This window comes from Nonomuraea sp. NPDC003214 (genome assembly GCF_053590035.1).
On the sequence record NZ_JBSFSX010000018.1, the window covers coordinates 1 to 111326 of the forward strand.

Consider the following 111326-nt stretch of genomic DNA (forward strand, 5'->3'; position numbering starts at 1 on the left):
GCAGCCCGTGCAAGGCCGGCCACCTGTGCAAGGCCATCTCCGTCCTTCAAAACCACCGGCTCGCGCAGGCCGCGTGAGGATGAAAAGCATTCAGTGATTCCTTCCTCTGCAAGGGCAACGGCCAGTTGTTGTGCGGCGACCAAAGGATGAGGCGGCAGTTCGTTCATGTACTGAGCGTTGCCGTCATGAAACCGCAGGTGAACGGCCTAGTGCTGCTGGTGGTACGGGTATTCCTGTCACGAATATCGGTACGGTCGAGGTCGGCGGCTTAACCTATCGTTGTGACCCAGATGCCGCCGCAGTTCTGGTCCGGGCCAGTCGTGGCCGCCGCTCTCGCCGAGTGCGATCTACCAACCATCCTCGAAGAGGTGCGGCGGGCGCACGGTTGGACGCAGGGCCAGCTCGCTGAGGCGGTCGGCTACTCCCAGAGTTGGGTGTCCAAGGTGTTGCGTGGTCGTCAGCCGCTCACTGTGGACCAGGTTCGGGAGATATCCATCCAGATCGGGGTGCCGCTTCACTTGCTCCGATTCGGAGCCCGAGGGGATGACGATCCGACGAAGCGCAGAGATTTCGGCAAGGCGCTGGCGTTGACCGCGCTGGCGGGGGTGGCCCTGCCCAAGCGTCCCGATGTGGACGAGACGACGGCTGCCACGCTGACCAGCATCACCGGCGCCCAGCGTCGGTTGGAGTCCGTCACGCCTGCGCGTGAACTCGCCAGGCCGGCTGTGGCGCAGGTCGATCTCGTGAGCCGGGTTCTTGGCCGCGCGTCGCGGTCTCCGCATGCTGACGAGATCCGAGCCGGTCTGAGCGCGTCGGCAGGCTTCGCGGCTTGGGTGCACGCCGATATGCAGGACACCGGTTCGGCGCGGCTCTACTACCGTCGCGCCGTCGACAGTGCACGACAGGCCAACCATGCGCTGCTGGCGGCGTACATGATCGGCAGTCTGGCTGCGTTCGAGATCGACGCCAACGACCCGCTGATCGGACTGAATCTCTTGGCGCGGGCACGGCGGGAGATCGGGGAGCGGCCCCCGGCCATCGCTCGTGCGTGGCTGTCGAGTCTCGAAGCGCTCGGCCATGCGACCGCGCGGGACGAGGCGGCGGCGCTTCAGGCGTTGAGTGTGGCTGAGGCGGCGGTACGGGCTGGTGAGCGGGCAGCCGCTGCACCGCCTTGGCCGTGGGTGTTCCCGTTCGATCACGCCAAGCTGGCGGGGTATCGGGCCCTGGTGATGGTACGGCTCAAGCGGCCGGTTGAAGCCGTTGCCGCGTTCAACGAGTCGCTTGCGTCGGCCCAGCCCGGTGCGAAGCAGCGGGGTGTGCTCATGACGGAAGTGGCGACGGCTGAGGCCATGTCGGGACGCTATGACGAGGCGCTGTATCTGGCGTCCAATGCGCTTACGGTGGCGACGACGTACGGCTCCGAGCGTGTCCTGCACCGGGTCAAGAACTTCCGCCGATCGTATGCCGGGCCGTCGTCCAGCGCTTTGCGCTCGTTCGACGAGCGCCTTCACGCCACTCTGATCTAGGGGAATCATGGTTCGCATCGCTGTGTCCGGCCATCGGGGCTTGCCGGAGGAGACCGCCGTACTGATCGACGGGGCGGTACGCCAGGCGCTCGCGGAGTACGGTCCTGAAGTCGCAGGGTTGTCCTGCCTGGCGGACGGGGCTGATCAGATCTTCGCTCGCGCGATACTCGACCTCGGCGGCGTGCTGGAGGCCGTGATCCCGGCCAAGGAGTATCGGGACGGGCTGCCGGGCGAGTGCCATGCTGCGTACGACGAGTTGCTGGGCCGAGCGGTCCAAACTCACAGGCTGGACTTTGTGGAGTCCACCGCGGAGTCGCACATGACGGCCAGCGCGCGGATGCTGGACGACGCCGATGTGTTGTTCGCCGTCTGGGACGGGCAGCCCGCCCGAGGCTATGGCGGGACTGCTGACGTGGTGGCCGAGGCGCGGCGGCTGGAGGTGCCCGTGCGGGTGATCTGGCCTGATGGGGCCCGGCGAGATTAGGAACCTCTAGACGCTAGGCGCCTGGTCAGGCGGCTAATGAACCTCTAGGCCTGCCTCTAGACCTAGAGGTGATCTCTCTAGGTCTAGAGGCACAGGGTTCTATCGGTTCTCGCCTGCTTGCTCCCGTGCGATCTTGCGAGCGATGGCGATCCGTTGGCGTGCCACCTCGGCCCAGAAAGTCTCTCCGTGGCGGTGGCCGCTTCCGGCATAGTGCCATGCGTCTACCGTCACGGTCTTCTCTGGATCGGGAGGCGGAGCGCCAGTGATCAGCCGGGCTTGCTCGGCGCGGAAGTCGGCGCGGGCCTGTCGAAGGTCCCCGAGTCTGATCGAGTAGTGGCGGGACTTGGTGGAGAAGTGTCCTCGGTAGCCGAGCATGTGCGCCCACTGTCGCAGGAGCAGAGTTCGGTAGGGCTGGAGCTCGGCAAGGCTGAAACAGGTGTAGATCATGCGGCGGGCGTGCTCGGTGACCTCCAGACCGGCGATCTGTCCGGCATGCCGAATCGGACGGTCTACGGTGCCCGCGGACTCGGCTCCCTTGGTGGCGTACTTGGCCACGTACGCGGCAACTCGCTGATCGCTCAGTCCGCCCAGCTCAGCTGAGACGTAGACCGGTCGTACGTCGAGCTGATCGCCCCACCGGACCCAGCGAGGGCGGTCCGTCCTCTATGCGGACCGCGACCTGACCGGCGGTCCGGCGTATGGCCCGGTCGAGCAGGCCGATCGTGATGCGGTCCGGGGGGCGGTCAGCGGGCCCGTCCGGTCCGTCGAGTCTGACGATGGCATGGAAGTGGACCAGGCCGCGCGCTTGATACTCGGCGACCTTGGCATACGAGAGGCGGACCATCCGGCGCAGCTCCGTTCGGGTGATGCCGAGCAGGCGGGCCAGGACGCTCGGCACGGTCTTGGTGAACTCCCGCCAGAGCATGCCTGCGTGGGCGTTCCACAGGACGGCTCCGATGTAGTCGTAGCAGTCCACGCACAGGGGTTGCCCGACCTGGACGTCATCGCGCTCGTGACGCGAACCGCACCTCTGCGGCCGGCCATGCTCGCAGACGGGACGGTCCCGACGAGGACGGCATGGGAGCGTCCGGCCGGACTGCTCGCGGTGGGCGTGGACGGCACCGAATGAGGGGGCGGTGAAGGTGACAAACGCGCGGGGATGCTGGCTGACCTCCTCCGGAACGCCCTTGCCGCCGCGTAGGCCAGTGATGATCAGGTGGTACGTGTCGTCCCTGTAGACCGCCGAGCAGGCCGGGCATCTGGACGCGCGCCGGTTGCCGCAGGCTGTGAGCAGGAAGCCGGTCGGTTCGTCGGCGGTCCGGTACATGTCGAGGATTTCACCCGTCCGGCTGTCCAGCGTGTACCGCTCGCCGTGTAGCCGGATCGGTTGGGCACAGCCGCCCGTGGCGTGGACCATCTGTTGCCAGCGGGCGAAGTCGGGCATGACCGCTCGCTGCATCACGGCCAGCATCTCGGGTGACAGGTGAGGAACCTCGCTCATGCGGCGTCCTTCCCGGAGGAGCCGTCGGGCGGGGTTTGGCGGGCGACGCACACGCCGAGCACGGTGGCGATGCGCTGCCATTTCTCTTCTGACCAGCGAGGGGATCGTGCGGCTTGCTGCTTGCCCCACTCCTGGGCAGACAGCTCGTTCGATTGGTTCAGGTGGCCTCCTCAGCTCGTGGGCGGGAGCCACCGCCGTACCTGACGAGCACGACCAGACGCCAGCGCCAAGACAGCCTGATAGCGGCCATTGGCGGTGGTACCAGCAGCGAGAGAACAGGAATGGAGTGCGGCGAGAAGGTGAATGGCGCGCTCTGTTTGGACACCTGCCGTCGGGGCCGGGAAATCCGACGGGTCATCGGTGGTCGTGGATGTGCTTGCCCGGAATCGTCTATGCGCCTTGAGGTGATTCGCCGAGATGTTCGCTGCGGTCGTGCTGTAGAGGGACGGTGGCTCTTGGTGTGAGTACGTTGTACCGCTCGGAGAACGTGTTTACGCAGGTCGGAGTTCCGGTGGGACGCGGACGCAGACGTCCGGTACGTACCGTGGGCGTCCGGGGGTGTCCGTAGAAGTCCGGTTGTCACCGGTGGTTCCGAGGGCAAAGTAAGAAGGCTGTCGCCCGCGGGTAAGGGGGACAGCCTTCCGGGACGTCCTGGACGTCTTGGGCTCAACCTTCTCGCCAGATCGGCTCAAGCAGGTCGGGGTTGAACTTCCTGCGTCCCTTGCCGGAGGGATAGATGATCACGGCTAGGAGGGCTTCGCGGATGTAGGACCGCTTGATGGTGAGGGGAAGTCCGTCTTCCTCCTCTGGCAGGTACCAGCGCCGTCGGATGTCGCTGATGTCGGTGTCGGAGCGGGCTTGGCGGCGTTGAGCGGCGGCGGTGAAGCCTTGAGCCTCGGTGCGAAGGCGGGCGATGCGCTTCTCAAGGTCCGGCGCTGTTGAGAAGAACAGCTCGTTGGTGATGTTGCCCGCCGTCCACTGGACGCGCAGCTCTTCCAGGCGGGTCTTTGCTCCCTCGTACTCCGCCTGGCCCGGCCACTCGGCGGGCGCGGTGGATGCAGCGAGTTGGACCTGCTCCAGCTTGGCGAGGACCGCTTCCGAGATGAAGAGATCGACCATGTCGCCGCGCCGCCCGAGTCCGCCGCAGCCACCAGCGGTCTTTCCGGGACAGATGTAGATGTGCTGGACGCAGTCCTTGCTGTGGGTGACGCGCAGCGAGGTGTTGCAGAGGGAACCGTCCGGCTTGGCGCGACCGCAGCGGAGGAAGCCGGTGAGCAGGTAGTTCGGCTCGCGGAAGTCCGGTGTGAGGATGTGGCCGATACGCCCGTCCCGGTGGATGTAGTGACCTCTGCGGGCATCGAAGATGTTCTTGACCGCCATCCACTGCTCGGGTGTCACGATCGGGTCCCACTGCCCGACGACGGGATTGCCCGCTGTGTCTCGGACGAGTTCGCCGTTGATCTCCCGCCATCCGCAGATGCGGGGATTCTGGACGGTGATCTTGAGTGAGGTGGAGGTCCACTCGTTGCCAAGAGAGGTCTTCGCGCCCTCCCGACGCCATTGGTTCGTGATGGAGTGCAGCGAGCGGCCTGCAATGAGGTCGAGGACCGCCTGTCGTACGAGAGGTGCCTCCTGGGGGTCGAGGGTGAGCCGGTCGGGCTTCCAGCCGAACGGGCGCGTACCGCCGACGGGCAGTCCTTGCTCGGCTCGCGTGCGATGCGAGCGGCGCATGCGGCGCTGCATCTTGCGGACCTCCATCTTGGAGATCACCGCACCGAAGAGGCCCATGCTCTCGGTGTCCTCGCTGTAGAGGTCCTTCGGGCCGCGAGCATCGGCGAACACGCGGCCGTCCTGGTAGGTGATCGCTTCGACGAAGCGTTCGTAGTCGCCGGGACGCCGGGCGAGACGGTCTTCGGCGACGATCACGACGCCTTGCACCGCCGTACCGTTGGGAAGTTCGCCGGCCCGCAGAGCCCGTAGCATGGCCTCGAAGTCGTCGCGTACGACGTCGGCCTTGGCGGCTGACTTGTCGTTGTCCGTGTACTCGTGGACGACCGTCCACCCGTGCCGTTCCGCCGTCTCCCGGTTGAGGCGGTGCTGGTCCTGCACCCCGTGCTCATCCCGCCTGATGTCAGCGGAAATGCGAGCGTAAGAGACGACTGGGACATTGGTCATGTAACTCTCCTCGCATGAATTGTTGCGGAGAGTTAAGTTCTACCACCAGCAGTACCTCTTCAAGGTGCCTGACGGGTACTGCGGGATCGGCGGGACTGGCGTCGCCTGTCCGGCAGGTCTGACCTCCGGCGAGGCATAGACCTGCGGAGAGCTGATGCTAGCTCTTGATCGCCTGGTCTGCCGATGTCGATCAAGAGCCGTAGCGCACCCAAGGGCACGGCATGCTGGCCAAGGCGTGGATACGGTCCTCCTGGCGCGCTTGAACGAGCGGCCGGCTGTTTTCGCCCGGTCGGCATCCCCTTCCTGTGTCGGCCTCGCGGAGATCCACGCCTTCATCGCCAATTCGGGCCCTGGGGTAGCGGCATGCCCATGCGTCTGTTGACGGCCGTCTTTCACCGTGTGCGCCCGTAAGCCGCTAGCGATTTCGCTTGCGCTTGTTTCGTTTGTTGCGGATACTGCGAAGAGGGGGTGACGTCATGGGTGACGTGCAGGCCAAGCGAGTTCAGCCGGGGAGCATCGATGCCGAGGTAGCCGGCCGCGCGGTGCGCCGGATCAAGGATTACCTCATGCGGTATCCCGAGCAGCCGACCGTCCGGGTCGCCGGAGAACACGGGGGTGAGGATCCGTTGATCCTGCCTCGCGAAGCCGTGAGTCTGCTCGCCTTCATCCTTGCCCAAGCAGCCGAAGGACGCGGAGTCACGGTGATTCCGTCGCATGCTGAGCTGACGACACAGCAAGCGGCGGACATGCTGAACGTCTCACGCCCGTACGTGATCAAACTTCTGGAGGCGGGAGAAATCCCCTTCCGGTTGATTGGCAAGCACCGCCGAATCAGGTACGAGGATCTTCAGGAGTACAAGCGGCGCGATGACGCCAAGCGCCGGACCGCGGCCGATGAACTTGCTGCGCTGGGGCAAGAGTTGGGCATCTGAGCCATGACATTCGTGGTGGTCTACGATGCGAACGTGTTGTACGGCAACACGCTGCGTGACCTGCTCATTCGCCTCGCCATGACGGGACGGGTGCAAGCCAGGTGGACCAACAGAATCCTTGACGAGATGCAGCGCAACCTTGCCATCAACCGGCCCGACATTCCTGCGGAGAAGCTCGGCAGGCTCCGCTGCCTGATGAACTCCGCTGTCCGAGACTGCCTCGTCGAGGGGTACGAGCCGCTGATCGAAGGGCTGAAGCTGCCCGACGCTGATGATCGGCATGTCCTGGCTGCGGCGATCAAGGTGGGCGCGGGGGTGATCGTCACATCGAATCTCAAGGACTTCCCTGCCGACGACTTGGCGCCATGGGATATCGAGGTGAAGTCGCCCGATGACTTCGTGCTGGACCAAATCGACCTGGACGGAAGGATCGTTTGGGCTTGTGTGCAGCAGATCGCGGATTCACGGACCAGCCCGCCGGAGACCGTTGATGATGTGCTCGACGCGTTGGAGGCGGCGGGCCTCGTCGAAGCGGTCGCTGCTCTTCGAGCGGGCTGAAGTCCTCCCAAGCTGGTTCTGTAGCGCGCTACCGCCAGCAGTACCTCTTCAAGGTGCATTGCGGCATCGGTGGGACTGGCGTCGTCTGTCCGGTCGGCCTGACGTCAGGTGAGGCCTGATCGGCTCGGCCTGATCCACGCTGGGTGGATCAAGGCGGAGAACGCGAGGGTCTTCTGCGAGATCCTTGCGTCGCTCATCGGGTATGGATTCGACGATCTCGACTGGCAGGTGGTTGAGACGGGGTTGTCCAGCACGAGGCTTGATCTCAGGCTGGCGCAGGCGGTGGGCGGCTCGGTGGTCTCGGTCGAGGTGTACGGCGCTGTGGGCGACGTGCTTCGGGGACAGGTGGAACTGGCCTGTGATGTGGCCGCCGCTTACGGCATGAGCCGTTGACAACCGCAGGGATATCCGAGCCTGCGGGCTCACCGCCCACGCATCTGGCTCAGATTCGCTCCCTGTAGCTGAGCGGTAGATTACGCCGTGTCCGGGTTGTCTTGCGAGGATGGCTTCAACCAGGCCTCGAACCAGTCTCCCGGTTCGACGCGTAGACCCGGATCCAGGGTTGACCGCCCTGGACGTCAGCTCGGGTATCGGAGTCTCAGCTCGTCCATGGCGAGGTCCCAGAAGGACCTGTAACGCTTTGCGCCGGGTTTCCAGGGCGCAAGGTACCAGGCTTCCCATTCGCCTTCAGCAGTGCGGATGTGGGGATTGAGAAGGACCACTCCGTCATCCCAATACCCGGCTAGAAAGGTGTCGGGCACGTACTCCGCTCTGTAATGAATGGAGTCCTGCTCCGGTCCGTAGACGAAGTAGAGCTCGTCGGGCACGCTCCATGAGTTCTCGGGTTTGGGTTCTGACCAGCTCTCGGCAATTGAGGGATCGACGTCACTGAGCCGGCCGACTTCCTCGATGCGCAGCAGGCGGCAGTCGTCCTGGCTGCCCCACCCGTTGGCGAACAGGAGAAACTGCCGGTAACTCGGCGGCAGCTCCACACCCAGCCGCTTTTCTATCTCGCGGACCTCTGCTTCGGTGGCCGGCGGATAGATAGTGCCGAGCGGGCTGGCCGCGGGGTGGTCAGTAGCCGCGGTCGCGGGATGCCGTGCGGGGAAGCGGTCGGACCATGGGTACTGGGTGTTCATCGCGAGGAAGGTCTCCCGTTCCGAGTGGCTTGGGGTGATTGCATCTGCATTCCCCAGGTCAGGTCCTCTTGGGGCCATGGCCTCGGCCAGAGGCGCCTTCAGGAGAAACCTCTGTTGCCTCGGATATTCTATGGCCGGCGTAATCCTCTTTACCTGAGTAGGGATTTCCGAGACGGCTGTGTCGGTGGCCTCGGTGCGGACTGCCGAGCCGATGCGCTTGACGGCCGCAGGAGCTCATCAGCGCGGCGAACGTTATCGCGAACGTGGCGCTCATTGCCCTTTGTGGGCACGGGTCATCGTAGTAATTGCAAGGAGCCGTTCTCATCGTGGCTGACGGCGGGTCTCGGCGGAGTGCAAGACGAGGAGGGCCTGCACGATCGCGGTGCGGTCGCCGAGTGCCAGGGCCTTGGCGTGGAGCCCATTGACTCATTGCCGGTGCGGCAGGTCCCACAGGTGGAGGATGGTCTGGTCCTTGGAGACCGTGTACCAGGCGGCATGCCCCGCTGATCGGGGAGAGCCCGAGACAGGGAAGGGGTAGACGACCTGGCCGCGCAGGGCCATCGTGCGTGGGTCGACAAGCCAGTGGCGGGGGTCCTGCGCGTGGTCCTCGGTGCCGACCACGGCGGTGTCGTCGTAGGGGAACGCCGCCGCCTCATAGTCCCAGCGGACGCGGTCGTCGTCCGAGCTCGGGGGAAGGGGCACGGCTTCGTCGGCGTCCAGATGCCGTAGTTCGGTGCCATCCTTCGCCCGGTGCAGGTAAAGGGTCCACTGCCCCAGGTCCGTGGTCAGGAAGTGCTCCCCGGACGGGCTCACGGCGAGGAGGACCTCCTCGACGAACCGCTGGACGGTGAGGTTCGCGCCGTCCCAGTGTCCCCACAGCACGGGCGAGTTCTCCTCGCCCTCGCCGATGGTCAGCCCCATGTACGCCGGGTTCGGATGGGGGAAGTGGATGGAGCCCGATCCCACGGTCATCGTCTCGGCCCGGGTCAGCACCGTGCCGTCGGCGGGGTCGAGGATCAGCCATTCCTCGTGGACGTCGCGCCTCGCGTGGTTGCGGATGTGGGCCCAGAGGAGCTTGCCGTCTGAGGAGAAGGCCGCCGAGCCGCTGTCCGCGTGGCCGTGGTGGTAGTCGTCGGCGTACTCGGAGAACGAGGCATGAGCCTTGGTGCACTCGGCGGCGGACCAGCAACCGTGCCGGATCTCCCACCGCACGGTGCCGGTCGAATCCACGGCTCGCAGCGCGTGCACGCCGGCGAACACGGCGAGATCGCCGGTGGGAGAGACCGCCACCGAGCCGTACCGGCGGGGCCAGGGCGCGGGGAAGCGGACCTCCGTCCCCTCCCCGTCCAGGTCGCGGACGGCCAGCTCGGTGTCCCCACGCTGCACCAGCAGCCTGCGCCCGGGCCAGTGCAGCACCTGTGGGCCGTCCGCCGAGGCGGGGTCGAGCGGAGCGGCGGCGGTGGCCACGAGACGAGCGGCGAACTGGTTGGAACCCCCGTGAATGGCATCGTTTGGCACAGTCGCATGGTTTCACAGGCCTCAGATGGTGCAGATGGCGTGAAGTCACCCGCTTTGTCCAGCCTTTCTGCGGTCGAGGCCGTCGCTGCCCTTCGGTACAGCGCACATCAGATTGTGTTCTGACATACACTGCTGAGGTGAGCGCTAGTCATGCCGACGCAGTGACCTTCTCTGATCTGTCGAGAAATCCGCGAGCGGTAGCCGAACGTGCGGCACGCCTTGGGCGGGTGCGTGTCACGCACCGAGACGCGCCGGACTTCTACTTGACCGCAGCGGATCGCGAAGAAGAGCGCGAACGGACTCTGGCCACCGCGTCTCGTTTGTTCCTCGCGCTGATCAAGCATGATCCCACCGCACGGGCCCTGGTCATCGCCATGCCCGAGGTTTTTCCCTGGGTTCGCCACCTGTCTTCGACCGAGCTGCGAGCCTTCACGCTGGAGTTGGTCGAGGCCCTTTCCGATGCGGCTGAGCTGGACGTCGACGCCACCAGCCAGGAGGTCATTGCGGGCTGGCGGGCCACTGCCAGGATCAAGGCGGATCCTGCTCACTATGCCGAGGCGCGTAAGGGAACGAGCGGTGATTTCGGGCCGGTGCAGGTTTCTGCATGAGCCCGAAGCGCGGAGACCGGGTGACGGTGCCGCCTCCCGATGGCGAATGGGATGTCCGGTTCGGTACCAGCGAGGCAGTCCGGGGTTGGGAAGAGCTGTGCCGCCATGCTCTGGCCAATACGCGTCGGTGCTTCGAGACCCTGCGGCTTGATCCTCGAACGGGCGCGGGTCATGATCGGCAACATCGGCTACGTGGCGACCTCGCGATCCATCGTCACAACAGCAAGGATCTGGAGCAGTGGGAGTTCGAGGTCACCAGCGGCGGACGCGTCCGCTACGTCATCGATGACGACACTCGTACCGTCTGGGTGATCTACGCATCACCTCGACACCCGAAGGACACCGAGTAGGCGGCTGTTGTCGCGTGAGGCTTCGGGCTCTGAGTCTTGATCCTGGGGAGGGCAGGTTGCCCGGACATGAATCACAGGCCGGTGAGCTGGGCCATGGCGTTCTCCGGGCACTCAGGCGGTGGGAGGGGCTGATCGAGGACATGGAGGGGTGGCCTGGTCAGGGCTCTTGCATGGTCTATGAGTTCCTCGATGATCTGACCTGTCGGGATGCTCTGGAGGACTGCTGCGAGACCCTGCACGGGGCGGCTCGCACCAGGGTCGTCAGCAGGCTGAGCCGTCTCGACGACCGCTATCGCGCTGTGACGTACGACGACGGCGGGGCTGAGCTCGCCCAGTATTGGCGGTCTCTTGCCGAGGGGCGCGAGACCCGATGGTGGTGGACTCGAAGGCCGAACCATCTGCCTCCGGGCTGGTAGCCGCCTGGCGTCGGTGTCGGCGTCCCTTCTCTGGGTGGATCAAGGAGGAGAACGCGAGGGTCTTCTGTGAGATCCTCGCGTCGCTCATCGGGTACGAATTCGACGATCTCGACTGGCAGGCGGTTGAGACGGGGTTGTCCAGCACCGACGATGAGCAGGAAGAACGCTGGCACGGCTATCCGCTCGTCGGGGAGACGGCGAGGCTTGATCTCAGGCTGGCGCAGGCGGTGGGCGGCTCGGTGATCTCGGTCGAGGTGTACGGCGCTGTGGGTGACGTGCTTCGGGAGCAGGTGGAACTGGCCTGTGATGTGGCCGCCGCTTACGGCATGAGCCGTTGATCACCGCAGGGGATATCCGATACGGCGACAAGTTCCGCTAGGCGTGACGCCAGGTGGGCTCACCAGCCACCAGAGCGGATCCAGTGTTTTGCTACTTCGAGTAGTAAACTCAGGCCATGAGCATGCCAGAGCGAGACTTCGGGCCGGGGGACGGTCCGGCCGCCAAGGTCAGTGTGTCTCTGAGAACGGGCAACATCCGCGCTGTCCGAGAGCGGGTCGGGGCCCGCGGGTTTTCCGCCTACGTTGATGCCGCTGTGGAGCGTCAGATCGAGCGGGACCTTCTGGAGGAAGCCCTGCAGGTGAACGAGGCCGCCTCCGGGCCCATCCCGCAGGACTTGCGTGACGAGGCGGCGGAGTTGTTCCGCCACGTGAAGTCCGCGCCCGAACTCCAAGAGGAGGACTCATGGCGCGCGCACGAAGCCGGTTGAGCGCGGGCACTGTCGTCCTCGATTGCGAGGGGCTGGTGAAGTGGTGCGAGGCAGACCAGCGGGTGACGGCGTTCGTCAGGGAGGCGCAGGACAACGATTTTCGGGTTGTGGTCAGCGCCATGACGCCGATCGAGGCGCAAGACGTTCGGGTCAAAGGGGATCGTCTCAGGTGGTATCTGTCCCGGTTGAAGATCGAACCGGTGACCGAGGACATCTCCTCGCGAGCGATCGAGCTTCTTCGAGATGCCCGGCTGCACGGGCACAAGTACGCCATTGACGCCGTGGTCGCGGCCACCGCGCTGCGTTCGGTGCGCCCTGCCGTCGTCCTGGCGTCTGATGAGGACGACATGAGCAAGCTGTGCGGGAAAGCAGTGCAGGTGGTCGTTGTCTAGGCTGCGTGAGGGCCGCACAGATGTCGGCGGCACCGCGGTTGTCGTCGGCGTCGGCCTGTCGTAGCCAGTTCTGCAGGCACGACCGGCTGACGCGCAGGTCTTTGGCGAGCTGGACGAGTGGTTTGTCGCCTTGGCGCGCGAGCTCGACCGCGCGGCGCCGGAACTCTGGTGGGTGAGGTGCGGGCATGGGGACTCCTTCTGCGGCACTGGCAAGGGCGTGGCCTGGCCTGGCCTGGCCGGTCGGCTTGAGGCCCGGTGAGGCGTAGCGGTTTGCAGGGCGACTCAGGTACGTGACTCTTACTAGCCGAATCCTGGTAATCGCAGGACGCTGTGCTCGCGCGGCCATAGCATCGTTGCTATGGCCTGGGGTGCCGTGGAGCTCGAGCCGGAGGTTCGGGAGTGGCCTGGAGAAGCTATCGGCGGAGTCGTTCGCGCGTGCGGCTTTTTACATCGACTTGTTGGCGGCGGAGGGTCCGCTCCTCGGGGACCCATACACGCGACAGCTTGATGGCAAGCTGCGCGAGCTACGGTTCTACCTTGATGATCTGACCATGCGGATCAGTTACTGGATCGCACCGCAGCGGCGGGTCATCCTTCTGACCGTTTTCCGCAAAACGCGAATGAGGGAAGATCGAGAAGTTGACCGGGCGCGGCGGGCGCTGTACCGCTGTAGGGACGAGGCGCACTCGGTGGACGAGGAGTGGTGATGACCGAGCGGACCGATTGGGCCGATCTCCGGGATCGACGGCTGTCCGAGCCGGGTGCGGCCGAGGCTTACGATGCGACTCGTCTTGCCTTCGAACTCGGTCGGGCAGTGCGGCGCATGAGGGAATCCCGTGGCTGGAGCCAGAGCGAGTTGGCTCGGGCTGCCGACATGACGCAGTCGGCCGTGGCTCGTTTCGAGGCTGGAGGCACCGTTCCGACGTTGCCGGTCCTCGAGCGTCTGGCCCGAGCTCTGGACGCCGATCTGGAAGTACGGATCCTTCCACGTGCTCCTGCGGCCTGAGTGTGAACCGTGGGTTCGCCACCTGGCTCCCGACGAACTTCGTGCTTTCGAGCTGGAGCTCGGCGGAGCACTTTCCGACGAGGCCGAGCCGCATGTCGACGGCGTCGCCCATGAGATCATCGCAGGCTGGCAGGCCACAGCCAGAATCAAGGCTGACCCTGCGCGATACGCCGAGGCGCGCCGGCCTACGAGTGGGGACTTCGGGCCGGTACAGGTTGCGCCATGAGCCCGAACGCGGAGGCCGGGTCACGGGGCACCCGCCGAAGCGGTTGGATCAGGGCCAGTAGTCGGCTTCTGGCAGGCGGAGGTGGGTGTCGGGGCTGGTGAGGGAGCGGGTGTCGGCGGGGCGGAGGGCGGCGGCGGCGAAGCAGTAGGCCTCGGCGTGGCCCTCGTACAGGAACTCGAGCAGGATCTCCTCGGCCGAGGCGTCCGGGGAGACGGTGCCGCCGCCCGGGTGGGTGTCCCAGTCGACGACCTCGCCGTCGCGGAAGACGCAGCCCTGGTTGCCGCTCTTGGGGTTGGCGAACATGCCGTACGCGACCGTGCCGGCGGAGAGGGCCTTCATGACGCCGGGGGCGTCGGCCATGTATCCGGACGACTGGCTGACGACGCAGCCGCCGGGGACGTCGGTTACGCCGATGAGCCGCAGTGCCTCGTCGTGGAAGGGGTCTTCGAGGATCTCGTCCACCTCTGCCTCGTCGGCGGGTTGGGCGGCCAGGCGGCGTGCCGCCTCGGCGGCGGTGATGCCGCGGACGCAGGCCAGGCTGAAGCCGTCCTCGTCCTCCAGCTCCTCCAGCACGGCGATCAGGCGGTCGGCCTCGGCGACGGCGGCGGCCTCCGCGTCGGTCAGGCTCGGGTGACCTTGGGGGAAGGGGAAGAACAGGCCGGGGGTGGGGCCCGCGAGGCTGAGGCGGCCGGGCGACCAGCCGTTCATCATGGGGCGCCACGGGTCGGCTCCGGCGGCGACCAGGGCGCGGGCGTTCCCGGGCCGCTTGTTGAAGACCGCATCCCAGAGCGCGGTGCGGCCCTCGCACTCCGCGTCGACGTCGTCGACCCGGGCGGCCAGCTCGGCGACCACCTCCGGGGAGCCGCGTTCCGCCGCGGCGTGCAGGGGCCGCGTGTACGGGTACGCCCCGTCGTTCGGGTCGGCGCCGGCGTCGAGCCTGGCGCGGACGAGGGCGAGGTCGTCCCAGGAGTGCCACCCCAGATCGGACCATCCGGCGGATGCGTTGGCGGTCATGACGGCTCCCTCGGGATCACGTGAGCGGGTGCGAGCGGAGCAATCATGGCGGAGGGCAAGGACAATTTCGCCGGGCAGCAGGAGTCACCTGAGCTCAGAGGGCTCGGTGGTGGCGACCAGTTCGACCTCGAAGCCGTCCTCGTTCTCCAGGTAGGCGGCGTAGTGCTGCCTTCCGCCCGCGTACGGGTGGCGGTCGGCGTACATCAGTTTCCAGCCGTGGGAGGGGGCTCGTTCGACCAGCGCGTCCAGACGGGCGCGGGGGCCGGCGTGGAAGGCGAGGTGGTTCAGGCCGGGGCGGGAGCGGTCATGGTGGTCGGCGGTGAGTGCGGGGGACTGCTCCAGGACGATGTACGTGGCTCCCAGGCGCCAGCTCCGGCCGTCGGCCCAGCTCTGGAACGCGACGTAGCCGAGCGATTCCAGCAGCCATTGCCAGCTGGTCCGGGCCCGGTGGAGGTCGGGGACCCAGATTTCGACGTGGTGCAGCATCCCGGTGGTGTCCATGCTTGGTCACTGTCTCATCAGCCGAAAGTACGGTTCGGGGCGGGATCTTATGGCTGAGGTGGTTCGGGGCGCCGGTCGTCACCATCGGAGGCATGAGGGATGCGAAGGCGGCAACGCGTGGCGGGTGGCGGGTTCCGGCCGGGCTGATCGGGCTCGGTGCCGTCCCGCTGGTCGCGGGGGGCATGCGGATGGTCGAGCTGGCCGGGGGGCCGGTGGGCATGCCGGAGAGCGCGGCTTCCGGGATGCCGGTGCCGCTGGTGTCGCACATTCTCTGCGTGACCGCGTACACCGTGCTGGGGGCGTTCCAGTTCGTCCCGACGTTACGGGGGCGCCGGGGGAACGGCTGGCATCGGCGGGTGGGGCGGGGGCTGGTCGGGTTCGGGCTGGTCGCGGCGTTCACGGGGGTGTGGATGGCCGTTCGTCCTGAGGACGGGGGGCTGCTGGTGGGCATCAGGGTCGGGTTCGGGACGGCGATGGCCGTCTGCATCGTGCTCGGGTTCGCCGCGATCCGGCGGCGGGAGGTCGCCCGGCATCGGGCGTGGATGATCCGGGGGTACGCCATCGGCCTGGGGGCGGGGACCCAGGCGTTCACGCAGGCGCTGTGGGTTTCCGTGGTGGGGGTTCCGGGGGAGTCGGCCAAGGCGCTGCTTCTCGGGGCCGGGTGGGTGATCAATGTGGTGGTGGCTGAATGGGTGGTCCGGCGGGGTGCCCGCTAGCCAGGCCGGCCGCTCTCCGGTGGCGTGTCGGTCCATTCCACCTCGTACGTCTCGTACGCGGACACCTCGCCCGGCTGGTGGAAGCGTTCGGGCTGGGTGGCGGCGGTCAGGCGGCGCGGTTTGCCGTCGTCGCCGGGCGGGAGGGCGCGGGAGCCGCGTGGGGGTGTCGCCACGAGGTCGCGCATGGCCAGCAGGGTGCCGCCGGCGGGGTCGATGATCCACTGGCGCCGGTAGGTGCCGAGCTGCTGCGGCGCGGTCGAGGTGCCGAGGGGGATGGTCGTCTCCAGCGGCAGGGAGATCACCACGCCGGTGCGGCCCAGGGGGTCGGGGGCGCGGCCCTCGACCGTGACGCCGGGCAGGGTGGCGAGCATGCGGTACGCGGCGGCGCGGACGGCCGGTGGGGCGGGGGCCTGGGCCAGCAGGGTGCCGGCCACGTCGCTGAGCGCCCGGACGCGGGCCTCGCCGTCGAGGGCGCGAATCGGTTGCCTCTTCACCTTCGGGGTGTAGACCTCCCAGTTGCCTTCGAGGTCGAGCAGGGCTTCCTTCAGCGACTCCGGGTCGGTGGGCAGGGCGGCCAGGTCGCGGGGCGTCATGCCGTGGACGCGCGGGTCGCTCATCCGGCGGCAGGCCGGCTCGTGGCCGGACGCCTCGAAGAACAGGGTGCCGCCGCCGGGCTCCCGTACCTTCGCGGGCGAGCCCGCCTGCTGCCATCTGCGCCGGTCGCGGGCGGTCCAGGGGCGGGCGGGCAGGTCCCGGAGCGCGGTGCAGGAGGCGCCGGTACGGTCGGTCCACTGGTCGTAGCGCATCCTGGAATCGACCTTGTAGTGGTTCGCCGCGCTCGTGCCGATTGCGTAGATTTTTCCGCTGACGCGGGTGGTGTGCCAGTACGTGCCGGGCGGGTCGGCGCGGACGTTGGCCGCGGCCACCAGCAGGGCGTTCTCCGGGAGGGGCGCGGGCCGGTCGTCCCGCGGCGATTCGTCCCGAGACGATGGCAGGGCGACGGCGACCAGTGTGGCCGCGACCAGGGCGGCAGCCGCCAGCATGCTCATCACGGGCGCCCGGCGGCGGCGCGGCGGGGTGGCGCGCCAGTCGGCGCGCAGGGCGAGCGTCTCCGGGCTCTCCTGCTCGGCCAGGGAGACGCGCATCCGGCGGAGCGCGTTCAGTTCATCCATCGTGGTCCTCCCTCGGGATGGCCTTGCGGAGCTTGGCCCTGGCGCGGTGGATCTTGGCCTTGACGGTGCCGAGGGGCAGGCCGAGGACCGCCGCGATCTCGGCGTACGACAGCTCGCCCCAGGCCAGCAGCAGGATGGCGTTGCGGTCCTGGGCGTTCAGCGTGGCGAGGGCCCTGGCCAGGCGGGGGGCGTGCGCGGCGGCGGCCACGCGGTCGCCGACCAGGTCGGCGATGCCGTCCTCGGCCGGGTCCACGCCCGTGCGGGCGAACGCCTTGTACATGCGGGTCTCCTGCCTGTGGTGCCTGGCGATCGCGTTGGCGGCGATGCCCCACAGCCAGGCGGCGAACTCCGCCCGCCCGTCGAACCGTTCCCGCTGCCGGAACGCCGTGGCGAACGTCTCCGCCACGACGTCGTCGGCGAGCGTGGGCCCGAGGCGGCGCTTGACGTAGGCGTGCAGGCGCGGCGCGTGGCGGCGGAACAGCTCGCCGAACGCTTCGGGGTCGTGCGAGGAGATGGCGACGATCGCCGCGTCGTCGAGCTGCTCCGCGGGTCGGCTCACCACGCCGGCCGTAGCCCCATGATGGATTCCTCTCGTGTCCGAGACGCTGACATATCCCTCTATCCCGATGGCCGCTCCCCGGTTGCGTCCCGCCGTTAGGGTGCGGAGGTGATTTCCTACCGCAGCGTCAACACCGACGACCTCGACCGGGTGACCGCCTGGACGGTGACCGAGCCCGTCGGGTGGATCGACGCCGACCGCTATCTCGCGGAGCTGGCCGAGGGCATGTACCGGCCGGAATGGACGTGGATCGCCGAGGACGGCGGCCGGGTCGTGGGCCGGGCGCTGTGGTGGGGGCGCGGCGACAGCACGCATCCGATCGCGCTCGACTGCCTCGACGTCGACCCCGCCGCCGGTGATCGCGCCGCCGTCGCCGCCGAGCTGGTCCGGGCCGCGCTGGCCGGGTTCGGGGAGCCGGTGCAGTACGCGATCAAGGTGGCCGGCGACCGGCGCGACGACCCCGCCGTGGCGTGGCGGCGGGCGGCGGCGCACGCCGCGGGCCTCACCAGGGAGGTCGAACGGCTGCAGTTCGAGTGGACGCCCGCCGACGGCGTGCCCGCGACGGCAGGCACGCTGCGGTTCGCCGAGGCGTCCGACGAGGAGTTCCTGGCCGTGTTCGCACGGATCGCCGAGGGCAGCCTGGACGCGCACACCCGGGCGAGCGTGGCGGCCAACGGCGTCGAGGCGACGGCCCGCGAGGAGATGGGGTTCTACCTGGACGCGCCGGGCGAGCGTGCGTGGTGGCGGCTGGCGTACACACCGGAAGGCGAGGTCGCGGGCCTGGCCATCCCGTCGGCGACGCCGTACAACCGGAACGTCGGCTACCTCGGTGTGGTTCCCGAGCTGCGCGGGCGCGGCTACGTGGACGAGGTGCTGGCCGAGATCACCCGCTTCCACGCGGCGAACGGGGAGCCGCGCGTCACGGCCACCACCGACGTGGGCAACGCGCCGATGGCCGCCGCGTTCCGGCGCGCCGGATACCGCAACACGGAGATCCGCATCCACCTGTCCGACGACCTGCCCGTCAGCACACCTTGGGCAGCGAGCACACCTTGGCCGCCATGCGGGAGGCCGACGCGCGCAGCTTCTTGACCGCGCCCTTCCGCGAGTGGCCGAGGGTGTCCAGGTCGCCGGTGTAGAGGATCAGCGCCCGGCCCTTGCGCGCCGCGATGCCCGACAGCAGGGGCGCCCACTCCTTGTTCAGCTTGTCGTACATCATCAGCCGGATCACCGCCGCCTCGTCGCCCACCCGCGTGCGCGCCACCTCCCAGTGCGTCTTCCCGTCGTCGGACCACGAGTACGGCTTGCCGTCCGGCTTCGTGCGGCAGCGGCGGGCGTCGGCGAGCAGGCCGCGCATGGCGCTCCTGGCGGCGGCCTCGCTCCGGTGGATCACGAGCTGCTCGGCGGAGTGCGAGGGCGCGCTGGTGTCGTGCGTGATCGTACGCGCCGCCGCCCGGCCCGCCGCCGGGACGCGCTTGCGGCCGCACGGGTTCAGGGTGAGGGGCGCGGTCCTCCTGTCGCTGATCTTCCACCACACCTCCGACTTCTCCATCTCGGACAGCGGGGTACGGGCTTCCTTCTCGGTCAGCAGGAAGTTCTTGGGCACCTGGACAGGCGACAGCGCCAGCGTGGCGGCGAGCAACGTGATCAACATGCCAGGTTGGATGCCCCGAATGCCGCACTTGTTCGCCGTCAGCCCCGGAGGATGCGGACCTGGGCGGCGGGGAGGGGTTTGGTCCACCAGTGGGCGTAGCGGCGGTAGGTGGCCGGGTCGCGGGCCGCCAGCAAGGTCGCCAGGGCGGCGGCCTCGGTGGCGAGGGCCTGCCAGGTCTCCTCGTCCAGCGGGTGGAAGGCCGTTGCCTCGATGCCGTCGTCGACCGGGCGCCAGACGCCGGCGACGTGGCCGTCCACCAGGAGGGTGGGCAGGACGTCACCGTTGCGGCGGGTGACCAGGGGGCGGTAGGCGGGCGGGATGACGCGGCTGCGGTCGGCGTAGGCGAGCAGGATGCTGTCCCACATGGGGAGCAGGCGCGGCGGGGCGGGGGTGTCGGCGGCGGGCAGGGAGGCGCCGGCCAGGTCGTACAGCGTGACACCGCCGGGGCCGTCGAGCTCGACGACCTGGCCGGTGAGTGACTGGAGGACGCGGCGGACGGCCGGGCGGCCGAGCAGGGTGAACTGGGCGAGGTCGGGCGCCGTGGCGGGGCCGAACGCCTCCAGGTAGCGCAGGGCCAGGTGGCGGAGGGAGTCGTCCTCCGAGGTCGGGGGTGTGGTCGAGGCGACGAAGGCGCGGCCGGCGAACGACCAGGGGCCGCCGGTGGGGGCGTGGCGCAGGGGCGCGAACGTGCGCAGCGCCCACCACATGCGGCGGCCGTGCTCGCCGAGACGGGATTCCAGGAGGGTTTCGATCTCGGCGGCGGTGCGCGGGGCGGCGGTGAAGGCGGCCAGGTGGGGAAGCAGGGCGTCGGCGTCGTCGGCGGTCAGGCCGGTCGAGGTGAAGCGGCGGTCGTGCAGCCGGACGGCACGCAGGTTGGCCCGCATCGCGCCGTGGAAGGCCGGGTAGTCGGCGGCGTGCACGGCGTGCAGGGTGATGCGCATCAGCGTCGCCTTGACGACGGTCCCGGTGGCGAAGGCGGCGTCGAGGTCGGCCGGGTCGAAGCCGGCCAGCCGGTTCCACAGGGCCAGGTAGGGCGAGGCCGCTTCCTGGGCCTGCAGGGCGGCGATGCGGCGGATGCCGTCGCTGACGCCGAGCGGGGCGCGGCGCAGGAGCAGTTGCCGGTCGAGGGTGGCCCGGTTGAGCTGCCGGGCGGTGAGCGGCATGCCGGTGACCTGTCCTTTCGTGAAATGTCGGGAAAGGGTACCGGCCGTGGCGGTCAGGCCGTGCGGGGGAGCGCCCGGCTGTTGTGCAGGATGCGGAAGCGCCCGTCGGCGCCGGGGTCCAGGAAGGCGACGCCGCGATGCAGGCCGCCGTCCGGCTCGGTCTCGACGAAGTGCGTGTCGTCGAGCGCCACCAGCGTGGTGACCGGGTTGGTGACCACGGCCTCGGCGATGGCGCCGTGCGGGACGATCGTCATGGTGAGCGACGGGCGGCCCTCGTGGCTGATGCGGATGGTGGCCAGGCCCATGTCGTACGCGCCCACGTACCGGCCGGGGTCGAAGGGGACCGGGACGGCGGGCGGCGTCACGGCGGTGGGCGGGCGGACGCCGGTGAGCTCGGCCAGCAGCGGGAGCAGCAGCTCGTCGTGGAGCGCGGCGGGCGCGCCGCCGTTGGTCAGCAGCACCACGGCGGTGCCGGTGTCGGGGACCATGCGCAGGAACGCCGTCTGGCCGATGGTGGCGCCGTGGTGGCCGATCACCGCGCGGCCGTCCCACGCGTACAGCTCCATGCCGAGCCCGTACGAGGCCGGGAACCCCGACAGCGGCGGCGGGGACGACTGGTGGGTGCGGATCGCCTCGGCGGAGGCCGTGGAGAGCAGGCGGGAGCCGTCGCGGGCGAGGCCGAGCGTGAGGTGCAGGCGCGCGAACTCCAGCAGGTCGGCGGCGGACATGCAGAGCCCGCCTGCCGGGTCGAGCGCCCGGGGGAGCGACCACACGGGCGCGGGCTGGACCGTGCCTCCCGCCTCGACGTGGCCGACGGCGGCCCGGTGGAGGAGCGCCTGTTCGGGCAGCGTGACCGTGGCCGTCAGGCCGAGGGGCGCGATGAGCCGCCGGTGCACGGCCTGGCTCCAGCTCTGGCCGGTCAGCACCTCGATCAGGCGGCCGAGGACGACGAAGCCGGCGTTGTTGTACGAGAACAGGGCGCCGGGGCGGACGATCTGGGCGGCGCGGGAGAGGTTGGCGACGAGGCGGGTGATCGCGTCGTCGCCGCGGCCGTAGTCGTCGAGGTCCTCGCCGGAGAAGCCGGCGGTGTGGGCCAGCAGGTGGCGCGCGGTGATGGCGGCGGCGGCGTCCTCGTCGGACAGCGTGAAGCCGGGCAGCCGGTCGCGGATCGGCCGGTCGAGGTCGAGCAGGCCGTCGTCCACGAGTTGCATGACCAGCGTGGCCGTCCACGTCTTGGTGATCGAGCCGACCTGGAACAGGGAGTCGGTGGTGGCCGGGACGCCGGTGCGCAGGTTGAGGGTGCCGGTGGCGGCTTCGGTGACGGCGTCGTCGTGCAGGACGGCGATCACGGCTCCGGGGACGTGGTGGCGTTCGGCGAGCGTGGTGAGGCGTTCTTGCAGATCGGGCATGGCGAGGGTCCTTCCGGGAACGATTGACTTCACTTTTGAGACTATAGCCAGAAATGAAATCAATGGCCACGGCCGCGCTACGATTCCGGGGTCGGGAGATCGGGAGGACGTCAGTGAGCGATGTAGGTGTGCTGCACCCCGTACGGGTCCGGGTGGTGCAGATCCTGGCGCTCGGCCCCCGCACCGGCACGCAGCTCCGCCAGGCGCTGCCCGAGGTGCCCTACAGCAGCCTCTACCGGCACATCCGGTGGCTCACCGACGCGGGCGTCGTCCACGTCACCGGCGAACGCAAGGTGCGGGGCGCGGTCGAGCACACCTACGAGCTGGACGAGAGCGCGGTCCAGGGCGCGCTGCCCGATCCGGGGGAGCTGACCCCGGCCGACCATGACCGGGCGGTGACCGCGTTCGTGACCGGGCTGATGGCGCAGGCGCACGCCTATCTGGGCAATCCGCCCGACGATCCGGTCGCCGACGGGCTCACGTACACGCTGGTGCACCTGTGGGCCGACCCCGGCGACGTGGCGCGCATCCACGCGGGGCTGCGCGAGCTGATCGGCCCGCTGCTGGAGAAGGGGCCGGCCGAGGGGCGGCGGCAGATCACGCTCGGCGTCGTGACGATCCCGCAGCCGCGCCCCTGATCAGCGGTCGAACATCAGGGCGACGAGGGCCGGCATCGCGCCCCGTAAGGGGCCGGTGATCCGCTCCGTCGGGGTCGTGGTCAGTCCTCGTCGGCCGGGAGGGCGAACAGGCGGACGTGGATGGGCCGGGCGCCGGGCGGGGCGTCCTCGGGCCGGTGGTTGTACTTCAGCAGCAGCGCGATGTAGGCGTCGAAGAACTCGGCGAACTCCTCCTTGGTCATGCGTCCCATGCCGCGCGACGCCTTGGCCCAGTCGGGGTCGCGGTAGTAGGCGGCCGGGAAGCGCTCCAGCAGCTCGCGGTCCTCCTCCAGGCCCATGCGCTGGAACTCCGCCAGCACCGGCCGGTCCTCGGGCGCGAGCTGGTCGGCCGTCGGCAGGCGCAGGTCGCGGGGGCTGTCGGACTTGCGCCACCAGCGCTCCCTGCCGGCGGAGCGCTCGGGGATCTCCTCGATGAGGCCGTGCTTCTCCAGCTGGCGCAGGTGATAGCTGGTGGTGCCGGTCTTGGCGCCGAGCAGCTCGCCGAGGGTGGTGGAGGTGGCGGGGCCGTGGATGCCGAGGTGGCGCAGCATCAGCCGGCGCATGGGATGCGCGAGGGCCTTGAGTCTCTCCGGGTCGAGCAGGGAAGGCTCTTCGGGCTCCTCATCCTTCATGACGATCAGTCTAGTCCTTGCGAGTGAGATTTGCAGAGAACTCTCTGCCGAGAAGTCTCTGCAGATTATATTCGGCGATATGAGACGACTTTTCGCCGCATTGGCGGTCGTGCTGGCGCTGGTCGCCACACCCGCGGCGGCCATCGCCGACGAGCCGGAGCCGGCCGTCCCGTCCGACCTGGCCGCCACGGAGGTGAGCTTCCGCGGCAGCGGCGGGCTCACCCTGCACGGCACCGTCCTGTCCCCCCGCACCCCCGGCGAGCGCCCCGGGATGGTCCTCGTGCACGGAGCCGGTACGGGCACGCCCCGAACCAAGCTGATGGGCGAGGCCGTCGAGTTCGCCCGCCGCGGCATGTCCGTGCTGATCTACGACAAGCGCTCCGAGGGCTACTCGCTCTTCGAGCGCTCCTACGAGCAACTGGCCGGGGACGCGCTCGGCGCCGTCGCCGCCCTCGGCGAGCAGGACGGGGTCGGCAAGGTCGGCATCTGGGGCCTGAGCGAGGGCGGCTGGGTCGCCCCGATCGCGGCGTCGCGGTCGCCGGAGATCGCGTTCGTGGTGCTCGTCGGCGCGAACTCCCTGCAGCCGCTGCGCCAGCAGACCTGGGCCGTGGCCGCCGGGCTGCGCAAGGCCGGGGTGTCCGGGTCGCTGGTGGACCGGGCCGAGCACAACCTGTATCGGGCCATCGCCGACGGCGGCCTGTTCCCCGAGCCGTACCACGACGCTGAGGCGGTCCTCGCGGCGGTGCGCCAGCCGGTGCTGTCGATCTGGGGCACGAACGACCTGCTGACGCCGCCGCAGGAGAGCCCGCCCGTGATGGCCGCCGCCCTGGAGAAGGGCGGCAACCGGCAGTACGCGTTCCGCTTCGTCGCCGACGCCGACCACGCCGCGCACCGGACCCCCGACGGCGGTGTGACACGGCTGCCCGAGCTCGCCCCCGGTTATGCCGACGCGGTCGGCGCCTGGGTCGAGCAGGTCGTCGCCGGCAGGGCGCCTACGGCCGACGTGTCAGGCCCCGAGCCACAGCAGGCGTCGCGCACCCGGCCCGTCGAGCCGCCTGCCTGGTGGGAGTCGGCTCCGGTGCAGACGGCCGCGCTGGTGCTGTTCGTCGTGGCGTTCCTCGCCTACCCGGTGGTCGCGCTGGTCAGGCGGCTGCGTGGGGCGTCGCGGGCCCCCGCCAGCCGGGCCGCCCGCCTGGTCAGCGTGGGCGGGCTGGTGGCGGTGCTGGGCGGGTTCGGCTACCTGTTCAGCGTGGTCATGAGCGGCGGGAAGCTCGCCTCACCCGGTCCCCTGCTGGCGGGGCGGCCGGTGATCTGGCTGGCGCTCCAGGTGCTGGCGGTGGCGGTCGTCGTGGCCACCGTGCTCGTCGCGCTCGCCTGGCGGCGGACGCCGGCCGGAGGGGAGAAGATTCGGCTCGGCGTGCTGCTGGCCGGCGGCCTGGTCTTCGTCCCGTGGGCCTTCTACTGGGGGCTGCTGATCCCTTAGGAACTGTCGGCGGCGTTTGCTACACAGGAGCACATGGGTGTGACCGTCGATGAATTCCTCACCATGCTGGACAGCCTGCCGGAGGTGCGCACGAGCGACGGCGGGAGCTGGGTCGCGCTCAAGGTGCGTGACAAGGGCTTCGGCTACCTGTGGGAGGAGACCGAGACCGTCGGGCTCAAGTCCACCATCGAGGAGCAGCTCGCGCTCGTGGCCGAGCGGCCCGAGGTGTTCGAGATCCAGTTCACCGCCGGGCGCTTCGGGTGGGTCGTCGTCCACCTCGACAGGATCGAGATGGACGAGCTGTTCGAGCTGACCGCCGAGGCGTGGTGCCTGACCGCGCCCAAGCACCTCGTCACCGCTTTCGAGGAGGCCCATAAAATCGGTCAGTAATGGGACAGATAGGGCTGAGAGAGTGGCGTGAGGACGACGCTCCGGCGGTGCTGCGTGCCTTCCGGTCGCCGGACATGGCCACTCAGGCGTCCTGGCCGGTCGTCACGCTCCAGGACGCGGTCGGCTGGATCGCCTCCTGGACCGGCGTGGGCCACGCGTTCGCCGTCACGCTCGGCGGGCGGGTCGTCGGCAACGTGGCGGTGACGGGGATCGACAGGCACGACAACGGCTGGGTGTCCTACTGGACGGTGCCCGAGGTGCGGGGGCGCGGCGTCGCCTCGGCGGCCACCGCCGAGCTGGCCCGATGGGCGTTCGGCGAGCGCGGGCTGTTCCGGCTGGAGCTGGGGCACCGCACCGACAACCCGGCCTCGTGCCGGGTGGCCACCAAGGCGGGCTTCCGCCCGGAGGGCGTCGAGCGCGGCAAGCTCCACTACGACGGGATCCGCTACGACGTCGAACGCCACGCCCGCCTCGCCACCGACTGACACCACCTCCCGCCCGCGCCCCTCCCGGCCGCGCCGCCTTCCCCATCGCGCCCGTTCCCGGCCGCGCTGCCTTCCGGTGCGGGCGCGCCTCCGTCACCGACTGGTAGCGCCTCGCCGCCGGCTGACGCGCCCGCCCGGATGCGGGCCGCCTTGCCACCGGCTGACGCCGCCTCCAGGGCGCTGCCTTCCGGTGCGGGCGCCTCGCTTACGACTGGGGGTGCCTCCCTCCGCCGACCGGCGGCGCCTGCCGGATGCGGCGGCCTCCACCGACCGGCGGGCGCCTTCCGGATGCGCCCGCCTCGCGCTGGGGCGGCGGGACGGGGGGCGGGGGGATGCGGGGAGGCTGGGGGGATTCGGGGGTCCTGGGCTTCCCGGGGGGCGGAGCTGAGGTGCTCTGGGGCTCGGGGGTCCGGAGGGGATCGCCGGGGGCCGGGGGTAGTTGGCGGGATCTGTGGGATCTGTGGGATCCGGCGGGGTGGATGGGATCGCCTGGTTATTTGGGGGCGGGGTGATCTACGCTTTTGTGGTGGACAGCGACAGTCTGGCCGCGGCCGCGCTCCTGGCGGGCCTGAGCCGGGCCTCGGGAATCCTCGCCGAGTTACATCACCCGTTCGTGCGCAGCGCGCCGTTCGCCGCCTTCCTCCCGCCCGCCGGGGCCCGTACCGGCGTCATGTTCACCCTGCCCGACGGCCGTGAGGTCACCGTCGCGGTCTCCATCCTCGCATCAGGCGGCGTGCTGCATGTCGACGGCGCGGTCACTCTCGACGGCGAGCCGCTGCTGGATCTGCCCCGCCGGACCGCCGTGGAGCTGGGCGACGCTCTGGCGGTTCTGGACGAGTACGCGGCGGACGTGGCGCAGCCCACAGGCCGGCTGCTGGACCAGCTACTGGACGAAATTGTCTAGTTGTCAGACAATGTCCGTATGAGGAACGGACCGCTCGCCGTCGTGGCCGCCGCCGTGCTGTGGGGCACGGCCGGCACCGCGGGCATGCTCGTCTCGGACGACTCCGTCGCGCTGGCCGCCGCCCGGCTCGTCATCGGCGGCGCGGCGCTGGCCCTGCTCGCCCGGGCCGGGCTGCGGCAGGCGGTGCGACCCGGTCTGCTGCTGGCCGCCGTGGCCGTCGCCGCGTACCAGCTCTGCTTCTATGCCGCCGTGGCCCGCACCGGCGTGGCCATCGGCACGGTGGTGGCAATCGGCAGCGGGCCGGTGTTCACCGGGCTGCTGTCCTGGCTGATGCACCGGCAGCGGCCGAGCGCCCGGTGGGCGGCGGCGACGGCGGCGGCGGTGGCCGGGTGCGCGGCGCTGATCGCGGGCGGCGGCGCGCAGGCCGGTGGCCAGGTGGTGTCCGGTGTGCTGTTCGCGCTGCTGGGCGGCCTGCTCTACGCCTTCTACGCGGTCAGCGCGGCCCGCGCCATCAGCGGCGGCAGCTCGTCGAACGCGGTGATGGGCGTGCTGTTCGGCGGCGCGGCGGTCATCATGCTGCCGGTCCTGATCTGGCGGGGCTCCGGCCTGCTCGGGCCGGGCTCCTCCTGGCCGGTCGAGCCGATCGTCCTGCTCGCCGTCCTCTACCTGGGCCTGGGCACCACCGCGCTGTCCTACTTCCTGTACGGGCGCGGGCTGCGGACCACTCCGGTGGCCACGGCCGCCACGCTGGCGCTGGCCGAGCCGGCTGTCGCGGCGCTGCTGGGCCTGGTGGTGCTCGGTGAGCGGCTGGCCCCGGTCTCGGTCGGCGGGCTGGTGCTGCTGGGGGTCAGCCTGGTGGCCGTGGCGCTGCCCGAGAGGCCGGCCCGGGTGGACGTACGGGAGAAAACGCCCGCCGGGGCGCGTTAGAGTCGCACGCGTGACACCGCCCACCCAGCCGCCGACCCAGCCCGACCATCCGGATCAGCCAGCCCAGCCGACCCAACCGGTCCAGCCGCCGATCCGGCCCGTGTCCGCTGTCGGCGCGCTGGCTGACGCGCTGCGCCGCCGGGTGCTCTCCGGCGAGATCGAGCCGGGCACGCCGCTGCCCGAGCAGGAGATCGCCGCGGCCTACGGCGTGGCCAGGCCGACGGTGCGCGAAGCGCTGGCCGTGCTGGTGCACGAGGGGCTGCTCAGGCGCGAGCGCAACCGCAGCGCGCATGTCGCCGAGGTGACGCTTTCGGACCTGGACGACCTGATGTTCGTGCGCAGGCCGCTGGAGGACCTGATGGCCGCGGCCGTGGCCGGGCGGCGGGTGCCGGAGGCGGACGCGGCGCTGGGGCGGATGGCGGCGCTGCCCGCCGACGCGCCCTGGTCGGATTCGGTCGCCGAGCACATGGCGCTGCACGAGGCCCTGATCGAGGCGGTCGGCAGCCCTCGGCTGGAGCGGCTCTATGGGGCGCTGGCGGCCGAGACGCGGCTCGGGCTGGTGCGGCTGCGACAGGTCTACGAGGAGCGTGACGTGCTCGTGCGCGAGCATCGCGAACTGCTCGACGCCATCGCCGAAGGGCCCGCCGAGGCGGCCAGGGCGGCGGTGGCGGCGCATCTCAGCCATTCGTGGGGTCACTCCCAAAGCAGCGCGAACCCTTGCGGGACTGCCCCGTAACTCGCAAGAATCGCGGCCATGCACGGCGAACCAGTGCCGGACTCCTATGTGTATGTCACGGAGGAGGGCGTCACCCGTCACTACGCGGACGGGAGCGTCGAGGCCCTCGCATGGGAGGACGTCGTGGAGGTCCGTGTGGCCACCGAGCCGGAGGCCGACGTCCTCTACATCCTGCTCGATCGGGAGGGCGAAGGGTGCGTGGTGCCGCGTTCGGCAACCGACGCCACTTTTCTGGCGCGCCTCCGCTATCTTCCTGATTTCGACCTCGACAGGTTGACCACGGCGTCGGATTCGGCGCATGACGGCGTTGTGGTCGTGTGGCGGAGCCCCGATCCGCCGTCCGCATTGCCCGATCTTGAGTATGACTAGCCTGTCACCTGCCGAAATACCGGCATAAACCTCGCATTTTCCCGAACTGTGCCGCATCACTGGTGGACCGTTCCGTCAAGTCCTGAGGCCGGATCGACGGCCGTCCGATTGTGGCCAAAAGTCGATATTCCCCATTACAAGTTGGATCTTTACTCTTTAGTGGGGGCCGCCGCCCTTGATTGTGCATGGGGTGTTGTCAACCCATGGGGTTCAAGGAACGTCACGTTAACGCGGTGCACATGAGTTCTGGGTGGTGCTATGAGGGTGGGGACTGAGGGGTCCGCTGTCGTGCTCCTCGAGGCCGTGCCGCGCCATGCGTCCAGCATCTGGACACGGGCGTACCTACGGCTTCTGTTATCCGGGGACACGACCTGCGCATTACTGGCATGCGTCTGCGTGCTGAGCGTCCGGCTGCTCTACGGGGCCTACATTCCGCCGGAGGAGTTCCTGCTGGGATTCGCCCTGGTGGCGGCCTGGCCGGTGGCGCTCAGGGTCGGCGGCGCGTATCGCCAGCGCGCGAACGGCGAGGGAACGGACGAGTTCAAGGCGGTGTTCAACGGCGGGGTGGGACTGATGGCCGCCGTCGCCATCGGCGCATATGCCACGCAGACCGCGATCGCGCGGAGCTTCGTGATGGCGATGCTGCCGCTGGCGCTGCTTTCCACGCTTTTCTTCAGATATCGGATGCGCAAGCGCCTGCATCGCCGCCGGGCGGTCGGCGACTACATGCGCCAGGTCATCGCCGTCGGGCATCGGGAGTCGATTCTCGACCTGGTGATGCAGTTCCGCCGCCAGCCGTATCACGGGATGCGGGTCGTGGGGGCCTGCCTGCCGCAGGACCGGATGGACGCCGACCTGGACGGGATCCCGGTCCTCGGCGACTTCGCCGAGGTGGCGGACGTGGTGGCGCACACCCGGGCCGACGCGGTCGCCGTGCTGGCCTGCCCGGAGCTCGACGGGTCGGCGCTGCGCCGGCTCGCCTGGAGCCTGGAGGCCACGCGCACCGACCTGTTCGTGGCGCCCGCGCTCATGGACGTGGCGGGGCCGCGCATCAGCATCAGGCCGGTCGCCGGGATGCCGCTGCTTCACGTGGAACATCCCGAGTTCGACGGCGGTCGGCAGTTCGTCAAGAGCGTGTTCGACCGGGTGGTGGCGGGGGTCGCGGTGCTGCTGCTCGCGCTGCCGCTGCTGGCGATCGCGCTGCTCATCCGGATGACCAGCCAGGGCCCGGCGCTGTTCCACCAGACAAGAGTGGGCAGGCGGGGCAAGGAATTCCAGGTCGTGAAATTTCGCACGATGGTGGTGGACGCGGAACGCCTGAAAGGCTCCTTGATCAACTCGAACGAGTTCGACGGGGTGCTGTTCAAGATTCGGAACGATCCAAGGATCACCCGCGTGGGAGCGTTCCTGCGCCGCTACTCGCTCGACGAGCTCCCGCAGCTCCTCAACGTGGTCCGCGGCGAGATGTCGCTCGTCGGCCCGCGCCCGCCGCTGCCGGAGGAGGTCGCCCAGTACGGCACCGACGTGCGCCGCCGCCTGGTCGTCAAGCCGGGCATGACCGGCCTCTGGCAGGTCAGCGGGCGCTCCGACCTGTCCTGGGAGGAGTCGGTCCGGCTCGACCTGCGGTATGTGGAGAACTGGTCGCTCATTCTGGACCTGCAGATTCTCTGGAAGACCTGGTCCGTCGTCACCCGTGGAGAAGGGGCCTACTGACCGTGAAAGCACTCGTGCTCGCCGGAGGGTCGGGCACACGGCTCCGGCCCATCACCCACACCTCGGCCAAGCAGCTCGTGCCCGTCGCCAACAAGCCCGTGCTGTTCTACGGGCTGGAGGCCATCGCGGCGGCCGGCATCCGCGAGCTCGGCCTGGTCGTGGGCGACACCCAGGCGGAGATCGAGGCGGCGGTCGGCGACGGCTCCGCGTTCGGGCTGGAGGTCACGTACCTGCGCCAGGAGGCGCCTCTCGGGCTGGCCCACGGCGTGCTGATCGCCCGGGACTTCCTCGGCGACGACGACTTCGTCATGTACCTGGGCGACAACTTCATCGTGGGCGGCATCACCGGCCTGGTGGACCGCTTCGCCCGGGAGCGGCCCGCCGCGCAGATCATGCTCACCCGGGTGGGCGATCCCCGCCAGTTCGGGGTGGCCGAGCTCGACGACCGGGGCCGGGTCGTCGGCCTGGAGGAGAAGCCGGCCCGCCCGAAGAGCGATCTGGCGCTGGTCGGCGTCTACCTGTTCAGCCCGGCGGTGCACGAGGCGGTGGCCGAGCTGAAGCCGTCGGGCCGGGGCGAGCTGGAGATCACCGACGCCATCCAGTGGCTGCTCGAAGCCGGTCTGCCGGTCGAGTCGTCGGTGATCACCGGCTACTGGAAGGACACCGGCAACGTCACCGACATGCTGGAGGTCAACCGGCTGGTGCTCGAATCGCTCGAGGCGGGGGTGCTCGGCTCGGTCGACGACGCCAGCGAGCTGGTCGGCCGGGTCCTGGTCGAGCCGGGCGCGGTCGTCGAACGCTCGCGCCTGGTCGGCCCGGTGATCGTCGGGTCCGGCGCGGTCGTCCGTGACAGCTACGTCGGCCCGTTCACCTCGATCGGGGCCGGGTGCGCGGTCACCCGCAGCGAGATCGAGTACTCGATCGTGCTGCCCAGGGCGTCGATCGAGGGGGTGGGCCGGATCGAGTCGTCGCTCATCGGCCACGACGTCGAGGTCACCCCAGCTCCCAACACGCCCAGAGCCCACCGTCTCGTGCTGGGCGATCACAGCAAGGTACAGATCAGTTCATGAAGAGAATCCTGGTGACGGGCGGCGCGGGCTTCATCGGCTCGCACTTCGTCCACGGGCTGTCCGGCGCGGACGTGACCGTGCTGGACAAGCTCACCTACGCGGGCAACCGGGCCAACCTCGAAGGCGCGCCGCACACGTTCGTGCACGGCGACATCTGCGACGGCGCGCTGCTGGCCGAGGTGGTGCCGGGCCACGACCTGGTGGTGAACTTCGCCGCCGAGTCGCACGTCGACCGCTCGATCGCGGGCGCCGGCGAGTTCGTCCGCACCAACGTGCTGGGCACCCAGACGCTGCTGCAGGCGTGCCTGGACGCGGGCGTGCCCAAGGTGGTGCAGGTGTCGACGGACGAGGTGTACGGGTCCATCGACATCGGCTCCTGGGACGAGTCGGCCCCGCTCCAGCCGAGGTCGCCGTACGCGGCGGCGAAGGCGGGCGGCGACCTCATCGCCCGCTCGTACGCGGTCACGTACGGGCTGGACGTGTCGATCACCCGGTGCGGCAACAACTACGGGCCGCGGCAGTACCCGGAGAAGGTGATCCCGCTGTTCGTCACGAACCTGCTGCGCGGCCGGAAGGTCCCGCTGTACGGCGACGGCGGCAACGTGCGCGACTGGATCCACGTCGAGGACCACTGCGCGGGCATCCGCTTGGTCGCCGAGGTGGGCAAGCCGGGCGAGGTCTACCACATCGCGGGCACCGCCGAGCTGACCAACAAGGAGCTGACCGGCCGCCTGCTGGACGCGACCGGGCACAGCTGGGCCATGGTCACGCCCGTCGAGGACCGCAAGGGCCACGACCGCCGCTACTCGCTGGACGACCGCAAGCTGCGGGCGCTCGGCTACGCGCCGCGCATCCCGTTCGACCAGGGGCTGCGCGAGACCGTGCGGTGGTACGCCGACAACCGTGACTGGTGGGACGGGTTATGAGGTGGCTGATCACGGGCGGCGGCGGGATGCTGGCCGCCGACGTGCTCGACAGGATCGGGCTGACCGGTGAGCCGGTGCTCGCGCTCGGCCGGTCGGAGCTGGATCTGCGGGACGCCAGGGCGGTGCGCGACTTCGTCTCCGCCTACCGGCCGAGGGTGGTGGTCAACTGCGCCGCCTGGACCGCCGTGGACGAGGCGGAGACGCGCGAGGCCGAGGCGCTGGCGGTCAACGGTCACGCGGTGCGCACGCTGGCCGAGGCGTGCGAGCGCGTGGGGGCGCGGCTGGTGCACCTGTCGACCGACTACGTCTTCGACGGCGCCGGGGTGCTCCCGTACGCGGAGGACGCGCCGACGGCGCCGCTCAACGCCTACGGGCGCACCAAGCTCGCGGGCGAGCTGGCGGCGCTGGAGCACGGCCACTACGTGGTGCGGACGGCGTGGCTGTACGGCGCCACGGGGCGCAACTTCGTCCGCACGATGATCGAGCTGGCCGGGAGCCGCCCGTTCGTGGACGTGGTCGCCGACCAGCGCGGCCAGCCCACCTGGTCGGCCGACCTGGCCGACTTCCTGGTCCGGCTGGCCCAGTCGGACCTGCCGCCGGGCGTCTACCACGGCACCAGCTCGGGCGAGACGACCTGGCACGGCCTGGCCACGGAGGTCTTCACGCTGCTCGGCGCCGACCCGGCCCGGGTGCGCCCGGTGCCGGCGGCGGCCTTCCCGCGCCCGGCGCCCCGGCCCGCCTACAGCGTGCTGGCCGGCACCCGGTGCGAGCTGATGCGCCCCTGGCGCGAGGCGTTGCACGCCGCCTGGCCGGTGCTGGCGGGGAAGGCGGGCCGTCAGTGCGTCGTCGCGTAGAACCGCCGGCACGCCTCGAAGTCGGGCAGGAGGCCGGCGGTCATCGCCTCCTTGAGCGTGGGCGCCGCCGCGTCCTTGTCCGACAGCAGCGGCTCCGGCTTCCACGGGATCGCCAGGTCCGCGTCGAGCGGGTGCACGCCGTGCTCGCGGCCCGGGTTGTAGGGCTGGGAGCACAGGTAGACGACCGTGGCCTGCTCGCTCGTCGCCTGGAACGCGTGGCCCAGCCCTTCGGCGACGAGCACCGCCCGGCGCTCCCGGTCGTCCAGCGTCACGGCCTCCCACCGGCCGAACGACGGCGAGCCCGTACGCAGGTCGACGACCACGTCCATGACGCTGCCCTGCACGCACATGACGTACTTGGCCTGGCCGGGCGGCACGTCGGCGAAGTGCACGCCGCGCAGCACCCCCCGGGCGGAGACCGAGCAGTTCACCTGGGCCACGTCGAACGGGCGTGGCAGGTCGGCGGCCCGGAACGCCTCCAGGAACGCGCCACGCGGGTCGGTGTGGACGCGAGGCGTGTGGCACCAGGCGCCGTCGATGCCGAGGGGATCCATGACGCGCACAGTAACGAGTGCGGCAGTCCGAGCGAAATATCCCACGGCCTTGGAGCGTGCGAATGATTGTTTGCCGGTTATGCGGATCGGGCGACCTCGCCTCGGTGGTCGACCTGGGCGCCACCCCGCCCTGCGAGCGGTTTCTGACCGCCGCCCAGCTCGACGAGCCTGAGACGACCTACCCCTTGCACCTGCGGGTGTGCACGGCGTGCTGGCTGGCGCAGATCCCGCCGCTGATCACGCCTGAGGATACTTTCACCGATTACGCGTACTTCTCGTCCTATTCGACGTCGTGGGTGGAGCACGCCCGCACGTTCGTGGCCGGGCTGGAGCTGAAGCCGGACACGTTCGTGGTGGAGGTGGCCAGCAACGACGGCTACCTGCTGCGGCACGTCGTGGACCGGGGCGTGCGCTGCCTGGGCGTCGAGCCGTCGGTGAACGTGGGCGAGGCGGCCAGGAAGCGCGGGGTGCCGACGGTCACCGCGTTCCTGACGCCGGAGACGGCCCGGCAGGTCGTCGCCGAGCACGGCCTGGCCGACTACGTGGTGGCCAACAACGTCTACGCGCACATCCCCGACGTGATCGGGTTCACCCGGGGGCTGCGCACGCTGGTGGCGGACGACGGCTGGGTGTCGATCGAGGTGCAGCACCTGCTCACGCTCATCGAGGGCAACCAGTACGACACGATCTACCACGAGCACTTCCAGTACTACACGGTCGCCTCGGCGCAGCGGGCGCTGGCCTCCGGCGGGCTCACGCTGGTGGACGTGGAGCTGCTGCCGACGCACGGCGGCTCGATCAGGCTGTGGGCCAGGCCGTCGGGCGAGCCGTCGGCGCGGGTGGCCGACGTGCTGGCGCTGGAGAAGGCGGCTGGGCTGCACGAGATCTCCGGCTACATCGACTTCGCCGCGCGGGTCGCCAAGGTCCGGCGTGACCTGCTCGGCTTCCTGGTGGGCGCGGCCGAGGAGGGCCGGACCGTCGTCGGCTACGGCGCCCCGGGCAAGGGCAACACGCTGCTCAACCACTGCGGGGTGCGGCCGGACCTGCTCGCCTACACCGTGGACCGCAACCCGTACAAGCACGGCAGGTTCACGCCGGGGGCGCGCATCCCGGTGTTCGAGCCGGAGCGGATCGCCGCGGACCGGCCCGACTACGTGCTCGTGCTGCCCTGGAACCTGCGCGAGGAGCTGGCCGAGCAGCTCTCCTATGTCCACGAGTGGGGCGGCCGGCTGGTCTTCCCCATCCCTTCCCTGGAGGTCGTGTGAAGGTCGTCCTCTTCTGCGGCGGGTACGGCACGCGGATGCGCAGCGGCGCTCCCGGGGACGCGCCCAAGCCGATGCAGCTCGTCGGTCCCAGACCGCTGATCTGGCATGTGATGCGCTATTACGCGCACTTCGGGCACAAGGAGTTCGTGCTCTGCCTCGGCTACGGCGCCGACCAGATCAAGGACTTCTTCCTGCGGTACGAGGAGACCGCCTCCAACGACTTCGTGCTGCGCGGCGGCAGGGTGGAGCTGCTGGCCAGCGACATCTCCGACTGGACGATCTCGTTCGTGCACACCGGCATCGAGTCGTCGATCGGCGAGCGGCTGCGCCGGGTGCGTGAGCACCTGGACGGCGAGGAGGTGTTCCTGGCCAACTACGCCGACGTGCTCAGCGACGCGCCGCTGCCCGAGATGATCGACCGGTTCGCGGCCTCCGACGCGGGCGCCTCGCTCATGGTGGTGCCGCCGCCGGGCACCTTCCACTGCGTCGAGGTCGCCGAGGGCGGGCTCGTCGGCCAGATCACGGCCGTCACGGAGATGCCGCTCTGGGTGAACGGCGGCTACTTCGTGCTGCGCCAGGAGATCTTCGAGCACATCCCGGCGGGCGGCGACCTGCTCGTCGACGGCTGCCGGGAGCTGGCCAAGCGCGGCAGGCTGCTGGCCTACCCGTACCGCGGCTACTGGCGGCCGACCGACACCGTCAACCAGCGGCTGGAGCTGGACCGCGCCTACGCCAGGGGCGAGCGGCCGTGGGCCGTGTGGGAGCCCGCGGCATGATCGACCTCCTGCCCGGCAGCCTGCGCAGGGTCGCCGCCGTCGCCGCGCACTGCGACGACCTCGCGATCGGCGCCGGGGGCACGCTGCTGGCCATGTGCACGGCCCACCCGGGGATCAGGGTGGACGCGCTGATCCTGTCGGGCGGCGGCACCGAGCGGGAGCAGGAGGAGCGGGCCGCGCTGGCCGCCTTCTGCCCCGGCGCCGACCTGCGGGTCACCGTGGGCAAGCTGCCCGACGGCCGGCTGCCCGCGCACTGGGAGGAGGCCAAGCGCGCGGTGGAGGAGCTGAGGCTGCGCACGGTGCCGGACCTGATCCTGGCCCCGCAGCCCGGCGACGCCCACCAGGACCACCGGGGGCTGGCCGAGCTGGTGCCGACGGCCTTCCGCGACCATCTCACGCTCGGCTACGAGATCGTCAAATGGGACGGCGACCTCGGCCGGCCCAACGCCTACCAGCCGCTCGACCTGGCGCTCGCCGAGCGCAAGGTCGCGCTGCTGTGGGAGCACTACCCCTCCCAGCGCCGCCGCCACTGGTTCGACAGGGAGGCCTTCCTCGGACTCGCCCGGGTCCGCGGCATCGAATGCCACGCACGTTATGCCGAGGCCTTCTACGTGCGCAAACTCACTCTCGACCTCGCAGGAGGCTGATCGACATGCGCGTTCTGCTCACCGGGCACCAGGGCTACCTGGGCACCGTGATGGCGCCGGTGCTCACCAGAGCCGGGCACGAGGTGACCGGACTCGATTCCGGGCTGTTCGCCGACTGCGTGCTCGGCCCGGCCCCCGCCGACCCGCCCGGCCATCGGGTGGACCTGCGCGACGTCACCGAGGCGCACCTCGACGGGATCGACGCGGTGATCCACCTGGGCGCCCTGTCGAACGACCCGCTCGGCGCGCTCGCGCCGGAGCTCACCTACGCCATCAACCACCACGCCTCCGTCCGCCTGGCCAGGCTGGCGCGCGAGGCGGGCGTGCGCCGCTTCCTGTACGCCTCCACGTGCTCGGTGTACGGCGCGTCCGGCGGCGACGAGCTGCTGGACGAGGACGCGCCGCTGCGCCCGGTCACCCCGTACGCCGAGTCGAAGGTGCGCGTGGAGGACGAGCTGGACGAGCTGGCCGACGCCGACTTCTCGCCCGTCTACCTGCGCAACGCCACCGCGTTCGGGTTCTCGCCGCGGCTGCGGGCCGACATCGTGCTCAACAACCTGGTCGGCCACGCCCACCTGACCGGGAAGGTGCTGGTGCTGTCGGACGGCACGCCGTGGCGGCCGCTGGTGCACGCCGCCGACATCGCCGACGCGTTCGCCGCCGTGCTGACCGCGCCGCGCGAGGCGGTGCACGGCCGGGCGTTCAACGTGGGCGGCGAGCAGAACAACCTGACCGTCGCCGAGATCGCCGAGCACGTGGTCGAGGCGGTGCCCGGCTCCGAGCTGGTCATCACCGGTGAGACGGGGGCCGACCCGCGCTCGTACCGGGTGGACTTCTCCCGCATCGAGGCCGCGCTGCCCGGCTACCACGCCCGCTGGACGGTCAAGGCGGGCGCGGTCGAGCTGGCCGACGCCTACCGCGACCACGGGCTGACCGAGCACGACTTCCGGCGCCGGTTCATCCGGCTGGCCCGGCTGGCCGACCGCCGCGAGGCCGGTACGGTCTCGCCGGAGCTCAGGACGTGACCGGGGAGGACATGCATGCCCTGGTGGAGCGGCTCTTCCCGGTGTGCCGCTCCATCACGGGCGACGGAGTGCGGCGCACGCTGGAGATCGTCGGCGAGTGGCTGCCGCTGACCGTCCACGAGGTGCCGACCGGGACCCAGGTGCTCGACTGGACGGTGCCCAGGGAGTGGAACATCCGCGACGCCTGGATCAAGGACCCCGAGGGGAACCGGGTCGTCGACTTCCGGCGCTCCAACCTGCACGTGGTGGGCTACAGCGTGCCCGTGTCGGCCACGATGACGCTCGACGAGCTGCGCCCGCACCTGCACACGCTGCCCGGCCAGCCGGACCTGGTGCCGTACCGCACCAGCTACTACGCCGAGACGTGGGGCTTCTGCCTGGCTCAGCGGGTGCTCGACGGCCTGGGGGAGGGGCCGTACGAGGTCGTGATCGACTCGACGCTGGCCGACGGCTCCCTCACCTACGCCGAGCACGTCGTGCCGGGGCGCAGCGCCGACGAGGTGCTCATCTCCTGCCACGTGTGCCATCCGTCGCTGGCCAACGACAACCTGGCCGGGATCGCGGTCGCCGCCGCGCTCGCCGCCCGGCTGGACCGGCCCCGGCTGACGTACCGGTTCCTGTTCGCGCCGGGCACGATCGGGGCCATCACCTGGCTGGCCCGCAACCGCGACCGCGTCGGCCGGATCGCGGCCGGGCTCACGCTCGCCTGCGCCGGCGACCGCGGCGCGCTCACGTACAAGCGGAGCAGACGCGGCGACACCCGCATCGACCGGGTGATGACGCACGTCCTGCGCGGCAGACCGCACACGGTCGTGGACTTCTCCCCGTACGGGTACGACGAGCGGCAGTTCTGCTCGCCGGGCTTCGACCTGCCGGTCGGCAGCCTGACCAGGACCCCGTACGCCGGTTACCCGGAATATCACACCTCGGCCGACGACCCGGGCTTCGTCACCCCCGAAGCCCTGGCCGACACCCTGGAGACCCTCTGGCAGGCCGTACAGGTGCTGGAGCGCGACGGCCGCTACGAGAACCTGAGCCCCTACGGCGAGCCGCAACTCGGCAGGCGCGGGCTCTACGGCTCTCTCGGCGGCCGGAGTGACACGAAACAAGCCCAGCTGGCGATGTTATGGGTGTTGAACCAGTCAGACGGCGGCCACAGCCTGCTGGACGTCGCGGAAAGGTCGGGTTTGCCCTTCCAGGCGGTCGCCGAGGCGGCCGACGCGCTGGAAGGTGCCGGTTTGCTGAAGCGGGTGGGGGAAAGCGGATGAACCTCCGAGTGGGGGACCTCGTCGAGGTGCGCGGTCAGGCGGAGATCCTGGCCACGCTCGACGAGCGGGGCGAGCTGGAAAGCCTGCCGTTCATGCCGGAGATGCTGCGCTTCTGCGGGCAGCGGATGACGGTGCACAAGGTCGCGCACAAGCTGTGCGACACGATCAGCCGCAGCGGCATGCGGCGGATGGAGCGCGCCGTGCACCTCAAGGCGGCCCGCTGTGACGGCGGCGAGCACGGCGGCTGCCAGACCGCCTGCTCCCTCTACTGGAAGGAGGCGTGGCTGCGGAAGGTCGATCCGGACGAGCCGCAGCCGATCGCCGAGCCGTCGCCCGAGCTGCTGCCGCTGCTGCGGCTCAACACGCGCAAGGGCGGCGGCGCCTACTCCTGCCAGGCCACGGAGCTGCTGCGGGCGGCGCCCGCCTGCCTGCCGTTCCGCGACGCCGGCCAGTACGTCGCCGACGTGCGCAGCGGCAACGCCTCGCCCTCGCGGGTGGCGCGCACGTTCCTGGTCGGGCTGTTCAACCGCCTCCAGGAGGCCAGCAAGAAGGTGCTGCCGAGGCGGCTGTGGTTCCGGCGCGGGCTGCGGTGGGGGTTCGTCGAGGGCCGGGCCGGTGACGTCACGCCGACGGCCAAGCTCGACCTGAAGCCGGGCGAGCTGGTCAGGATCAAGACGAAGGACCAGATCCTCGACACGCTCAACGGCGACCTGCTCAACCGGGGCCTGGGCTTCGAGGAGGAGATGGCCCGCTACTGCGGCAGGACCGCGCGGGTGCGGGCCAGGGTCGAGCGCTGCCTCGACGAGCGGACCGGGGAGATGCTGATCATGAAGACGCCCAGCATCATCCTCGACGACCTGGTGTGCGAGGGCGTCTACAACGCCAACTGTCCCCGCGAGTTCGTGCCGTTCTGGCGGGAGATCTGGCTGGAAAGGGTCGAGGACGGTACGTGAGCGACATCGGCGAGATTGGCCGCAAGGCAGGACGCGGGCTGCGCTGGAGCCTGCTGGGCAACGTGGTGATGAAGGCCGGCTCGTTCGGCATGAGCCTGGTGCTGGCGTGGTTGCTCCTGCCGACCGATTTCGGGGTGTTCGCGATCGCGCTCGCGGTCAGCCAGTTCGTCATCTTCATTAACGACGCCGGGGTCATCTCCGCCGTCGTGCAGTGGCGCGGTGAGCTGGAGGAGGTCGCGCCCACCGCCACGGTGGTCGCGCTCGCCTCCAGCGTCTCCCTGTACGCGCTCTTCTTCGTGATCGCGCCGTTCTACGCCCAGCTCGCCGGGAGCGAGGACGCCACCTGGGTGATCCGCATCCTCATGGCGACCAACCTCGTCTACGGGCTCACCGCCGTGCGCAGCGCCGCGCTGATGCGCCGGTTCGAGCAGGACAAGCTGGCCTGGGCCAACCTGGCCGGGTTCGCCGCCAACGCGTCGGTGTCGATCACGCTGGCCGCCAACGGGGCGGGCGCCTACAGCTTCGCCTGGGGGCAGCTCACCGGGGCCACGGTCACCGGCGTGCTGGTGCTCGTGCTGGCCCGGGTCCGCTTTACCGCCGGGTTCGACCGGGAGATCGCCAGGCGGCTGCTGACGTTCGGGCTGCCGCTCTGCGTCGGGCTCGGCGTCGAGGGGCTGCTGCTCAACGTCGACATCGTCATCGTCGGCGACGTGCTGGGGCCGCACCAGCTCGGGCTCTACCTGCTCGCCTTCAACATCGCGAGCTGGGTGCCCGGGCTGATCGGCACCGCCGTCCGCTACGTGGCCCTGCCCAGCTTCTCGCGGCTGGCCGAGGAGGGGCGCGAGTCGATGGAGGCCGGGGTGCGGCAGGCCGTGCCGCTGCTGGGCGCGATCGTGCTGCCCATCGCGGTGCTCATGGGCACGCTCGCGCCCGCCCTGGTCGGGCTCCTGTACGAGCCGCGCTGGCTGCCCGCGGCCGGCGTGCTGCAGTTCCTGGCCGTGGTCATGGCCGTGCGGATGCTGACGCTGCTGATCACCGACATCCTGGCCGGGCTCGGCGCCACCCGGTCGATGATGTGGGTCAACCTGGGCTGGGCGCTCGCGCTGGTGCCCGCGCTGCTCGTCGGCGCCCGCGCGGGCGGCATCCAGGGCGCCGCCGTCGCGCACGCCGTCATCGCCGTCACGGTGGCGCTGCCGCTGCTCGGCATCACGCTGCGGCGCTCGCGGGTGCCGCTGCGCCTGGTCGTGTACGGGCTGGCGAGGCCGATGCTGGGCGCGGGCGTCGCGGCGGCCGTCATGGCCGGGCTGTCGCTGGTCGTCGAGGGGCCGTTCGCGCAGCTCTGCGTGGCCGGTGGCGCGGGCGTGCTGGCGTTCGCGCTGGTCGCCGTGCCGCGGGCCGTACTCATGCAACTGGTGCGTCAAAGGAGGGCACATGCCCGGCTCTGAGCTGGTCTCGATCGCGTTGCCGGTGCGCAACGGGGCGGACCGTCTGGAAGGCGTCGTCCGGTCGGTGCTGGCGCAGGACCACCCCGACGTGGAGCTGGTCATCTCCGACAACGCCTCCACCGACGGCACCGAGGAGCTCTGCCGCGACCTGGCGGCGGGTGACCCGCGTGTCGTCTACCACCGGCACCCGGAGAACGTCGGGCTGCTCAACAACTTCGTCCACGCCGCCCGGATCTCCCGGGGCGCGTTCGTGCGCTGGATCGGCGACGACGACCGGCTCGACCCGGGCTGCGTCTCGCGCGGGCTGGCCGAGTTCGCCAAGGACGAGCGGACGATCCTGGTCACCACGCAGGTCGCCTACACCGGGCCCGACGGCGTCGTCAGGACCGCCGCGTACGAGGGGACCGCGCTGGCCTCCGGCGACCCGGTGGAACGATTCACCGAGATGCTGCGGCTGCTCAACGAGAGCCACCTGCTCATCGACCCGCTCTACGGCATGCTCAGGCGCGGGCCGGCGACCGGCATCCCGCGGCGCAACATGCTGCGCGAGGACGAGGTGTTCGCCGCCAAGCTGGCGCTGGCCGGGCCGTGGGCGCACGTCAACGAGGTGCTGGCGCACCGCAACTGGCGGCAGGAGCGCATCTCCGGCGTGGCGCGGCGGCTGGACGTGCCGTCGTGGCAGTCGCGGCTGGCCAACACGCTCCAGTGCCGCGAGCTGCTGGCGTGGGTGCGGGACTGCGACCTCACCGCCGACCAGCGCCGGCGGGCCCGCGCGGCGGTGCTCAGGATGTACGTGAGGCGGCAGCGGCGCACTGTGGCGCACCGGAGCCGGAAGCTGCTGGCCATGGCCCGGTTGGTGTAACGCGGCAGATGAACAGCGCGATTTCCTGTTTGTACCGAAAAATCTGACGGGGGCGGAAATAGTGGGCTTCTGGACGACCATCTTTGGTCTGGCCCGGAAGAAGTTCGTTGGACCGCCCATCGCGGTGGCGGCGATCATCCTGGCACTGGCCGGGTACTTCCTCATGCCGAGCAGGTACGTCTCGACCGCGTCCATGGTGCTCACCGTGCCCGCCACCGGCGGCACGCTGGAGACCGAACGGCGCGAGAAGCCGAGCCTGACCAACCCGCTGCTGCACTTCAACGACGCGCTGCGGACCACGGCCGGCATCCTCATCCTGGCCACCAACACGCCCGAGGTGGCCGCCGAGATCGGCGTCACCGAGGACGGGCCGACCTCGGTGACCGTCAACGACGGGCGCACCAACCCCGACCTGCTCGGCATCAGCACCAACGGCCCGTTCGTGTACGTCGAGGTGGAGTCCACCTCGCCGCAGGTCGTCCGCGACGTGATGCGCAAGGCCCAGCAGCGGGTCCGGCTGGAGCTGGCCAAGCGCCAGGTGGACCTCGAAGCGCCGGTCAGCACGCACATCGGCATCCTCGACGTGATGCCCGCCTCCAGCCCCAGGGCCGTGGTCTCCGACCGGCTCATGGCGGCGGCGGGCGGCGGCCTGCTGGGCGTGCTGGCGGGGTTCGCGGTCGCGTACGCGATCCCGCGCCTGCGCCCGGCCGCCCGCCGTGAGCCCCTGCCCGTCCCCGAGCCCGAGGCCGCCCCGGCACCCGCGCCGGAGCCGGCCTCCGAGCCCGCGCCGGAGCCCGCTCCTCAGCCCCGGCCCGCCCCGGCTCCGGCCGAGGACGTCAAGGGGACCGTCGAGTTCCGGGTGCGCAACGGGACGCACGCCCCCGCCGCGCCGGTGTTCCCGATGACCGTGGCGGAGCTGGGGTCGGACGACGACACGGGCCCGATCGAGGTCGTCGTGCCCCGCGACGATCAGCTCGACTCCACCACCTGAGCGCACCGCCGGATCGCCGCCAGCCGCGACTCCATCGGCGTGTGCGACTTGGCGGAGATCATCATGCCGACCGCCTGCGGCCCGAGCCGGTCGGCGAACGCCACGGCGGTGGCCTCGTCCCACGGCTCGTGGTTGTAGCTCAGGTGACAGATCGAGGTGTTGACCGGCGGAGACGCCTTCAGCACCTCGTCCACGAACACCCCGTACAGGATGAACTCCGAGATGTGCAGCTGGGAGTTGAACGCGTCGATCCAGTCGCGCCCGGTGACCTCGGAGATGCGCCGCTGCATGGCCCGCACGATCACCGGGTCCCAGTACGTCAGCGCGGTCACGTAGTCGGGCAGCGGAGGCGGCGGGGCCGGCGGCAGGCCGAGCAGCTTGCGCGCCACCTGGTGCCACAGCACGTGCCGCTCCATCCCGGCGGTGACGCCGTTCTCCAGCCGGTACAGGCACAGCCGCCCGTCCACGCTGAACGACTCGACGCCCGCCGGCCGTACCAGGACCGCGTCGGAGTCGACGATGAGCAGCGCGTCGGCGTCGATCAGCCCGGCGGCGGCGATCTTGACGGTCTGCTGCATGACCCAGCCGCGCAGCGGCGGCCACGGCCGCCGGCAGTTGACGTACAGGTCGGTCGCCGGGACCCGCACGTAGCGGCGGGGCAGCAGCTCCGAGCGCACCCACACGTGGCAGCGCGGCCCCTGGAAGCGCGCGAACGCCTCCCGGTCGCCGGGCGGCACGAAGACGTGGTGGATGGTGTCGTCGGAGGTGTGTTCCAGGACGGATCGGTGCAACAGGGCGAACAGCTCGGCGTCGGGGGCGTAGGACGGGGTGATGACCGCCAGCTTGCTCAAGGATGGCTCCCATCGGGTCCGGTGACCTGGGCGCACCGCTGGATGGCCGCGAGCCGGGCCGCCATCGGCGTGCGCGACTTGGCGGAGATCATCATGCCGATCGCGCGGGGGTCCAGCAGGTCGGCGAAGGCGACGGCCCCGGCCGGGTCCAGCGGGGTGCGTTCCCATCGGTTGTGGCAGATCATGGTGTCGACCGGCGGCGACGCCTTCAGCACCTCGTCGACGAACACGCCGTACACGATGAACTCCGACACCTGGAGGTGGGAGGTGAAGGCGGCCAGCCAGTCGCGCCCGGTGGCCTCGGCGACGCGCTCCTGCATGGCCCGCGCGACGGCCGGCTCCCAGATCGCCAGCGAGCTGATGTAGTCGGGCTGCGGCAGCGTGAAGCCGGAGGGCAGCCCGAGCAGCGCGCGGGCGGCCCGGTGCCAGACGACGTGGTCGGCCATGCCGTCGTGCACGCCGTCGTCGGCGCGGAAGAACGTCACCCGGCCGTCGCGGACGAAGTGCTCGGGCAGCGCCCGCCGGACGAGGACCACGTCGGAGTCGGCGACCAGCACGACGCGCGCGTCCAGCAGCGCCGTGACGGCGATCTTGACGGCCTGCTGCACCACCCAGCCGCGCAGCGGCGGCCACGGCCGCCGCGCGTTCACCCACAGGTTCGTGCCCGGCACGTGCACGACGTGCCGGGGAAGGATCTCCGGGTACGTCCACAGCCGGCAGCGCGGACCCGCGTAGCGGGCGAACAGCGGCCGGTCGGCCGGCGGCACGATCACGTGGTGCACCGTGTCGTCCGAGGTGTGCTCCAGGACCGAGCGATGCAGGTGGGCGAAGAGCTCGGCGTCGGGGCCATAGGTGGGCGTGACGACGGCCAGTTCGCTCATGAAGGTTGATCTCCAGTCCCCCGGCGCGGGTGAAAACGCCCTGTAAGCCATATCGGGCTGTGGATGGCGGTGTTACAGCCCGCCGTGTAACGCTCCACCCCGGTTCGCGCGACATGCATGAGGCGAGACTCGCAGGGGAGGGCGCGTGGATTTCTGGGGGACCATCCTCGTCCTGTTGCGGCGGTGGTTCGTCGCCTTACCGGCGTTCGCGCTGGCGGTGGGCGGGGCGTTCTACGCGTACTCGACGGTCCCGACCACCTACACGACGACGGCGGTGCTGGTGCTGACCGCGCCGACCAGCGGCGGCGTGCTCCCGCCGCACCCCGACCAGCCGATTCCCCGGGTGAACCCGCTGCTCAACTTCGACCACGGGCTCAGCGTCGCCGCCTCGATGCTGATCAGCGCGATGAGCACGCCCGACATGGTCGCCGAGATGGGCACGGCGGAGGGCGACACCAAGTACGCGGTCACGAACGGCACCAACAACCTGGAGTCGCTGGCCACCGGGCCGCTGGTGTTCGTCGAGGGGGAGAGCCTCACGCCGGAGGCCGCGACCGCGATCACGCTGAAGGTGCTGGACCGGACCAGACGCGAGCTGGACAAGCGCCAGCGCCAGGTGCAGGCGCCCGAGGAGACGTACATCACGACGAGCGAGGCGGTGCCGCCGACCACGCCGGTCCCGCAGCAGGGCAGGAAGCTCCGCTCGGCCGCGGCGGCGCTCGGGCTGGGCCTGATCGCCGCCCTGTGCGCGTCGTTCGCGGCGGAGAGCGTCTCCGGCCGCCTGCGACGGCGACGGCCCGCGCCGGAGGCCGCCGGCGAGGCGCGGGAGCCGGCCACGGCCGGCAAGGGAGCCTGAGGCGTGGCCACCGGCTCCGTCGCGGGCATCGGCCCGCTGGGCGCGCGGTCGCCGCTCGCCGGGAGGGCCGACGGGGCGACCGTGGCGGCGGTCTTCGCCCTGGCGCTGCTCGTCGTGCCCGCGCGGCTCGTGCTCAAGTACCTGCCGCTGTCGCTGACCCCGGCCAACGTCGTCAGCCTGGCGGCGGCGCTGCTCTGGCTGTGCGCGCAGTTCACGCTCACGCTCGGCGTCGCCAAGGGCCGCAACCCGGTGCGCACCGCGCTGTTCGCCTACTTCACCGCCATGCTGGCCACCTACGGGTTCTCGACCTGGGGCTACATGGACTCCGACGAGCTCAACCTGACCGACCACGCGTTCGTGCTGGCGATCGCGTCCGTCGGCATCGGGCTGACCATGTGCGACGGCGTACGCGGGTTCCGGCGGCTGGACTTCGTCATCAAGACGCTGGTCGTCGGCGGCGCGATCATCTCGGTGATCGGGGCCTTCCAGTTCGTCCTGCACTGGGACCTGACCCGGTTCCTGGAGCTGCCGATCCTGCGCTACACCTCGGAGGGCGACTCGTTCGTGCTGGAACGGGCCGACCTGCGCCGGGTGGCCGCGACCACCGGCCACCCGATCGAGTTCGGCGTGACGACGGCGATGCTGCTGCCGCTGGCCGTGCACCTGGCGACCAAGGCGCGGATGCGGGCCGAGCCGTCGCTGCGCTGGTGGGCGTGCGCGCTGCTGATCGGGCTCGGGCTGATGTTCTCGGTGTCGCGCTCGGCCATGCTCAGCCTGGGGGCCGTCGGGCTGGTGCTGTTCCTCGGCTGGCAGGCGCGGCGGCGCCTGGAGGCCGCGGCGGTGGCCGGCGGGTTCCTCGTCGTCATCTGGGTCACCGTGCCGGAGCTGCTCGGCGCCATCTTCGGGCTGTTCTCCAACCTGTCCAACGACGAGAGCATCCAGTACCGGACGCACGACTACGCGGTGGCCGCCCAGGAGATCGGCAGGCACTTCTGGCTGGGCCGCGGCCTCGGCACCTGGTACGCGCCCAAGCACCAGATCTTCGACAACCAGTACATCCTGTCGATGGTGGAGACCGGGCTGGTCGGCACCCTCGCGTTCGCCGCGCTGTTCGTGGTGGCGTTCTGCACCGCGCTGCGGGCCCGACACCTGAGCGCCGACCCCGGCACCCGGGATCTCGGGCTGACCGTCGCCGCCTGCCTGGTGGTGCCGCTCGTCGGGTCGTTCACCTTCGACCTGCTGTCGTTCGCCACCGTCACCGGGCTGTCGTTCGTGCTGGTCGGGGCCGCCGGGGCGTTGCTGCGCGCGGTCAAGGAGGATCAGCTCGCGCCCTCGCAGCGCAGCGGGCCGACGATCGAGGTGACCCGATAATCGGCGTCGATGGTGACCAGCTCGTTGCCCGCCCACTCGGTCCGGGCGCACTCGGAGTCGACGGGCCCGTACACCCACGACTTGTCGACGAGCTTGTTGCCGCGCACCACCTGCTTGCCGCCCGCGTTGCGCACCTGGATGCTGAACGTGCCGCCCATCACCAGGTTGTCGGTGACGACGACGTCGCGCGACTTCTCGTCCACGAGGAAGATCGGCGCGGTGATGTCCTTGGCCGCGCGCTGGTCGACGGTGTTGTGGTGGAAGAGCAGCCCGGTGCCGCCCACGTACGCCTGGATGCCGTCGGAGTGGTCGCCGGGGTTGGAGCAGAGCTTCACGAACGAGTCGCTGATGCGCACGTCGTCGCCGGAGACGCGGAAGCCGTCGCTGTGGCCCTGGACGAGCACCCGGCTGGCCGTGTACTTGTCCTGGCCGATCGCGGGCAGCGGGCCGCACGTCTTGGTGGTGCCGACCGTGGTGTCGGAGATGGAGAAGCGGAAGGTCTTGGCCCCGTCGGCGTTGGTGACATGGCCGTCGATCACGCTGTTGCGGACCGTCACGTCGTCGGCGTGGATCACCAGCGGGCCGGGGACGTGCACGCCGTCGAGCACGGCTCCGGGCGTCTTGACGCGGTAGGCGACGCCGTCGAGGTTGGGCGCGACCGGCGTCAGCTTGACCGCCTTGGGCGCGCCGGTGCAGGCCGGGGTGGGGTGGTCGGGGCAGGAACTGCCGTCGGGCCGGACGATGCCCGGCGACGGGGTGGGAGCGGCCACCGGCGGGTCCGACGGCCGCACGGCCGGGGTGGCCTGGCACGCCGCCAGCACGAGCACCGCAACAGCCGCCAACAGCACGCGCATCGCCGTCACCTCTCAGCCGCCGAGCCGGCGCAGCAGCTCGGCCCACGAGCCCGCGCTCAGGTCGCGCCCGCTGACCTCGGTGGGCGGCAGGGGCCACGCTACCTTCAGATCCGGGTCGTCGTAGCGGACCGCGAGATCCTCGGCCGGATCGTGCTCGCGGTCGATGCGGTAGCAGGTGTCGGCCTGCTCGGTCAGCGCCTGGAAGCCGTGCAGCAGCCCCGGAGGCACGTACAGGGTGACGAACTCCTCGTCGTCCAGCCGTACCGCCATCTGCCGCCCGAACGTCGGCGAGCCCGGCCTGGCGTCCACCAGCACGTCGTGGATCGCGCCCCGGGCGCAGCGCACCAGCTTGGCCTCGCCGCTCCCGGCCCGGCCGTGCAGGCCCCGGATCACGCCCCGGCGCGACCTGGACTGGCTGTCCTGGATGAACGCCTCCGGCCTCAGCCCCGCCCCGGCGGCCACCGCCGCGTCGAACGTCCGGGTGAACAGGCCGCGCCCGTCCCGGTGCGGCGTGGGCCTGAACAGCAGCACGCCCTCGATCTCGCCCCGATCCACTCGCATGTGTCGTCCTTACTCAAAGCGGTCCGATACTCAAGGCGGTCTGATGAAGCCGACGGTCAGTGTCGTCGTCCCGGCGCACAACGAGGAGGCGGTGATCGCCGCCGGCCTCGACACGCTGCTGGCCGGCGCCGAACCCGGCGAGTTCGACGTGGTCGTGGTGGCCAACGGCTGCTCCGACGGCACCGCGCGGGCCGCCGCCCGGCCGGGGGTGCGGGTGCTGGAGACGGCGACGCCGGGCAAGGCCCACGCACTGCGCCTGGGCGACGCCGCCTGCCGCACGTTCCCGCGCGTCTACCTGGACGCCGACGTGCGGCTCGACGCCGGGTCCCTGCGCGCCCTGGTCGCGGCGGCCGGCTCGCCTGGCGTGCTGGCGTGCGCGCCGCAGGTCTCGTGGGACCTGACCGGCGTCGGCCCGCTGGTCCGCCGGGTGCTCGCCGTGCACGAGGCGCTGATCCGGCCCGGCCGCGCGCTGGCCGGGGTGGGCGTGTACGCGCTCACCGCCGAGGGGCACAGCCGGGTCTTCCCGCTGCCGGACGTGATCTCCGACGACGGCTACGTGGACAGCTTCTTCACCGGGGACGAGCGCGTCGTGGTCACCGGGGCCCGCTCGGTCGTCCGCCCGGCCCGCACGGTCCGCGCCCACCTGGCCAGGCGGGTCCGGGTCCGGCAGGGCAACCGGCAGCTCGCCGCGCTGGGCCGCCCGCTGCGCCCGCTGGAGGCGGGCAGCCTGCGCCGCGTGGTCCGCTCCGGGGCCGCCGGCCCGCTGAACGTCGCCTGCTACCTCGCCGTCCTGGCCGCCGACCGCCTCCTCACCCGGCTGCGCGGCGACCGGCAGGACTGGGGCACGGACGCGAGCAGCCGTCACAACGAACCGACGGCCGCGTCGTAGGCCCGGAGCAGCGACGCCTTGGAGTGCTCCCACGACAGCGGCCCCGCCACCCGCCGCCTGCCGATCTCGCCCATCCGCTCCCGCTCGGCCGGGTCGTCCAGCAGCCGGGCGATCAGCTTGGCGAACTCCGACTCGTCGTTGGCCGGCGCGTACACGGCCGCCTCGCCCGCCGACACCCGCGCCTCGCGCAGCTCGAAGGAGACGATCGGCCGGGCCATCGCCATGTACTCCATGACCTTGTTCATCGTGGAGACGTCGTTGAGCGGGTTGAGCGGGTCCGGCGACAGGCACACGTCGGCCGTGGACAGGTAGCGCATCAGGTCCTCGTCCGGGATGCGGCCGGTGAACTCCACCTGCTCGCCCAGCCCCAGCTCACGGGAGAGCGCCACCATCGCGTCGAAGGTGTCGCCGCCGCCCACGAACACCGCGTGCCAGTCGTCGCGCCCGTGCTCGTCGCGCAGCTTGGCCAGGCTGCGCAGCGCGTAGTCGACGCCGTCCTGCGGCCCCATGACGCCCAGGTAGCACAGCAGGTACGGCTTGCCGCGCCGCGCCGACGGGTCGGGCGGCACCTGGTGGAAGCGCTCGACGACCGGGGCGCTGCGCACCACGAACACCTCGCCGGGCTTCTTGCCGCCGCGCGTCATCGCGACCTGCCGGTAGCTCTCGTTGGTGGCGATCACCACGTGCGCCGCCCGGTAGGTGCGCCGCTCCAGCCAGCACACGGCCCGGTAGAGCCGGTCGCGCCCGCGCCCGAACCGCGACAGGTACAGCTCGGGCACCAGGTCGTGCTGGTCGAACACGAACCGCGTGCCCTTGCCCCGCATGGCCAGCGCGACCAGGAAGAACAGGTCGGGCGGGTTGCAGCCGTGGACCACGTCGAAGCGGCCGAGCCGCCGGGCGATGCGGAAGGTGTGCCACAGCGCCGAGCCGTACTCCCGCAGGTAGCCGGCGGGCCCGCCGGTGGCGGCGCGCAGCGGGTAGCGGTGGATGTGGACGCCGTCGATGACGGCCTCGGGCTCGGTGTCCTGCTTGGCGCCCTGCGGGCAGATGACGTGCACCTCCCAGCCGGCCTCGCGCAGGGCGGTGCACTCCTGCCACACGCGGCGGTCGAGGGGCACGGACAGGTTCTCGACGAGGATGAGCGCTCTACCAGCCAATGCCCGCGTAGTCCCTTCTGTGGCGGTGCGCCGCGGCGCCCGGCATCCGCACGAGGTCGACGATCGCCTTGCCGTCGGCCCGTTCCATCGCCTCCAGCACGGCGGGGTCGGTGGAGCCCACCACGCACACCTCCGCGTGCGCCAGGACGTCCTCCACCGAGTCGCCGAGCAGGTCGCCCAGGTGCGGCAGCCGTTCGGCGATGTAGGCGCGGTTGGCGCCCATGAGCCGCGACAGCGACACGTTGGCGTCGTAGATGCGCAGGTCGTAGCCCTTGCCCAGGAGCCGTTCGGCCAGCTCGACCAGGGGGCTCTCGCGCAGGTCGTCGGTGCCGGGCTTGAACGACAGCCCGAACAGCCCGATCTTCCGCCTGCCGGGCGCGGTCACCAGGTCGAAGGCCCGCTGGAGATGCGCGTCGTTGGCGGGCAGCACGTGCGACAGCAGCGGCACGGCCACGTCGGCCTTCCTGGCGGCGTAGACGAGGCCGCGCAGGTCCTTCGGCAGGCACGAGCCGCCGAAGGCGAACCCCGGCCGCAGGTAGGCGGGGCTGACGTTGAGTTTGCGGTCCGCCAGGAACACGTCCATGACCTGGTGCGAGTCGAGCCCCAGGGCCTGGCAGACCGCGCCTAACTCGTTGGCGAACCCGATCTTCACCGCATGAAACGCGTTGTCCGCATATTTCGTCATCTCGGCGATCGGGATCGGCACCCTGAACACCTCGCCCGGCAGCCCCTCGTACAGCGCGGCCACCACGTCCCCGGCCGCCGGGTCCGACTCGCCGATGACGGTCTTGGGCGGCGCGAAGAAGTCGCGCACGCTGCTGCCCTCGCGCAGGAACTCCGGGTTGACCGCCACGCCGAAGTCCACCCCGGCCCGCATCCCGGAGGCCAGCTCCAGGATCGGCACCAGCAGGTCCGCGCAGGTGCCCGGCAGCATCGTGGAGCGGAACACCACCACGTGCCGCTGCCGCAGCGCCCGCCCGATCTGCTCGGCGACCCGCTCCAGGAACGTCGTGGACAGGCTCCCGTTCGGCGCGGACGGGGTGCCGACGCACACCAGCGACACGTCGCTGGCCGCCACCGCCTCGGCCGCGTCCGTGGTGGCCCGCAGGGTGCCGTCCGCCACGGCCTTCGCCACCAGCTCGCCGATCCGCTCCTCCACGATGGGGGCGCGGCCGTCGTTGATGAGGCTCACCTTGACCGGGTTGACGTCGACGCCGACGACCTCGTGGCCCATCGAGGCCAGGCAGGCCGCCGAGACGCACCCCACGTAGCCGAGCCCGAAGACGCTGATCCGCATAGCTGCCCTCCGCCGATTGGACCGTGGAGGGCAGCGATCATTTCCCCCCGCCTCCAACGGATATGTCGGGCATGCCGATTGGAACGTTACTGACCTGTCCGGGACCGGACACTTCTCACGAACGCCCGCGCCCGCGTCTCCGCCGACGCCGCCGCCCGGCGCACCGGGTTGCGCGTCACCACGCCCTGGCACACCTGGGTCTCGCCGGTCTTGGCCCGCCGCTTGTACTCGTCCTCGCCCCGGCCCAGGTCGATGCGCGTCACGCCGAGCGCGGGCGCGGCCGACACCAGCTCGCGCAGCAGCATCCAGCCGGGAGCCAGCCGGGCGAACTCCGGGTCGTACACCGGGAACCACCAGTGCAGCACCCCGCCCGCGCGCAGCCCGAAGTGCGCGGCCAGCAGCCGCGGCCCCGCGTGCAGCGTCGACAGCACGCCGCCGAACGACCGGTCGCGGGTGCGCAGCAGGCTCTCCAGCAGGCGCACCCGGTCCGGCTCTGCGAAGTGGTCCTTGGCCCCGGTGGCCGCGTACTGGGCCCGCTTCAGCGCGATCACCTGGGCCAGCGCGTCGGCGTCGGCCGACTCGGCCTCGAAGCGGACCTCGCCGTGCTCGCGCGCCGCCTTGCCGGCCCGGCGCCGGGCCTGGGCCATGTTGTCCTTGCCGCTGCGGGAGGCCCGGCCCAGATAGCCGTCCAGCCCGCCGGTCACGTCCAGGTACGGCGACGGCCGGCGCGAGATCACCCACGGCTCGAAGCCGGGCGCCCCGTCCACCAGGTGGTCGAACGCGTACGCCGCCGCCCCGCCCCCGAGCAGGTCCAGCGGCCGGAACGCGGCCCCGGCCGCCAGCACCGGGCCCTGGAAGTCCGCGCCCGGCCAGCCGACCGGCCGCAGCGTCCGGCCCTCCCGGTGGTGCGGCACCAGCACGCCGTCACCGACGGCGACCCGCACCTCCCGCCCGCTCGCGTGCACGGCGGCGGCGAAACCGGGGTGGAAGTAGGGGCTGTCCAGCGCCGGGTTGCCGGCGTGCAGGGCGTGCCAGGCGTCCAGCTCGGCCGTGCCGAGCCGGTCGAACGCCACCACCCGCATCACTGGGGCAGCACCTTCGTCCGGCGCGACGGGCGCAGCAGCGCCGTCACGGCCGCCCGCGCCGTGCGGCGGCCCGCCAGCGCCCGGACCGCCTCGCCCGCCAGCACCGCCGCGAAGTACGCCGCCCCGGCCACCACGCCGTTGCGCCGGCGATACAGCCGCACCTTGTTGACCACCAGCATCGCCGCCAGCATCGGGTTGACGCCGGAGTCGCCGCCGATGTGCTCGATCACCGACGCGGGCTCGTACCAGGTGCGCCAGCCCAGGTCGGCGGCCCGCAGGCAGTAGTCCGTCTCCTCGCTGTAGAGCAGGAACGACTCGTCCCACGGCCCGACCTCGCGCACCATCCGGGCCGAGAGCAGCATCGCCGCCCCCGTCACCCAGGCGAACGCCCCCGGGCGCGCGTAGTCGCGCGGGTCCGTCACGAGCTCGCCCAGCGAGCCCAGCCGCCCGGCCCGATCGCCGCCGATCACCGCCTCGACGAGCGCCCGCGCCACCGTCGGCGCCCGCCGCAGCGACGGCTGCAGCGACCCGTCCGGATTGACCATGTACGGCGCCACGATGCCGGTCCGGGGCCCCGTCCTATGCTCTGCCAGGCACGCCACCAGCGGCGCGATCGCCCCGGGGCGCAGCCGGCAGTCCGGGTTGAGCACGTACACGGCGTCGAGCCCGTCCAGGTCGAGCGCCGCGATCCCGGCGTTGATCCCCGCCGCGTAACCGGCGTTGCGCCCGAGCTGCACCACCTTGACCGGAAGGTCGGCGCGGTCGGCGATGGCCGTGGAGCCGTCCTTGGAGGCGTTGTCCGCCACGACCACGTCGGCCAGCTCCACGCCCTCGGCCCCGGCGGGCAGTGACGCCAGGCAGCCTTCGAGCACGTCCGCGCTGTTGTAGGTGACGATCACCACGGCGACCCTGGGCATCAGCGCACCCGCTTGTACAGCCGCATGGCCAGCTTGGCCGCCCGGCGCGGCAGCGAAGGCCCGCCGCCGAGCACCCGGGAGATCCAGCCGCCGTCGAGGTCGCTGCGCAGGCTGTTGCGCGCCTGCAGCCAGGAGTCGGCGCGGGCCCGGCCGCCGTCGCTGGTGTAGGCCCGGGTGACGCCCGCCTGCCGCAGCCGCCGCAGCACGTCGCGGTCGTAGGAGCCGAACGGGATCGCCACCCGCGACACCGGCTCCCCGGTGAGCTGCCCGAGCAGCCGGTGCGCCGCCGACAGCTCCTCGGCCGCCTGCCGCGCGTCGAGCGTGCGCCAGTCGCGGTGCGCCCACCCGTGCGAGCCGATCCGCATGCCCGCCCCCAGCAGCTCGCGCACCCCTTCGGAGTCGAGCCGGCCCGGCTCGCCGAGCATCCCGGCCAGCACGAAGAACTCGGCCTTCAGCCCGCGCTCCACCAGCCGGGGCAGCGCGATCTCCACGTCGGAGGCGTTGCCGTCGTCGAACGTGACGCGCACGTCGGGCCGCCCGGCGACCGCGTCCATGACCTGCTCGAACTGCGCCACGCTCACCCAGGTCAGATCCTCGCCCGGATCGAGTTCGCGGGGCGCCTCCCCGATCCCGTGCACGGTCAGGTTGGTTACCGCCCGCATCCCGCCCCCTGGTGAGAAAGCCGCCAGGAGTGATATCGCGGCCCTGATTAGACCGTTACAGGCGCCGGCGTACCACTACAGGTGCTCGGCGTACCACGCGACCGTGCGGCGCAGCCCCTCCTCCAGCCCGGTCGTCGGCCGCCAGCCGAGCACCCGCTCGGCTGGCCCGATGTCGGAGCGCTGCGTGCGGTCCAGCGGGCGCGCGTCCACCGCCCCGAACGCGAGCCGGGCCGGCCCGCCCACCACCCCGGCCAGCAGCTCCACGGTCTCGCGGACGGAGACGGGCTCGGCCGTGCCGATGTCGAGCACCTCTCCGGCCGCCTTCCCACCCTCCCCGGCCAGCACGAACGCGTCCACCACGTCGTCCACGTACACCCAGGTCACCATCCTGGTCCCGGACGTCAGCCGGGGCTCCTCGCCGCGCAGCAGCGACAGCGTCACGTACGGCACCAGCCGCGCCGTGTCGGGCTGCCCGGGGCCGTACACCATCGCCACCCGCAGCACCGAGACCGGCAACTGCCACAGCGCGTGGAACATGCGGGCGTAGCCGGTCGCGGCGGCCTTGGCCGCGGCGTACGGCGAGCCGGGCGGTAGGCCGTCGCGCGGCTCCTCCACCGAGCCGGCGAGCACCACGCTGCGCACCGACGTGCCGGTGAGCGCGGTCATCAGGTTCACGGCGGCGGTGAGGTTGCCCGCCAGCGTGGGCGCCACCACGGCCGGGTCGCGCACGCCGGTGACCTCGCTCGCCAGGTGGAAGACGACCTCGGGCGCGACCTCGGCGACCAGCGCGGCGGTGGCGGCGGCGTCGCTCAGATCGGCCCGGTGGGCGCGGGGCCCGTCCTGCGGGCGGCGGCTGACCGTGTGCACCCGCGCGCCGAGCCCGTCCAGCCGCCTGACCAGATGGGCGCCGATGAACCCGGTCGCCCCCGTGACGAGCACCCGCGTGTCCTGCCACATGTCGCTCTCCCGCTAGTCGTGTCGTTCCGGCTCCGGGATCGGCTCGCCGGTGTCGTGCCAGACGTTGCCCGAGCCGCTGACCAGCTCCGCGCGGGTGCTCAGCAGGACGGGGCAGTCGTGCGCGGAGCCGCGGCCGAACCGGTTGCCGGTGACGCGCTGCCCCCTGAGCGGGCGGCCGAGCGGCGTGTGGTCGATGTTGACCACGCACGCGCCGCCGTCGAGATAGTTGCCCTCCACCCGCAGGTCGTCGGCCGACGACTGGACGGCCGCGTTCGGGTCGGTGGTGCTGGACAGGTCGATGGTGTTGCGCACCAGCGTCACGCCGGTCTGCTCGGCGAACGCCTGGACGCCGTCGTTGTGCGTGGGGCCGCCGTCCTGGTCGGGGTCGCTGCCGAACCAGCTCAGGTCGTGGATGTAGGAGTCCTGCACGAGGGTGCCGGTGTGGGCCTTGACGCCGTCGACGGTGCCGGAGAACTCCGACCGGTAGATCTTCGTGCGGGCCGCCCAGACGCCGTCGATCGACGGTGACGGATGCGCCGCGCGGAACTCCGAGTCCTCGATCACCGTGTCGGCGGCGTGCTCGGTGTCGAGCAGCGGGCGGGTGCGGTCGGCGACGCCGCCGAGGAAGACGCAGTCGCGGAAGGTCACGCCGCGCGCCGTCACCTCGACGAAACCGCGGAACTCCCGGCCCTGCACGACCTCGCCGTCCGTGGCGAAGACCTGGTCGCCGGTGACGACGGTGAGCTTCGTGCCGGGCCGCACGCCGGTGGAGGCCGCGTCGGGGAACCCCGCCGGGACGGCGCGCACGGGATACAGGGACGTGGGGCTCACGGGCGCGGGGCTCGGGGCGGCCTCACCCGAGGGCTCGCCGAGCCCCTGCGCGATCGTCACGGCGAGGGCCAGGGCGGCGACCGCGGCTATGACATACGACCACGTCTTCGCCACCCCGGCATCGTCGCGCAGGAATCAGCCGATGCGCCAGGTGTCGCCGCCCATGAGCAGCTCGCCCAGATCGCCCTGACCCTGCTGGGCCACCGCCTCGTCGAGCTGCTCGGACATCAGCACGTCGTAGGCGGGGCGGTCGACCTGACGGAAGATGCCCACCGGCACGTGCTCGAAGGCCGGCTCGTCCAGCCGCGACAGCGCGAACGCCACCGACGGGTCGGGGTGGTGCGCGTCGTGCACGAGGATCTGGTCCTCGGTCACGGTGTCGCGCGCGACCACCTCGATGCCGCCGTTGGCGCTCCTGACGACGGCCTTGGAGGCCGACACGATCGGCTGCCCGTGCTCCAGCCGCAGCGTGATGTCGTCGCGGATCTCCGGATCCTTGAGCTGCTCGAAGGCGTTGTCGTTGAAGATGTTGCAGTTCTGGTAGATCTCCACCAGCGAGGCGCCCCGGTGGGCGGTGGCCTCGCGCAGCACCGACTGCAGGTGCTTGCGGTCGGAGTCGATGGTGCGCGCCACGAAGCTCGCCTCGGCGCCCAGCGCCAGCGAGATCGGGTTGAACGGCTTGTCCAGCGACCCCATCGGCGTCGACTTGGTGATCTTGCCGACCTCGGACGTGGGGGAGTACTGGCCCTTCGTCAGACCGTAGATCCTGTTGTTGAACAGCAGGATGTTGAGGTTGACGTTGCGCCGCAGGGCGTGGATCAGGTGGTTGCCGCCGATCGACAGCGCGTCGCCGTCACCCGTGATCACCCACACGCTCAGGTCGGGCCGGCTGGCCGCCAGCCCGGTCGCGATCGCCGGCGCGCGGCCGTGGATCGAGTGGATGCCGTAGGTGTTGAGGTAGTACGGGAAGCGCGACGAGCAGCCGATGCCGGAGACGAACACGATGTTCTCGCGCCTGAGCCCCAGCTCCGGCAGGAAGCTCTGCACGGCCGCCAGGATCGCGTAGTCGCCGCAGCCCGGGCACCAGCGCACCTCCTGGTCGGACTTGAAGTCCTTCAGGCCCTGCTTGGCGTCGGTCTTGGGGACGAGCGACAGGCCCTTCCCGTTGACAAGCTCAGTCACTGTCGATCACGTCCTGGATGACTCCGGCCAGCTCTTCCGCCTTGAACGGGAGCCCGCGCACGCGGTTGTAGCTGATGACGTCGACGAGGAAGCGGGCCCGGAGCAGCAGCGCGAGCTGACCGAGGTTGATCTCGGGCAGCAGCACCTTGTCGTAGCTCTTGAGCACCTCGCCGGTGTTGGCGGGCAGCGGGTTGAGGTGGCGCAGGTGCGCCTGGGCGACCTTGCCGCCGCTCTTCCTGATGCGCCGCACGGCGGCGGCGATCGGGCCGTAGGTCGAGCCCCAGCCGATGACGAGCACCTTGGCGTCGCCGTCGGGGTCGTCGACCGCGAGCTCGGGCACGTCGATGCCGTCGATCTTGGCGGCCCGGGTGCGGACCATCAGGTCGTGGTTGTTGGGGTCGTAGGAGATGTTGCCGGTGCCGTCGGCCTTCTCGATGCCGCCGATCCGGTGCTCCAGGCCGGCGGTGCCGGGGATGGCCCAGGGGCGGGCCAGGGTCTCCGGGTCGCGCTTGAACGGCAGGAAGGCGGCGTCCTCGCCGTTGGGCTCGGTCGTGAACTCCTGCGAGATGTCGGGCAGCTCGGACACCTCGGGCAGCCGCCACGGCTCGGAGCCGTTGGCCAGGTAGCCGTCCGACAGCAGCATCACCGGGGTCCGGTACTTGACCGCGATCCGGGCCGCCTCGACGGCCGCGTCGAAGCAGTCGCTCGGCGACATCGGCGCCACGATCGGCAGCGGGGACTCGCCGTTGCGGCCGAACATGGCCATCAGCAGGTCGGTCTGCTCGGTCTTGGTCGGCATGCCGGTGCTCGGCCCGGCCCGCTGCACGTCGACGATGATCAGCGGCAGCTCGGTGGTGACCGCCAGGCCGACCGTCTCGGCCTTGAGCGCCACGCCAGGCCCGGACGTCGTGGTGACGCCCAGCGCGCCGCCGAACGCCGCGCCCAGCGCCGCGCCGACGCCCGCGATCTCGTCCTCCGCCTGGAAGGTGCGGATGCCGAACCGCTTGTGCTTGGACAGCTCGTGCAGGATGTCGCTGGCCGGGGTGATCGGGTAGGAGCCGAGGAACAGCGGCAGCTTGGACTGCACGCTCGCCGCGATCAGCCCGTAGGCCAGGGCCTGGTTGCCGGAGATGTTGCGATAGACGCCCGGCGCCAGCCTGGCCGGCTTGACCTCGTAGGAGACGGAGAACGACTCGGTGGTCTCGCCGTAGTTCCAGCCCGCCTGGAAGGCCGCGATGTTGGCCTTGGCCAGCTCCGGCTTCTTGGCGAACTTCTGCTCCAGGAACTTGATCGTCTGCTCGGTCGGCCGGTGGTAGAGCCACGACAGCAGGCCGAGGGCGAACATGTTCTTGGAGCGCTCGGCGTCCTTCTTGGACAGATCGAAGCCCTCGAGCGCCTTGACCGTCAGCGAGGTCAGCGGCACCGCGTGCAGCCGCCACTCGCCGAGCGAGTCGTCCTCCAGGGGGTTGGCCGCGTAGCCGACCTTCTGCAGGTTGCGCTTGGTGAACTCGTCGGTGTTGGCGATGATGTCGGCGCCCCTCGGCAGGTCGCCGAGGTTGGCCTTGAGCGCCGCCGGGTTCATCGCCACGAGCACGTTGGGCGCGTCGCCCGGCGTGAGGATGTCGTGGTCGGCGAAGTGGAGCTGGAAGCTCGACACGCCCGGCAGGGTGCCGGCGGGGGCGCGGATCTCCGCCGGGAAGTTGGGCAGCGTCGACAGGTCGTTGCCGAACTCAGCGGTGCCGGCGGTGAACCGGTCGCCCGTGAGCTGCATGCCGTCGCCGGAGTCTCCGGCGAACCTGATGATCACGCGATCGAGTTGCTGGACCTGCTTCGTCACAGCTCAGTCCTCCTCGACGCGCCGGGGCGCGGTCGCTTCTGGCGCGTTCTCTGTTCCATGCTAGATCCTCGGGAGGTCACGCGTTTGCCACCCGCGCGAAGCGGGTAGACGCGGTGGGAATTCAGGGAGAGGTGGGAGAACGACGACACAGCCCTGACGCGAGCCTGCAGAGATCCACATGCAGACGTTCGAAGAGGACGGTTCGGGTCACAGCCGCCAACTATACGTCCCCCCGTCGGTTCTCCTACGTCAGGGGTTCCTTGCGTGAGGGCCCGATTCCCGACGTGTAGACGCGTCCAGCTTGCATGCCGGCCGTTCCGTACAACTCTGGAACGGTGACGAACGCGTATCCCTTCCCCTGAAGTTCTTCCAGGATGCCCGGTACGGCGTCGACGGCGGTGCGGTCGAGGTCGTGCATGAGCACGATCGCCCCCGGATGCGCCTGGCGGACCGTCCGCGCGGCGATCTCGGCGGGGTCGCCGCCCTGCCGGTCGTGGCTGTCGACGTCCCAGCCGACCAGCGACAGCTTCCGCTCGCGCGCCACGTTCCTGACGTCCAGGCTCACTTCCCCGTACGGCGCCCGCACCAGCGTGGGGCGCTGGCCGATGGCCGCGGCGACGGCGTCCCCCGCCCGGCCGAGCTGGTCGGCGATCTTGCTGGTGGGCAGCCTGGACAGGTCGCGGTGGTCCCACGTGTGGTTGCCGACCAGGTGTCCCTCGTCGCGCATGCGCCGCAGCAGCTCGGGCTCGGCGGCGACGCCGCTGCCGACGGGGAAGAACGTGGCCCTGGCGCCGGCCTCGCGCAGCACGTCGAGCAGCTCGGCGGTGTACGGCCCCGGCCCGTCGTCGAAGGTCAGCGCCACGCACTTGACCGCCGCGCAGTCCACGGTGCCTGCGCGGTCGCTGGCGGCGGCGGGCACCGACCGCTTGGGCGTGTAGGCGGCCCGCGCCACCTGCCGCGCGGACTCCCGTACGGACTGCTGGGCGCGCAGGCCCGTCGGTGACAGCAGCGGCGTGACCTTCGCGGCCGGGACGGCGACGGCGAGGCGGCCGAGCGAGCAGGGGCCGATCTGGCAGTCGTCGAACTCCACCACCAGGTCGCCGTCGGCGTTGAAGGCCATCGAGTCGAGCTTCCCGCGCTCGGCCGAGACCTGGTCACGGTCCACGTCCGGGCCGCGTTCCTTGAGGCCGTTCCTGACCAGGCGGGAGACCTCGCGCAGCGCGTCGGTCCCGGCCAGCAGCCCGGCCGAGCCGGTGGCGCGGCCGGTGTGGCGGTCGTACCAGAAGGTGCGGGTGGCGTTGCCCCAGTCGGCGCCCCGGTACTCGCCGGTGCGCAGCCGCACGCCCACCACGTCGCCGGCGGCGGCGAGCTGCCAGTCCACGTTCAGCTCGGGGCGGGGCAGGCTGTCGACGGCGGAGGTCGTGTCGTGGAAGTCGCGCAGCTCGCGCTCGGCCTCCTGGCGCAGCAGCGCGTTGAGCCGCGCCGCGCCCGGGAGCTCCGGGTAGCTGATGTGCACGTGGCGTCCCGCGCTCTCGCCCTCCGTGAGCGTGCGCGGGGCCAGCCCGGCCACGGTCGCGGGGTCGACGAAGTCGATCCTGGTGGGCTCCGCGGGGACCGTGGCCTCCCGGTCGGGGGCGGCCGCGGCCATCCCGCATCCAGTGGCGGAGACGGCCAGCAGCGCGATCCCACCGAGCAATCGCAATCTGGGCATGCATGCACACTATGCGGCGGATCATACTGTTTGCCCTATTTTGGGGGGATGGGGCGTTAGCTTTGACTGGGTTACCATCGCGGAGTGGACGGCTACTACGGGTCCTACCTGCTGGTCGCGGCGCTGCTCGCGATCGGGGTCGCGATCGTGGCCGGAGCCATGCTGATCAACCGCCTGCTCCGCCCCGCCCGCCCCACCGCCGACAAGCTCACCTCCTACGAGTGCGGCGTCGACCCCGTCGGCGACGGCTGGGCCCAGTCGCAGGTCCGCTACTACGTCTTCACCTACCTGTACGTCGTCTTCGCCGTCGACGCGGTCTTCCTCTTCCCCTGGGCGACGATCTTCGACGCCCCCGGCTACGGCCTGACCACGCTGGCCGAGATGTTCGTCTTCCTCGGCTTCATCGCCCTCGGCATCCTCTACGCCTGGCGCAAGCGCGTCCTGACCTGGACATAGCTCTCGCCCCCGATCCGCGCAACAATGGCAGACATGGCAGCGACGGATCTTCCGATGCCCACGGTGGGGCCGATCTCCCGGCTGGCGCCCAAGCCGATGCGGTTCGTGCTCAACTGGGGACGGCGCTATTCGCTGTGGGTGTTCAACTTCGGGCTGGCGTGCTGCGCCATCGAGTTCATCGCCACCTCGATGAGCAGGCACGACTTCATCCGGTTCGGAGTGATCCCGTTCGCCAACGGGCCGCGCCAGGCCGACCTGATGATCGTCTCCGGCACCGTCACCGACAAGATGGCCCCGGCCGTCAAACGGCTCTACGAGCAGATGCCCGACCCCAAGTACGTGATCTCGTTCGGCGCCTGCTCCAACACCGGCGGCCCCTACTGGGACTCCTACTGCGTCACCAACGGCGTCGACCAGATCGTCCCCGTCGACGTCTACGTGCCCGGCTGCCCGCCCCGGCCCGAGGCGCTGCTCTACGGCATCATGAAGCTTCAGGAGAAGATCGCGGGCGAACGGCTCGGCGACCGCTACCTGCCCTCCGGGGAGGCGAGGTGACCCGCTTCGGCGAGCACGCCCAGGTCACCGACTCCTTCGGCGACACCGTCGTCGACGTCGCGCCCGGCGACTGGATCGCCCTGCTCACCCGGGTCCGCGACGAGCTGGGGTTCTCCTTCTTCGACTGGCTGACCGGCGTCGACGAGCCGCCCGACGAGTTCCACGTCGTGGCCCACGTCTACAACCCCGCCACCCGCGAACGGCTGCTGCTGCGCACCCGGGTGCCGCGCGCCGACCCGCGCCTGCCGACGGCCGTCGGCGTCTACCGGGGCGCCGACTGGCACGAGCGCGAGACGTACGAGATGTTCGGGGTGATCTTCGAAGGACACCCCCACCTGGTGCCGCTGCTGCTGCCCGACGGGTTCGAAGGGCATCCGCTGCGCAAGGACTTCATCCTGGCCGCCCGGGTCGCCAAGCAGTGGCCCGGCGCGAAGGAGCCGGGCGAGTCCGGCCACGGCGCCCCGAGCCGCCGCAAGACGCTGCCGCCGGGAGTCCCGGCCGACTGGGGGGCGACGCCCGATGCTTGACGTGGTGCTGCACTTCGCCGTCATCCTCATCGCCTTCCTCGCGCTGCCGCTGATCGTCGGGCAGACCGAGCACAAGGTCATGGCGCACATGCAGTCGCGGCTCGGCCCCATGTACGCGGGCGGGTTCCACGGCTGGGCGCAGCTCATCGCCGACGGCGTCAAGTTCATGCAGAAGGAGGACGTCATCCCGGCCGCCGCCGACCGGCGGGTGTTCATGATCGCGCCCGGGGTGGCGCTGGTGCCCTACCTGCTGGTGCTGATCGCGATCCCGTTCGACGACGGGTTCGTGGGCGTCGACCTGGACCTGGGGCTGTTCTTCGTGCTCGCGGTCATGGGCGTCGGCGTGCTCGGCGCGATCATGGCGGGCTGGGCGTCGGCCAACAAGTACTCGGTGCTCGGCGGCATGCGCGCCGCCGCCCAGCTCGTCGCGTACGAGCTGCCGCTGGTGCTGGCCGCCTCCTCCGTGGCGATGGCGGCGGGCACGCTGTCGCTGCCGGGCATCGTCGAGGCGTGGCAGTGGTGGTGGCTGCCGTGGCAGGCCGTCGGCGGCGTGGTGTTCTTCCTGGCGGGGCTGGCCGAGCTGCGCAGGCCGCCGTTCGACATGCCGATCGCCGAGTCCGAGATCATCATGGGGCCGATGACCGAATACACCGGCATGCGGTTCGCGCTGTTCATGCTGGCCGAGTACGCCGGGATCGTGGTGCTGTCGTTCCTGACGGCCGTGCTGTTCCTCGGCGGCTGGCACGGGCCGCTGCTGCCCGGCTGGGCGTGGACGCTGGTCAAGATGTTCCTGCTGGCGTTCGTGGTGATCTGGCTGCGGGTGACGTTCCCCCGCCTGCGCGAGGACCAGTTGCAGAAGCTCGCCTGGGCCGTGCTGGTGCCCCTGGCGCTGCTCCAGCTCGCCCTCACCGGCGTGGTCAAGGTCCTGATCTGAAACTTCCGGCTCCTCCCGTACGTCGTGAGGGTGGGGGTGATCAAGCGTGCGGTTGACCCTGTACGGGCGCTGGCCGTGCACCGGATCGGCAGGCAGGAGTACCTGGACCTCGTCAGGGCCTGCCCCCAGGCGCTGCCCTGATCACCGCCCGCCCGGGTGCCGGTGCCGCCACGTCCAGAACACCGCGCACGACACCGCCGCCCACCCGGCCAGCACCAGGAACGGCAGCGGGTGCTGGTGCCCGCCGAAGTAGACCGCCGTGTGCTGGGCGTTCACCGACGCGCCCGGCGGCAGCCAGCGCCCGATCGCGCCGAACGGCGACGGCAGCAGCGGCCACGACACCGCCCCGCCCGACGACGGGTTCCCGATCAGCACCATCACGCCCCACGTCGGCACCATCGCCCACCGGCCCATGAGCGTGTTGAACATGGTGAACACCATCCCGGAGGTGAACATCGTCAACGCCAGGATCAGCCACGACTCCACGAACGGCAGCGACAGCGCCCCCAGCAGCCAGTCCACGACGGCCGCGATCGCGAACCCGCCCGCCAGCGCGTAGGCGGCGGTGAAGCCGATCCGCTCCAGCGGCTTGAGCCCCCGCGCGTGCACGCTGAGCTGGATCGCCCCCACGAACCCGATGATCACCGCCGCCAGCGAGATGTAGAACAGCGCCAGCCCGCGCGGATCGCCCCGCTGGAGCGGCTTGACGTCCCGCACCGTCACCGCCACGCCGATCCGCGCCCCCACCCTCGGCGCCGCCTCCGCCAGCAACTGCGCCACCGACGCGCCCGCCGCACCCGCCACGTCCAGCCACGCCCGGTCCCCGTACACGCGCACGACGCCGAACACCCGCTGCTCCTCCACGGCCCGCGCCGCCCCCGCGTACGTGGGGAACTCCCGCAGGTCGAGCGCCGCGTCCAGAGCCCCGTCCATCCCCGCCACGAACGCCGCCCGCTTCACCGCGTCACCCGTGCCGACGACCGCGACCGGGATCCGGTGCGGCGCCGGCCTGGCCATCGCGTACGTGTACGAGCCCGCGAACAGGCCCGCCGCGGCGGCCAGGATGAATACCAGCACGGTCGCGGGCAGGAACGGCGAGTTGACGAACGCCGACCACAGCTCCCGCACCCCTCGCGGGTCGCGGGGCATCTTCGTGGACATCACCTGGTCGCATACCCGCAGCCCGACCGGCCCGGACGCGCCAGGCCGTCAAGGATGCGTCAACCTAGCAGGGGTGAGTCAATCCGGCAGGGTGCGTCAACCTCTTGGGGATGCGTCAACCCCGCAGGTCCAGCACCGCCTTGCCCGCGACGCGCCGGCCGACCAGCGCGTCCGCCGCCTCCAGCGCCCGCTCCCACGGCCCCCGCCAGCCGACCTGCGCGTCCAGCTCGCCCCGCGCCAGCAGCCCGACCATGTAGGCCAGGTCGTCCCCCAGCGGCGTGGCCAGGTTGAACGTCTCCAATCGGCCCCGGTCCACCCGGGTCCGCGCCTCCTCGAAGTCGATCAGCGTCGGCTCCCGGGAGGCCATTCCGACGGCCTGGACGACGCCGCCGTCCGCCAGCCGGTTGAACGCCTCGGCGAGCTGCTGCCCGCCGACGCTGTCCACCACGCCGTGCACCCGTCCGGCCATCGCCGCCGGCCCCATGACGATCTCGGCCGCCCCCAGCTCACGCAGCCCCTCCCCACGGGCCGGACTGCCCACCGACGCCACCACGCTCGCGCCCGCCCGCGCGGCGAGCTGCACCCCGTACCGGCCCACGCCGCCGGAGGCGCCCGTGACGAGCACCCGCCGCCCGACCAGCGGCCCGAGCAGCCGCACCGCCTGGAGCGCGGTCACCCCGGCCACGGGGAGCGCGGCCGCCGTCCCCAGGTCGACGCCGTCCGGCACCACGGCCAGCTCGTCGGTGTCCACCGCCCGCAACTCCGCCCAGGCGCCCGACCAGCCGAACGTGACCACGGGCGTGCCGGCGGGCGGCCCCGACCCGTCGGCGGCCGGCCGCACCACCACCCCGGCGGCGTCCCACCCGGAGACGTGCCCCGGCCGCCCGTCGGCCGGCCGGAAGGCGATCTCGCCGTAGTTGAACGAGACCGCCGCGACCTCCACCAGCGCCTGCCGGGGCGTCGGCTCGGGATCGGGCGCCTGCCCCAGGGAAAGCCGGTGGGGCGCCGCCGGGTCGTAGACGAGGGCTCGCATCGTCGCTCCTTCTCACGTGCCGCGTCGGCCGTGCTTCGCCGGCCGTGCCGCGTCGGCCGCGTTCTCTCGGCCGGGTTTCATCGACGCGGCGAGCCTCTCGTCCGGCCCTCACGGACCGCTGACGGTCCGCGCACGCTCCCGGACGCGGGCGGCGATCCTGTCGACGTCGCCGCGCTCGGCCGCCGGGAGCGGCGCGCCCACCGACTCCCTCAGCGCGGCCGCCTCCGCCAGCAGCCGCGCCGCCTCCTCGTACGCGCCCTCCAGCGCCGCCACCCCGGCCAGCCCCTCCTGGGCCAGCGCGATCGCCCTCGGATCGCCGCCCTCCCGCGCCGCGGCGAGCCCCCGGCGGTGGTACGCCCCGGCCGCCTCCGCGTCGCCCCGCAGTTCGGCCACGAACCCCAGCTCCGCCATCAGCAGCGTCAGCCCGTAGAACGGCACCCCGTAGTCGGCCTCCAGCCGCAGGTTCCAGGCCAGCGACTCCTCGAAGAGCCGCCGCGCGCCGTCCAGATCACCGGCCCGCCGCGCCACCAGCCCCAGCCCCACCCGGGCGAACTCCTCGGCGAACCGGTTCGACTGCTCGCCCGCCAGCCGCATCCCCCGCTCGTGGAACTCCCGGGACCGCGCGAGGTCACCGGTCAGCAGCGCGACCCGGCCCAGACTGGACAGCCGGTACGACACGTCCGTCCACAGCCGCAGGTCCTCGGCCACCCGCAGCCCCTCCCGGTGCAGGCGGCCCGCCTCCTCGTAGTCACCGGCGATCTCCGCCACGTACCCCAGCATGTCGGCCGCCTGCAGCCGCCCCCAGCCGTCCCCCAGCTCGGTGAACAGCTCCAGGCTCCGGCTCCCGTCCCGCCCGGCGGCGGCGAAGTCCCCCTGGAACACCGCCTGCTTGGCGCGCAACGCCAGCGCCGCCGCCTCACCCCACCGGTCGTCCAGCGCCCGGAACTCCGTCAGCACCTCGCCCAGCAGCGGCCCGGCCGCCGCCACGTCGCCGAAGTTCAGGTGCGCCAGGGCCAGGAACCACCGCTTCCTGGGGTCACGGGTGCGCGCCAGCGCGGCCCGGCTGCGCGCCGCCAGCCCGGCGCCGTCGCCGGTCAGCAGGGCGAACCCGGCCTCCCACGCCGCCGTCCGCTCGTCCGCCACCCTGGACAGCGCCCGATGCGCCTCCGTGTGCCGCCCGCGCAGGTACCAGTACCAGGCCAGCGCGTCGGCCAGCCGCGCCCCGCCATCGCCCCCGCCCCTCCCCCCGCTCTGGCCCTCGATTTGGGAGTCCAGTACGGCCCGCAGGTTGACGACCTCGTCGTCCAGCCGCCGCAGCCACCTGCGCTGCCCGTGCCCGTACAGCTGCGGCGCGGCCCGCTCGGCCAGCGCCACGTAGTAGCCGTCACGCCGCGCCCACACGGGATCGTCGGCGGCGAGCCGCTCCAGGCAGTAGGCGGCGACCGACTCCAGCAGCCGGTAGCGCGTCTCGCCCGACGGCCGCTCCTCGGCCACGACCATCGACCGGTTGACGAGCTGCACCAGCACGTCCGGCACGTCCTCGACGTCCAGCCCCGGCCCCGCGCACACGGCCTCGGCCGCCTCCAGCAGGCAGCCGCCCGGGTGCGCCGCCAGCCGGCACAGCGCGAGCCGCTGCCGCTCGCCGAGCTGCTCCCAGCTCCAGTCGATCACCGCGCGGAGCGTCCGCTGCCGGGCCGGCAGCCCGCGCCCGGCGGCGGCCAGCACCCGGAACCGGTCGTCCAGCCGTTCCTCCAGCCGCTCGGCCAGCCCACGCACGCCGAGCGCCCGCACCCGGGTGGCGGCCAGCTCCAGCGCCAGCGGCAGCCCGTCGAGCCGCCTGCAGATCGCCGCCACCCACTTCTCGTTCCCCGCGTCGAGCGTGAACCCCGGCGCCGCCGCCGCGGCCCGCGCCACGAACAGCCGGACCGCGGCCGACTCCCGCACCGCACCGCCGTCCGGCGGCAGGTCGAGCGGGGCCACCGCCTGCACCACCTCGCCGGGCACGGCCAGCGGCTCCTGGCTCGTGGCCAGCACCCGCACCTGCGGCGCCGCGCCGAGCAGCAGCCCGGCCAGCTCGGCGACCTGATCCACCAGGTGCTCGCAGTTGTCCAGCACCAGCAGCGTCCGCATCCCCCGCAACGCCCCGGCCACCCGCCGCACCAGCCCCCCGCGGGCCTCGCCCGGTGCGGCGGGGCGCGGGTCGGCCGTGGCCTCGTCCCGTGCGGTGGGGCTGGGGTTGATCGGGGGCTCGTCGTGGATGCTCAGCGTGGTCGCCAGTACCTCGGCCACGGCCTCCGTCCCGCCGGAGACCCCGGCGAGCTCGACCAGCCACACCCCGTCGGGAAACGCGCCGGTCACCGTCGCGGCGGTGGCCAGCGCGAGGCGCGTCTTGCCGACCCCGCCCGGCCCGGTCAGCGTGACCAGCCGGGCCTCGCGCAGCAGCCCCGCCGCCGCGTCCACCTCGTCGTCACGTCCCACCAGCTCCGTCAGCGGGACGGGCAGGTTCGAGCGGGGCCGCGCCGCCGAGGTCGCGGGCGCCGGGGCGGCGGCCAGCGCCGGATCCTGCCGCAGCATCGCCTGGTGCAGCGCCGCCAGCTCCGGGCTCGGGTCCAGCCCCAGCTCCTCGTCCAGCACCCGGCGCAGCTCCCCGAACCCCGCCAGCGCCTCGCCCTGCCGCCCCGCCCGGTACAGCGCCCGCAGGTGCGCCGCCCGCAGCCGCTCGCGCAGCGGATGCTCCGCCACCAGCCCGGCCAGCTCGTCCGCGAGCAGGCTGTGCTCGCCAAGCTCCAGCCGGGCCTCGGCCTGCTCCTCGACGGCTGTCAGCCGCTGCTCGTCCAGCCGCCCGGCCGCCACCCTGGCGAACTCCTCGTCCCGGAAGTCCGCGTACGCCGGTCCCCGCCACAGCGCCAGCGCGTCGGACAGCAGGTCGGCCCTGGTCCGCGCGTCACCGGCGGCCCGCGCCCGGCCCACCAGCTCGGCGAACCGCAGCGCGTCCACCGACCGGGTGCCGAGCGCGTACCCGGCGGGCTGGTAGGAGACCAGCTCGCGGCCTCCCGGCTCGGCCTGCTCCAGCGCCCGCCTGAGCTGCGAGACCTTGGTCTGCAACGTGTTGCCGGGATTGCCCGGCGGGTTCTCGCCCCACAGGTCGTCGGCCAGCCGGTCGGCCGGCACCGGGCGCCCCTCGTGGACCAGCAGGTCGGCGAGGAGCGCGCGTACCTTCAGCTCCGGCACCCGGACCTGCCGTCCGTCCGCCGCCCACACCGCAAGCGGACCAAGCACCCCGAACTCCATCAGACCACGCTATTACAGCAGGCAGGGCCCCGATCCCGGCGAGCCCCCAGCGGACCCCCAGCGGACCCGCAGTGAACCGTGCGCGCCGGCTCGCACAGTAGGGCCATGAACATCCGGATGGCGATCGTCATCGGCGGCGTCGGGCCCGACCGGTTCGGCCCGGCCGCGGCCGACTGGCTGACCTGCCGGGCGGGCCTGCGCAAGCACCCGCCCGGGGACCAGGCAGCCGACGCGGCCGTAGTTACGGGCGTGGACGTCAGCGTGGACGTGGACGTCGACGTCCTCGACCTCGCCGAGGCGTGGCTGCCGCCGGTCCCGTGCGAGCGGCCCTCCGTGGCGCCGCCCGCCGTGCGGGACCTGGCGCCGTGGCTGGCGTCGGCGGACGCGTTCGTGATCGTCACCCCGGAGCACAACCACAGCTTCCCGGCCTCGCTCAAGAACGCCGTCGACTGGTACCGGGACGAGTGGCGGGCCAAGCCCGTCGCGTTCGTCTCGTACGGGGACGACGGCGGCGGGACGGCGGCCGTGGAGCAGCTCCGCCCGGTGTTCGCCGCGCTCGACGCGGTCACCGTCAGCGGCGGGCTCGCCTTCCGCAACGGCAGGCCGCCTCCCGTCGCAGCCGCCGAACACCTGCTCGGCCGGCTCCTCTGGTGGGCCCGCGCGCTGCGGGCCGCCCGCGACACCCTTCCCATGAACTGGAGATATCACCATGTCCCTCGTCAACCGTGAGATCCGCCTGGCCGCCCGTCCCGTCGGCGAGCCCGTCCTGTCCGACTTCGAGCTGGCCCGGACCGAGGTGCCCGACCTGGCCGACGGGCAGATCCTGGTGCGCAACACCTGGATGTCCGTCGACCCGTACATGCGTGGCCGGATGGACGACGCGGAGTCGTACATCCCGCCGTTCGAGCTCGGCGCGCCCATGGACGGGGCGGCCGTCGGCGAGGTCGTCGCCTCCCGCTCGGCCGACGTCCCGATCGGCGCGACCGTCGTGCACTTCCTCGGCTGGCGCGAGTACGCGATCATGGACGCCGCCGCCGCGACCGTCGCCGACACGACGCTCGCCCCGGCGCAGGCGTACCTGGGTGCGCTCGGCACGACCGGGCTGACCGCGTACGCCGCCCTGACCGAGATCGCCCCCGTCCGGGAGGGCGACGTGGTGTTCGTCTCCGCCGCTGCGGGGGCCGTCGGCACCGTCGCCGGGCAGCTCGCCCGCAAGCTCGGCGCCTCCCGCGTGATCGGCTCGGCGGGCGGGCCGGAGAAGACGGCCAAGCTCGTGTCGTCCTTCGGGTACGACGCCGCGATCGACTACCGGGCCGGATCCGTGGCCGCCCAGCTCGCCGAGGCCGCGCCTGACGGCATCGACGTGTACGTGGACAACGTGGGCGGCGACCACCTGGTGGCGGCCATCGACGCGCTCCGCGAGGGCGGCCGGATCGCCATGGTCGGCGCGATCAGCGCCTACAACGCCACCGAGCCGGTCCCCGGGCCGCACAACCTGTTCAGCCTGGCGGCCAAGAACGCGACGTTGCGCGGCATCCTCATCAACTCCTACCTGCACCTGTTCCCCGAGTGGATCGGCAAGGCGGCCGGCTGGCTGGCCGACGGCTCGCTCCACACCGAGGAGACCGTGGCCGAGGGGCTGGCGGAGGCGCCGGAGGCGTTCCTGGCGATGATGCGCGGCGCCAACACCGGAAAGATGCTGGTGAAGCTCTGATGCCCGCCCCAACCGCGCCGACCTCTTCGGTCCCGACTCCTCCGGAAGCTGCGCCGACCTCGTCGGAAGCTGCGCCGACTCCTTCCGTGACTGCTGCGCCGATCTCGTCGGAGGCGCCGGAGGCCCGTCCCGCCGTGGCGCCGCGTGCGCTGCTCGTGGTGGCGCACCCCCGCGCCACCTCGCTCACCGCGCGCGCCGCCCGGCGGGCGCGGGCCCGCCTGGAACGGGACGGGTACGAGGTCGACCTGCTCGACCTGTACGCGGAGGGCTTCGACCCCCGCATGCCCGTCGAGGACGAGCCCGACTGGAACGACCGCGGCAAGACGTACACCCCGGACACCGAGGCGCACATGCGCCGGATCGAGGCGGCTGACGCCATCGTGGTGGTGTTCCCCGTCTGGTGGTTCAGCCTGCCGGCGATGCTCAAGGGCTGGATCGACCGGGTGTGGAACTACGGCTTCGCGTACGGCGTCCGCCCCCCGGGCCGCCTGGCCGGCAAACGGATGACCTGGATCGGCCTGGCCGGCTACTCCGAGGAGCACTTCACCTCGGCAGGCTGGGACAAGCTGCTCACTCAGCAGCTGGCCCAGGGCATCTCCGCCTTCTGCGGCATCCCGGACGCGTCCGTACACCTCGTCTACGCCACCGTCCCGGACGCCGCCGACGACGACGCCCACGTGAGCCGGATCCTCGACGAGGCCGAGGCGGCCGTGGCCGCTGGAAATCAGGTTGCCGCCGCCGACGCCCTCCTGCTGAAGTGAGCGGATGGATCGTGACGAAACGCTCGCCCTGTTCGACCGCGAACTCCGGCAGGGCGCGCAACCGGACGGCCCCGGCAGCCGCGTGGAGCGGATCGGCGGCGTGATCCGGACGACCGGGGGCGCCTGGAACGGCATCATCTGGTCAGACCTGGACACCTCCACCGCGGATGCCACGATCGCGGCCCAGCTCCGGTACTTCGCCGAGCTGGGCCGTCCGTTCGAGTGGAAGCTCTACGACTACGACCGTCCCGCCGACCTCGCGGACCGGCTCCTGGCAGCCGGGCTGACCGCCGAGCCGCCGGAGGCGCTCATGGTCGCCCGCGTCGCGGACCTGCCGGATGCCGCCGCCCCCGACGGCATCCACCTGCGTCCCGTGACCGGCCCGGACGACGTGGCCCTGATGGCCGCCGTGCACGACCAGGCGTTCGGCACCGACTCGGCGCGCCTCATGGCGAGCCTGACCGCGCAGCTCGCCGACGAGCCGGACCGGGTCTTCGCCGTCCTCGCCATGGCCGGCGACACCCCGGTCAGCGCCGCCCGCCTCGAACTGAACCCCGGCACCCACTTCGCCGGCCTCTGGGGCGGCGGCACGGTCGAAGCCTGGCGCGGGCGCGGCATCTACCGGTCGCTCATCGCCTACCGCGCCGCCATCGCGGCCGAGCGCGGCTACGAGTACCTCCAGGTGGACGCCTCCGACGACAGCCGCCCCATCCTGCAACGCCTCGGCTTCCACCACCTGGCCACCACCACCCCGTACACCTGGCACCCCTGACGCCCGCCCCACCGCTCACGCCCCGCCCCATCGCTCACGCGCCGCCCCACCGCTCACGCGCCGGTCACCGCACCGCCCGCACCCGCAGGCCAGCACCCGCGCCGCGACGCATCCGCACCCGCAGGCCAGCACCCGCGCCGCGACGCATCCGCACCCGCAGGCCAGCACCCGCGCCGCGACGCACCCGCACCCGCAGGCCAGCACCCGCACGCAGCGACGCACCCCCGCCAGCCACGTGGGGGCCACCGGGGCCGGGTACGTGATCACAATGGCCCAATACGCGCCAGCGCTACGCGGGGACGGAGGGCGGTGGGCCCGGGCGGCGACGGTTTGACGGGCGGCGGCAGGATGGAACCCAGCAGGGCAGAATCGGTGCCGGCACGAAAAGGGACCCCATGACCGAAAGCGGCATGAACGACACCACCACGAGCGACGACGCCCCGGCAGGCGGCGACGACGCCAGGGTGAGCGGCGGCGGTGAGGCCCAGCCCGGGCCGGTGGTGCTGGACGGCGGTGACCGCCGCTGCGTCCAACTGCTGATCGAGCTGCGCCGCCTGGTGACCGACCTGCCGTCCGGCACCGTCGTCCACCTGATCGCCACGGACCCGGCCGCGCCGATCGACCTGCCCGCCTGGTGCCACCTGACCGGTCACCACTACCTCGGCCCCGTCCCCGGCAACGACCGCCCCACGTACGCCGTCAGCGTCCAGGCCGACGCCCGCCGCACCGACCCGCAGGCCCCCTGGCACTCGACCCCCTCCTGACCGACTCCCCCTCCTGACCGGCCCCCTCCTGACCGGCCCATCGGCCGGTACGAGGTCAGTCGGCCTGCGCCGGAAGCGAGGCGTACAGGTCGACCCCGCCCCCGTCCGGGTCGGCCACCGTGGCGTACCGCATCCCCCAGAACGCGTCGAACGGCTCGGCGATCCCCCGGTAACCGGCCCCGACCAGCTCGGCGTACTTGGCGTCGACCTCGGCGGGCGACTCGAACTCGAAGCACAGCAGCGTACGCGGCCCGCCCTCCGGAGCCCTCCAGCCCGGCAGGAACGGCGTACGGAACCCTTCCGTGTCGAGCATCACGTGCAGCCCGCCGGGCAGGTCGCACCCGGCATGCTCGGGCGAGGCGGCGTCGAGCTTGAACTCGAGCCCGAGCCTGGCATAGAAGGCGATCGACGCCTCCATGTCCGAGACGATGATGTCGATGGTGTTGAGCGCGGGTCGCATGGGTCCTCCCCAGGTCGTGACTGCGGCAAGCGCTGCCCGAACGTCCCGTCCCAGCGCCGCCTGCCGTCGTTCCCTCACCCAAGAGACGAACGGCCCGCACCCCCACACGACACCAAACCCCGAAACTTACGCCCCCATGCCCAAACCCCAACCCGCCATCCCCAGCCCCGCCCCAGCCCGGCCCGCAGCCTGCACCCGGTCGCCGCCCCAGCCCAGTCCCCAGCCCAACCCAGCCCAGCCCGGTCCCCAGCCCCAGCCCCTGGACCCACGGCGCTGAGCCCCACGGCCCTGGACCCACGGCGCTGAGCCCCACGGCCCTGGACCCACGGCGCTGAGCCCCACGGCGCTGAGCCCCACGGCCCTGAACCCCACGGCCCTGAACCCCACGGCCCTGAACCCCACGGCCCTGAACCCCACGGCCCTGAACCCACGGTTGGGTCAGTGCACGATGGCCAGCATCACGTCCGAGGCGCTGGGCCGGTCGTCGGGGCGTTTGGCCAGGCAGGACCCCACGACCCCGCGAATGGACGGCGGTAACGGCGACAAGTCCGGATGATGCGTGAGCACCCGGTTGAAGACCGCCGGCACGCTGTCCTCCCCGAACGCCGGTCGCCCCGTCGCCGCGAACATCATCGTCACGCCCCAGCTGAACACGTCCGACGCGGGCCCCACCTGCTCACCGGACAACTGCTCGGGCGACATGTACGGCGGCGTGCCGACCATCTTCCCGGACGTCATCGTCACCTGGTCGAGCGCCCGCGCGATGCCGAAGTCGATCACCCGCGGCCCATCGTTGCCGATCAGCACGTTGCTCGGCTTGAAGTCACGATGGACGACCCCCGCCTTGTGGATAGCCGCCAGCGCACCGGCTGTGGACAACGCCAGCCGCGTCAGGCTGTCCTCATCCCTGGGGCCGTGGTTACGTACGAGCTGCTCCAGGGACGGGCCGTCCACGTACTCACTCACGATGTACGCGAACTGCCCCGAAATACTCACATCCAGCACCCGGGCCGTGGAGAACGTCGCCACCCGGCGGGCCGAGTCCACCTCCCTGGCGAACCGGGCCCTGGCCGTCTCGTCGACCAGGTCGTGCAGCACCTTGACGGCCACCCGTACCCCGTTGGGCGCGGTCGCCAGGTAGACGGCGCCCTGTCCGCCGCGCCCGAGCGAACGCACCACCCGATAGTGCCCGATCCACTCGGGTTCGCCGGGGCGGTGCTGGTAGGAGGGCGAGGTGGTGCGCTGGTGGATGGACGGCCCGTGCTGCCGGTGAGCGGGGCCGTGCTGCTGGAGGGTGGGCCCGTGCGGATGATGGGCGGGGCCGCGCTGCGCGTAGGACGGAGGGTGGGGCTGGACGGGCCGGTAGTGGCGGGCCTTGGCCATCGCGGGCACGAGGATGCCCGAGTGGATCACCCCGCTCACCCACGCCCCCACGAACATCAGCGAGATGATCGTGCCCAGCGGCTCGGGCATGTCCTCGACCTGGTCGTACGTCATCAGCGACACCACGAACGCGCCGATGCAGACGCCGTAGGCGCACGCGGCGACGAACTGCCACACGCTCCGCAGCCAGAACGCCGCGAACCCGATCGTGAACGGAGTCGCCAGACCACACGAGATCAGCGACAGAACGGCCCACACCACGGAAGCGGTCCAGGCGCCTGCGCTGGGACGGATCGGATGGCCGTACGACATGGCGAGAGACTATCGCTCCCTACTTGCACAAATCCGGCGTGACGCCTTCCTGTGGATAACTGTCCGCCAGCCTGTGGATAGCTGTGGAAAACCTGGGGACAACGCGCTTGCTCATTCACGTGCGCGGCCAAGTGCGCCATGATGTTGAACCATGGCGCGGATTCCCGGCGTAGGGCTGGCAAAGGGGTTGACCATCACCCTTCGCCACATGCTGCGCAAATCCGTCACTCAGCAGTATCCCGAGGTCAAGCCCGCCCTGCCGCCACGCAGCCGAGGGGTTATCGCCCTCGTTGAGGAGAATTGCACCTCCTGCATGCTGTGTGCGAGGGAGTGCCCCGACTGGTGCATTTATATCGACTCCCACAAGGAGACCATCCCGGCCCCTGAAGGCGGCCGTGCCCGCCAGCGCAACGTTCTCGACCGGTTCGCCATCGATTTCGCCCTGTGCATGTATTGCGGCATCTGCATCGAGGTGTGCCCGTTCGACGCCCTGTTCTGGTCGCCGGAGTTCGAGTACGCCGAGGGGGACATCCGCAACCTTCTTCACGAGAAGGACAGGCTCGCCACCTGGGTCGAAACCGTCCCGCCGCCTCCCGCCCACGACCCAGGCGCGGAGCCCCCCAAGGAGCTCACGGCCGCCCCCCGCCGCCCCGCACGCGAACCCGCCGCCCCCCGCGCTCGTACGGGCGGCGCCGAGGCCACCCGCCCGGGAACGGCCGGATCCGCGGACAAACCAGGCGCGACCGAGACCCCGGGCGCCTCCCCGGAAGCGTCCGAGACCTCGGACGGCCCATCGGCAACGGCCAGAACCCCGGGCGCCGCTCGACCTGGCACGCCCGGAGCGCCGGACGCAGGCCCCGGCCGCCCTGCCGGGCGCGGCGATGCGTCGGGAGAAGCCGCCGTTCCGAGCGGCCGTCCCCAGCCCGGCGACGCGGAGTCCTCCCAGGTCACCGGCGATGCCGCACCTGCGCGAGACGCCGGTAACGCACCACGCGCCGGGGCGGACGCACCCCGCCAGGACACCACCGGCACGGCCCCGCAGGAAGCGCCCGAACAGCCCACTCCGGGCGCCGGAACCCCGCCCGGCCAGGACCAGCCCGCCCGTGGCCGTCCGCGCCGTTCCATGGCGAACGTACGCGGCATCCGCCCCCCTGGCGCGCTGCCGTCCCGTCCCGAGAGCCCCACGCCCGACAAGCCCGGTCCGGAGACCGACGAGACCGCCGCCCGCCACCCTGCGCCAGGCGAGCCCCCCGCGCGCCCTCCTGCGGCAGGCGAGACTTCCGCACCTGCGCCGACGGGAGAGGAAACCGTGCCCGGCTCGGCGGAAGCAGACCCCTCCGCCCCTGGCTCAGCGGAGGGGGAAGTCTCCACGTCCGGCTCGGCGGAAGGGGAAGCCTCCGCAGCCGGGTCTGCGGAAGGCGAAGCGCCTAAGACGCCGGGAGCCGGCACGGGCTCGTCCTCGGACAGGGACGCCACCGACGATGCGTCGGGCGGCGGCGATTCATCCACAGGCGAGACGGCGACCGGCGAGGCGTCATCCACAGGCGCGCCCGCCGAGGGAGAGTTTTCCACAGGCGCGGAGGAACCGGGCCCGGCGTCCGGTCCACGCGGGCAAACTTCTGGCGCGAGCCCACGCAGGCGCAGGATGGCCGATCCACGCTCCATCCGTCCACCTGGGCGGCTCGACCCTGACCAGTCGAGGGAGACCGAGGAGGAGTAGTGACCGAAGCGGTGCCCTCCTACCTGTCGCCCACCGGGCAGGAGATCATCTTCTTGCTCCTGGGCGCTGTGGCAGTCGGATCGGCGCTGCTCGTCGTCACGACGCGGCAACTCGTCCATGCCGCCCTCTGGCTGGTGCTGACCTTCGGCGCCCTGGCGGGCTGCTACCTCGTTCTCACGGCCGAGTTCGTGGCCTGGGTGCAGGTGCTCATCTATGTGGGCGCCGTGGTGGTGCTGTTGCTGTTCGGCATCATGCTCACGCGTGCGCCGATCGGCCCCTCGACCGACCTCGACAGCCGCAACAAGGTCACGGCGGCCGTGGTGGCCGTGGCGACGGCGGCGGTCCTGGTCACGGTGGTGATCGACGGGTTCCGGATGGCCTACTCGCCGCTCACCCCCGGCGCGGGCGCGGCCAGTGAGCTGGGCGGGAGCATCTTCAGCACGTGGGTGCTGCCGTTCGAGGCGCTTTCCGTGCTGTTGCTGGCGGCTCTCATCGGCGCCATCGTCCTGTCCCGCACCGACATCTCCGGCAACTCCGGCGGATCCCGTACGGATGATCCGTCCGTCCCTTCTGATCCCTCCGAGCCCGGCACCTTGAGACGCCCCGACGCCTCCGCGGCTCCGCCCGGGGGAGAGGCCGCCGACGGGCCGCACCGCATGGACGGGGGGCTCTGATGCACATCGTCTACCCCGCTGTCGTGTCGGCGCTGCTGTTCTCCATCGGCGTCTACGGTGTGCTGGCCCGGCGCAACACGATCCTGGTGCTGATGTCGGTCGAGCTGATGCTCAACGCCGTCAACCTCAACCTGGTCGCGTTCGACGTGTGGCTCGGCGATCTGCTGCACAGCGGGCAGGTGCTGACGCTGTTCGTCATCGTGATCGCCGCCGCCGAGGTGGGGGTCGGGCTGGCGATCGTGCTCGCCCTCTACCGCAACCGGCGGACCGTCGACATCGACCACCTGCGCGACCTCGCGGAGCCTGCCGATCCGCCCGCCGAGACGTACGAAGAAGCCCCCGCCGACGACCGCCTCGTCCGCTCCGCCGCCCACAGCGGCGCCCTGACCAGCACCAGCGCCCATACCGACAGCCCGCCTGGCGCGAACCTTCCGGCAGGTGGTTCGCCTGGTACGGGGTCCCGGGAGGGCGGGCCGGCCGGTCCAGGGGTGCCCGGTGACGGCCTGACCGGCGCGGATGTCCCGCGTTCGGACGACACCCCGCAGCGCACGAACGATCAACAGGCTCCGGGCGGCCCCGAAGGCGGCTCGGCTGTGCGGGGCGATGGGCGTCGGACCGATCGAGGAGGGGATACGCCGTGACGACCTTCCCGTTGCTGGCCGTACTGCTGCCCTTCCTGGCCGCCGCCGCGGGCCTCCTGCTGTCCCGATGGCCCCACGGCCGCGTATCCCCAGCCGGGGCGCCAAGCCCAGGGCATGGCCATGACGGCCAGGGTGGCAACGACGCGGCGGGCTCATCGGGGCCGACCGATCGACGAGCCAATCGGCTAGCCAACCAGCGGGCCGGGTGGATCGCGGTCGTGCCGACAGCCGCCTCGGCGGTGCTGGCCGCGTGGGTGGCGTGGGGGCACGGGTTCGGGTTCCTGACGGGCACGGGAACGCCGGTAGCCGTGGGCGAGACGTACGGGACCATCGAGACCGGTGGCCTGCCCATCTCGCTCACCCTTCAGGCGGACGCGCTGTCCGGCCTGCTCGGAGTGCTGGTCACGGCCGTGGCGCTGGCCGTGCAGGTCTACTCGATCGGCTACCTGCGCTACGATCCCCGTTACCCGTCCTACAGCGCGTTCATCAGCTTGTTCACCGCCGCCATGCTGCTGGTGGTCTACGCGGGTGACCTTCTTGTCCTCTATGTCGGGTGGGAGGTCATGGGCCTGTGCTCGTACCTGCTCATCGGGCACTGGTGGGAAGATCGCGGCAATTCGCGCGCCGCGGTCAAGGCGTTCCTGGTGACGCGGCTGGGTGACGTCGGGTTCCTGTTCGGGATCTTCGTGCTCGGGATGGGCGCGGGAAGCTTCCGGATCGGCGACGTGCTCGCGCGGGTGCCCGAGATGTCCGCCGCGACGCTGGTCACCGCGACGATGCTGCTGCTCGCGGGCGTCGCCGGCAAGAGCGCGCAGGTGCCGCTGCACACCTGGCTGCCCGACGCGATGGCGGGACCGACGCCGATCAGCGCGCTGATCCACGCCGCCACCATGGTCGCCGCGGGCATCTTCCTCGTGGCCAGGCTGTTCCCGGCCTTCGCCGCCGCCCGGCCGACGCTCGACGTGCTCGCGGTGCTGGCCGCGCTCGGCATGCTCGGCGCGGCGCTGGCCGCGTTCGCCCAGGACGACCTGAAACGCGTTCTCGCCTACTCGACCGTCAGCCAGCTCGCCTACATGGCGGGCGGGCTCGCGGCCGGCTCCGACACTGCCGCGATCTTCCACCTGATCACGCACGGCGCGTTCAAGGCGCTGCTGTTCCTGTGCGCGGGCGTCGTCATCCACCACGTCGGCTCCAACCTGATGACGCGGATGGGCGGGCTGCGACGCGAGCTGCCGGTCACGTTCGCGGCGACGACGGTCGGGTTCGCCGCGCTCATGGGCCTGCCCCCGACCAGCGGCTTCTTCAGCAAGGACGCGCTGCTGGTCACGATGGAGGGCGCGCTCGCGGGCGGCCTCGCCGACGCCGCCGCGCTGCTCCTGTACGGTTGCGCGCTCGCGACCGTCGCCGTCACCGGCGCCTACGCCACGCGGGCCTGGCTGCGTACCTTCTTCGGCCCGACGCGCACCGTCGCGCTCCCCGAGCCCGAACCCGGCACCGCCCACGTCATCGACACCCGCGAGGCGCCGCGCACCATGCTCGTGCCCGTCGTGATCCTCGCGGTGCCGACCCTGCTGCTCGGGTTCGCCGGCGGGGTGCACCTCGACGTGCCGGTGGCCGCCACCAGCGTCGCCCTCGCGCTGCTCGGCGCCGGCGTGGTGTACGCCGCCTGGCGCGCCGACCCCGTGGCCGACCCGGCGCGCCTGCTCGGGCCGCTTCGGGTGCCGTGCGAGCGGGCGTTCTACGTCGACAGCCTGTACGCCGCGATCTTCGTACGCCCTGTCGTGCGGCTGTCCAGGCTCGTCGTCAGGACGGACGACACGGTCGTCGACGGCGCGGTGCGCGGCTCGGGCCGGTCGGCGTACGGGCTGTCGGGGATGCTGAGGCTCGCCCAGAACGGCAACGTGCAGCTCTACGTGAGCGGCCTGCTGGCCGGTGTCCTGCTGATCGCGGTGGGGGCGGTGGTGTTCACATGACTCCTGACCTGGCCGTCCCGCCCGGCTGGGCGGTGGTCGCATGATGGGCTGGGTGTCGGTCGCGCTGATCGCGGTGCCGCTGGCCGGGGCCGTGGCGCTGCTGGTGGCGCCGGGCGCGCTCCGGCCGGTGCTGCGGATCTACGGGCCGATCGTGTCCGGGGTGACGCTGGTGCTGGCCGTGGTCATGCTGGCCGCGTTCGACCATGGTCAGGCGGCGCGGCCCCAGTTCGCGGTGGACCAGCCGTGGATCCCGGGGCTCAGCCTGCGGTTCCACCTGGGCGTCGACGGGATCTCGCTGCCGCTGGTGGTGCTGACGGCGCTGCTGACGTTCCTCTGCTTCGCCTACCTGGGCTGGGGCGGCGGCAGGCGGCCGGGGCAGCTCCTGAGCGCACGGCCGGGAGGGGCGCGGCCGAGGGCGCTGGTGTTCACGCTGCTCGTGCTCGAAGTCGGCATGATCGGCACCTTCCTGGCGCTCGACCTGCTCCTGTTCTTCGTGTTCTTCGAGATCGTGCTCGTGCCCATGTACTTCCTGATCGCCGTCTGGGGCGGCGAAGGGCGGCGGCGCGCGGCGGTCAAGTTCATCCTCTACACGCTGCTCGGCTCGGTCATCATGCTGCTCGGGCTGCTGCTCGTCTGGGCGCAGACCGGCACGCTCGACATCGTGGCGCTCGGCGACGCGCACGGCGCGGGCATGCCGCGGGCGGTGCAGGTGCTGGCGTTCGCCGCGATCGGGATCGGGCTGGCGGTCAAGACGCCCATGTGGCCGCTGCACACCTGGCTGCCCGACGCGCACACCGAGGCGCCCACGGTCGGCTCGGTGCTGCTGGCCGGGGTGCTGCTGAAGATGGGCACCTACGGGTTCGCCAGGATCGCGATCCCGATCCTGCCCGAGGGCGCGGTGGCGGTGGCGCCCTGGCTGGGGGCGCTGGCGGTGGTCGGCATCGTCTACGGGGCGCTGGCCTGCCTCGCCCAGCGCGACCTCAAACGCATGATCGCCTATTCGTCGGTCGGGCACATGGGGTTCGTGCTGCTGGGGTTCGCGACGCTGACCACGGTGGGGATCAACGGCGCGCTGTTCGCCAACGTGGCGCACGGGCTGATCACCGGGCTGCTGTTCTTCGTGGCCGGGGGGATCAAGGATCGCTATCACACGGGCGACATGCCGTCGCTCGGTGGCGGCATGCTGGCGACGCTGCCGCACCTCGGGGCCGTTCTCACGTTCGCCGCGATCGCGTCGCTCGGGCTGCCGGGGCTGGCGGGGTTCTGGGGGGAGATGCTGGCGCTCCTGGGCGCCTTCCAGCCGGGCGGGGGGCTGCCTCGGGGGCTGTTCCTCACGTTCATGGTCATCGGCGGGCTGGGGGCGGTGCTGACGGCGGCGTACTTCCTGGTGATGCTGTCCCGCGTCACCCACGGCGTCCCCTCAGTCCCGGCTGGTCCTGCCGTCCCCGCTGGTGCTGCCGTCCCCACTGCCCCCACTGTCCCCGCCGTCCCCGCAGGTCCAGGCCCCGCCCCGGTGACGACGGGCGCGGGCGGCGACGCGGTGGTATCGGGCATGGGCAGCGACGCGGTGGCGACGGGCGCGGGTGCCGGTGCGGGGTTTGACGAGCGGGCCGCCGCCGTTTCGGCGACTGCCGAGGTGACCGGGGACGCGGCCGGGTGGGAGACGCCGGACGAACGCCCCGTACAACCGCTGGAAACGCAGCCGGAGCAGGCCCGGTCACCTGGACGTGACGACGGCTCGCCCGCCGCGGGGATGCTCGACGTGCAGCGGTACGAGCTGGTCGCCTGGGTGCCGCTGATCGTGCTGACCCTGCTGTTCGGGCTCTGGCCCAAGCTGCTGCTCTCGCTCACCACGCCCGCCGTGCAGAACCTGCTGGGGGCCCTGTCATGATCCAGGAGATCGACTACTTCGCCATCGCGGCGCCCCTCACGCTGGCCCTCTTCGCCGGGCTGGTGCTGGTGCTCGACGCCTTCCTGCCCGCCCGGCCGCGGGTCAGGCCGGCGTTGGGGCTGGTCACGCTGGCGGGGGTGCTGGTCGCGCTGGGGTTCGTGGTGGCGCAGGCGGTCAGGGGCGGCTCGGCGCTGTCGACGTTCTGCGTCCCGCCCGGCCTGAACGCCCCGGGCGGGGGCTGCTCGTACGTGGTCGACCGGTTCACGCTGATCCTCGCCGGGCTGGTGCTGGTGGCGGCCGTGGTGGTCGTGCTGATGTCGATGACCGAGCTGGCCAGGGGCGACATCCCGGTGGGGGAGTGGTACTTCCTCCTGCTGTGCACCCTCGTGGGCGCGGTCACGCTGCCCGCCTCGCGTGACCTGATCATGCTCGTCGTGGCGCTCGAACTGGTCTCGCTCCCGGTCTTCGCCCTCACGGCGCTGAAACGCTACGATGGCCGCTCCTCGGAGGCCGCGGTCAAGCTCTTCCTGGTGTCCGTGGTGTCGACCGCCGTCATGCTGTTCGGGGTGTCGCTGCTGTACGGGATCGGGGGGAGCGTCTTCCTGGACCGCCTCGGCGCGGTGCTCGGCGGCGAGGCGGCGGCGCCCGGCCGGCCCGGCGCGGGAGCGTCCGACCTGGGGGCGTCCGTGCTGGGGGCGTCCGTGCTGGGGGCGTCCGACCTGGGGACGTCCGTGCTGGGGGCCGAGCACGGCCTGCCGGGAGTGGTCACCGTCGGGGTCGTCCTGGTCGTGGCGGGGTTCGCGTTCAAGATCGCGGCGGTGCCGTTCCACGCCTGGGCGGCGGACGTCTACCAGGGCGCGCCGATCCCGGTGGCCGCGCTGCTGTCGGTGATCTCGAAGGCCGCCGGGTTCGCCGGGCTCATCCTCGTCCTGGTCACCGCCCTGCCCGGCCAGGCGGGCGCCTGGGTGCCGATCGTGGCGATCCTCTCGGCGCTCACCATGACGGCGGGCAACCTGCTGGCCATGCGCCAGCGCTCCGCCGTACGCCTGCTGGCCTGGTCGTCGGTCGCCCAGTCGGGCTACATCCTGGCCCCGCTCGCGGTGGCGCCCGCCGGGACCGGGGCCGGGGCCTCGGTGGCGTACCTGGTCATGTACGCCGCCATGAACCTGGGGGCGTTCGCCGTGGTCATGCTCGTCTCGCGGGTGGCCCGGCGCAACGAGCTCGACGACTACCGGGGGCTGGCGTTCCGCAGTCCGGTGGCGGCGTTGGCGCTGGCGTTCTGCCTGCTGTGCCTGGCGGGGTTGCCGCCGGGGCTGGCGGGGCTGTTCGCCAAGATCGTGGTGTTCCGGGAGATCGTCGACGGCGGGGCCGGGTGGCTGGCGGTGGTGATGGCCGTCAACACGGTGATCGGGCTGTACTACTACGTCGCCTGGACGGCACGGCTGTTCGTCCCTGTGACTGCGATAGGGGGAGCCGTTCGGGAGGGGGCGGCTCAGGCGGTGGTCGCGCCCCGGTCGGCTCCGGCGGTGTGGGCGGCGATCGGCGTGGCGGTGGCGGTGGCGGTCCTGTTCTCGGCCGCGCCGCAACTGGTGCTCGACCTGACGACGGTGACCTGAAGCCGCCGATTCGTCTCACGCTCGCCTGAGGGGCGGCCCTTACGCACGGTTTCGACTCGTGCGTGGCCGGTGGGGGCCGCGGGGAACGCTGGAGCAGGGCATCGTCGTTGTACCAGGTGAACCCGGACCACGAAGGGGGGAACCTTGCACCACAACGGTCTGCGCACCGCGATCCTGCTCGGCGGCCTGTCTGCGCTGATCCTCGCCGCGGGCGCGTGGCTGGGCGGCGGCACCGGTCTGCAGATCGCGTTCGTGCTCGCCCTGGTGACCAACGGCTTCGCCTACTTCTTCTCGGACCGGATCGCCCTGTCGGCGATGCGCGCCCGGCCGGTCAGCGAGGTCGAGCAGCCCACCCTCTACCGGATCGTCCGGGAGCTCTCCACCGAGGCCCGCCAGCCGATGCCCCGCCTGTACGTGTCGCCGACCGTGCAGCCGAACGCGTTCGCCACCGGCCGCAGCCCGCGCCGGGCCGCCGTGTGCGTGACGTACGGCCTGACCCAGTTGCTCGACGAAGCCGAGCTGCGGGGCGTGATCGGGCATGAGCTGTCCCATGTGTACAACCGCGACATCCTGATCTCGTCCGTCGCCGGCGCCCTGGCCACGATGATCACCTGGGTGAGCTACGTGGCGGTGTTCTTCGGCGGGTCGGATGACGACGAGGGCCCGGGGTTCGTCGGGGCGCTGCTCATGATGCTGCTCGGCCCGGTGGCCGCCGGGATGATCCAGATGGCGATCTCCCGCAGCCGCGAGTTCCAGGCCGACGAGGCGGGAGCGCGGCTCACGGGTGACCCGCTCGCGCTCGCGTCCGCGCTGCGCAAGATCGAGATGGGCGCGCGCAGGCTGCCCCTGCCCGAGAACAGCCGCCTGACCTCGGCCTCCCACCTGATGATCGCGAACCCGTTCAGCGGCGCCGGCCTGGGCCGCCTGTTCTCGACCCACCCGCCCACCTCCGAGCGCGTGGCCCGGCTGGAGCGCATGGCGGGTTACCGCCGCTGACGCGAGAATCAGGGCCATGCGACGATCTTCACGGCTGACCGAGGCCGAACGGAAGCTGTGGGACGCCTTCCCGACCGGCCGGATGGTGACGTTCGCCCCTTTCGAGCCGGGCCCTGACTGTTCAGCCGGAGCCAACGCGCCCCTGGACGGCCACACCTGGGGTCCCGAGCGCACGGTACGCGCCGAGGTGATCGCGAAGCTGCTGCTGGGCGCCCGCGAGACGGGCACGGGCACGGTCCCGGCGGTGCGGCTGACGGGCGCGCGGATCACGGGCCCGCTGGAGATCGTCGGCGGCACGGTCGACCACGAGCTGGTGCTGCACGGCTGCTACCTGGACGATCCCGTCCTCATGGGCGGCACGACGACGCGGACCATCCGCCTGACCGACTGCCGCTTACCCGGCTTCAGCGGCGGCGGCATGCGGGTGGCCGGCCATCTGAGCCTGTCGGGCTCGTACGTCCAGGGCATGGTCCGGGTGGCTCGCGCGCAGTTCGAGACCGGGCTGTGGCTGGCCGGGACGAAGGTCGTCGCCGCCGAGGGGGATCCGGCGTTCTACGCCGATGCCATGGTGGTGGATTCGGTGACGCACATGCGCAACGCCGACTTCTCCGGCGCCGTACGCCTGGTCGGCGCGCGGCTCAACGGCGGCTTCCAACTGGACCACGCCAAGCTCCGCAATCCGGGCGAAGAGGCGCTCGTCGCCGACGGCCTGGTCGTCGAGGACTCGATGAGCTGCACCGGTGACTTCCTGGCCCTGGGCTGCCTGCGGCTGCGGGGCTCGCGGATCAACGGCCGGTTCTCGCTCCGCGGCGTCGTCCGCAGCCCCGACACCACGTACGCGCTGCACGCCAGCCACATCGAGGCGCGCGAGTTCCTCATCAAGCCGGCCGAGCGGATCGACGGCGTGGTGACGCTGGCTCACTCCACCGTGGGCACCCTGCACGACGACGTCGCCACCTGGCCGGACAAGCTCCGGCTGAACGGGCTCACGTACGACCGCCTGCGCGGCCACGGCTTCGCGCGCCGGATCGAGTGGGTGAGCCGCGATCCGGAGGGCTTCCGGACGCAACCGTACGAGCAACTGGCCGACTGGTACATGCGCGGCGGCAACGACGCGCTGGCCCGCCGCACCCAGCTCGCCAAGATGCGCGGGCTGCGGGGGATCAGCGGGCCGCGTACCCGATTCTGGGGACGGCTGCTCGACGCCACGGTCGGCTACGGCTACCGGCCCTGGCTGGCTGCGGTGTGGTTCGGGGCGCTGCTCGTGCTGGGCACGGTGGTGTTCGGGCTGAACCCGCCGCGTGCCGTCAAGCCCGGCGAGAGCCCGGTGTTCGACTCGTTCGCCTACACCTTCGACCTGCTGTTGCCGCTGTCGACGTTCGGGCAGCGGGACCAGTTCGACCCGGCGGGGTGGACGCAGGGGCTCGCGTACGGGCTGATCATCTCGGGCTGGATCCTGGCGACGGCGCTGATCGCGGGCGCTACGCGGGTGCTCCGGCCGTCGTGATCTTGCGCAGCAGCGCGGCCAGGTCCTCCGGGTAGAACGTCTCCCGCGTCGCGTCGAGCTCGCCGGCGCTCCACCAGCGGTGGCCGACCGTGGTGTCCTTCTCGATCGGCTCCATGTGCTCGAACGACACCTCGACCGCATCGACGCGGACCGCGTAGAGCGTCTCGTCCTGGGTGATCGCGTAGCGGCCGAACGTGAACTCGCGGGTCTCGGTCCGGTAGGGCCCGGTGAACCGGTCGGCCGGCACCCGCAGCCCCACCTCCTCGAACAGCTCGCGCGAGGCCGCCTCCGGCAGCGTCTCCCCCTCCTCGACGGCCCCGCCGATGGTGAACCAGAACAGCTCGTCCGGCCGCGCCGGATCGAACCCGTGGAGCAGGAGCACCCTGCCCTGATCGTCGAGAGGCAGGACGCGCGCCGTGAAGCGGCGCAACGGGATCATCGTCACGTCCGCCAAGCTTACGACCGCGGCAGCCGCGCCTCGATGCCGTCGAGAACCCGGTCGAGCCCGTACGTGAAGCTGTCTTCGCGGTTCTTGGCCGGATCGGCGTCGCGGTAGGCGGTGTAGAGGGCGAGGAGCCGTGGATGGTCGCGCGCGGCCTCGCCGGCGGACGGCCACAGCGCCTTGATCCACTCGTGCTCGCTCCGGTTGCCGCGCGTCATCCTGGACAGGGCCGCCGCCTCACTCATCGCGATGCCCAGCACGTACGAGATGAGGGTCTTCCCGGCGCGATCGGCCTCGAACAGGTCGAACCCCGCCTTCTCGAACAGTCCGAGCATTTCATCGGACAGCCGCAGGCTGTTGGGCCCGTGGAAGGACGAGACCACCTCGTCCAGCACGTGCACGGTCCACGGGTGCCGCAGAATCATGTCGCGCCAGCCGCGCGCGAGCGTGGCGGCGGCCTCCCGCCAGCCGGCCGGACCGTCGGCGACGGGCACCTCGATCTCGCCGAACACCTCGTCGACGACCAGCTCGATCAGCTCGTCCTTGTTGGCCACGTGCCAGTAGATCGCGGTGGCGACGGAGCCGAGCTGCCCTCCGAGCCGCCGCATGCTCAGCGCGCCGATGCCCTCGGCGTCCAGCAGCCGCAGCGCCTCGGCCACGATCTGCTCCCTGCTCAGTGACGGCTGCTCGCGCCGCGCGCGGCGCGGCCGGGTCCACACCGAGGGGTACGGCTGCTGTTCGGACAAGGCGTCCTCCTCTTCTCCCGCCCAGCTTAGCGACCGTTTGCACACTGTGCGAGTCATTGGACGTTGTGCAATAGCTGAACACTGTGCAATGCTGACTGCACACCGTTCAATCAGAAGGGGGTGCTCCTGATGGAGCGTCATCCACGGCGTTGGCTGATCCTGCTGGTGCTCTGCCTGAGCACGCTCGTCCTGGTCGTCGACAACGGCGTGCTCACCGTGGCGATCCCGCCGCTGACCGAGGACCTGGGCGCCGGCGCCCAGGACATCCAGTGGATCATCGACGGCTACATCCTGGTCTTCGCCGGGCTCCTGCTCACCGCCGGCAGCCTCTCCGACCGCTACGGCAGGCGCCGCGTCATGATCATCGGCCTGGTGCTCTTCGGCGTGGCGTCCCTGCTGGCCACGTACGCCGCCAGCCCCGGACAGCTCATCGCCGGACGCGTGCTGATGGGCATCGGCGGCGCCCTCGTCATGCCGAGCACGCTGTCGATCCTCATCACCGTCTTCGACGACGGTGAACGGCGCAGGGCCATGTCGATCTGGAGCTCCGTGCTGATGGTCGGCCTGGTCGGCGGCCCGGTCGTGGGCGGCGCGCTGATCGCCGAGTTCTGGTGGGGATCGGTGTTCCTGATCAACGTCCCCGTCGTGGTCATCGCCATCGCCGCCGCCCTGGCCTGGATGCCGGAGTCCAAGGGGCCGTGGCGCAAGCCCGACCCGATCGGCGCGATCCTGTCCGTGACCGGGCTGACCGCGCTCGTCTGGTTCATCATCGAGCTGCCGCACCGCGGCCTCGGCGACCCCGGCACCCTGGCCGGGCTGGCCGCGGCCGTGCTGGGCCTGGCCGCGTTCGTGATCTGGGAGCTGCGGACCCCGTACCCGATGGTGCCGCTGCACCTGTTCCGCGACCGCAACTTCAGCGGCGGCAGCCTCTCGCTCGTGCTCGTCCAGATCGGCAACGGCGGGCTGCTGCTGGCCATGGCCCAGTACCTGCAGTTCGTGCTCGGCTTCACGCCCACCCAGGCCGGGCTCGCCATGGCGCCGATGGCGCTCGCCGTGATCCTCGTCAACGCCGTCGCGGCCACCCTGGGCCAGCGGCTGGGCAACCGGCCGCTGACCGTGGCCGGGCTGCTCGTGCTGGTCGCCGGGTTCGCGGTGCTGGCGACGTTGTCGGCCGACGACGGGTTCGGGATGGTGGCGGTCGCGCTGGTGCTGTTCGGGATCGGCGGCGGCCTGGCCCAGCCGGCGGCCATCGCGGCGCTCATGGGCGCCGTCCCGCCGGAGCACGCCGGGGTCGGCTCGGCGCTCAACGACACCGTCCAGCAGGCGGGTGCGGCGCTCGGCGTGGCGGCGCTGGGCAGCGTCCTGGCCGGGACGTTCACCGCGACCATGCCCGAATCGGCGCCGGAGCAGGCGCGCCGGTCGATCGGCGACGCGCTCGCCGTGGCCGCCCGCACCGGCGACGGCGGGCTGGTGGACACCGCCCGCGAGGCGTTCACCGGGGCCATGTCGCTGAGCTTCGTCGCGGGAGCCTGTGGTGCGCTGGCGGCCGCGGTCCTGGCCTTCGCCCTGCTACGGGACCGCCGGGGCGCGGTGGCGGCAGCCGCTGGTTCCACGGAAGAACTGACCGTCACTCACTGACGCCCTTGGGGGGATATTTCATGATTGCGCAGGGCTTCGACAATTCCCGCTGGCAGGCTCGTCTCGACGAGCTGCGCGCCGCCCACCGCGTGCCCGGCGCGACCCTGGCCGTGCTCACCGGCGGCCAGGTGCACGAACTGGCCAGCGGCCTGCTCCACCTGGGCACCGGCGTGGAGGCGACCACCGACTCGGTGTTCCAGCTCGGCTCGATCGCCAAGGTCTACACCGCCACGCTCATCATGCAACTGGCCGAATCCGGCACGCTCGACCTCGACGCGCCCGTACTGGACGTCCTGCCCGACTTCGCCACCGCCGACCCGGCGGCCACCCCGCTGATCACCCCTCGGCGGCTGCTGAGCCACACTTCCGGGCTGACCTGCGACTTCACCTACGACGGCGGTCGGGGTGACGACTGCCTGGCCCGCTATGCCCAGGCCGCCCGGGGCGTCGCGCTGGACTGCCCGCCCGGGATCGCGGTCTCGTACAGCAGCGTCGGCTACAACGTGCTCGGCCGCATCGTCGAGGTGCTCACCGGGCAGACCTGGGATGACGCGCTGAAGGACCGGCTCCTCACCCCGCTCGGGCTCACGAGGACGATGACGCTGCCCGAGGAGGCGCTGCGGTTCCGCGCCGCCATGGGCCACCTCGGCGCCGACCCGGAGCCCGCCCCCGCCTGGGACCTCATGCCCAGGTCAGCGGGCCCGTACGGCAGGGTCATCGCCTCCGCGGGCGACGTCGTCAGGCTGGCCGGCATGCACGTCGCGGGCGGCGCCGGAGTGCTGGCGCCCGCGACGGTCGCGGCCATGCAGCGGCGCGAGGTCGAGGTGCCGGACAAGTGGACCGTCAGCGCCGACGCGTGGGGGCTCGGGTGGACGCTGTACGACTGGTCCGGCGTGCCGGGGTTCGGCCACGACGGGGCGTCCATCGGGCAGTACGCGTACCTTCGGGTGGTTCCGGGGGCCGGGGTGGCCGTGGCGCTGCTGACGAACGGCGGGGGCGCGCGGCGGCTCTACGCGGATCTGTTCGCGGAGTTGCTGGGGGAGTTGGCGGGGGTGCGGATGCCGGAGCCGTTCGGGCCGCCGGTGGAGCCGGTGGAGCCGGTCGCGGTGGATTTTTCGCGGTTTGCTGGGAAATATCGGCGCGAGGGGGTGGATATCACCGTTGATGCGGATGGGCACCTTGTGTACGAGTTCGTCGGTGGGATGAAGAACTTCTCCCCGCCGCTGGAGGCGGACCTCGTGCCCGTGACGGACACGGTCTTCGCCGCCGAAGCGGCCGGCGCGTCGTTCAGCGACGACTGGATGCCGGTGATCTTCGCGACCCTCCCGGACGGCACCGAGTGCGCGTACATCGGCATGCGAGCAGCCCCCAAGCAGCCTGCCTAGGCGGTACGCCGGGCGGCGGCCTTGATGTGAGGCGGGGGCGGGCCGGTCGGGCGGGAAGGGACCGCCAGAATGCTGGGCGGGAAGGCATTGCTGGGCGGAACGCGCCTCCCCACCGGGCAGCGCGTTCTGCCACCCTCGCTAGCGGTAGTTCACGAACTGAAGGGCGATGTCCAGGTCCTTACCCTTGAGCAGAGTGATGACGTCCTGAAGATCGTCCTTCTTCTTCGAGCTGACCCGAAGCTCCTCACCCTGGATCTGCGCCTTGACGCCCTTGGGCCCCTCGTCGCGGATCAGCTTGGAGATCTTCTTCGCCTGCTCCTGGTCGATGCCCTCCTTGAGGCTGACCAGCATCCGGTACTCCTTGCCGGACAGCTTCGGCTCGCCCGCATCGAGAATCTTCAGAGACAGGCCGCGCTTGACCACCTTCTCCTTGAACACGTCGAGCGCGGCGTTCGCCCGCTCCTCGCTGTTCGCCTTGATCTCGATGTTGTTCTGCCCGGACCAGCTGATGGCCGCCCCGGTCCCCTTGAAGTCGAAGCGGTGCCCGATCTCCTTGACCGTCTGGTTCAGCGCGTTGTCGACCTCCTGCCGGTCGATCTTGCTGACGATGTCGAAAGATGAATCGGCCAAAGCGCACATCCTCTCAGCTGCTGGGTGTCATCTGGGACATCTGCCTCCGTGCCCGGTGAACACGGGCCCAGCGGATGAGCCTAGCCAGCATCTGCCCGCCGTGCAGGATCCGACCCCGGCCCCCGTCCCCGGGTCGCCCGGCCGGCCGGGTTTCGGCGGTGCGCCAGGCGAAGATCCGGCGCGGGACAAACCGGTGTCACGTACACCTCCGAAGTCCGCTATCCTTCTTTCTGTCGCCGCGAGAGCGGATGGCACGGCAGGTTGCCCGAGTGGCCAAAGGGAGCGGTCTGTAAAACCGTCGGCTCAGCCTACGCAAGTTCGAACCTTGCACCTGCCACCAGCAGTAGCTGCAGGTCAGAGGCCCTTCGGGGCCTCTTCTGCGTTTCAGGGGTCATGCAGCCGGATGCCGCCGTGAGCGGCCTGTTGTCGGTGGTCCACCAATATGCGTGCAATGATCTTGGGTGCGTTTTCGCAGGCCGTCGCGCCGATGGGGCGACAAGGCGCGGTGCGCCAGGGCGGAGGGTTCGAGATGGTTGTCGTGTCGGCCAGCCTGCTCTAACTGGTTCTAACCCGACAACGTAGCCGGGACGTTCTGCCTGCTAAATGGGTGTATAGCCACAGGGCGAGGTTCTCTTCACCTTCTTGCGACTGGATGGCTGCTCGCTGATCTAAGTGGCACGATGGTGTGCACGAGGGTCGAAGAAATCTTCGAAGCATAATGAGTAGCTCGGCGTCCTGGAGCGACCGTCCACCCTCGACGTGGCGCCGGAGATGCTCCGACTTGTGGCTTTCCTACGGGAAGGTCAGGATCGGAGGGTCCCGTGCAGGACTACTGTGGCAGGCATCGGCGGCAGTCGAACCGCTTGGGGGAGCAGTGCTCCGAATGTGGCTCTGACGAGGTGATCGAGATCAACGTCGTCGTCACGGAGCACCTCGTTGACCGAGCCATAGGCTGCCGGAACTGTCGTCAGTCGTGGCGTGTGAAGCACACGCCTTTGCTGGGTCCGCTCATGGAGCACTAACGGTTACTTCCCGGGGCATGACGCTTCGTGCCCCGGGAAGTGTGACTCACGCAGCTAGGGCGTCGTCGATACGGCGGTTTGCGATCTCCTGTTGGCCGTCGATGCACTTGGCGTAGACCCGCAGGAGGACATCGACGCTGTGGCCGGCTCGTTCGGCCACGTCCGGAGCTGGCACCCCCGCGTTGAGCCAGAGGGATACCGCCGCGTGCCGGAGATCGTAGGGACGCTTGGCGAGCGGAGAGGCAACCTGGGCGGGCGTGAAGGCCAGGAGCCGAGCGGCCTGCCACACCTCCGTGTATGCCGTCGAGGCGACGACGCCGCCCCGTTCGCTGCGGATGATCCGGCCGTCGTCGCCTGTTCCGTACTCGGCGATGTGCTCGCGCAGGATCTTGACCAGTTCGGGAGGGATGGGCACCGGTCGAACGTCCTGCCTGCCCCGGTGCTTGAGGCCGCGTTCCTCGTGAGCGTCCCCGGTGTCGGTCCACTGCGTGTTGACCTCGGGGCGAGACACGTCGATCGTCAGTTGTCCCCAACCATCAGGAGGTAGGTGGCAGTCCTGGATACGGAGGCCCACCGCTTCGGCCGGGCGGAGAGCGGCGTAGTACATGCAGGCGAAGAGGGCCATAAGGCGCCGGCCTCTGCCGCGGCGGCCGACATAGGTCACCGCGGTCAGCAGCTCTTGCGCCTGGCGTGGGTTCACCACGACGCGGGGGTCCACTGTCTCCGTGGTCTTGGGCGGCTTCCACTTGATCTTGTGCAGCGGATTTGCCGAAAGTTCGTCCAGCTCCACCGCGTACTCCAGGAGGGCGTGGAAGACGGCACGCTTGCGGGCGATCGTCGTGGAAGCTGCCGCCTTGCCGTCGAGGCGCAGCGTCAGGGCGTACAGGGCGAGCCGCACTGTCTTGGCCTGCTCCAGGTCGGTCAGGTCGAGCGAGGCCGCCTTCATCCAGGCCACGGCGGCAGCGTGCTGCTGAGGTACGGTCGGTCGCTTGTCCTCGGGCAGGAGAAGGCACTTGCGGAGAACCGTACGCAGTTCATCGGCATCTGGGCGGCCCGCCCTGTCCTTGGTCAGAGCGGGCAGGACCGTCGCCAGGGCATCGGACATGCTGTCTCGGCTCTTGGCCGCTGCGTGCGGCCACTTCATCTCTATGAACGCCTGAGCGAACTCCAGAACGCTCCGAGCGTCCTTGGCCTTGATCATGGACGTCGGTAGCCCGGATTCCACCTCGAAGGCTTCACCGCGCTTGGCCGCCTGCCGCAGGTCGGACAGGAAGCTTTCGGCGAGGGCTTTGGTGCGGTAGGTCTTCGAGGAACGCTTACGGGCGACGGACCAGCGGACGACGTACGAGGGCGTCTTGCTGGACTTGTTGCGGGTGATCTCGAAGAACTTCACGTCGTACGAAGTCGTCATGCGGCGCTCCGGAGGGTTTCGAGCCAGGCTTCGAGGTCGCTGCGGTAGATGCGGAGTTCGCCGTTGGGCAGGCGGATGCCTTTCGGTGCCTTGCCGATCTCGCGCCAGCGGTAGAAGGTGCGGCGGGAGATGCCGCCGAGTTCGTCGAGGACCTGAGCGACGGTAAGAAGTTCGTCGCGCCTGCTCATGCCGCCCTCCTCATGTCTTCGGTTGCCGAAAGATCTTGTCCGGCTGCTCTGGCCTCCAGCTCTCTGAGGTGAGCTCGCCAACGCTGCCGTTCGGCCACGGTGCGCAGGAGGCGTATGGCGAGGGGTGGCACGTTGGCGTCGCCTGCAGGGACGGGTCGCCAGATGTAGCGGTGTGGGTCGGTGGGCTCGTCGGCCTGGCCGAGGGCTTCCAGGACCCACGTGCGGCGGTCCTGCTTGTGCTCGGCGAGGGTCTTGTTGCTCCACTTGCGGGAGACCAGGACGCGGCGCCCGGCGTAGCCGAGGTGTTCAGGCTTGTGCGCCTTGGAGCGGCAGCGGCCCGGAGTCATCCCCGCCCTGGCGTTCTTGGGCTGGACGCCGTAACGCAGCCAGTTCGGGCAGGTCGGCGAGCAGGGTTCGTAGCGCAGGGCGTCGACCATGCGGGCGGCATGCTCGCGCTGGGCCTGGCCGCCGTCGAGGGCGTCGCCCAGGGACTTGGTCAGGTACTTGGACAGATACCGGATGCACTGATCGGCGTCCGGCGTACCGGCGAGAACGCCTTGCACGTCCACCTGTTCGCCGAAGCGCAGCACGTGGAGGGGTTCGGCGTCCTCGTCCAGGGCGTCGAGGGCCTCGTCCCAGGTGGGCAGGACTTCCCCGGTGGCCGGGTCGAGGTACCCGGCCTGCTCGTCCCAGACGGGCAGGTGGTCACCGTCGAAACGCACTTCGTCAGCCTGCGGCCACCAGACCTGGTGATAGGTGGCGGCGGCGATCTGCCTGATCTCCGCGCGCGGCAGGGTGCCCCGGATGGCCATGTGCAGGTGCGGGGCCAGCCGCTTCTGGGGCTCCACCGAGGCGAAGTACTGCACGTCATAGCCCGCGACCCGGCGCAGGTTCTGCACGAACCGATCGACCAGCTTGGAGAAATGCAGCGCGTCCCGAGCCGCCCGCCGGTAGTCGTAGGCGTCCGGATCAATCGGCACGCCGTCACGGACCTTGCCGTAGCTGGGCAGGGTGAGCGTGACGAACAGCGATGGCCGGTAGACCTTGCCGTCCGTGCCTTGGAAGGCGCGTCCCAGGGTGGTGCGAGCCATCTTGCGCTTAGGCAGGTCGGGCGCGTCCTGCCGCCGCCGAGTGGAGCGGGAGCGCTTCGCGGTGGTACGGCCGAGGACATTACCCCGCATCCCAGCGGCGTTGATCTCCTCGTCCAGACCCGCAAGGACGGCGTCCAGATCGGTCGTGTCGTCGCCGGCCTGTGCGGCGGCATCCCGCTTGGCCTGCATGTCGGCGCGGAACTCAACCAGCCAGCGCTGTTCCTCGTTCGGCTCGTCCGGCGTGATGGCCGGTTCGGTGTCGAGGTGCCAGCCCTCCCGGCACTGAGCCTTACGGAGCTGCTTGTTGCGCTTGGCACACGGCGGGCACTTGCTCTCCAGGGTGGAGCCGCACGGCACGTCGATGATCTCGGCCCTGCCGGTGACGATGTCGAGCCGTCGCAGCGCGAGGGGCCTGATGCAGACGCCGTGCTGCTTGGCGACTTCTACGAGCACATCCCGGGCCATCGGCATGGCTTGGCGGACGGCCCGGGGGAGGGCGCGGTCGTGCGGATGGGTCATGCGGTCCTCCCTTCGTCGGTGGCCTCGGCCATGAGGGCGCAGAGCCGGTAGTGCTCCAGGCGCGGGTGGGCGTGGATACGGGGGTGGTGGAGCTCGAAGACGCGCATGCGGGGCAGGTCACGGGCGGTCAGCAGGACCAGCAGCGGACGGCCGGTGACCCGGCTGATCTCGTCGGCGGTGCCGTGGAAGCAGATCTTCACGCGGCCTCCCCGCGCGATGCGTAGGTGTCGGCCATGGCGCGGATGTCGGTGTCGGAGACGTAGGCGGCACGGACCCGGACGGGTTCGGGGCTGGCTTCCAGCCGGACGTAACCGACTCCCGCGCCCAGCTCCGGAACCGGCGAGATGTGGTCAGCGAGCGCGCCCCGGTCACGTGCGCCGTCGCCGAGGACCATGTCCACCTGTTCCGACTCGTCCAGCCGCAGGGCGATCTTGTCGGGGAACAGGTTGCGGATGTTCATGACCTCTTTGCGCGGGTCCTGGAGCGCGGCCAGGACGCCGACGCCGACCGCGCGTCCTTGCGTGGTGAGGGTGGCCAGCGCGGCGGAGATGCGCTGCCGCAGTTGCCGGTCGGACTGGTAGGCGGTCAGGAACGCCACCTCGTCGACCACGACCAGGACGAACGGGTCATCGACGGTGGGGGTGTGGGAGCGCTGGAGACCGGCGAACCGGGCGGCCCGCTTCTGCATGACGCTCACGGCCTCGTCCAGCAGGTCGGCGCACTCTTCCGGAGTGGCCGCGTACCGATCGCCGAACAGGTCGCGCCCGTAGGACAGTTCCATCAGCTTGGGATCCAGCGCCCACAGCTCGACCAGCCCCGCATGGGCGGCGGGCAGGAGAGCGCGGATGACGGACCAGATGATCGACCCTTTGCCGGCCCCGGTCGCGCCCGCGACGAGGACATGGGTGCCGTGCACCTTGAGCCGCCATGGCCGCCCGTCCTCTTGCTTGCCGATCTCGACGGGCCCCACGGTGGGCTCGTGCGGTATGGGGAGCGCGGGTAGGGGTGAGGCGAGTGGATCGCTGCGCGGAAAGGTCAGCGTCAGCCGGCCAGCGTGAGACAGCGCCACCCGGCACGATGTCGCGCCGAAGCCTTGGGCCAGGTGGTCGGTTCGGTCGGACCAGTCCTTGACCGCCTGGCCCTTGAGCATGCGCACGGTGACCAGGTCGGCCCACGAGGTGCAGGTGACCTTGCCCAGCCGCGGAAGGTAGTCACGGCCCCAGAGGTGACGGCCGAGAGCGGAGACGACCATGACGGGTTGCCAGTGACGGCGGTAGACCCAGACGAGCCGCCACCAGGCCAGCAGCCGGTAGCCGACGAGACGGGCGAAAGACGGCCGGTCGATGAACGCCCACGAGATCAAGGCCAGAACGACCGTCCCGGATAGGGACGCCACCGAAGGCCAGCCGTAGACGTAGCAGACAGCGCCGAGGGCCACCGGGACGAGGGCCGCGATGGGGTGACGCCAGATCATGCGGACGAGCCCGGCGAGCATGCGCCAGGCGAGGATGACGATGGTGAGGATGGCGGGAGTGGTGACGACGGCCGGGCGGAAGACGACGGCCGTGTCGGGCGTGGTGGAGACGAGGTTGCGCGCCTCGTCGCCAGGCAGCCGCTTGAACATAAGCTGGGAACCTCTCGTGATGTGGAGTCGTGGGAGAACCGAGGGGCCGCCGGAAGTTGCCGCTTCCAGCGGCCCCGCCTTCTTGTGTCAGGCCGCCGGGCCGGTGGTGTCCGGGGTGGCGTCCTTGTCGTCGGCCGTCTGTTCGGCGTGCAACTGCTCGCAGTCGGCCAGGTAGCGAGCGGCGGCGGTGAAGATCTCGCGGGCGACTGCCAGGTCGGCGTCGGTGACCGGGCCGGCCCCTGTGGTGGAGATGTGCACGTTCGCCTCGTCGGAGCTGAACTCCAGGTACGGGCGCGGGTCGCTGAGCAGCAGTCCGGCGCGGACCTTCAGGTGCGGCGTGTGGAAGGAGACGCCGACCTGCGGCGTGGACTCCGGCCGCATGGACAGGGTCAGGTAGGTGTAGGGGCCGAGCGTCACGCCGCGACCCCCTTACCGTCGGGCAGCCCGTAGAAGCTGCGCTCCAGCGAGCGGGCGAAGCGCGATGCTTCGCGGGCGAGCTGGCGCGCGAACTCCAGGTCCGCCACCGTCACGGGTCCGCTGGTGGTGACCAGGACGGAGGTGGCGCCGAAGTCGAGCGCCAGAACGGGCTCACGGCGCGGGAACGGGTGGTTGAGCGTGCGGGCGGCGTGCCCGGTGGTCAGCCGGATCACGCTGTTGCGCGGGGTACGGCGTCGGGTCATCAGGCGGCGTCCTTCCCGGCCGAAGCCTTGCTCTGGGCGGGCTGGTTGAGCTGGCGAGGGGCGTGCATCTCGCGGACCTTGATCGAGTACGCGAGACGGCCGGCGGCGTTGACGTACGGCGTGACGGACATGCCGTCGAACTCGACCGGCGTGAACGGCAGCCCCGGCATCGGCTGAGGGGGCACCGGCTGGACCGGGGCGAGGATCTTGACCGCCACCGTCTTCTGGGCGGGCTTGAGGGTCGGGTCACCGTCCATGACCGCGACCTGCCAGACCAGCTCACCGGTCTGCTTGTCGCGGGCCTGCACGAACCGGCCGTTGGCGGAGGCGTCGAAGTCCTTGACGGGCTCGACCTCGCCGACGACGTAGCAGCCGTGCGGGAAGACCATGGGGTAGGTGACGGGGATGGGTCCCTGGATGGCCATGTTGTTCCTCTCGATAGCGGAGGACAGCTCTTCGTTCGCTCGTCCACTTGTCCGCATGAGTTGAGAGTAGGTGACCACAACTCGTCCGCACTAGTGGTTGAGCGGTAAGTGGCGGGTAAGAGTTAGCTCACCTTGAAGACATCTTCGAGCACGTGCAGGTTCCCCGGCAGCGCCAGGCTCACCACCATCAGCACGTCGCCGGCCGCATCGTGCACGGTGGCCAGCACCCCGAGGACCGGGTTGGACGACCCGAGCAGTTCCGCTTCTTCCTTGGTCGGCCTGCGTGCGCTGACTCGTTCGGTGATGTGGTCGAAGCGCAGGTGCTTGACCGCCTGGAGATGCTGGCGGACACCCCGCCGCAGAGGCTCGGGTTTGTCCAGGTCAGTGCCGATAGCGTGCTCCAGCGGCACCCAGATCGTCTCTACCGCCGAGACCACATCGGCTTGCCGTGCCACTCTCTTCCGTGCGATCAGCGGGGTTCCTTCGGCGACGCCCAGCAGGCGGGCGACATGACGGGGAGCCGCTACACGCCCAGCCTCCAGGACCGCATCGGCGTGCTCGCCCTGCTCGGTCGTGCTCAAGCTGGGCCGTACGGCCTCGGCAGCGCTCTGCGGGCGACCTTTGACGAACGACCCGCGGCCATGCTCCCGCTCGATCCACCCCTGCATGGCCAAGGTCTGGAGAGCGCGCACGACGGTGGTCCGGCCGACACCGAGTTCGCGCACGAGTTGGGTCTCAGACGGCAGCATGTCCCCGGGGGCGTACTCGCCCGATTCGATCCGCTCCTGAATCGTCCGCATGACCTGCGCGTACTTGGGTGGGGCGAAATCCATGCCCATCTCAACCGCCCGTTCACTCTTCCACTTGTGCGCATAAGCACAGTACCGGCTGAGGCAACCGTCTGTCAGTGGCCCTCGTCCAAAGGGCAGCAGGATGTAACCGGCTCAAGAGCCTTCACCAAGGCAACGCACGCGGGGCACGCCCTGCGCGCAGTCACAGAGAAAGGCACCGACCAACCGCACATCGGCAGCGGCCAGACCGGCGACGAGCACACCGCCACCTCGGCGCCCGGCTCCACGGCGTGCAACTCGGTCAACTGCCCCGTCCTCATCAGCCCGGTCACGAACGCCGGGGGAGCAGCTACCACGATCGGCTCCTTCAGATCGAGGTCATCCCACTGAAGCGGCCAGCGCCGTATGCCATAGGGCAGTTCACACGCGTAGCCGTCGAGCCGAACCAACGCCGTCGTACCGTTGCTCAGAACCGCCACCACCACGCCCCGACGCCCGACCAGCGCCGAGTGAAGAGCACGCGTGCGCACATGGCTGTGGAAGGTGTCCACGATCGTCGCTGTCCAGCCGATGCGCGAACCCAGGTCGCTCACGACGACTCCGAAGCTTGCCGAGACCGGACTTCGGCGTAACGCATCGCAACCCGGCGAGCCGCCCCGAGAGGATCACTCGCCAGATGCCACGCATAAATGACCCGATGGCGATCGGGATTCCATCCGGTACGCCACCAGAACCGCCTACCGTCGCACCAGACGACCAGGCCCACCCAGACCGAAACCAGCGCCAGCCCATAACCATCATGGACATCGGCATCGATTCCTTGGTGGCGCAATTCTTGTTGCAGGAACGCGGCCGATCGACAGGGACCGCCGCCGATCAGCATGGAGGCGGTCACTTGGCGACCCGCTCAAACAGCACGGACCCCGCCGGATCGAGATATGCGCGGAAGATCTGACGGCTTGACAATGCGTCCGAACCCGCGCCGAAGTCGAAGACCCTATGCACGATGCTGCCCCGGACAGAGACGCCGCCCGGCACGCTCCGCATCGCCTTGCGCAGCTCGTCCATCGCCGTGGCCTGAAAAGCCGAGGACCCGCACGCCCCAAGGGCGTCGCCCTGCTCCGAGGGGATGCGGACCTCCCACTCGAACCGCTCCTGCGGCGTCTCGGCCGGCCCGGGGCAGTGCAGGCAGTCCTCTTGCGCGGATGCTGCCAGACCCAGCCCGGTGGCAGCGACATGGCCGCGCCGAGTGACGATCTTCCAGCCCCGCCCGTCGCACTCTGTACATCTGACTGGCGTTGTCATGCCGGACAGCATGATTGCCGATACTTTTCAGACCTATCCCACACTGATATACGACCACGGGATATAGGCTCCGCCGCGCGAGGGAAAGCATCATCCGGGTGCGAAAAGCCGGAGGTAAGCAATGCAGAATGGCGCGTTCGACCCCATCGAACTACCCGCCACCGTCTGGGAACACGAACAGACCCGGGACATTCTCAGAAAGCGCGACATCGCCGGACTTTTCAGGATCGCAGCCAAATACGGCGCCAGTCAGGTCCGCATCGGCACCGCCACCGGCCTCGGCCAGCCCCGCGTCAACGCCATCCTGCGCGGCAACGGAACGATCAAAGAACTCGCCGTCGTCGAGCGCATCGCCGCCGGCCTACGCCTGCCCGATCACGCCCGCATGCTTCTCGGACTGGCCCCGCTCGACATCGCCTCACCCACCGGCGACCACGACGACGAACACGAAGAGCAAACCACCGAACTCATCGGCCGCCTGAACGCCGCCTCAGCAGTAGATGACACCACGGTCATGATCCTCCGCACCGACACCAACAATCTCCGCCTCCTGGACCGCCGCCTCGGAGGACCCGCCATCACCGACAAAATGCACGCCCAGATGGCCCAGATCGAACGAGCCCACCGCCACGCAGTACGCCCACGCATCCGCGCCCAGCTCGCCCACCTACTTGCCGAAACAGCTTCCTTGGCCGGCTGGCAAACCATCAACACCGTGGCGCTCAACGACGCTTGGAACCACTACGAACGCGCCAAGGCCGCCGCTCGCGAAGCCGAGGACGCCGCCGTCCTGGCCTACGTCTCCGGCGAACAGGCATACGTCCTCATGGACCTGGGGCGCCCCGCTGAAGCCGCCGAACTCCTCCAGCACATCCACGCCACCCATCGCGACCGCGTTCCCGCACGCCTCAGAACATGGCTCGCCGCAGCCGAAGCAGAAGCCGCAGCCATACTCGGTGACGAAGCCGCATGCCGCCGAGCGCTCGACCAAGCCGCCTTCGTGATGCCGGAAGGCGACGGCGACCCGGACATGCCCTACCTGTCCATCAACGCCCACCACTTCGCCCGCTGGCGCGGAAGCTGCCTGCTCCGCTTCGGCGACCCCAGCACCGTCGAGGACCTACGCTCAGCACTTGCCGGGATGGACGGCACCTACAACCGTGCCGAAGCAGGCGTCCGCTGCGACCTCGGCCACGCCCTGCTCGCGGCTGGCGAGCCTGAGGCAGCACAGCCCCACATCCAGCGTGCCAAGCAGTTGGCCACCATGACCGGCTGCCGTCGCCAACGACGCCGCATCGAAGAACTATCGCGAGCGGTCAACCGCGCTCTCGGCCGTTGAGCCGCTGCTGAGCCTGAAGCAACCCGATCAGCGTCCCGGACGTCCAGATGTCCCCGCGAGCGATCATGTCGGGGATCTCGGCCATCGGCACCCACTCGATCCGATCGGCCTCCACCTCACCCTCAGGCTTGCCCACCAGCTCGGCGCCATGCACCAGGAACAGGATGTGCTCGGAGTCCACCATGCCGGCCATCGGCTGATAGCTCACCAGGTGCTCGACCCGCTTCGGCCGATACCCGGTCTCCTCCTCCACCTCTCGCACAGCGGTCGCCATCGGATCCTCGCCGGCCTCGACCAGCCCTCCGGGAAGTTCCCATCCCCACCGGTCGAACACGAACCGATGCCGCCACATCAGCAACACCCGATTCTGCTCATCCACGACCACGGCGATCGCAGCCCGATCCAGATGCACCACATGATGCTCGAACCGCTCCCCGCCGGGGATCTCAACATCGGCCATCCCGAGTCGGATCCACCGGTTGTCATAGATGAGCCGCTCCCCGTGCACGACCCAGCGCGTCAGCTCAGCGTCATCAGCCACACCGCGAAGCTACCGTCTAACGCATCCGTGGTACATGGCTTCCGGCCGTCCTGAGAGACCGCTTGCTGTGCTGGGTACCTGCCTGAGAGTTCGCTGAATGAAAATGCTCTCTACACCGTCAAGGGCGGCCCGCCGTCGGCGGGCCGCAGCGCCCGGGCGGACGTCGGCCGCGCTGCGGCTCTTCGGCCGGTCGCGGCCGCGCCTCCCGCGCGCCAAGCCCCTACGGGATGTTGAGAAGCTCTACGAGTTCGAGGCTGGTGGAGGCGACTGGCCATCTAGGACCGCTCTGGCAGCAGACCCAGCATCGGCCCTGATAGTGCATTCCCAGACACGTACGACAGTCCAGCCAGCCTGCACTGCCAACTCAGTTGACCGTCTGTCGCGTTCACGATTACGCGCCATCTTCGCTTCCCACAACTGCGCGTTTGGGCCCGTAAAAGGACGCTTACGGCCATGTTCGGGACATGAGTGCCAGTAATCGCCGTCGACAAATACGGCGATTCTGTGCTTCGGCAAAACAAGGTCAGGCGTGCAGCCCGGAGCAATATTTCTGTGAAGGCGAAAACGGGCACCTCTGGCATGTAGAGCCCGCCTTAGGAGTAGCTCCGGTTCCGTGTCCCTTTTGCGACGGCCACGAAGATGCCGCCCCTCACCGGTACTCACCCAAGACTGCACTGGCCCATCCAAGAAAAGTGCTACATTTCTCCGTGAAGTGCGCGGGTCACCTTCTCGGCCATCAGCGGCGGAACGCAGTTCCCGAGCTGCGCCTGTATAGAATTCCTGCTTCCTGCGAACTCGAAGTCTTGAGGAAACGTGAATAGTGCCTTGAGTTCCGGCACCCGGAGTCGTCTATTCTCCCAGTGAAACGGACCAATATATGGGCCAGGCTGCGCTTGGATTGTAGGCGCCGGCTTATCCGGCGACAGCTTAAGGAGGAAAGACCAGTACTTGCTCCGCCACCGGAACTGCGGATCGGGGTGGCCGCGCTTCTCGGTATAGAAGAGATAATTATCACCCGGAGGAATATCGGAAAGCAAGTGGCCGTACTTACCTCCTACAACCTCTCCCGGTTCAGGGTCCGAGACGATGTCTTTCAGTGCCTCCCCTGTTGTTACATGCGGCGTGTCGAACACGCCCGTTGCCCGCCGTTCCCAGGACCCGCCATGAGTCGGCTGAGGATGTTCAGGAAGAGTATTGCCCTTGGGGACGCCGATAATGAAGAGCCTAGGGCGTGCCTGAGGAACGCCATAGTCGGCTGCATTGAGAACTCGAGGATTGCAATCGTAGCCAGCCTCTTCTATCTCCCGCAAGAGTCTATCGTACGCAGGGCGACTAGCTTTGTTATTGTAAGTTAGTGCGTAGACGTTTTCGAGAATGAAGTATCGCGGCTTCGACTCTTTCAGGACGCGCGTATAGGCTTGAAGGAGAGATGCGTCAGGATCGAGACCTTCGCGCTTCCAGTCGAGCCAGAATCCTGACTTGCTGAAAGGGGTGCATGGTGGACCCCCAACCAAGAGATCCGGCCGTTCGCCTTCCTTTAGTCCCGCAGCTTGCAAAATATCAGCTGTCGGCACCTCCATGATATTTTTTCGAATAACTGGAGAGTGGAGATGGCTGAAATTCTTATCCATGGTATCGGCGGCATCCTGATTATACTCAACCGCCGCACGGACCTCGTATCCAGCCGCCTCCACGCCAAGATCGAGGCCGCCGGCCCCGGAGAACAGCGAGATCGCAATACCACGTGTCTCTGTCACGGTTCCACACTCTGCCACAGAGACCCGACAGACTCGCAACTCTCGCCACTGGGCTCCCTGCTCACAGGGCTCCGATGAGTGATCTGGACCACTCATCGGTCACCCGGTGCAACGGCGCGAGACGCTCCTTGTGCTGTGAGGACCTCTCAAGCCGGCTTGTCGCACGGTATGCGAAGCCCCAGTGATGCTCAGGTGCGTAGAGACACGCCGCGACCACATCGAACTGATCCGGCCTGTATAGACGTCCTGCCGGATCTCCCTGTGTGGCTCGAGTCTTCTGGATCTCTACCCTTATGTCCCCGTTCGCGTAGCGCTTGGGAGAGCAATTCTTACATTCGATACGGATCACGCGCCCGTCTTGCAGGGTCACCTCGAAGTCAGGTTGACCATCAGCGTCTAGTGACACCACGCTTGCGACCGCGGGATCGTTCCGGAGAACCCGTTCCAAGTGATGCTCCGCAACACCACCACGGACGGCGACGGCAAGGCGGTTACGCGAGCTGATCACATCCAAGATCTCTTGGCTGCTCATGTCGAACTGCTCTTCCAAGCGGTGCAGAGATCCCACAGGATCATTGCCGCCAGCGGTGACCTGCTGAGCCGTAGCGAAGCGAAGTGGTGGATCGAACCTGAAGTCCTGGGCTTCCCGCTCGAAACGCACGTAGTCAAGCAGGCGAGCGGGCGCGAAGAGGACCAAGGTCTCGAGACCGTCCCGTGCACGCGCAGTCTGCCTGCGCCGTCCGCTGATGTTGTCACGCTCGAACACATGCCAGCCAGTGGCTTGGGCTTCTTGTACCTCTCGATCCTTGAACTCGATGGAGATACCCATAGGGAGGGGGTCATACAGGATCGGGTCCAAGCCGACGAACAGGTTCGCCTGCAGGTGAACGCCTAGGACGAGGGTGGTGTCGACGTACGCCAGATCGCGGGCGATCGTATGGTCCTCTCCCCAGGTGTCTTCCGCGCCGTAACGGAGTTGAAGCCGATGCTCATCTGAGGGCCGGTTAGTGATCACGTTGTGAGTCGCTCGGAAGGGATAAACCAGGACTCCTACACGTTCATCACGTGCTGTTTGAATCCCCAGATATACCGGTGCCCGCTTGGGCTCACTGGCGTAAAGAACACGTCCTCCTGCGGCGCTCACCGCCCGAAGCAGGAACTCGTGTAGATCGCTCCGTCCGACCGTCCGATATACCCGTGGGATCTCTCGCCCTGCGATGGAAGCTGGCATGGGACCATCATCGGATCTTGCTAACCCGAAAGCAAAGAGGTGGTATGGATCGTACGGCTTGCCGCTATCGGTGTGAGTAAGCAGGTGCCAGCTCCTCTGGTACGTCCGTCCACAAGCGAGAGCCAGTTGCCGGGTTGCCTCGACCCCTGTCCGTCCCAGCCCTACGGCGCAGCATCGCGCAGCGGTCTGACAACCTCGTCACAGCGTGGCTGAGGCTGTAACGTTCGCTGGCTTCGTGCCCGTCGCACGGGTTGGGGCGATCGCCGCTCAGGCACTCCTTCGTCGGACTCAGCGGCTAGTGGCCACGGTTGAGGTTACGGCAGTGGTCACGTGAGGATTGCCTGAGGCGCGTCGTCATGTATGTAGGTAGTGTGGTTCTGAAGGGCGACAAAATGCCCTGCAAGGGTATTCCCTGTGGCTCGAGCGGCAGCGAGAGGATGGTTCATATTATGCGTCGCAAACCTTCCGCTAAGATCGCCAGCCTTGGAGTAACCCACACGCAGTTGGCCATCGAGGGCGGACTTGGCTGGCTTTTTCGCGAGCAGCCTACAGAGGACTATGGCATTGATGCGCATGCTGAAGTCGTCGACCATGATTTGGTCCGCGGGCGCCTACTGGCAATTCAAATCAAAAGTGGTGAGAGCTGGTTCAGAGAGCCGGCGCCTGATGGGTGGTGGTTCCGGCCGGATGCCGAGCATGTGCGGTACTGGCTTAACCACTCTCTGCCTGTCGTAGTAGTTCTGTACCACCCGAAAACAAAACTGTGTCACTGGCAGCTAGTGAACCGAAAAACATTGGAGGAGACGTCCAGCGGCGGTTGGAAGCTACGTGTTCCGGCCACGCAGGTGTTGGACGAAAGGGCGGCTGTTCCACTCGGCGAGGCAGCAGAGGGCGATACATACGTACTCCGTATCCGTGAGCTGCAACTGGCGCGTCCCTGGATGGAGAGGTTAGCGGGAGGGCAGCGGCTAGTAGTGGACGTTGAGGAGTGGATGAATAAGACTTCGGGGCGTGGAGCTATATCGCTAGGGGTTGATCACGAGGATGGTAAGGAACCTGAGGAGTTATCGAGTTGGGGGGTCCTCCTTGGCTCCTCAAGCTATGCAGAGGTCATACCGAAACTCTTCGCTTGGGCCGATGTTCACCTTCACGAGGAAACCTACGATGACGCCGATTATGATCAATTCGAACTAGAATGTGTTGTATGGGATGAAGGCGATCGGATCGTGGTTGACGATTACGATGAGTGGCGGCGATGGCGGTTTCAGGGCGGCCTGCGACCTTATAAGGAAGATGGGGAGGTCGGGCATTGGCGGCTAGAGTTGAAGCTGAACGAATTAGGTAGGGCATTTCTGCTGGTGGACAAGTTCGGCATGGAGGGGGGACGTCAGTTGACCGATTGATTGAAGACCCGAAGAGGCGCAGGCCACTTGATGAAGCAGGAGGCATACGCTGTTGACCTCTTCAGCCTGCGGGAGAGGCAGAAGCATCTGCGCACCTCGGAGCATGTAGCTCCATAGCAGCGACTCCTGATTCGAGCCCTACTGGCCGACGCCGTGACGACCGCGGCTGCCGTTGAACATATCGATGTGCCGTACGGCGGTGGGCGTCGTGAGGTCCGCCTGATGGATCGGGGCGGTCGCCGTCATCATGCATGCGCCTTCCTTGGTTACGAGCCATAGTTCGACAACCCTCGTCGCAGCAGGGCTGAGGCCGTGATGATCGCGGACTTCGGTGCCGTCTCATGGGCTGGGGCGATCGCCGCAAGGCCCTCCTCCGTCGGACCTTGGCACTGGGCACGGCGGTATCTGTGACGGCGACGCGGACGGCAACGTCGGCCACCAAGCTCACACGAAGAGCACTACGAACGATTGGTTGGCTCCTGGTGAGGACTGGGAACCACGGTGATTGCTACACCTGAAAAGCAGACGGTCAATGGCTGGACACCTGTCTATTTTTCTTGCTTCACCTGGTGACACTGGGCTCAACTGGGTCTACCGGGCATTGCCGAATAGCTCTTGCAGGTATCAAGCGGCGGCGCGGCGCGCCGCCGTACTCCCGGCCCTCCGCCCGCCCGCCGTCCGGGCGTGCGGCCTGGGGGCCGGTCCCGGACGGCGCGAGACTCCGGGCCGGGCTCGGCGCGCCTGCCCCGCCGCACGGACGGAACCCTCCGCGCCGAGGTTGCCGCGCCGCGCACAGATGCAGCCCTTACGATCGCCTCGGCATGGCTGGCAACCGCACATGGTCGGGGGCGATCGGAGGTCCAGGGCCTCGTTCCTCAGCCCCGGCCCACCGGGCTAGTTGTGTTGCTGTCCTATCAGATGCTGGTGTCCGGTGAATCCCCAGGACTGACAATCTGCCGGAGGGTACCTCTCAGTAGGCATTCCGGCAGGGGGCGAGGGCGGCCGGAAGCACGCATTCATTTGCGGCGAACCACCGTGAAGGCATGGCGCTGCACAACTTCGGCACCGCCCTGGCAGTAGGGACGGCGGTTCGAAGAGACTATCGATTTACATACCAAGCCGTGGCCATCTACCAGGAGACCAGCGGCCATCACTGCAAAGGCAGCAGGCAGGCCGTCAGTGCTGCCATCACCGCCGCGAACATGGCCACGTCGGCGTTAGGGCGGCGTCGGCGCCCTAGCGGACGGAGCACGGTCATGATTCGGGATGGTCGGCGACCCATCGCTGAGCCGTCTCGGAGTAGACGCCGGGCACCACCGCGACGGCGCCAAGGAGTTGTCTTGCTTCTCGGATCCTCCCGGCCGCCGAGAGAACCATCCCCCGGATGAACATCGAGGCCATGACGATCTCCACCTTGAGAGAGTGTCTCCCGAGCATGGCGAACTCATACGCCTGGGCCGGCTCGCCCCGGCGGAGGCAGAGGTCGGCGAGTACCACTCCTGCGACCTCGGTCACCGTGCCGTAGTTCCCTCGCGCGAGCTGGGTCAGATAGGCCATCTGGGTCTCCTCCCTGCCGAGCTCGGCTTCGCGGAGCGCCAGGAGGTAGAGGGCTTCGGGCGATCCCCGATCGCCGCCGAGCCTCGCACTGAGCAGGAGCTGTTCGTGGTAGAGCTCGGGCATGCCCCTGCGCTGGGCGATGAGCGCGAGTCCGAGGTGCGCTAGGGCCCGAGTGTCGGATCGGCGGGAGCCCAGCGCCTTCCTGAGCCACCTCTCCGCCTCTTCGGCGTCGGACGCGGACAGCATCGAGCCGATCCAGCGGGCGGCCGCGAACCTCACCTCCGGCGGGCCAGTGTGTTCGGCACGTCGCAGCAAGGCTAGGGCGAGGCCGGGCTCTTCGGCCTGGGCAAGGACTTCGCCTGTGCGCAGCAGCCGCTCAGGGTCCTGCTCGGCGTCGAAGTCACCGCGGGCCCGTTCCTTGCCGAGGGCGCACATCCGCTTGAGCCAGGCGGCGTTCGCCTTGCGCGCGTGTGAGCCGTCGATCCAATTCCGGAAGCTCCCCAGGCTGGAGCTGTGCAGGGATTCGAGCGCCTCAACGTCCTGGTCCGGCAGGTCGATCAGCGCGGCCTGAATCGCGCCGATGCCGTACCCCATTCTCTCGGCGGCCTCCTCATCGGCTGGCTCGGGCCCGAACATAAGCAGTCGTCGGCGTTCCTCGACGGCCGCCGCGAGCTGCGGCAACCGGACTCCGGAAACGTCCGCGAGGCTCTCGTCGGCGTCCAGAGGGTTCAGCGGAAGATGGGAGAGCTCCCGCGAGGCCGTCGCCGCCCGCGCGAAAGCGGCCTCCGCCGCGTCGAGCGAGCCCGCCGCCACGGCATGCTTGCCGTAGGCGACCCAGTAATCGGGGCTGCTCACCTTCGCGAGCGGTGCTCGCCGCAGGATGTCGAACGCCTCGCCGGGCCGGTCCGCCCGCGCGTATGCCGCGGCGACCTGCTGCAAATTCATCACGGCGTGATGGCCGCTCGGAACCTCCGCCATCAGCAGGCCACGAAGGGAGGCGAGTATCCGGCCGCCGCGAGCGATCAGCTCCCGTAGGGCGGGCACGCCTGCGACCACGAAGTACGGGCTGTGCCAGGCCATGTCACGGACCTCCGGCGGTATGGTGTCCAGGCAGTTCACCAGCGTTTCGTCGTATTCGTCCGTCAACGTTGTGCGGTCTTCGTCGGCCACGAAGAAGAGGACTGCCGTGGCCGCGTCACGGCAGATCAGGGGCAGCCATCTCTCGGCTCCGCAACTGCACGCCACGGTTGCCGCGGGCAGGTCCGGGTCTTCGAGGAGCCTCCGGGTCTCCTTGGTTGAGTCGGAGGTGTCAAAGAAGACGCGGCCTGACAGTGGCAGCCTGTCTCCGCATTCCCAGCAACGGGCCAGGGTCTCCTCGCGGGTCATTGTGTCCCGCCCGGATTCGTCTCCCTGGCGGCACGGAGCAGCTCGTCGGGATTTGTGATCGTGAACGCGAGTTCGAAGGGCGGGCTCTGCCAGACCTCCAGATCCGAGCCGCCCGGTTCCCGCCACCGCACATGCAGCGACAGCAGATAGATCCACCCCTCCGCCGCATGGATCATCAGACTGTAGCCCTCGGTCTCCTGAGACTGCAGCATGTGGGCGTGATCGAGCAACTCGTACACGCCCGGTGACGGATCGATCTCGACCGAGAGGGAGAACTGCTCGGGCAGCCCCTCCGGCAGGTCATGGTGCGGCGCGGCCGTCCTGCGGCACGAGATCACCTCGAGCGCGATGGAAACCAGTTTGACGAGCGCGCCGCCGGCGTTGGTAACGGTGAATAGGACGCCAGCCGGGCGGCGCGCGGGCGTGCGCTCTCTGAATGCGTGGATGTCGACGATTACCCCGCTGTCATAGGCCTTGCCCGCCGATTTGAGGACATTGCGCCACTGCGGATCGCTCTCGCCGTACCGGGCGTTGGCCTCCTTGAGCCCCGGCATCGCGGCGAAGGCTGCCCTCATGGGGATGCCCCATCCTCCGCCCCGCTCGCCGCGGCTCGTCTTGACGACCCCGGCGACGGCAGCGCTGGCCAGGTTCAGGAGCGGCGAGCCGCTCATGCCCGGAACCGCGTCGCCCGACGTCAGCTTTAGCAGTTGCCCGCCCGCGACATCGTGCAGCCCTTCGTACGTGAACGTGCTCGGCTCCTCCGACGGCATCGGCGAGAAGGTTGTCGTGTAACCACGCGTGTACAGTCGCTGATCGATGGCGGGAATGCGATCATCCAGCACCACGCACGGATGCTGTTCGTAGCCGCTGATCCTCAGCAGGCACAGGTCGGGATAGGGGTAGAAGGCGTCCTCGCCAGCCGCTGCCGGGAACCGGGATTCCACTTCGGCATCGAGCGCGACACCCAGGTGCCGCACTTCGACGCCCTCGCCGACTGGCTCGTTGACGACATGGGCGCACGTGAGGACAACGCCCGGCGCGACGAGAAAGCCGGTGCCGCCGACAGCGGAGTTGATGAGCACCAGCCGGGGTTTCAGAAGTTCGTCAATGCTACGCGTCAGGTTCACCCGTGCCCTCGCCCTCGTCCTCGCCGTCACTGTCCGCCGCGCCGCGTGCCTGCTTGTCACGCGCTGTGTCCCAGGTCAACGTGAGCTTGAGGCTCGCCTTGCCGCCGGCCTCCGCCAGCACGCTCGCGACCTTGCCGCTCTTGACCGCGATCTCGATGCCGAACTCCACGCTGACCTGGTCGGGCCGCACCGACTCGACCGCGTCCGCGACCGTTCCGGCGACGCCATTAACGACCTTCCTGAGGTCGTCGACCGGCAGTTTCTGCAGGACCCGAGTCGCGCCGACATCCGACGGGCCTTCGACGCGGACGCGGGCGAGAATGACCTCGCCGTCCGGCAGCTCGATAGGGACGACGTTCGACATGCCCGATCACTCCTCTTCCGTCGGTAAGGTGTCTCCACGCCCAGAGATCGTCATCTCATCATGACCGCTGGGCCGGGCACTCCAAAAAAGTTCGGTTGAGGAGCGATGAGCCACTGGGCTCGGCCTGTCACGGGGTTGCCAGGGGGACCGTGCAATATGTGTGCAATGATCTTGCTGCCTGTGGCGGCATGGCGAGATGGCACCGCAGGTCAGAAGCGTGGAGTCGATAGGAAAGGTCACGAGCTGTAAAACCGTCGGCTCAGCCTACGCAAGTTCGAACCTTGCACCTGCCACACCAGCGGGAAGAGGCCCGTCACCAGCGGAAACGCGGCGACGGGCCTCTCGCTTTGTGTCCGGCTGTCTACGGCGATCACCGGCGTTCTACGGTGTCTCATGGCCAATACGCGGCCAAGTTGCCGGGCTGCCGCAGGCCGAAGGAGGCCCCTCCTGATTGTTTCAGGGCTGGTCCCAGGACGCTCATGTCGTGAGCATGGGGTCACGTCCACAGATGTGGTGTATGAATCGATCTTCGCGTGATCCTGTTTCTGCAGGTTAAGCGGTAAGTGTCTGCGGGAGTGGATTCTGGGCTGGTGTGTCGCCGGGCACGGCTCGGATGCGGGCCTTGGCCAGGATGTCCAGCCCCATGTAGCGGCGGGCCTCGACCCATTCGTCGGTCTGCTCAGCCAAGACGGCGCCGACCAGGCGGATGATCGAGGGCCGGTCGGGGAAGATGCCGACCACGTCGGTGCGGCGGCGGATCTCTTTGTTCAGCCGCTCTTGCGGATTGTTGGACCAGATCTGCGGCCAGATCTCGCGCGGGAAGGCGGCGAAGGCGATCAGGTCCTCGCGGGCGAGCTCCAGGTGCTCGGCCGCGGCCGGATGCTTGGCCTCCAAGGTTTGCACCACCCAGGCGTGCTGGGCGCGCACCGAAGCGGCCTCGGGCTGGTCGAAGATGGTGCGCACCAGCG

113 protein-coding genes, 1 tRNA gene and 4 pseudogenes (1 of these 118 running past the window's edge) are annotated in these 111326 nt (G+C 70.3%); 61 read left to right on the forward strand and 57 right to left on the reverse strand.

Features of this window, described 5'->3' with window-relative positions; all coding sequences use genetic code 11:
• The first annotated feature begins 290 nt into the window (after positions 1-290).
• Positions 291-1526, forward strand: coding sequence for a helix-turn-helix domain-containing protein (locus ACWDXC_RS38705; RefSeq protein ID WP_449991054.1), 1236 nt, complete (start codon positions 291-293; stop codon positions 1524-1526).
• A gap of 7 nt (positions 1527-1533) precedes the next feature.
• Positions 1534-2010 (forward strand): hypothetical protein, encoded by a 477-nt coding sequence (locus ACWDXC_RS38710; RefSeq protein WP_449990823.1) that lies wholly within the window; start codon positions 1534-1536, stop codon positions 2008-2010.
• Positions 2011-2109: 99 nt separating this feature from the next.
• Here ACWDXC_RS38710 and ACWDXC_RS38715 read toward each other — a convergent pair.
• The 3 genes and pseudogenes from ACWDXC_RS38715 to ACWDXC_RS38725 form a co-directional block, all read right to left on the reverse strand.
• Positions 2110-2604, reverse strand: a pseudogene (locus ACWDXC_RS38715) (replication initiator); the annotation flags it as partial.
• Positions 2603-3592 carry a replication initiator gene (locus ACWDXC_RS38720; RefSeq protein ID WP_449990826.1) on the reverse strand — a complete coding sequence of 330 codons (990 nt, stop codon included), beginning with the start codon at positions 3590-3592 and terminating at the stop codon, positions 2603-2605. The pseudogene ACWDXC_RS38715 and the gene ACWDXC_RS38720, both read right to left, overlap by 2 nt.
• A 585-nt stretch (positions 3593-4177) precedes the next feature.
• Positions 4178-5686: a recombinase family protein gene (locus ACWDXC_RS38725; protein ID WP_449990829.1), complete on the reverse strand. Its 1509-nt coding sequence runs from the start codon at positions 5684-5686 to the stop codon at positions 4178-4180.
• Positions 5687-5726: 40 nt separating this feature from the next.
• Here ACWDXC_RS38725 and ACWDXC_RS38730 point away from each other — a divergent pair.
• The 4 genes and pseudogenes from ACWDXC_RS38730 to ACWDXC_RS38745 all read left to right on the forward strand — a co-directional run.
• Positions 5727-5825 (forward strand): annotated as a pseudogene (locus tag ACWDXC_RS38730) (peptide-methionine (S)-S-oxide reductase MsrA); the annotation flags it as partial.
• A gap of 337 nt (positions 5826-6162) precedes the next feature.
• On the forward strand, positions 6163-6618 hold the full coding sequence (locus ACWDXC_RS38735) for a helix-turn-helix domain-containing protein (RefSeq protein WP_357584684.1): 456 nt from the start codon (positions 6163-6165) through the stop codon (positions 6616-6618).
• Between the two features lie 3 nt (positions 6619-6621).
• On the forward strand, positions 6622-7176 hold the full coding sequence (locus ACWDXC_RS38740; RefSeq protein ID WP_449990832.1) for a PIN domain-containing protein: 555 nt from the start codon (positions 6622-6624) through the stop codon (positions 7174-7176).
• Positions 7177-7284: 108 nt separating this feature from the next.
• A complete protein-coding gene (locus ACWDXC_RS38745) occupies positions 7285-7569 on the forward strand; it encodes a hypothetical protein (protein ID WP_449990835.1) in 285 nt (94 codons plus the stop codon).
• A 185-nt stretch (positions 7570-7754) separates the two neighbouring features.
• Here ACWDXC_RS38745 and ACWDXC_RS38750 read toward each other — a convergent pair whose 3' ends face one another.
• A complete protein-coding gene (locus ACWDXC_RS38750) occupies positions 7755-8315 on the reverse strand; it encodes an SMI1/KNR4 family protein (RefSeq protein WP_449990838.1) in 561 nt (186 codons plus the stop codon).
• Positions 8316-8741: 426 nt separating this feature from the next.
• Positions 8742-9833 carry a hypothetical protein gene (locus ACWDXC_RS38755; protein ID WP_449990841.1) on the reverse strand — a complete coding sequence of 364 codons (1092 nt, stop codon included), beginning with the start codon at positions 9831-9833 and terminating at the stop codon, positions 8742-8744.
• Positions 9834-9970: 137 nt separating this feature from the next.
• On the opposite strand from ACWDXC_RS38755, the gene ACWDXC_RS38760 reads away from it, so the two are divergent.
• The 7 genes from ACWDXC_RS38760 (at position 9971) to ACWDXC_RS38790 (ending at position 13371) form a co-directional block, all read left to right on the forward strand.
• Positions 9971-10441, forward strand: coding sequence for a hypothetical protein (locus ACWDXC_RS38760; protein WP_449990843.1), 471 nt, complete (start codon positions 9971-9973; stop codon positions 10439-10441).
• The gene (locus tag ACWDXC_RS38765; RefSeq protein ID WP_449990846.1) at positions 10438-10791 is read left to right on the forward strand and encodes a hypothetical protein; all 354 of its coding nucleotides are present in this window, start codon (positions 10438-10440) and stop codon (positions 10789-10791) included. Before ACWDXC_RS38760 ends, ACWDXC_RS38765 begins: the two co-directional genes overlap by 4 nt.
• 370 nt (positions 10792-11161) lie before the next feature.
• A complete protein-coding gene (locus ACWDXC_RS38770) occupies positions 11162-11545 on the forward strand; it encodes a hypothetical protein (RefSeq protein WP_449990849.1) in 384 nt (127 codons plus the stop codon).
• Positions 11546-11661: 116 nt separating this feature from the next.
• Positions 11662-11973 (forward strand): hypothetical protein, encoded by a 312-nt coding sequence (locus ACWDXC_RS38775; RefSeq protein ID WP_219504514.1) that lies wholly within the window; start codon positions 11662-11664, stop codon positions 11971-11973.
• On the forward strand, positions 11949-12365 hold the full coding sequence (locus tag ACWDXC_RS38780; protein WP_449990852.1) for a DNA-binding protein: 417 nt from the start codon (positions 11949-11951) through the stop codon (positions 12363-12365). Before ACWDXC_RS38775 ends, ACWDXC_RS38780 begins: the two co-directional genes overlap by 25 nt.
• A 368-nt stretch (positions 12366-12733) precedes the next feature.
• Positions 12734-13072, forward strand: coding sequence for a type II toxin-antitoxin system RelE/ParE family toxin (locus tag ACWDXC_RS38785; RefSeq protein WP_449990855.1), 339 nt, complete (start codon positions 12734-12736; stop codon positions 13070-13072).
• Positions 13072-13371, forward strand: a complete 300-nt coding sequence (locus tag ACWDXC_RS38790; RefSeq protein WP_219504518.1) for a helix-turn-helix domain-containing protein — start codon at positions 13072-13074, stop codon at positions 13369-13371. The genes ACWDXC_RS38785 and ACWDXC_RS38790 overlap by 1 nt, the downstream gene beginning before the upstream one ends.
• Before the next feature lie 274 nt (positions 13372-13645).
• Here ACWDXC_RS38790 and ACWDXC_RS38795 read toward each other — a convergent pair whose 3' ends face one another.
• Complete coding sequence (locus ACWDXC_RS38795) at positions 13646-14611, reverse strand: ankyrin repeat domain-containing protein (protein ID WP_449990859.1); 966 nt, start codon at positions 14609-14611, stop codon at positions 13646-13648.
• A gap of 84 nt (positions 14612-14695) precedes the next feature.
• The gene (locus ACWDXC_RS38800; protein WP_449990862.1) at positions 14696-15112 is read right to left on the reverse strand and encodes a VOC family protein; all 417 of its coding nucleotides are present in this window, start codon (positions 15110-15112) and stop codon (positions 14696-14698) included.
• A 92-nt stretch (positions 15113-15204) separates the two neighbouring features.
• Between ACWDXC_RS38800 and ACWDXC_RS38805 the strand changes: the two genes are divergently transcribed.
• Complete coding sequence (locus ACWDXC_RS38805; protein WP_449990865.1) at positions 15205-15828, forward strand: DUF2306 domain-containing protein; 624 nt, start codon at positions 15205-15207, stop codon at positions 15826-15828.
• On the opposite strand, the gene ACWDXC_RS38810 is transcribed toward ACWDXC_RS38805, so the two are convergent.
• Together ACWDXC_RS38810 and ACWDXC_RS38815 are read right to left on the reverse strand one after the other, a co-directional pair.
• Positions 15825-17000 carry a CU044_5270 family protein gene (locus ACWDXC_RS38810; protein ID WP_449990867.1) on the reverse strand — a complete coding sequence of 392 codons (1176 nt, stop codon included), beginning with the start codon at positions 16998-17000 and terminating at the stop codon, positions 15825-15827. The genes ACWDXC_RS38805 and ACWDXC_RS38810 overlap by 4 nt on opposite strands.
• Positions 16993-17559, reverse strand: coding sequence for an RNA polymerase sigma factor (locus ACWDXC_RS38815; RefSeq protein ID WP_449990870.1), 567 nt, complete (start codon positions 17557-17559; stop codon positions 16993-16995). The genes ACWDXC_RS38810 and ACWDXC_RS38815 overlap by 8 nt, the downstream gene beginning before the upstream one ends.
• A 108-nt stretch (positions 17560-17667) precedes the next feature.
• On the opposite strand from ACWDXC_RS38815, the gene ACWDXC_RS38820 reads away from it, so the two are divergent.
• Positions 17668-18651, forward strand: a complete 984-nt coding sequence (locus ACWDXC_RS38820) for a GNAT family N-acetyltransferase (RefSeq protein ID WP_449990873.1) — start codon at positions 17668-17670, stop codon at positions 18649-18651.
• Here the strand turns inward: ACWDXC_RS38820 and ACWDXC_RS38825 are convergent.
• From ACWDXC_RS38825 to ACWDXC_RS38835, 3 genes are read right to left on the reverse strand one after another with little or no spacing between them, the layout of a single operon-like run.
• Positions 18584-19213 carry a hypothetical protein gene (locus ACWDXC_RS38825; protein WP_449990876.1) on the reverse strand — a complete coding sequence of 210 codons (630 nt, stop codon included), beginning with the start codon at positions 19211-19213 and terminating at the stop codon, positions 18584-18586. The two genes, ACWDXC_RS38820 and ACWDXC_RS38825, sit on opposite strands and share 68 nt — an antisense overlap.
• A 38-nt stretch (positions 19214-19251) precedes the next feature.
• Entirely contained in the window at positions 19252-20376 is a 1125-nt protein-coding gene (locus ACWDXC_RS38830; RefSeq protein WP_449990878.1) for a winged helix DNA-binding domain-containing protein, read from the reverse strand.
• A gap of 53 nt (positions 20377-20429) precedes the next feature.
• Positions 20430-21785 (reverse strand): serine hydrolase domain-containing protein, encoded by a 1356-nt coding sequence (locus ACWDXC_RS38835; protein WP_449990881.1) that lies wholly within the window; start codon positions 21783-21785, stop codon positions 20430-20432.
• 113 nt (positions 21786-21898) lie between these two features.
• Between ACWDXC_RS38835 and ACWDXC_RS38840 the strand changes: the two genes are divergently transcribed.
• On the forward strand, positions 21899-22423 hold the full coding sequence (locus tag ACWDXC_RS38840) for a helix-turn-helix domain-containing protein (RefSeq protein WP_449990884.1): 525 nt from the start codon (positions 21899-21901) through the stop codon (positions 22421-22423).
• An 80-nt stretch (positions 22424-22503) separates the two neighbouring features.
• Here the strand turns inward: ACWDXC_RS38840 and ACWDXC_RS38845 are convergent, their stop codons facing one another.
• On the reverse strand, positions 22504-23073 hold the full coding sequence (locus ACWDXC_RS38845) for an ArsR/SmtB family transcription factor (protein WP_219504544.1): 570 nt from the start codon (positions 23071-23073) through the stop codon (positions 22504-22506).
• Positions 23074-23152: 79 nt separating this feature from the next.
• On the opposite strand from ACWDXC_RS38845, the gene ACWDXC_RS38850 reads away from it, so the two are divergent.
• The 11 genes from ACWDXC_RS38850 (at position 23153) to rfbD (ending at position 32930) form a co-directional block, all read left to right on the forward strand.
• Positions 23153-24556, forward strand: a complete 1404-nt coding sequence (locus tag ACWDXC_RS38850; RefSeq protein WP_449990887.1) for an alpha/beta hydrolase family protein — start codon at positions 23153-23155, stop codon at positions 24554-24556.
• Positions 24557-24589: 33 nt separating this feature from the next.
• The gene (locus ACWDXC_RS38855) at positions 24590-24946 is read left to right on the forward strand and encodes an MmcQ/YjbR family DNA-binding protein (RefSeq protein WP_219504548.1); all 357 of its coding nucleotides are present in this window, start codon (positions 24590-24592) and stop codon (positions 24944-24946) included.
• Entirely contained in the window at positions 24946-25431 is a 486-nt protein-coding gene (locus ACWDXC_RS38860) for a GNAT family N-acetyltransferase (protein ID WP_219504551.1), read from the forward strand. The genes ACWDXC_RS38855 and ACWDXC_RS38860 overlap by 1 nt, the downstream gene beginning before the upstream one ends.
• A gap of 526 nt (positions 25432-25957) precedes the next feature.
• Complete coding sequence (locus ACWDXC_RS38865; protein WP_449990891.1) at positions 25958-26335, forward strand: hypothetical protein; 378 nt, start codon at positions 25958-25960, stop codon at positions 26333-26335.
• A gap of 18 nt (positions 26336-26353) precedes the next feature.
• A complete protein-coding gene (locus ACWDXC_RS38870; protein WP_449990893.1) occupies positions 26354-27262 on the forward strand; it encodes a DMT family transporter in 909 nt (302 codons plus the stop codon).
• Between the two features lie 10 nt (positions 27263-27272).
• The gene (locus ACWDXC_RS38875; RefSeq protein ID WP_449990895.1) at positions 27273-27998 is read left to right on the forward strand and encodes a GntR family transcriptional regulator; all 726 of its coding nucleotides are present in this window, start codon (positions 27273-27275) and stop codon (positions 27996-27998) included.
• A gap of 18 nt (positions 27999-28016) precedes the next feature.
• Complete coding sequence (locus ACWDXC_RS38880) at positions 28017-28367, forward strand: hypothetical protein (protein WP_219504557.1); 351 nt, start codon at positions 28017-28019, stop codon at positions 28365-28367.
• Between the two features lie 258 nt (positions 28368-28625).
• Positions 28626-30080, forward strand: coding sequence for a sugar transferase (locus tag ACWDXC_RS38885; protein ID WP_449990898.1), 1455 nt, complete (start codon positions 28626-28628; stop codon positions 30078-30080).
• A gap of 2 nt (positions 30081-30082) precedes the next feature.
• On the forward strand, positions 30083-31150 hold the full coding sequence (locus ACWDXC_RS38890) for a glucose-1-phosphate thymidylyltransferase (RefSeq protein ID WP_219504560.1): 1068 nt from the start codon (positions 30083-30085) through the stop codon (positions 31148-31150).
• Entirely contained in the window at positions 31147-32076 is a 930-nt protein-coding gene (rfbB, locus tag ACWDXC_RS38895; RefSeq protein WP_219504564.1) for a dTDP-glucose 4,6-dehydratase, read from the forward strand. The genes ACWDXC_RS38890 and rfbB overlap by 4 nt, the downstream gene beginning before the upstream one ends.
• Entirely contained in the window at positions 32073-32930 is an 858-nt protein-coding gene (gene rfbD, locus ACWDXC_RS38900) for a dTDP-4-dehydrorhamnose reductase (protein WP_449990902.1), read from the forward strand. Before rfbB ends, rfbD begins: the two co-directional genes overlap by 4 nt.
• Here rfbD and ACWDXC_RS38905 read toward each other — a convergent pair.
• Positions 32912-33484, reverse strand: a complete 573-nt coding sequence (locus tag ACWDXC_RS38905; protein WP_449990905.1) for a dTDP-4-dehydrorhamnose 3,5-epimerase family protein — start codon at positions 33482-33484, stop codon at positions 32912-32914. The genes rfbD and ACWDXC_RS38905 overlap by 19 nt on opposite strands.
• A 62-nt stretch (positions 33485-33546) precedes the next feature.
• Between ACWDXC_RS38905 and ACWDXC_RS38910 the strand changes: the two genes are divergently transcribed.
• The 9 genes from ACWDXC_RS38910 to ACWDXC_RS38950 all read left to right on the forward strand — a co-directional run bounded on the left by ACWDXC_RS38910 (position 33547) and on the right by ACWDXC_RS38950 (position 42716).
• Positions 33547-34749: a class I SAM-dependent methyltransferase gene (locus ACWDXC_RS38910; RefSeq protein ID WP_449991057.1), complete on the forward strand. Its 1203-nt coding sequence runs from the start codon at positions 33547-33549 to the stop codon at positions 34747-34749.
• Entirely contained in the window at positions 34746-35525 is a 780-nt protein-coding gene (locus ACWDXC_RS38915) for a glycosyltransferase family protein (RefSeq protein WP_219504570.1), read from the forward strand. The genes ACWDXC_RS38910 and ACWDXC_RS38915 overlap by 4 nt, the downstream gene beginning before the upstream one ends.
• The gene (locus tag ACWDXC_RS38920) at positions 35522-36172 is read left to right on the forward strand and encodes a PIG-L deacetylase family protein (protein ID WP_449990908.1); all 651 of its coding nucleotides are present in this window, start codon (positions 35522-35524) and stop codon (positions 36170-36172) included. The genes ACWDXC_RS38915 and ACWDXC_RS38920 overlap by 4 nt, the downstream gene beginning before the upstream one ends.
• Positions 36173-36177: 5 nt before the next feature.
• A complete protein-coding gene (locus ACWDXC_RS38925) occupies positions 36178-37197 on the forward strand; it encodes an NAD-dependent epimerase/dehydratase family protein (RefSeq protein WP_449990911.1) in 1020 nt (339 codons plus the stop codon).
• Complete coding sequence (locus ACWDXC_RS38930) at positions 37194-38465, forward strand: DUF4910 domain-containing protein (RefSeq protein WP_449990914.1); 1272 nt, start codon at positions 37194-37196, stop codon at positions 38463-38465. Before ACWDXC_RS38925 ends, ACWDXC_RS38930 begins: the two co-directional genes overlap by 4 nt.
• A complete protein-coding gene (locus ACWDXC_RS38935) occupies positions 38462-39418 on the forward strand; it encodes a hypothetical protein (RefSeq protein WP_364167815.1) in 957 nt (318 codons plus the stop codon). The genes ACWDXC_RS38930 and ACWDXC_RS38935 overlap by 4 nt, the downstream gene beginning before the upstream one ends.
• A complete protein-coding gene (locus ACWDXC_RS38940; RefSeq protein WP_449990917.1) occupies positions 39415-40863 on the forward strand; it encodes an oligosaccharide flippase family protein in 1449 nt (482 codons plus the stop codon). Before ACWDXC_RS38935 ends, ACWDXC_RS38940 begins: the two co-directional genes overlap by 4 nt.
• 22 nt (positions 40864-40885) lie before the next feature.
• Complete coding sequence (locus tag ACWDXC_RS38945) at positions 40886-41725, forward strand: glycosyltransferase family 2 protein (protein WP_449991060.1); 840 nt, start codon at positions 40886-40888, stop codon at positions 41723-41725.
• Positions 41726-41849: 124 nt separating this feature from the next.
• On the forward strand, positions 41850-42716 hold the full coding sequence (locus ACWDXC_RS38950) for a hypothetical protein (RefSeq protein WP_449990920.1): 867 nt from the start codon (positions 41850-41852) through the stop codon (positions 42714-42716).
• On the opposite strand, the gene ACWDXC_RS38955 is transcribed toward ACWDXC_RS38950, so the two are convergent.
• Positions 42695-43567, reverse strand: a complete 873-nt coding sequence (locus tag ACWDXC_RS38955; protein WP_219504584.1) for a DUF6492 family protein — start codon at positions 43565-43567, stop codon at positions 42695-42697. The two genes, ACWDXC_RS38950 and ACWDXC_RS38955, sit on opposite strands and share 22 nt — an antisense overlap.
• Positions 43564-44448, reverse strand: coding sequence for a DUF6492 family protein (locus tag ACWDXC_RS38960; protein ID WP_449990923.1), 885 nt, complete (start codon positions 44446-44448; stop codon positions 43564-43566). Before ACWDXC_RS38960 ends, ACWDXC_RS38955 begins: the two co-directional genes overlap by 4 nt.
• A 145-nt stretch (positions 44449-44593) precedes the next feature.
• Between ACWDXC_RS38960 and ACWDXC_RS38965 the strand changes: the two genes are divergently transcribed.
• Entirely contained in the window at positions 44594-45304 is a 711-nt protein-coding gene (locus tag ACWDXC_RS38965; protein ID WP_219504588.1) for a hypothetical protein, read from the forward strand.
• Between the two features lie 3 nt (positions 45305-45307).
• A complete protein-coding gene (locus ACWDXC_RS38970; protein ID WP_364167809.1) occupies positions 45308-46675 on the forward strand; it encodes an O-antigen ligase family protein in 1368 nt (455 codons plus the stop codon).
• Here the strand turns inward: ACWDXC_RS38970 and ACWDXC_RS38975 are convergent.
• On the reverse strand, positions 46624-47529 hold the full coding sequence (locus ACWDXC_RS38975; RefSeq protein ID WP_449990926.1) for a hypothetical protein: 906 nt from the start codon (positions 47527-47529) through the stop codon (positions 46624-46626). The two genes, ACWDXC_RS38970 and ACWDXC_RS38975, sit on opposite strands and share 52 nt — an antisense overlap.
• Before the next feature lie 12 nt (positions 47530-47541).
• Entirely contained in the window at positions 47542-48090 is a 549-nt protein-coding gene (locus ACWDXC_RS38980; RefSeq protein WP_449990928.1) for a dTDP-4-dehydrorhamnose 3,5-epimerase family protein, read from the reverse strand.
• A 43-nt stretch (positions 48091-48133) separates the two neighbouring features.
• On the opposite strand from ACWDXC_RS38980, the gene ACWDXC_RS38985 reads away from it, so the two are divergent.
• Positions 48134-48979: a glycosyltransferase gene (locus ACWDXC_RS38985; RefSeq protein ID WP_449990931.1), complete on the forward strand. Its 846-nt coding sequence runs from the start codon at positions 48134-48136 to the stop codon at positions 48977-48979.
• Here the strand turns inward: ACWDXC_RS38985 and ACWDXC_RS38990 are convergent.
• The 11 genes from ACWDXC_RS38990 to ACWDXC_RS39040 all read right to left on the reverse strand — a co-directional run bounded on the left by ACWDXC_RS38990 (position 48952) and on the right by ACWDXC_RS39040 (position 60615).
• On the reverse strand, positions 48952-50136 hold the full coding sequence (locus ACWDXC_RS38990; protein WP_449990933.1) for a glycosyltransferase family 4 protein: 1185 nt from the start codon (positions 50134-50136) through the stop codon (positions 48952-48954). The two genes, ACWDXC_RS38985 and ACWDXC_RS38990, sit on opposite strands and share 28 nt — an antisense overlap.
• Positions 50126-51433 (reverse strand): nucleotide sugar dehydrogenase, encoded by a 1308-nt coding sequence (locus tag ACWDXC_RS38995; protein ID WP_449990936.1) that lies wholly within the window; start codon positions 51431-51433, stop codon positions 50126-50128. Before ACWDXC_RS38995 ends, ACWDXC_RS38990 begins: the two co-directional genes overlap by 11 nt.
• 86 nt (positions 51434-51519) lie before the next feature.
• Positions 51520-52515: a GNAT family N-acetyltransferase gene (locus ACWDXC_RS39000; RefSeq protein WP_449991063.1), complete on the reverse strand. Its 996-nt coding sequence runs from the start codon at positions 52513-52515 to the stop codon at positions 51520-51522.
• Positions 52515-53435 (reverse strand): glycosyltransferase family 2 protein, encoded by a 921-nt coding sequence (locus ACWDXC_RS39005; RefSeq protein ID WP_449990938.1) that lies wholly within the window; start codon positions 53433-53435, stop codon positions 52515-52517. The genes ACWDXC_RS39000 and ACWDXC_RS39005 overlap by 1 nt, the downstream gene beginning before the upstream one ends.
• Complete coding sequence (locus ACWDXC_RS39010) at positions 53435-54097, reverse strand: polysaccharide deacetylase family protein (RefSeq protein WP_357584626.1); 663 nt, start codon at positions 54095-54097, stop codon at positions 53435-53437. Before ACWDXC_RS39010 ends, ACWDXC_RS39005 begins: the two co-directional genes overlap by 1 nt.
• A gap of 75 nt (positions 54098-54172) precedes the next feature.
• Complete coding sequence (locus ACWDXC_RS39015; protein ID WP_449990941.1) at positions 54173-55054, reverse strand: NAD-dependent epimerase/dehydratase family protein; 882 nt, start codon at positions 55052-55054, stop codon at positions 54173-54175.
• Positions 55055-55066: 12 nt separating this feature from the next.
• On the reverse strand, positions 55067-55999 hold the full coding sequence (locus ACWDXC_RS39020) for a hypothetical protein (protein WP_449990943.1): 933 nt from the start codon (positions 55997-55999) through the stop codon (positions 55067-55069).
• A gap of 21 nt (positions 56000-56020) precedes the next feature.
• The gene (locus ACWDXC_RS39025; RefSeq protein ID WP_364167792.1) at positions 56021-57067 is read right to left on the reverse strand and encodes a 2-oxoacid:ferredoxin oxidoreductase subunit beta; all 1047 of its coding nucleotides are present in this window, start codon (positions 57065-57067) and stop codon (positions 56021-56023) included.
• Positions 57060-58904, reverse strand: a complete 1845-nt coding sequence (locus ACWDXC_RS39030; protein WP_449990946.1) for a 2-oxoacid:acceptor oxidoreductase subunit alpha — start codon at positions 58902-58904, stop codon at positions 57060-57062. The genes ACWDXC_RS39025 and ACWDXC_RS39030 overlap by 8 nt, the downstream gene beginning before the upstream one ends.
• 121 nt (positions 58905-59025) lie before the next feature.
• Positions 59026-59115 carry a putative leader peptide gene (locus ACWDXC_RS39035; protein ID WP_357584620.1) on the reverse strand — a complete coding sequence of 30 codons (90 nt, stop codon included), beginning with the start codon at positions 59113-59115 and terminating at the stop codon, positions 59026-59028.
• Positions 59116-59148: 33 nt separating this feature from the next.
• Positions 59149-60615, reverse strand: a complete 1467-nt coding sequence (locus tag ACWDXC_RS39040) for a polysaccharide deacetylase family protein (protein ID WP_449990949.1) — start codon at positions 60613-60615, stop codon at positions 59149-59151.
• Positions 60616-60699: 84 nt separating this feature from the next.
• On the opposite strand from ACWDXC_RS39040, the gene ACWDXC_RS39045 reads away from it, so the two are divergent.
• From ACWDXC_RS39045 to nuoH, 4 genes are read left to right on the forward strand one after another with little or no spacing between them, the layout of a single operon-like run.
• Positions 60700-61071 (forward strand): NADH-quinone oxidoreductase subunit A, encoded by a 372-nt coding sequence (locus tag ACWDXC_RS39045; RefSeq protein WP_219504607.1) that lies wholly within the window; start codon positions 60700-60702, stop codon positions 61069-61071.
• A gap of 33 nt (positions 61072-61104) precedes the next feature.
• A complete protein-coding gene (locus tag ACWDXC_RS39050; protein WP_443681282.1) occupies positions 61105-61626 on the forward strand; it encodes an NADH-quinone oxidoreductase subunit B in 522 nt (173 codons plus the stop codon).
• A complete protein-coding gene (locus tag ACWDXC_RS39055) occupies positions 61623-62153 on the forward strand; it encodes an NADH-quinone oxidoreductase subunit C (RefSeq protein ID WP_219504609.1) in 531 nt (176 codons plus the stop codon). The genes ACWDXC_RS39050 and ACWDXC_RS39055 overlap by 4 nt, the downstream gene beginning before the upstream one ends.
• A complete protein-coding gene (gene nuoH / locus ACWDXC_RS39060) occupies positions 62146-63087 on the forward strand; it encodes an NADH-quinone oxidoreductase subunit NuoH (RefSeq protein ID WP_357584616.1) in 942 nt (313 codons plus the stop codon). The genes ACWDXC_RS39055 and nuoH overlap by 8 nt, the downstream gene beginning before the upstream one ends.
• A gap of 141 nt (positions 63088-63228) precedes the next feature.
• Here the strand turns inward: nuoH and ACWDXC_RS39065 are convergent, their stop codons facing one another.
• The 3 genes from ACWDXC_RS39065 to ACWDXC_RS39075 all read right to left on the reverse strand — a co-directional run bounded on the left by ACWDXC_RS39065 (position 63229) and on the right by ACWDXC_RS39075 (position 68560).
• Positions 63229-64248 (reverse strand): ABC transporter permease, encoded by a 1020-nt coding sequence (locus ACWDXC_RS39065; protein ID WP_449990954.1) that lies wholly within the window; start codon positions 64246-64248, stop codon positions 63229-63231.
• A gap of 115 nt (positions 64249-64363) precedes the next feature.
• The gene (locus ACWDXC_RS39070) at positions 64364-65281 is read right to left on the reverse strand and encodes a zinc-binding dehydrogenase (protein WP_449990957.1); all 918 of its coding nucleotides are present in this window, start codon (positions 65279-65281) and stop codon (positions 64364-64366) included.
• A gap of 108 nt (positions 65282-65389) precedes the next feature.
• Positions 65390-68560, reverse strand: a complete 3171-nt coding sequence (locus ACWDXC_RS39075) for a BTAD domain-containing putative transcriptional regulator (protein WP_449990959.1) — start codon at positions 68558-68560, stop codon at positions 65390-65392.
• 117 nt (positions 68561-68677) lie between these two features.
• Between ACWDXC_RS39075 and ACWDXC_RS39080 the strand changes: the two genes are divergently transcribed.
• The 4 genes from ACWDXC_RS39080 to ACWDXC_RS39095 all read left to right on the forward strand — a co-directional run bounded on the left by ACWDXC_RS39080 (position 68678) and on the right by ACWDXC_RS39095 (position 71819).
• Complete coding sequence (locus ACWDXC_RS39080) at positions 68678-69301, forward strand: NADPH-dependent FMN reductase (RefSeq protein ID WP_449990962.1); 624 nt, start codon at positions 68678-68680, stop codon at positions 69299-69301.
• Positions 69282-70286, forward strand: a complete 1005-nt coding sequence (locus tag ACWDXC_RS39085; RefSeq protein ID WP_449990965.1) for an NADP-dependent oxidoreductase — start codon at positions 69282-69284, stop codon at positions 70284-70286. Before ACWDXC_RS39080 ends, ACWDXC_RS39085 begins: the two co-directional genes overlap by 20 nt.
• A gap of 86 nt (positions 70287-70372) precedes the next feature.
• Positions 70373-71047 carry an NAD(P)H oxidoreductase gene (locus ACWDXC_RS39090; protein ID WP_449990968.1) on the forward strand — a complete coding sequence of 225 codons (675 nt, stop codon included), beginning with the start codon at positions 70373-70375 and terminating at the stop codon, positions 71045-71047.
• 4 nt (positions 71048-71051) lie between these two features.
• Positions 71052-71819, forward strand: a complete 768-nt coding sequence (locus tag ACWDXC_RS39095; RefSeq protein WP_449990971.1) for a GNAT family N-acetyltransferase — start codon at positions 71052-71054, stop codon at positions 71817-71819.
• 15 nt (positions 71820-71834) lie between these two features.
• Here the strand turns inward: ACWDXC_RS39095 and ACWDXC_RS39100 are convergent, their stop codons facing one another.
• Positions 71835-72086 carry a hypothetical protein gene (locus ACWDXC_RS39100; RefSeq protein ID WP_449990974.1) on the reverse strand — a complete coding sequence of 84 codons (252 nt, stop codon included), beginning with the start codon at positions 72084-72086 and terminating at the stop codon, positions 71835-71837.
• Between the two features lie 128 nt (positions 72087-72214).
• Here ACWDXC_RS39100 and ACWDXC_RS39105 point away from each other — a divergent pair, with 128 nt between their 5' ends.
• Positions 72215-72583 (forward strand): sulfurtransferase TusA family protein, encoded by a 369-nt coding sequence (locus ACWDXC_RS39105; protein ID WP_449990977.1) that lies wholly within the window; start codon positions 72215-72217, stop codon positions 72581-72583.
• A 55-nt stretch (positions 72584-72638) separates the two neighbouring features.
• On the opposite strand, the gene ACWDXC_RS39110 is transcribed toward ACWDXC_RS39105, so the two are convergent.
• Together ACWDXC_RS39110 and ACWDXC_RS39115 are read right to left on the reverse strand one after the other, a co-directional pair.
• Complete coding sequence (locus ACWDXC_RS39110) at positions 72639-73043, reverse strand: VOC family protein (RefSeq protein ID WP_449990979.1); 405 nt, start codon at positions 73041-73043, stop codon at positions 72639-72641.
• A 438-nt stretch (positions 73044-73481) separates the two neighbouring features.
• Complete coding sequence (locus tag ACWDXC_RS39115) at positions 73482-74738, reverse strand: serine/threonine-protein kinase (protein ID WP_357584597.1); 1257 nt, start codon at positions 74736-74738, stop codon at positions 73482-73484.
• A 313-nt stretch (positions 74739-75051) separates the two neighbouring features.
• Here ACWDXC_RS39115 and ACWDXC_RS39120 point away from each other — a divergent pair, with 313 nt between their 5' ends.
• The 8 genes and pseudogenes from ACWDXC_RS39120 (at position 75052) to ACWDXC_RS39155 (ending at position 85756) form a co-directional block, all read left to right on the forward strand.
• Entirely contained in the window at positions 75052-76458 is a 1407-nt protein-coding gene (locus ACWDXC_RS39120; protein WP_449991066.1) for a 4Fe-4S binding protein, read from the forward strand.
• A complete protein-coding gene (locus ACWDXC_RS39125; protein ID WP_449990982.1) occupies positions 76458-77132 on the forward strand; it encodes an NADH-quinone oxidoreductase subunit J family protein in 675 nt (224 codons plus the stop codon). The genes ACWDXC_RS39120 and ACWDXC_RS39125 overlap by 1 nt, the downstream gene beginning before the upstream one ends.
• A pseudogene (gene nuoK, locus ACWDXC_RS39130) lies at positions 77132-77413 on the forward strand (NADH-quinone oxidoreductase subunit NuoK); the annotation flags it as partial. The gene ACWDXC_RS39125 and the pseudogene nuoK, both read left to right, overlap by 1 nt.
• Before the next feature lie 356 nt (positions 77414-77769).
• Positions 77770-79746, forward strand: a complete 1977-nt coding sequence (locus tag ACWDXC_RS39135) for an NADH-quinone oxidoreductase subunit 5 family protein (RefSeq protein WP_449990985.1) — start codon at positions 77770-77772, stop codon at positions 79744-79746.
• A gap of 43 nt (positions 79747-79789) precedes the next feature.
• Positions 79790-81637, forward strand: a complete 1848-nt coding sequence (locus ACWDXC_RS39140; protein WP_449991069.1) for a complex I subunit 4 family protein — start codon at positions 79790-79792, stop codon at positions 81635-81637.
• Positions 81634-83253, forward strand: a complete 1620-nt coding sequence (locus ACWDXC_RS39145) for an NADH-quinone oxidoreductase subunit N (RefSeq protein WP_449990988.1) — start codon at positions 81634-81636, stop codon at positions 83251-83253. The genes ACWDXC_RS39140 and ACWDXC_RS39145 overlap by 4 nt, the downstream gene beginning before the upstream one ends.
• Positions 83254-83397: 144 nt before the next feature.
• Positions 83398-84249 carry a zinc metalloprotease HtpX gene (gene htpX / locus ACWDXC_RS39150; RefSeq protein WP_219504636.1) on the forward strand — a complete coding sequence of 284 codons (852 nt, stop codon included), beginning with the start codon at positions 83398-83400 and terminating at the stop codon, positions 84247-84249.
• 16 nt (positions 84250-84265) lie between these two features.
• Entirely contained in the window at positions 84266-85756 is a 1491-nt protein-coding gene (locus ACWDXC_RS39155; RefSeq protein WP_449990991.1) for a hypothetical protein, read from the forward strand.
• On the opposite strand, the gene ACWDXC_RS39160 is transcribed toward ACWDXC_RS39155, so the two are convergent.
• Together ACWDXC_RS39160 and ACWDXC_RS39165 are read right to left on the reverse strand one after the other, a co-directional pair.
• Positions 85731-86195 (reverse strand): NUDIX hydrolase, encoded by a 465-nt coding sequence (locus ACWDXC_RS39160; RefSeq protein ID WP_449991072.1) that lies wholly within the window; start codon positions 86193-86195, stop codon positions 85731-85733. The two genes, ACWDXC_RS39155 and ACWDXC_RS39160, sit on opposite strands and share 26 nt — an antisense overlap.
• A gap of 17 nt (positions 86196-86212) precedes the next feature.
• Positions 86213-86944 carry a TetR/AcrR family transcriptional regulator gene (locus ACWDXC_RS39165; protein ID WP_449990994.1) on the reverse strand — a complete coding sequence of 244 codons (732 nt, stop codon included), beginning with the start codon at positions 86942-86944 and terminating at the stop codon, positions 86213-86215.
• Between the two features lie 129 nt (positions 86945-87073).
• Here ACWDXC_RS39165 and ACWDXC_RS39170 point away from each other — a divergent pair, with 129 nt between their 5' ends.
• Both ACWDXC_RS39170 and ACWDXC_RS39175 read left to right on the forward strand, forming a co-directional pair.
• A complete protein-coding gene (locus ACWDXC_RS39170) occupies positions 87074-88582 on the forward strand; it encodes an MFS transporter (protein WP_449990996.1) in 1509 nt (502 codons plus the stop codon).
• 20 nt (positions 88583-88602) lie between these two features.
• Positions 88603-89967, forward strand: coding sequence for a serine hydrolase domain-containing protein (locus tag ACWDXC_RS39175; protein ID WP_449990998.1), 1365 nt, complete (start codon positions 88603-88605; stop codon positions 89965-89967).
• Positions 89968-90105: 138 nt separating this feature from the next.
• Here ACWDXC_RS39175 and ACWDXC_RS39180 read toward each other — a convergent pair whose 3' ends face one another.
• Complete coding sequence (locus tag ACWDXC_RS39180) at positions 90106-90597, reverse strand: YajQ family cyclic di-GMP-binding protein (protein ID WP_246644702.1); 492 nt, start codon at positions 90595-90597, stop codon at positions 90106-90108.
• Between the two features lie 255 nt (positions 90598-90852).
• On the opposite strand from ACWDXC_RS39180, the gene ACWDXC_RS39185 reads away from it, so the two are divergent.
• A tRNA-Tyr gene (locus tag ACWDXC_RS39185) sits at positions 90853-90937 on the forward strand.
• Positions 90938-91665: 728 nt separating this feature from the next.
• Here ACWDXC_RS39185 and ACWDXC_RS39190 read toward each other — a convergent pair.
• The 11 genes from ACWDXC_RS39190 to ACWDXC_RS39240 form a co-directional block, all read right to left on the reverse strand.
• Positions 91666-93030 (reverse strand): tyrosine-type recombinase/integrase, encoded by a 1365-nt coding sequence (locus ACWDXC_RS39190; RefSeq protein ID WP_449991001.1) that lies wholly within the window; start codon positions 93028-93030, stop codon positions 91666-91668.
• On the reverse strand, positions 93027-93218 hold the full coding sequence (locus ACWDXC_RS39195; protein WP_350778091.1) for a helix-turn-helix transcriptional regulator: 192 nt from the start codon (positions 93216-93218) through the stop codon (positions 93027-93029). The genes ACWDXC_RS39190 and ACWDXC_RS39195 overlap by 4 nt, the downstream gene beginning before the upstream one ends.
• Positions 93215-94828, reverse strand: a complete 1614-nt coding sequence (locus ACWDXC_RS39200; RefSeq protein ID WP_449991005.1) for a replication initiator — start codon at positions 94826-94828, stop codon at positions 93215-93217. The genes ACWDXC_RS39195 and ACWDXC_RS39200 overlap by 4 nt, the downstream gene beginning before the upstream one ends.
• Positions 94825-95028, reverse strand: a complete 204-nt coding sequence (locus tag ACWDXC_RS39205; protein WP_449991007.1) for a hypothetical protein — start codon at positions 95026-95028, stop codon at positions 94825-94827. The genes ACWDXC_RS39200 and ACWDXC_RS39205 overlap by 4 nt, the downstream gene beginning before the upstream one ends.
• A complete protein-coding gene (locus ACWDXC_RS39210) occupies positions 95025-96452 on the reverse strand; it encodes an FtsK/SpoIIIE domain-containing protein (protein WP_449991009.1) in 1428 nt (475 codons plus the stop codon). The genes ACWDXC_RS39205 and ACWDXC_RS39210 overlap by 4 nt, the downstream gene beginning before the upstream one ends.
• A gap of 87 nt (positions 96453-96539) precedes the next feature.
• Complete coding sequence (locus ACWDXC_RS39215; protein WP_449991012.1) at positions 96540-96869, reverse strand: hypothetical protein; 330 nt, start codon at positions 96867-96869, stop codon at positions 96540-96542.
• Positions 96866-97132, reverse strand: coding sequence for a hypothetical protein (locus tag ACWDXC_RS39220; protein ID WP_449991015.1), 267 nt, complete (start codon positions 97130-97132; stop codon positions 96866-96868). The genes ACWDXC_RS39215 and ACWDXC_RS39220 overlap by 4 nt, the downstream gene beginning before the upstream one ends.
• Complete coding sequence (locus tag ACWDXC_RS39225) at positions 97132-97557, reverse strand: plasmid replication, integration and excision activator (protein ID WP_449991018.1); 426 nt, start codon at positions 97555-97557, stop codon at positions 97132-97134. The genes ACWDXC_RS39220 and ACWDXC_RS39225 overlap by 1 nt, the downstream gene beginning before the upstream one ends.
• Positions 97558-97679: 122 nt before the next feature.
• Positions 97680-98396 (reverse strand): GntR family transcriptional regulator, encoded by a 717-nt coding sequence (locus ACWDXC_RS39230; RefSeq protein WP_449991020.1) that lies wholly within the window; start codon positions 98394-98396, stop codon positions 97680-97682.
• 65 nt (positions 98397-98461) lie between these two features.
• Positions 98462-98941: a hypothetical protein gene (locus ACWDXC_RS39235; protein WP_449991023.1), complete on the reverse strand. Its 480-nt coding sequence runs from the start codon at positions 98939-98941 to the stop codon at positions 98462-98464.
• A 298-nt stretch (positions 98942-99239) separates the two neighbouring features.
• A complete protein-coding gene (locus ACWDXC_RS39240) occupies positions 99240-99653 on the reverse strand; it encodes a hypothetical protein (RefSeq protein ID WP_449991025.1) in 414 nt (137 codons plus the stop codon).
• 121 nt (positions 99654-99774) lie between these two features.
• Between ACWDXC_RS39240 and ACWDXC_RS39245 the strand changes: the two genes are divergently transcribed.
• Complete coding sequence (locus tag ACWDXC_RS39245) at positions 99775-100992, forward strand: XRE family transcriptional regulator (RefSeq protein ID WP_449991028.1); 1218 nt, start codon at positions 99775-99777, stop codon at positions 100990-100992.
• On the opposite strand, the gene ACWDXC_RS39250 is transcribed toward ACWDXC_RS39245, so the two are convergent.
• The 4 genes from ACWDXC_RS39250 to ACWDXC_RS39265 all read right to left on the reverse strand — a co-directional run bounded on the left by ACWDXC_RS39250 (position 100970) and on the right by ACWDXC_RS39265 (position 104521).
• Positions 100970-101500: an NUDIX hydrolase gene (locus ACWDXC_RS39250; protein WP_449991075.1), complete on the reverse strand. Its 531-nt coding sequence runs from the start codon at positions 101498-101500 to the stop codon at positions 100970-100972. The two genes, ACWDXC_RS39245 and ACWDXC_RS39250, sit on opposite strands and share 23 nt — an antisense overlap.
• 273 nt (positions 101501-101773) lie before the next feature.
• Positions 101774-102208, reverse strand: coding sequence for a very short patch repair endonuclease (locus ACWDXC_RS39255; RefSeq protein WP_449991031.1), 435 nt, complete (start codon positions 102206-102208; stop codon positions 101774-101776).
• 20 nt (positions 102209-102228) lie between these two features.
• On the reverse strand, positions 102229-103290 hold the full coding sequence (locus tag ACWDXC_RS39260; protein WP_449991034.1) for a DNA cytosine methyltransferase: 1062 nt from the start codon (positions 103288-103290) through the stop codon (positions 102229-102231).
• Between the two features lie 61 nt (positions 103291-103351).
• A complete protein-coding gene (locus ACWDXC_RS39265; RefSeq protein WP_449991037.1) occupies positions 103352-104521 on the reverse strand; it encodes a hypothetical protein in 1170 nt (389 codons plus the stop codon).
• Between the two features lie 371 nt (positions 104522-104892).
• Between ACWDXC_RS39265 and ACWDXC_RS39270 the strand changes: the two genes are divergently transcribed.
• The gene (locus ACWDXC_RS39270; protein WP_449991039.1) at positions 104893-105924 is read left to right on the forward strand and encodes a DUF4365 domain-containing protein; all 1032 of its coding nucleotides are present in this window, start codon (positions 104893-104895) and stop codon (positions 105922-105924) included.
• Between the two features lie 1254 nt (positions 105925-107178).
• On the opposite strand, the gene ACWDXC_RS39275 is transcribed toward ACWDXC_RS39270, so the two are convergent.
• The 4 genes and pseudogenes from ACWDXC_RS39275 to ACWDXC_RS39290 all read right to left on the reverse strand — a co-directional run.
• Complete coding sequence (locus tag ACWDXC_RS39275) at positions 107179-108867, reverse strand: tetratricopeptide repeat protein (RefSeq protein ID WP_449991041.1); 1689 nt, start codon at positions 108865-108867, stop codon at positions 107179-107181.
• The gene (locus ACWDXC_RS39280) at positions 108864-109994 is read right to left on the reverse strand and encodes a S1 family peptidase (protein ID WP_449991044.1); all 1131 of its coding nucleotides are present in this window, start codon (positions 109992-109994) and stop codon (positions 108864-108866) included. Before ACWDXC_RS39280 ends, ACWDXC_RS39275 begins: the two co-directional genes overlap by 4 nt.
• Entirely contained in the window at positions 109978-110358 is a 381-nt protein-coding gene (locus ACWDXC_RS39285) for a CU044_2847 family protein (protein WP_449991047.1), read from the reverse strand. Before ACWDXC_RS39285 ends, ACWDXC_RS39280 begins: the two co-directional genes overlap by 17 nt.
• A gap of 552 nt (positions 110359-110910) precedes the next feature.
• A pseudogene (locus ACWDXC_RS39290) lies at positions 110911-111326 on the reverse strand (IS256 family transposase) (its annotated part continues 274 nt past the right edge of the window); the annotation flags it as partial.

Bases quoted from the DNA above. Each gene is read 5' to 3' on its own strand.
- ACWDXC_RS38705 (WP_449991054.1), top strand. From the start codon at position 291: ATGCCGCCGCAGTTCTGGTCCGGGCCAGTCGTGGCCGCCGCTCTCGCC.
- ACWDXC_RS38710 (WP_449990823.1), top strand. From the start codon at position 1,534: ATGGTTCGCATCGCTGTGTCCGGCCATCGGGGCTTGCCGGAGGAGACC.
- ACWDXC_RS38720 (WP_449990826.1), bottom strand. From the start codon at position 3,592: ATGGCAGCGCATCGCCACCGTGCTCGGCGTGTGCGTCGCCCGCCAAAC.
- ACWDXC_RS38725 (WP_449990829.1), bottom strand. From the start codon at position 5,686: ATGACCAATGTCCCAGTCGTCTCTTACGCTCGCATTTCCGCTGACATC.
- ACWDXC_RS38735 (WP_357584684.1), top strand. From the start codon at position 6,163: ATGGGTGACGTGCAGGCCAAGCGAGTTCAGCCGGGGAGCATCGATGCC.
- ACWDXC_RS38740 (WP_449990832.1), top strand. From the start codon at position 6,622: ATGACATTCGTGGTGGTCTACGATGCGAACGTGTTGTACGGCAACACG.
- ACWDXC_RS38750 (WP_449990838.1), bottom strand. From the start codon at position 8,315: ATGAACACCCAGTACCCATGGTCCGACCGCTTCCCCGCACGGCATCCC.
- ACWDXC_RS38765 (WP_449990846.1), top strand. From the start codon at position 10,438: ATGAGCCCGAAGCGCGGAGACCGGGTGACGGTGCCGCCTCCCGATGGC.
- ACWDXC_RS38770 (WP_449990849.1), top strand. From the start codon at position 11,162: ATGGTGGTGGACTCGAAGGCCGAACCATCTGCCTCCGGGCTGGTAGCC.
- ACWDXC_RS38775 (WP_219504514.1), top strand. From the start codon at position 11,662: ATGAGCATGCCAGAGCGAGACTTCGGGCCGGGGGACGGTCCGGCCGCC.
- ACWDXC_RS38780 (WP_449990852.1), top strand. From the start codon at position 11,949: ATGGCGCGCGCACGAAGCCGGTTGAGCGCGGGCACTGTCGTCCTCGAT.
- ACWDXC_RS38790 (WP_219504518.1), top strand. From the start codon at position 13,072: ATGACCGAGCGGACCGATTGGGCCGATCTCCGGGATCGACGGCTGTCC.
- ACWDXC_RS38795 (WP_449990859.1), bottom strand. From the start codon at position 14,611: ATGACCGCCAACGCATCCGCCGGATGGTCCGATCTGGGGTGGCACTCC.
- ACWDXC_RS38800 (WP_449990862.1), bottom strand. From the start codon at position 15,112: ATGGACACCACCGGGATGCTGCACCACGTCGAAATCTGGGTCCCCGAC.
- ACWDXC_RS38805 (WP_449990865.1), top strand. From the start codon at position 15,205: ATGAGGGATGCGAAGGCGGCAACGCGTGGCGGGTGGCGGGTTCCGGCC.
- ACWDXC_RS38810 (WP_449990867.1), bottom strand. From the start codon at position 17,000: ATGGATGAACTGAACGCGCTCCGCCGGATGCGCGTCTCCCTGGCCGAG.
- ACWDXC_RS38825 (WP_449990876.1), bottom strand. From the start codon at position 19,213: ATGTTGATCACGTTGCTCGCCGCCACGCTGGCGCTGTCGCCTGTCCAG.
- ACWDXC_RS38830 (WP_449990878.1), bottom strand. From the start codon at position 20,376: ATGCCGCTCACCGCCCGGCAGCTCAACCGGGCCACCCTCGACCGGCAA.
- ACWDXC_RS38835 (WP_449990881.1), bottom strand. From the start codon at position 21,785: ATGCCCGATCTGCAAGAACGCCTCACCACGCTCGCCGAACGCCACCAC.
- ACWDXC_RS38845 (WP_219504544.1), bottom strand. From the start codon at position 23,073: ATGAAGGATGAGGAGCCCGAAGAGCCTTCCCTGCTCGACCCGGAGAGA.
- ACWDXC_RS38850 (WP_449990887.1), top strand. From the start codon at position 23,153: ATGAGACGACTTTTCGCCGCATTGGCGGTCGTGCTGGCGCTGGTCGCC.
- ACWDXC_RS38855 (WP_219504548.1), top strand. From the start codon at position 24,590: ATGGGTGTGACCGTCGATGAATTCCTCACCATGCTGGACAGCCTGCCG.
- ACWDXC_RS38860 (WP_219504551.1), top strand. From the start codon at position 24,946: ATGGGACAGATAGGGCTGAGAGAGTGGCGTGAGGACGACGCTCCGGCG.
- ACWDXC_RS38870 (WP_449990893.1), top strand. From the start codon at position 26,354: ATGAGGAACGGACCGCTCGCCGTCGTGGCCGCCGCCGTGCTGTGGGGC.
- ACWDXC_RS38880 (WP_219504557.1), top strand. From the start codon at position 28,017: ATGCACGGCGAACCAGTGCCGGACTCCTATGTGTATGTCACGGAGGAG.
- ACWDXC_RS38885 (WP_449990898.1), top strand. From the start codon at position 28,626: ATGAGGGTGGGGACTGAGGGGTCCGCTGTCGTGCTCCTCGAGGCCGTG.
- rfbB (WP_219504564.1), top strand. From the start codon at position 31,147: ATGAAGAGAATCCTGGTGACGGGCGGCGCGGGCTTCATCGGCTCGCAC.
- rfbD (WP_449990902.1), top strand. From the start codon at position 32,073: ATGAGGTGGCTGATCACGGGCGGCGGCGGGATGCTGGCCGCCGACGTG.
- ACWDXC_RS38905 (WP_449990905.1), bottom strand. From the start codon at position 33,484: ATGGATCCCCTCGGCATCGACGGCGCCTGGTGCCACACGCCTCGCGTC.
- ACWDXC_RS38910 (WP_449991057.1), top strand. From the start codon at position 33,547: ATGATTGTTTGCCGGTTATGCGGATCGGGCGACCTCGCCTCGGTGGTC.
- ACWDXC_RS38920 (WP_449990908.1), top strand. From the start codon at position 35,522: ATGATCGACCTCCTGCCCGGCAGCCTGCGCAGGGTCGCCGCCGTCGCC.
- ACWDXC_RS38925 (WP_449990911.1), top strand. From the start codon at position 36,178: ATGCGCGTTCTGCTCACCGGGCACCAGGGCTACCTGGGCACCGTGATG.
- ACWDXC_RS38935 (WP_364167815.1), top strand. From the start codon at position 38,462: ATGAACCTCCGAGTGGGGGACCTCGTCGAGGTGCGCGGTCAGGCGGAG.
- ACWDXC_RS38960 (WP_449990923.1), bottom strand. From the start codon at position 44,448: ATGAGCGAACTGGCCGTCGTCACGCCCACCTATGGCCCCGACGCCGAG.
- ACWDXC_RS38975 (WP_449990926.1), bottom strand. From the start codon at position 47,529: ATGCGCGTGCTGTTGGCGGCTGTTGCGGTGCTCGTGCTGGCGGCGTGC.
- ACWDXC_RS38980 (WP_449990928.1), bottom strand. From the start codon at position 48,090: ATGCGAGTGGATCGGGGCGAGATCGAGGGCGTGCTGCTGTTCAGGCCC.
- ACWDXC_RS38985 (WP_449990931.1), top strand. From the start codon at position 48,134: ATGAAGCCGACGGTCAGTGTCGTCGTCCCGGCGCACAACGAGGAGGCG.
- ACWDXC_RS38995 (WP_449990936.1), bottom strand. From the start codon at position 51,433: ATGCGGATCAGCGTCTTCGGGCTCGGCTACGTGGGGTGCGTCTCGGCG.
- ACWDXC_RS39000 (WP_449991063.1), bottom strand. From the start codon at position 52,515: ATGCGGGTGGTGGCGTTCGACCGGCTCGGCACGGCCGAGCTGGACGCC.
- ACWDXC_RS39005 (WP_449990938.1), bottom strand. From the start codon at position 53,435: ATGCCCAGGGTCGCCGTGGTGATCGTCACCTACAACAGCGCGGACGTG.
- ACWDXC_RS39010 (WP_357584626.1), bottom strand. From the start codon at position 54,097: ATGCGGGCGGTAACCAACCTGACCGTGCACGGGATCGGGGAGGCGCCC.
- ACWDXC_RS39015 (WP_449990941.1), bottom strand. From the start codon at position 55,054: ATGTGGCAGGACACGCGGGTGCTCGTCACGGGGGCGACCGGGTTCATC.
- ACWDXC_RS39040 (WP_449990949.1), bottom strand. From the start codon at position 60,615: ATGCCCAGATTGCGATTGCTCGGTGGGATCGCGCTGCTGGCCGTCTCC.
- ACWDXC_RS39050 (WP_443681282.1), top strand. From the start codon at position 61,105: ATGGCAGCGACGGATCTTCCGATGCCCACGGTGGGGCCGATCTCCCGG.
- nuoH (WP_357584616.1), top strand. From the start codon at position 62,146: ATGCTTGACGTGGTGCTGCACTTCGCCGTCATCCTCATCGCCTTCCTC.
- ACWDXC_RS39065 (WP_449990954.1), bottom strand. From the start codon at position 64,248: ATGTCCACGAAGATGCCCCGCGACCCGCGAGGGGTGCGGGAGCTGTGG.
- ACWDXC_RS39070 (WP_449990957.1), bottom strand. From the start codon at position 65,281: ATGCGAGCCCTCGTCTACGACCCGGCGGCGCCCCACCGGCTTTCCCTG.
- ACWDXC_RS39080 (WP_449990962.1), top strand. From the start codon at position 68,678: ATGAACATCCGGATGGCGATCGTCATCGGCGGCGTCGGGCCCGACCGG.
- ACWDXC_RS39085 (WP_449990965.1), top strand. From the start codon at position 69,282: ATGTCCCTCGTCAACCGTGAGATCCGCCTGGCCGCCCGTCCCGTCGGC.
- ACWDXC_RS39095 (WP_449990971.1), top strand. From the start codon at position 71,052: ATGGATCGTGACGAAACGCTCGCCCTGTTCGACCGCGAACTCCGGCAG.
- ACWDXC_RS39105 (WP_449990977.1), top strand. From the start codon at position 72,215: ATGACCGAAAGCGGCATGAACGACACCACCACGAGCGACGACGCCCCG.
- ACWDXC_RS39110 (WP_449990979.1), bottom strand. From the start codon at position 73,043: ATGCGACCCGCGCTCAACACCATCGACATCATCGTCTCGGACATGGAG.
- ACWDXC_RS39115 (WP_357584597.1), bottom strand. From the start codon at position 74,738: ATGTCGTACGGCCATCCGATCCGTCCCAGCGCAGGCGCCTGGACCGCT.
- ACWDXC_RS39120 (WP_449991066.1), top strand. From the start codon at position 75,052: ATGCTGTGTGCGAGGGAGTGCCCCGACTGGTGCATTTATATCGACTCC.
- ACWDXC_RS39140 (WP_449991069.1), top strand. From the start codon at position 79,790: ATGGGCTGGGTGTCGGTCGCGCTGATCGCGGTGCCGCTGGCCGGGGCC.
- ACWDXC_RS39145 (WP_449990988.1), top strand. From the start codon at position 81,634: ATGATCCAGGAGATCGACTACTTCGCCATCGCGGCGCCCCTCACGCTG.
- ACWDXC_RS39155 (WP_449990991.1), top strand. From the start codon at position 84,266: ATGCGACGATCTTCACGGCTGACCGAGGCCGAACGGAAGCTGTGGGAC.
- ACWDXC_RS39160 (WP_449991072.1), bottom strand. From the start codon at position 86,195: ATGATCCCGTTGCGCCGCTTCACGGCGCGCGTCCTGCCTCTCGACGAT.
- ACWDXC_RS39170 (WP_449990996.1), top strand. From the start codon at position 87,074: ATGGAGCGTCATCCACGGCGTTGGCTGATCCTGCTGGTGCTCTGCCTG.
- ACWDXC_RS39175 (WP_449990998.1), top strand. From the start codon at position 88,603: ATGATTGCGCAGGGCTTCGACAATTCCCGCTGGCAGGCTCGTCTCGAC.
- ACWDXC_RS39190 (WP_449991001.1), bottom strand. From the start codon at position 93,030: ATGACGACTTCGTACGACGTGAAGTTCTTCGAGATCACCCGCAACAAG.
- ACWDXC_RS39195 (WP_350778091.1), bottom strand. From the start codon at position 93,218: ATGAGCAGGCGCGACGAACTTCTTACCGTCGCTCAGGTCCTCGACGAA.
- ACWDXC_RS39200 (WP_449991005.1), bottom strand. From the start codon at position 94,828: ATGACCCATCCGCACGACCGCGCCCTCCCCCGGGCCGTCCGCCAAGCC.
- ACWDXC_RS39210 (WP_449991009.1), bottom strand. From the start codon at position 96,452: ATGTTCAAGCGGCTGCCTGGCGACGAGGCGCGCAACCTCGTCTCCACC.
- ACWDXC_RS39220 (WP_449991015.1), bottom strand. From the start codon at position 97,132: ATGACCCGACGCCGTACCCCGCGCAACAGCGTGATCCGGCTGACCACC.
- ACWDXC_RS39225 (WP_449991018.1), bottom strand. From the start codon at position 97,557: ATGGCCATCCAGGGACCCATCCCCGTCACCTACCCCATGGTCTTCCCG.
- ACWDXC_RS39230 (WP_449991020.1), bottom strand. From the start codon at position 98,396: ATGGGCATGGATTTCGCCCCACCCAAGTACGCGCAGGTCATGCGGACG.
- ACWDXC_RS39240 (WP_449991025.1), bottom strand. From the start codon at position 99,653: ATGACAACGCCAGTCAGATGTACAGAGTGCGACGGGCGGGGCTGGAAG.
- ACWDXC_RS39245 (WP_449991028.1), top strand. From the start codon at position 99,775: ATGCAGAATGGCGCGTTCGACCCCATCGAACTACCCGCCACCGTCTGG.
- ACWDXC_RS39265 (WP_449991037.1), bottom strand. From the start codon at position 104,521: ATGCCAGCTTCCATCGCAGGGCGAGAGATCCCACGGGTATATCGGACG.
- ACWDXC_RS39275 (WP_449991041.1), bottom strand. From the start codon at position 108,867: ATGACCCGCGAGGAGACCCTGGCCCGTTGCTGGGAATGCGGAGACAGG.
- ACWDXC_RS39285 (WP_449991047.1), bottom strand. From the start codon at position 110,358: ATGTCGAACGTCGTCCCTATCGAGCTGCCGGACGGCGAGGTCATTCTC.